Annotated in this window: 110 protein-coding genes (1 of these 110 cut by a window edge); 67 read left to right on the top strand and 43 right to left on the bottom strand. The window is 67.9% G+C overall.

Annotation, left to right across the window (positions count from 1 at the left end):
* Positions 1-167: 167 nt before the first annotated feature.
* Positions 168-2,900, top strand: coding sequence for a DNA polymerase I (polA, locus tag ACFVVI_RS31585; RefSeq protein WP_379317170.1), 2,733 nt, complete (start codon positions 168-170; stop codon positions 2,898-2,900).
* Positions 2,901-2,972: 72 nt separating this feature from the next.
* On the opposite strand, the gene ACFVVI_RS31590 is transcribed toward polA, so the two are convergent.
* Both ACFVVI_RS31590 and ACFVVI_RS31595 read right to left on the bottom strand, forming a co-directional pair.
* Positions 2,973-3,311 (bottom strand): LGFP repeat-containing protein, encoded by a 339-nt coding sequence (locus ACFVVI_RS31590; protein WP_378994054.1) that lies wholly within the window; start codon positions 3,309-3,311, stop codon positions 2,973-2,975.
* A 212-nt stretch (positions 3,312-3,523) separates the two neighbouring features.
* On the bottom strand, positions 3,524-4,384 hold the full coding sequence (locus tag ACFVVI_RS31595; protein ID WP_387448073.1) for a haloalkane dehalogenase: 861 nt from the start codon (positions 4,382-4,384) through the stop codon (positions 3,524-3,526).
* Positions 4,385-4,510: 126 nt separating this feature from the next.
* Between ACFVVI_RS31595 and ACFVVI_RS31600 the strand changes: the two genes are divergently transcribed.
* On the top strand, positions 4,511-5,287 hold the full coding sequence (locus ACFVVI_RS31600; protein ID WP_378994058.1) for an acyl-[acyl-carrier-protein] thioesterase: 777 nt from the start codon (positions 4,511-4,513) through the stop codon (positions 5,285-5,287).
* Between the two features lie 6 nt (positions 5,288-5,293).
* Here ACFVVI_RS31600 and ACFVVI_RS31605 read toward each other — a convergent pair whose 3' ends face one another.
* Entirely contained in the window at positions 5,294-5,455 is a 162-nt protein-coding gene (locus ACFVVI_RS31605) for a DUF6191 domain-containing protein (protein WP_387448206.1), read from the bottom strand.
* 309 nt (positions 5,456-5,764) lie between these two features.
* On the opposite strand from ACFVVI_RS31605, the gene ACFVVI_RS31610 reads away from it, so the two are divergent.
* The gene (locus ACFVVI_RS31610; protein ID WP_387448075.1) at positions 5,765-6,184 is read left to right on the top strand and encodes a 2-keto-3-deoxygluconate kinase; all 420 of its coding nucleotides are present in this window, start codon (positions 5,765-5,767) and stop codon (positions 6,182-6,184) included.
* 71 nt (positions 6,185-6,255) lie between these two features.
* On the opposite strand, the gene trxA is transcribed toward ACFVVI_RS31610, so the two are convergent.
* A complete protein-coding gene (gene trxA / locus ACFVVI_RS31615; RefSeq protein WP_056824580.1) occupies positions 6,256-6,633 on the bottom strand; it encodes a thioredoxin in 378 nt (125 codons plus the stop codon).
* 49 nt (positions 6,634-6,682) lie between these two features.
* Entirely contained in the window at positions 6,683-7,195 is a 513-nt protein-coding gene (locus tag ACFVVI_RS31620) for a 2'-5' RNA ligase family protein (protein ID WP_378994062.1), read from the bottom strand.
* Between the two features lie 81 nt (positions 7,196-7,276).
* Between ACFVVI_RS31620 and ACFVVI_RS31625 the strand changes: the two genes are divergently transcribed.
* The 4 genes from ACFVVI_RS31625 to ACFVVI_RS31640 all read left to right on the top strand — a co-directional run bounded on the left by ACFVVI_RS31625 (position 7,277) and on the right by ACFVVI_RS31640 (position 11,107).
* Positions 7,277-8,356: an isocitrate/isopropylmalate dehydrogenase family protein gene (locus tag ACFVVI_RS31625; RefSeq protein WP_387448077.1), complete on the top strand. Its 1,080-nt coding sequence runs from the start codon at positions 7,277-7,279 to the stop codon at positions 8,354-8,356.
* Between the two features lie 126 nt (positions 8,357-8,482).
* Positions 8,483-9,388, top strand: coding sequence for an ABC transporter substrate-binding protein (locus ACFVVI_RS31630; protein WP_378637131.1), 906 nt, complete (start codon positions 8,483-8,485; stop codon positions 9,386-9,388).
* A gap of 1 nt (position 9,389) precedes the next feature.
* Complete coding sequence (locus ACFVVI_RS31635) at positions 9,390-10,328, top strand: ABC transporter permease subunit (protein ID WP_378994066.1); 939 nt, start codon at positions 9,390-9,392, stop codon at positions 10,326-10,328.
* Between the two features lie 26 nt (positions 10,329-10,354).
* Positions 10,355-11,107 (top strand): amino acid ABC transporter ATP-binding protein, encoded by a 753-nt coding sequence (locus ACFVVI_RS31640; protein ID WP_378994290.1) that lies wholly within the window; start codon positions 10,355-10,357, stop codon positions 11,105-11,107.
* 45 nt (positions 11,108-11,152) lie between these two features.
* Here ACFVVI_RS31640 and ACFVVI_RS31645 read toward each other — a convergent pair whose 3' ends face one another.
* Entirely contained in the window at positions 11,153-11,779 is a 627-nt protein-coding gene (locus ACFVVI_RS31645; protein WP_378994068.1) for a MerR family transcriptional regulator, read from the bottom strand.
* Positions 11,780-11,896: 117 nt separating this feature from the next.
* Here ACFVVI_RS31645 and ACFVVI_RS31650 point away from each other — a divergent pair, with 117 nt between their 5' ends.
* Positions 11,897-12,844: a hypothetical protein gene (locus ACFVVI_RS31650; RefSeq protein WP_387448080.1), complete on the top strand. Its 948-nt coding sequence runs from the start codon at positions 11,897-11,899 to the stop codon at positions 12,842-12,844.
* Positions 12,841-13,293 (top strand): ABA4-like family protein, encoded by a 453-nt coding sequence (locus tag ACFVVI_RS31655; protein ID WP_387448082.1) that lies wholly within the window; start codon positions 12,841-12,843, stop codon positions 13,291-13,293. The genes ACFVVI_RS31650 and ACFVVI_RS31655 overlap by 4 nt, the downstream gene beginning before the upstream one ends.
* Positions 13,294-13,485: 192 nt before the next feature.
* Here the strand turns inward: ACFVVI_RS31655 and ACFVVI_RS31660 are convergent, their stop codons facing one another.
* Positions 13,486-14,328 (bottom strand): oxidoreductase, encoded by an 843-nt coding sequence (locus tag ACFVVI_RS31660; RefSeq protein ID WP_378994074.1) that lies wholly within the window; start codon positions 14,326-14,328, stop codon positions 13,486-13,488.
* Positions 14,329-14,418: 90 nt separating this feature from the next.
* Between ACFVVI_RS31660 and ACFVVI_RS31665 the strand changes: the two genes are divergently transcribed.
* Entirely contained in the window at positions 14,419-15,309 is an 891-nt protein-coding gene (locus tag ACFVVI_RS31665; RefSeq protein WP_378994076.1) for a LysR substrate-binding domain-containing protein, read from the top strand.
* 7 nt (positions 15,310-15,316) lie between these two features.
* On the opposite strand, the gene ACFVVI_RS31670 is transcribed toward ACFVVI_RS31665, so the two are convergent.
* Positions 15,317-16,864: an acyl-CoA carboxylase subunit beta gene (locus ACFVVI_RS31670; protein WP_387448208.1), complete on the bottom strand. Its 1,548-nt coding sequence runs from the start codon at positions 16,862-16,864 to the stop codon at positions 15,317-15,319.
* Between the two features lie 132 nt (positions 16,865-16,996).
* Here ACFVVI_RS31670 and ACFVVI_RS31675 point away from each other — a divergent pair, with 132 nt between their 5' ends.
* A complete protein-coding gene (locus ACFVVI_RS31675) occupies positions 16,997-17,668 on the top strand; it encodes a pyridoxamine 5'-phosphate oxidase family protein (RefSeq protein ID WP_387448085.1) in 672 nt (223 codons plus the stop codon).
* A gap of 10 nt (positions 17,669-17,678) precedes the next feature.
* On the opposite strand, the gene ACFVVI_RS31680 is transcribed toward ACFVVI_RS31675, so the two are convergent.
* The gene (locus tag ACFVVI_RS31680; protein WP_387448087.1) at positions 17,679-18,605 is read right to left on the bottom strand and encodes a LysR family transcriptional regulator; all 927 of its coding nucleotides are present in this window, start codon (positions 18,603-18,605) and stop codon (positions 17,679-17,681) included.
* Positions 18,606-18,676: 71 nt separating this feature from the next.
* Here ACFVVI_RS31680 and ACFVVI_RS31685 point away from each other — a divergent pair, with 71 nt between their 5' ends.
* The 5 genes from ACFVVI_RS31685 to ACFVVI_RS31705 all read left to right on the top strand — a co-directional run bounded on the left by ACFVVI_RS31685 (position 18,677) and on the right by ACFVVI_RS31705 (position 25,316).
* Complete coding sequence (locus ACFVVI_RS31685; protein WP_387448089.1) at positions 18,677-20,020, top strand: FAD-binding oxidoreductase; 1,344 nt, start codon at positions 18,677-18,679, stop codon at positions 20,018-20,020.
* A gap of 66 nt (positions 20,021-20,086) precedes the next feature.
* Positions 20,087-20,974, top strand: a complete 888-nt coding sequence (locus tag ACFVVI_RS31690; protein ID WP_387448091.1) for an SPFH domain-containing protein — start codon at positions 20,087-20,089, stop codon at positions 20,972-20,974.
* An 8-nt stretch (positions 20,975-20,982) separates the two neighbouring features.
* Positions 20,983-21,147, top strand: coding sequence for a toxin-antitoxin system HicB family antitoxin (locus ACFVVI_RS31695; protein ID WP_378994086.1), 165 nt, complete (start codon positions 20,983-20,985; stop codon positions 21,145-21,147).
* 99 nt (positions 21,148-21,246) lie between these two features.
* Positions 21,247-21,663, top strand: a complete 417-nt coding sequence (locus ACFVVI_RS31700) for a hypothetical protein (RefSeq protein ID WP_387448093.1) — start codon at positions 21,247-21,249, stop codon at positions 21,661-21,663.
* Positions 21,660-25,316 (top strand): AAA domain-containing protein, encoded by a 3,657-nt coding sequence (locus ACFVVI_RS31705; RefSeq protein ID WP_387448095.1) that lies wholly within the window; start codon positions 21,660-21,662, stop codon positions 25,314-25,316. Before ACFVVI_RS31700 ends, ACFVVI_RS31705 begins: the two co-directional genes overlap by 4 nt.
* Before the next feature lie 16 nt (positions 25,317-25,332).
* Here ACFVVI_RS31705 and ACFVVI_RS31710 read toward each other — a convergent pair whose 3' ends face one another.
* Entirely contained in the window at positions 25,333-26,364 is a 1,032-nt protein-coding gene (locus ACFVVI_RS31710; RefSeq protein ID WP_387448097.1) for a LuxR C-terminal-related transcriptional regulator, read from the bottom strand.
* Positions 26,365-26,466: 102 nt separating this feature from the next.
* Between ACFVVI_RS31710 and ACFVVI_RS31715 the strand changes: the two genes are divergently transcribed.
* Both ACFVVI_RS31715 and ACFVVI_RS31720 read left to right on the top strand, forming a co-directional pair.
* On the top strand, positions 26,467-26,760 hold the full coding sequence (locus ACFVVI_RS31715; protein ID WP_379314892.1) for a hypothetical protein: 294 nt from the start codon (positions 26,467-26,469) through the stop codon (positions 26,758-26,760).
* Positions 26,761-26,847: 87 nt separating this feature from the next.
* Positions 26,848-27,402 carry a hypothetical protein gene (locus ACFVVI_RS31720; RefSeq protein ID WP_378994098.1) on the top strand — a complete coding sequence of 185 codons (555 nt, stop codon included), beginning with the start codon at positions 26,848-26,850 and terminating at the stop codon, positions 27,400-27,402.
* Here ACFVVI_RS31720 and ACFVVI_RS31725 read toward each other — a convergent pair.
* Positions 27,399-28,247: a class I SAM-dependent methyltransferase gene (locus ACFVVI_RS31725; protein WP_378994100.1), complete on the bottom strand. Its 849-nt coding sequence runs from the start codon at positions 28,245-28,247 to the stop codon at positions 27,399-27,401. The genes ACFVVI_RS31720 and ACFVVI_RS31725 overlap by 4 nt on opposite strands.
* Positions 28,248-28,475: 228 nt before the next feature.
* On the opposite strand from ACFVVI_RS31725, the gene rpsA reads away from it, so the two are divergent.
* The gene (rpsA, locus tag ACFVVI_RS31730) at positions 28,476-29,954 is read left to right on the top strand and encodes a 30S ribosomal protein S1 (protein ID WP_067457490.1); all 1,479 of its coding nucleotides are present in this window, start codon (positions 28,476-28,478) and stop codon (positions 29,952-29,954) included.
* Between the two features lie 136 nt (positions 29,955-30,090).
* Positions 30,091-31,632 carry a phospholipase C gene (locus tag ACFVVI_RS31735; protein WP_378994102.1) on the top strand — a complete coding sequence of 514 codons (1,542 nt, stop codon included), beginning with the start codon at positions 30,091-30,093 and terminating at the stop codon, positions 31,630-31,632.
* Between the two features lie 36 nt (positions 31,633-31,668).
* Here the strand turns inward: ACFVVI_RS31735 and ACFVVI_RS31740 are convergent, their stop codons facing one another.
* Positions 31,669-31,881, bottom strand: a complete 213-nt coding sequence (locus ACFVVI_RS31740) for a hypothetical protein (protein WP_387448101.1) — start codon at positions 31,879-31,881, stop codon at positions 31,669-31,671.
* A gap of 148 nt (positions 31,882-32,029) precedes the next feature.
* Between ACFVVI_RS31740 and coaE the strand changes: the two genes are divergently transcribed.
* Complete coding sequence (gene coaE / locus ACFVVI_RS31745) at positions 32,030-33,232, top strand: dephospho-CoA kinase (protein ID WP_379311912.1); 1,203 nt, start codon at positions 32,030-32,032, stop codon at positions 33,230-33,232.
* Positions 33,233-33,352: 120 nt separating this feature from the next.
* Positions 33,353-33,784: a hypothetical protein gene (locus ACFVVI_RS31750; protein ID WP_378661173.1), complete on the top strand. Its 432-nt coding sequence runs from the start codon at positions 33,353-33,355 to the stop codon at positions 33,782-33,784.
* A 29-nt stretch (positions 33,785-33,813) separates the two neighbouring features.
* Here the strand turns inward: ACFVVI_RS31750 and ACFVVI_RS31755 are convergent, their stop codons facing one another.
* Positions 33,814-34,365 (bottom strand): DUF402 domain-containing protein, encoded by a 552-nt coding sequence (locus ACFVVI_RS31755; RefSeq protein WP_378994109.1) that lies wholly within the window; start codon positions 34,363-34,365, stop codon positions 33,814-33,816.
* A gap of 46 nt (positions 34,366-34,411) precedes the next feature.
* On the bottom strand, positions 34,412-35,032 hold the full coding sequence (locus ACFVVI_RS31760; RefSeq protein ID WP_387448103.1) for a DUF402 domain-containing protein: 621 nt from the start codon (positions 35,030-35,032) through the stop codon (positions 34,412-34,414).
* A gap of 372 nt (positions 35,033-35,404) precedes the next feature.
* On the opposite strand from ACFVVI_RS31760, the gene uvrB reads away from it, so the two are divergent.
* On the top strand, positions 35,405-37,582 hold the full coding sequence (uvrB, locus tag ACFVVI_RS31765) for an excinuclease ABC subunit UvrB (protein WP_378994113.1): 2,178 nt from the start codon (positions 35,405-35,407) through the stop codon (positions 37,580-37,582).
* A gap of 107 nt (positions 37,583-37,689) precedes the next feature.
* Here uvrB and ACFVVI_RS31770 read toward each other — a convergent pair whose 3' ends face one another.
* Complete coding sequence (locus ACFVVI_RS31770) at positions 37,690-38,157, bottom strand: VOC family protein (RefSeq protein WP_379317382.1); 468 nt, start codon at positions 38,155-38,157, stop codon at positions 37,690-37,692.
* 59 nt (positions 38,158-38,216) lie between these two features.
* Here ACFVVI_RS31770 and ACFVVI_RS31775 point away from each other — a divergent pair, with 59 nt between their 5' ends.
* The 3 genes from ACFVVI_RS31775 (at position 38,217) to ACFVVI_RS31785 (ending at position 40,343) form a co-directional block, all read left to right on the top strand.
* Positions 38,217-39,059: a helix-turn-helix domain-containing protein gene (locus ACFVVI_RS31775; protein ID WP_378994115.1), complete on the top strand. Its 843-nt coding sequence runs from the start codon at positions 38,217-38,219 to the stop codon at positions 39,057-39,059.
* A gap of 131 nt (positions 39,060-39,190) precedes the next feature.
* Positions 39,191-39,622 (top strand): hypothetical protein, encoded by a 432-nt coding sequence (locus ACFVVI_RS31780; protein WP_378994117.1) that lies wholly within the window; start codon positions 39,191-39,193, stop codon positions 39,620-39,622.
* Between the two features lie 268 nt (positions 39,623-39,890).
* Positions 39,891-40,343 carry a universal stress protein gene (locus tag ACFVVI_RS31785; RefSeq protein WP_378661184.1) on the top strand — a complete coding sequence of 151 codons (453 nt, stop codon included), beginning with the start codon at positions 39,891-39,893 and terminating at the stop codon, positions 40,341-40,343.
* Positions 40,344-40,394: 51 nt separating this feature from the next.
* Here the strand turns inward: ACFVVI_RS31785 and ACFVVI_RS31790 are convergent, their stop codons facing one another.
* The 3 genes from ACFVVI_RS31790 to ACFVVI_RS31800 are packed head-to-tail and all read right to left on the bottom strand — an operon-like array spanning position 40,395 to position 44,459.
* Positions 40,395-42,686 (bottom strand): HelD family protein, encoded by a 2,292-nt coding sequence (locus tag ACFVVI_RS31790; RefSeq protein ID WP_387448106.1) that lies wholly within the window; start codon positions 42,684-42,686, stop codon positions 40,395-40,397.
* Between the two features lie 44 nt (positions 42,687-42,730).
* Positions 42,731-43,066: an antibiotic biosynthesis monooxygenase family protein gene (locus tag ACFVVI_RS31795; RefSeq protein WP_378994121.1), complete on the bottom strand. Its 336-nt coding sequence runs from the start codon at positions 43,064-43,066 to the stop codon at positions 42,731-42,733.
* A gap of 13 nt (positions 43,067-43,079) precedes the next feature.
* Positions 43,080-44,459, bottom strand: a complete 1,380-nt coding sequence (locus ACFVVI_RS31800; RefSeq protein WP_379317105.1) for a diguanylate cyclase domain-containing protein — start codon at positions 44,457-44,459, stop codon at positions 43,080-43,082.
* A gap of 94 nt (positions 44,460-44,553) precedes the next feature.
* Here ACFVVI_RS31800 and ACFVVI_RS31805 point away from each other — a divergent pair, with 94 nt between their 5' ends.
* Positions 44,554-45,699 (top strand): beta-ketoacyl synthase N-terminal-like domain-containing protein, encoded by a 1,146-nt coding sequence (locus ACFVVI_RS31805; RefSeq protein ID WP_387448210.1) that lies wholly within the window; start codon positions 44,554-44,556, stop codon positions 45,697-45,699.
* A gap of 1 nt (position 45,700) precedes the next feature.
* On the opposite strand, the gene ACFVVI_RS31810 is transcribed toward ACFVVI_RS31805, so the two are convergent.
* On the bottom strand, positions 45,701-47,524 hold the full coding sequence (locus ACFVVI_RS31810; protein WP_378994126.1) for a GAF domain-containing protein: 1,824 nt from the start codon (positions 47,522-47,524) through the stop codon (positions 45,701-45,703).
* Between the two features lie 139 nt (positions 47,525-47,663).
* On the opposite strand from ACFVVI_RS31810, the gene ACFVVI_RS31815 reads away from it, so the two are divergent.
* Positions 47,664-48,446, top strand: coding sequence for a sigma 54 modulation/S30EA ribosomal C-terminal domain-containing protein (locus tag ACFVVI_RS31815; protein ID WP_378994128.1), 783 nt, complete (start codon positions 47,664-47,666; stop codon positions 48,444-48,446).
* Positions 48,447-48,450: 4 nt separating this feature from the next.
* On the opposite strand, the gene ACFVVI_RS31820 is transcribed toward ACFVVI_RS31815, so the two are convergent.
* Entirely contained in the window at positions 48,451-49,083 is a 633-nt protein-coding gene (locus tag ACFVVI_RS31820) for a response regulator transcription factor (RefSeq protein ID WP_056824462.1), read from the bottom strand.
* Positions 49,084-49,311: 228 nt separating this feature from the next.
* Between ACFVVI_RS31820 and uvrA the strand changes: the two genes are divergently transcribed.
* Complete coding sequence (gene uvrA, locus ACFVVI_RS31825; RefSeq protein ID WP_378994130.1) at positions 49,312-52,284, top strand: excinuclease ABC subunit UvrA; 2,973 nt, start codon at positions 49,312-49,314, stop codon at positions 52,282-52,284.
* A 467-nt stretch (positions 52,285-52,751) separates the two neighbouring features.
* Here uvrA and ACFVVI_RS31830 read toward each other — a convergent pair whose 3' ends face one another.
* Entirely contained in the window at positions 52,752-53,093 is a 342-nt protein-coding gene (locus ACFVVI_RS31830) for a DUF1844 domain-containing protein (RefSeq protein WP_378637057.1), read from the bottom strand.
* 334 nt (positions 53,094-53,427) lie between these two features.
* Between ACFVVI_RS31830 and infC the strand changes: the two genes are divergently transcribed.
* The 4 genes from infC (at position 53,428) to ACFVVI_RS31850 (ending at position 55,723) form a co-directional block, all read left to right on the top strand.
* Positions 53,428-54,159: a translation initiation factor IF-3 gene (gene infC, locus ACFVVI_RS31835; RefSeq protein ID WP_378637346.1), complete on the top strand. Its 732-nt coding sequence runs from the start codon at positions 53,428-53,430 to the stop codon at positions 54,157-54,159.
* 30 nt (positions 54,160-54,189) lie between these two features.
* A complete protein-coding gene (rpmI, locus tag ACFVVI_RS31840; protein ID WP_056824456.1) occupies positions 54,190-54,387 on the top strand; it encodes a 50S ribosomal protein L35 in 198 nt (65 codons plus the stop codon).
* Positions 54,388-54,503: 116 nt separating this feature from the next.
* A complete protein-coding gene (gene rplT / locus ACFVVI_RS31845) occupies positions 54,504-54,890 on the top strand; it encodes a 50S ribosomal protein L20 (protein ID WP_019046423.1) in 387 nt (128 codons plus the stop codon).
* A 35-nt stretch (positions 54,891-54,925) separates the two neighbouring features.
* Entirely contained in the window at positions 54,926-55,723 is a 798-nt protein-coding gene (locus ACFVVI_RS31850) for a TrmH family RNA methyltransferase (RefSeq protein WP_378994132.1), read from the top strand.
* 3 nt (positions 55,724-55,726) lie between these two features.
* Here the strand turns inward: ACFVVI_RS31850 and ACFVVI_RS31855 are convergent, their stop codons facing one another.
* A complete protein-coding gene (locus ACFVVI_RS31855; protein ID WP_378994134.1) occupies positions 55,727-56,215 on the bottom strand; it encodes a MarR family winged helix-turn-helix transcriptional regulator in 489 nt (162 codons plus the stop codon).
* 94 nt (positions 56,216-56,309) lie between these two features.
* Between ACFVVI_RS31855 and ACFVVI_RS31860 the strand changes: the two genes are divergently transcribed.
* Positions 56,310-57,176 carry an NmrA/HSCARG family protein gene (locus ACFVVI_RS31860; protein ID WP_379315240.1) on the top strand — a complete coding sequence of 289 codons (867 nt, stop codon included), beginning with the start codon at positions 56,310-56,312 and terminating at the stop codon, positions 57,174-57,176.
* Positions 57,177-57,182: 6 nt separating this feature from the next.
* Here the strand turns inward: ACFVVI_RS31860 and ACFVVI_RS31865 are convergent, their stop codons facing one another.
* Positions 57,183-57,755, bottom strand: a complete 573-nt coding sequence (locus ACFVVI_RS31865; RefSeq protein WP_387448111.1) for a TetR/AcrR family transcriptional regulator — start codon at positions 57,753-57,755, stop codon at positions 57,183-57,185.
* Between the two features lie 102 nt (positions 57,756-57,857).
* Here ACFVVI_RS31865 and ACFVVI_RS31870 point away from each other — a divergent pair, with 102 nt between their 5' ends.
* Positions 57,858-59,291, top strand: a complete 1,434-nt coding sequence (locus ACFVVI_RS31870; protein ID WP_378994141.1) for a DHA2 family efflux MFS transporter permease subunit — start codon at positions 57,858-57,860, stop codon at positions 59,289-59,291.
* Here ACFVVI_RS31870 and ACFVVI_RS31875 read toward each other — a convergent pair.
* Complete coding sequence (locus ACFVVI_RS31875; RefSeq protein ID WP_387448113.1) at positions 59,276-59,740, bottom strand: hypothetical protein; 465 nt, start codon at positions 59,738-59,740, stop codon at positions 59,276-59,278. The two genes, ACFVVI_RS31870 and ACFVVI_RS31875, sit on opposite strands and share 16 nt — an antisense overlap.
* Positions 59,741-60,232: 492 nt before the next feature.
* On the opposite strand from ACFVVI_RS31875, the gene ACFVVI_RS31880 reads away from it, so the two are divergent.
* The 11 genes from ACFVVI_RS31880 (at position 60,233) to ACFVVI_RS31930 (ending at position 73,480) form a co-directional block, all read left to right on the top strand.
* Positions 60,233-60,805 carry a Uma2 family endonuclease gene (locus ACFVVI_RS31880; protein WP_387448115.1) on the top strand — a complete coding sequence of 191 codons (573 nt, stop codon included), beginning with the start codon at positions 60,233-60,235 and terminating at the stop codon, positions 60,803-60,805.
* Between the two features lie 367 nt (positions 60,806-61,172).
* The gene (pheS, locus tag ACFVVI_RS31885) at positions 61,173-62,234 is read left to right on the top strand and encodes a phenylalanine--tRNA ligase subunit alpha (protein WP_067457595.1); all 1,062 of its coding nucleotides are present in this window, start codon (positions 61,173-61,175) and stop codon (positions 62,232-62,234) included.
* Between the two features lie 19 nt (positions 62,235-62,253).
* Positions 62,254-64,755, top strand: coding sequence for a phenylalanine--tRNA ligase subunit beta (gene pheT / locus ACFVVI_RS31890; protein ID WP_378994147.1), 2,502 nt, complete (start codon positions 62,254-62,256; stop codon positions 64,753-64,755).
* A 278-nt stretch (positions 64,756-65,033) separates the two neighbouring features.
* Positions 65,034-66,503 carry a TerD family protein gene (locus tag ACFVVI_RS31895; protein WP_387448117.1) on the top strand — a complete coding sequence of 490 codons (1,470 nt, stop codon included), beginning with the start codon at positions 65,034-65,036 and terminating at the stop codon, positions 66,501-66,503.
* The gene (locus ACFVVI_RS31900; protein ID WP_387448119.1) at positions 66,500-67,258 is read left to right on the top strand and encodes an alpha/beta hydrolase; all 759 of its coding nucleotides are present in this window, start codon (positions 66,500-66,502) and stop codon (positions 67,256-67,258) included. Before ACFVVI_RS31895 ends, ACFVVI_RS31900 begins: the two co-directional genes overlap by 4 nt.
* Positions 67,259-67,311: 53 nt before the next feature.
* On the top strand, positions 67,312-67,812 hold the full coding sequence (locus ACFVVI_RS31905) for a PspA/IM30 family protein (protein ID WP_378994153.1): 501 nt from the start codon (positions 67,312-67,314) through the stop codon (positions 67,810-67,812).
* Positions 67,813-67,858: 46 nt separating this feature from the next.
* Positions 67,859-68,884, top strand: coding sequence for a hypothetical protein (locus ACFVVI_RS31910; RefSeq protein WP_387448122.1), 1,026 nt, complete (start codon positions 67,859-67,861; stop codon positions 68,882-68,884).
* Between the two features lie 380 nt (positions 68,885-69,264).
* On the top strand, positions 69,265-72,009 hold the full coding sequence (locus ACFVVI_RS31915) for a nitrate- and nitrite sensing domain-containing protein (RefSeq protein WP_387448124.1): 2,745 nt from the start codon (positions 69,265-69,267) through the stop codon (positions 72,007-72,009).
* Between the two features lie 28 nt (positions 72,010-72,037).
* The gene (locus tag ACFVVI_RS31920; protein WP_378637023.1) at positions 72,038-72,466 is read left to right on the top strand and encodes a roadblock/LC7 domain-containing protein; all 429 of its coding nucleotides are present in this window, start codon (positions 72,038-72,040) and stop codon (positions 72,464-72,466) included.
* Positions 72,463-72,903: a DUF742 domain-containing protein gene (locus tag ACFVVI_RS31925; RefSeq protein ID WP_378994161.1), complete on the top strand. Its 441-nt coding sequence runs from the start codon at positions 72,463-72,465 to the stop codon at positions 72,901-72,903. Before ACFVVI_RS31920 ends, ACFVVI_RS31925 begins: the two co-directional genes overlap by 4 nt.
* Positions 72,904-72,913: 10 nt before the next feature.
* Positions 72,914-73,480, top strand: a complete 567-nt coding sequence (locus ACFVVI_RS31930) for an ATP/GTP-binding protein (RefSeq protein ID WP_378994296.1) — start codon at positions 72,914-72,916, stop codon at positions 73,478-73,480.
* Positions 73,481-73,501: 21 nt separating this feature from the next.
* Here ACFVVI_RS31930 and ACFVVI_RS31935 read toward each other — a convergent pair whose 3' ends face one another.
* The 7 genes from ACFVVI_RS31935 to ACFVVI_RS31965 all read right to left on the bottom strand — a co-directional run bounded on the left by ACFVVI_RS31935 (position 73,502) and on the right by ACFVVI_RS31965 (position 80,797).
* Entirely contained in the window at positions 73,502-74,971 is a 1,470-nt protein-coding gene (locus ACFVVI_RS31935; protein WP_387448127.1) for a hypothetical protein, read from the bottom strand.
* Positions 74,972-75,033: 62 nt separating this feature from the next.
* A complete protein-coding gene (locus ACFVVI_RS31940) occupies positions 75,034-75,660 on the bottom strand; it encodes a hypothetical protein (protein WP_387448129.1) in 627 nt (208 codons plus the stop codon).
* Between the two features lie 97 nt (positions 75,661-75,757).
* Positions 75,758-77,140 (bottom strand): lipase family protein, encoded by a 1,383-nt coding sequence (locus ACFVVI_RS31945; protein WP_387448131.1) that lies wholly within the window; start codon positions 77,138-77,140, stop codon positions 75,758-75,760.
* Positions 77,141-77,219: 79 nt separating this feature from the next.
* Complete coding sequence (locus tag ACFVVI_RS31950; protein WP_387448133.1) at positions 77,220-77,861, bottom strand: TetR/AcrR family transcriptional regulator; 642 nt, start codon at positions 77,859-77,861, stop codon at positions 77,220-77,222.
* A gap of 16 nt (positions 77,862-77,877) precedes the next feature.
* Complete coding sequence (locus ACFVVI_RS31955) at positions 77,878-78,687, bottom strand: ABC transporter ATP-binding protein (protein WP_378661481.1); 810 nt, start codon at positions 78,685-78,687, stop codon at positions 77,878-77,880.
* Positions 78,687-79,769 carry a FecCD family ABC transporter permease gene (locus ACFVVI_RS31960; RefSeq protein WP_379314137.1) on the bottom strand — a complete coding sequence of 361 codons (1,083 nt, stop codon included), beginning with the start codon at positions 79,767-79,769 and terminating at the stop codon, positions 78,687-78,689. The genes ACFVVI_RS31955 and ACFVVI_RS31960 overlap by 1 nt, the downstream gene beginning before the upstream one ends.
* Positions 79,766-80,797 (bottom strand): FecCD family ABC transporter permease, encoded by a 1,032-nt coding sequence (locus ACFVVI_RS31965; protein WP_387448135.1) that lies wholly within the window; start codon positions 80,795-80,797, stop codon positions 79,766-79,768. Before ACFVVI_RS31965 ends, ACFVVI_RS31960 begins: the two co-directional genes overlap by 4 nt.
* A gap of 83 nt (positions 80,798-80,880) precedes the next feature.
* Here ACFVVI_RS31965 and ACFVVI_RS31970 point away from each other — a divergent pair, with 83 nt between their 5' ends.
* The 4 genes from ACFVVI_RS31970 (at position 80,881) to ppc (ending at position 85,871) form a co-directional block, all read left to right on the top strand.
* Positions 80,881-81,948, top strand: coding sequence for an ABC transporter substrate-binding protein (locus ACFVVI_RS31970; RefSeq protein WP_387448137.1), 1,068 nt, complete (start codon positions 80,881-80,883; stop codon positions 81,946-81,948).
* A gap of 40 nt (positions 81,949-81,988) precedes the next feature.
* Positions 81,989-82,546 carry a sugar O-acetyltransferase gene (locus ACFVVI_RS31975; RefSeq protein ID WP_387448139.1) on the top strand — a complete coding sequence of 186 codons (558 nt, stop codon included), beginning with the start codon at positions 81,989-81,991 and terminating at the stop codon, positions 82,544-82,546.
* Positions 82,547-82,610: 64 nt separating this feature from the next.
* A complete protein-coding gene (locus ACFVVI_RS31980; protein ID WP_378994182.1) occupies positions 82,611-83,033 on the top strand; it encodes a VOC family protein in 423 nt (140 codons plus the stop codon).
* Between the two features lie 66 nt (positions 83,034-83,099).
* Positions 83,100-85,871: a phosphoenolpyruvate carboxylase gene (gene ppc, locus ACFVVI_RS31985; protein ID WP_387448141.1), complete on the top strand. Its 2,772-nt coding sequence runs from the start codon at positions 83,100-83,102 to the stop codon at positions 85,869-85,871.
* A 19-nt stretch (positions 85,872-85,890) separates the two neighbouring features.
* Here ppc and ACFVVI_RS31990 read toward each other — a convergent pair whose 3' ends face one another.
* The 4 genes from ACFVVI_RS31990 to ACFVVI_RS32005 all read right to left on the bottom strand — a co-directional run bounded on the left by ACFVVI_RS31990 (position 85,891) and on the right by ACFVVI_RS32005 (position 88,377).
* The gene (locus ACFVVI_RS31990; protein ID WP_387448143.1) at positions 85,891-86,058 is read right to left on the bottom strand and encodes a hypothetical protein; all 168 of its coding nucleotides are present in this window, start codon (positions 86,056-86,058) and stop codon (positions 85,891-85,893) included.
* A 105-nt stretch (positions 86,059-86,163) separates the two neighbouring features.
* Entirely contained in the window at positions 86,164-86,571 is a 408-nt protein-coding gene (locus ACFVVI_RS31995; protein WP_378994188.1) for a RidA family protein, read from the bottom strand.
* 4 nt (positions 86,572-86,575) lie between these two features.
* A complete protein-coding gene (locus ACFVVI_RS32000) occupies positions 86,576-87,346 on the bottom strand; it encodes an IclR family transcriptional regulator (RefSeq protein WP_378994190.1) in 771 nt (256 codons plus the stop codon).
* Positions 87,343-88,377: a sugar kinase gene (locus tag ACFVVI_RS32005; RefSeq protein ID WP_387448145.1), complete on the bottom strand. Its 1,035-nt coding sequence runs from the start codon at positions 88,375-88,377 to the stop codon at positions 87,343-87,345. The genes ACFVVI_RS32000 and ACFVVI_RS32005 overlap by 4 nt, the downstream gene beginning before the upstream one ends.
* A gap of 154 nt (positions 88,378-88,531) precedes the next feature.
* Here ACFVVI_RS32005 and ACFVVI_RS32010 point away from each other — a divergent pair, with 154 nt between their 5' ends.
* The 5 genes from ACFVVI_RS32010 (at position 88,532) to ACFVVI_RS32030 (ending at position 94,861) form a co-directional block, all read left to right on the top strand.
* Complete coding sequence (locus tag ACFVVI_RS32010; protein WP_387448147.1) at positions 88,532-89,827, top strand: amino acid deaminase; 1,296 nt, start codon at positions 88,532-88,534, stop codon at positions 89,825-89,827.
* 9 nt (positions 89,828-89,836) lie between these two features.
* Positions 89,837-91,450: an amidohydrolase family protein gene (locus tag ACFVVI_RS32015; RefSeq protein ID WP_387448149.1), complete on the top strand. Its 1,614-nt coding sequence runs from the start codon at positions 89,837-89,839 to the stop codon at positions 91,448-91,450.
* Positions 91,447-92,088, top strand: coding sequence for a bifunctional 4-hydroxy-2-oxoglutarate aldolase/2-dehydro-3-deoxy-phosphogluconate aldolase (locus tag ACFVVI_RS32020; RefSeq protein ID WP_387448151.1), 642 nt, complete (start codon positions 91,447-91,449; stop codon positions 92,086-92,088). Before ACFVVI_RS32015 ends, ACFVVI_RS32020 begins: the two co-directional genes overlap by 4 nt.
* Before the next feature lie 10 nt (positions 92,089-92,098).
* Positions 92,099-93,532 (top strand): GntP family permease, encoded by a 1,434-nt coding sequence (locus ACFVVI_RS32025; RefSeq protein ID WP_387448153.1) that lies wholly within the window; start codon positions 92,099-92,101, stop codon positions 93,530-93,532.
* 231 nt (positions 93,533-93,763) lie between these two features.
* On the top strand, positions 93,764-94,861 hold the full coding sequence (locus tag ACFVVI_RS32030; protein ID WP_387448155.1) for an FAD-dependent monooxygenase: 1,098 nt from the start codon (positions 93,764-93,766) through the stop codon (positions 94,859-94,861).
* A gap of 2 nt (positions 94,862-94,863) precedes the next feature.
* On the opposite strand, the gene ACFVVI_RS32035 is transcribed toward ACFVVI_RS32030, so the two are convergent.
* Positions 94,864-95,763: an MBL fold metallo-hydrolase gene (locus ACFVVI_RS32035; RefSeq protein ID WP_387448157.1), complete on the bottom strand. Its 900-nt coding sequence runs from the start codon at positions 95,761-95,763 to the stop codon at positions 94,864-94,866.
* Positions 95,764-95,897: 134 nt separating this feature from the next.
* On the opposite strand from ACFVVI_RS32035, the gene ACFVVI_RS32040 reads away from it, so the two are divergent.
* Positions 95,898-96,305: a MerR family transcriptional regulator gene (locus tag ACFVVI_RS32040; protein ID WP_387448159.1), complete on the top strand. Its 408-nt coding sequence runs from the start codon at positions 95,898-95,900 to the stop codon at positions 96,303-96,305.
* Positions 96,306-96,325: 20 nt separating this feature from the next.
* Here ACFVVI_RS32040 and ACFVVI_RS32045 read toward each other — a convergent pair whose 3' ends face one another.
* Complete coding sequence (locus ACFVVI_RS32045) at positions 96,326-97,306, bottom strand: helix-turn-helix transcriptional regulator (RefSeq protein ID WP_378994207.1); 981 nt, start codon at positions 97,304-97,306, stop codon at positions 96,326-96,328.
* A gap of 62 nt (positions 97,307-97,368) precedes the next feature.
* Here ACFVVI_RS32045 and ACFVVI_RS32050 point away from each other — a divergent pair, with 62 nt between their 5' ends.
* The 8 genes from ACFVVI_RS32050 (at position 97,369) to ACFVVI_RS32085 (ending at position 105,055) form a co-directional block, all read left to right on the top strand.
* Positions 97,369-97,860: a pyridoxamine 5'-phosphate oxidase family protein gene (locus ACFVVI_RS32050; RefSeq protein ID WP_378994209.1), complete on the top strand. Its 492-nt coding sequence runs from the start codon at positions 97,369-97,371 to the stop codon at positions 97,858-97,860.
* An 85-nt stretch (positions 97,861-97,945) separates the two neighbouring features.
* Positions 97,946-99,169 (top strand): cation:proton antiporter, encoded by a 1,224-nt coding sequence (locus ACFVVI_RS32055; protein WP_378994211.1) that lies wholly within the window; start codon positions 97,946-97,948, stop codon positions 99,167-99,169.
* A 27-nt stretch (positions 99,170-99,196) separates the two neighbouring features.
* Positions 99,197-100,255, top strand: a complete 1,059-nt coding sequence (gene argC / locus ACFVVI_RS32060) for an N-acetyl-gamma-glutamyl-phosphate reductase (RefSeq protein ID WP_378994213.1) — start codon at positions 99,197-99,199, stop codon at positions 100,253-100,255.
* Positions 100,252-101,478 carry a bifunctional glutamate N-acetyltransferase/amino-acid acetyltransferase ArgJ gene (gene argJ / locus ACFVVI_RS32065; protein ID WP_378994215.1) on the top strand — a complete coding sequence of 409 codons (1,227 nt, stop codon included), beginning with the start codon at positions 100,252-100,254 and terminating at the stop codon, positions 101,476-101,478. Before argC ends, argJ begins: the two co-directional genes overlap by 4 nt.
* Positions 101,475-102,389: an acetylglutamate kinase gene (gene argB, locus ACFVVI_RS32070; RefSeq protein ID WP_387448162.1), complete on the top strand. Its 915-nt coding sequence runs from the start codon at positions 101,475-101,477 to the stop codon at positions 102,387-102,389. Before argJ ends, argB begins: the two co-directional genes overlap by 4 nt.
* A complete protein-coding gene (locus ACFVVI_RS32075; protein ID WP_378994219.1) occupies positions 102,386-103,588 on the top strand; it encodes an acetylornithine transaminase in 1,203 nt (400 codons plus the stop codon). The genes argB and ACFVVI_RS32075 overlap by 4 nt, the downstream gene beginning before the upstream one ends.
* Positions 103,585-104,517: an ornithine carbamoyltransferase gene (argF, locus tag ACFVVI_RS32080; RefSeq protein ID WP_378994221.1), complete on the top strand. Its 933-nt coding sequence runs from the start codon at positions 103,585-103,587 to the stop codon at positions 104,515-104,517. The genes ACFVVI_RS32075 and argF overlap by 4 nt, the downstream gene beginning before the upstream one ends.
* 34 nt (positions 104,518-104,551) lie before the next feature.
* Positions 104,552-105,055 (top strand): arginine repressor, encoded by a 504-nt coding sequence (locus ACFVVI_RS32085; RefSeq protein WP_056824335.1) that lies wholly within the window; start codon positions 104,552-104,554, stop codon positions 105,053-105,055.
* Between the two features lie 6 nt (positions 105,056-105,061).
* Here ACFVVI_RS32085 and ACFVVI_RS32090 read toward each other — a convergent pair whose 3' ends face one another.
* The gene (locus tag ACFVVI_RS32090; protein WP_379314395.1) at positions 105,062-105,625 is read right to left on the bottom strand and encodes a TetR/AcrR family transcriptional regulator; all 564 of its coding nucleotides are present in this window, start codon (positions 105,623-105,625) and stop codon (positions 105,062-105,064) included.
* Positions 105,626-105,751: 126 nt separating this feature from the next.
* Between ACFVVI_RS32090 and ACFVVI_RS32095 the strand changes: the two genes are divergently transcribed.
* A complete protein-coding gene (locus ACFVVI_RS32095) occupies positions 105,752-107,167 on the top strand; it encodes an MFS transporter (protein ID WP_387448165.1) in 1,416 nt (471 codons plus the stop codon).
* On the opposite strand, the gene ACFVVI_RS32100 is transcribed toward ACFVVI_RS32095, so the two are convergent.
* The 5 genes from ACFVVI_RS32100 to ACFVVI_RS32120 all read right to left on the bottom strand — a co-directional run bounded on the left by ACFVVI_RS32100 (position 107,051) and on the right by ACFVVI_RS32120 (position 109,312).
* Positions 107,051-107,872, bottom strand: coding sequence for a DUF4184 family protein (locus ACFVVI_RS32100; protein ID WP_387448167.1), 822 nt, complete (start codon positions 107,870-107,872; stop codon positions 107,051-107,053). The genes ACFVVI_RS32095 and ACFVVI_RS32100 overlap by 117 nt on opposite strands.
* A gap of 30 nt (positions 107,873-107,902) precedes the next feature.
* Positions 107,903-108,724 carry an aldose 1-epimerase gene (locus ACFVVI_RS32105; protein ID WP_387448169.1) on the bottom strand — a complete coding sequence of 274 codons (822 nt, stop codon included), beginning with the start codon at positions 108,722-108,724 and terminating at the stop codon, positions 107,903-107,905.
* A 67-nt stretch (positions 108,725-108,791) separates the two neighbouring features.
* Complete coding sequence (locus ACFVVI_RS32110; RefSeq protein ID WP_378994231.1) at positions 108,792-108,947, bottom strand: hypothetical protein; 156 nt, start codon at positions 108,945-108,947, stop codon at positions 108,792-108,794.
* A 62-nt stretch (positions 108,948-109,009) separates the two neighbouring features.
* Positions 109,010-109,141 (bottom strand): hypothetical protein, encoded by a 132-nt coding sequence (locus ACFVVI_RS32115; protein ID WP_255284563.1) that lies wholly within the window; start codon positions 109,139-109,141, stop codon positions 109,010-109,012.
* A gap of 30 nt (positions 109,142-109,171) precedes the next feature.
* A complete protein-coding gene (locus ACFVVI_RS32120) occupies positions 109,172-109,312 on the bottom strand; it encodes a hypothetical protein (protein WP_266287497.1) in 141 nt (46 codons plus the stop codon).
* 272 nt (positions 109,313-109,584) lie between these two features.
* On the opposite strand from ACFVVI_RS32120, the gene ACFVVI_RS32125 reads away from it, so the two are divergent.
* A complete protein-coding gene (locus tag ACFVVI_RS32125) occupies positions 109,585-110,787 on the top strand; it encodes an argininosuccinate synthase (protein WP_387448172.1) in 1,203 nt (400 codons plus the stop codon).
* A gap of 231 nt (positions 110,788-111,018) precedes the next feature.
* Positions 111,019-111,841 carry the 5' portion of an argininosuccinate lyase gene (gene argH / locus ACFVVI_RS32130; RefSeq protein ID WP_378636916.1) on the top strand. The gene runs 596 nt beyond the window's last position, so 823 of the gene's 1,419 nt are visible here — the first part of the coding sequence; the start codon lies at positions 111,019-111,021; its stop codon lies off the right edge, out of view.

A 111,841-nucleotide genomic window follows, 5' to 3' on the forward strand; every position in this document is an offset into this window, starting at 1 on the left:
GCCACCGGGGCTTGCTCCTTCGTCGCCTACGCCCCGGCGGCTAACCGGCGACCCGGCCGCGACCGGCCACTGCGTGGCCGCCGCTCCCTAGGGGTCGCGGGTGGGGGGCTGGAGTGCGGTGATGGCGGTGTTCGTGTCTGTCGGAGGGTGTCCCTAGACTCACTCGGGTGAGTTCACCGACGACTGCGCAGGCATCGACAACGACCACTGCCCCGGAGGGTGAGCGGCCTACGCTGCTGCTCCTCGACGGGCATTCGATCGCCTATCGCGCGTTCTTCGCGCTACCGGCGGAGAACTTCAAGACTGTCACGGGTCAGACCACCAACGCGGTGTACGGATTCACCTCGATGCTGATCAATCTGCTGCGTGACGAGAAACCGAGCCATGTGGCCGCGGCGTTCGACGTGTCGCGCAAGACGTTCCGCACCGAGGCGTACCCGGAGTACAAGGCCAATCGCAGTGCCACCCCCGACGAGTTCCGTGGGCAGGTCGAACTCACCAAGGACGTGCTCGGCGCGATGGGCATCCCGGTGATGGCCATCGACGGCTACGAGGCCGACGATGTGATCGCCACTCTCACCACCCAGGCGATGGCACAGGGCTACCGGGTCCTCATCGTCACCGGCGACCGCGACGCGATCCAGCTGGTCAACGACGACGTCACCGTGCTCTACCCGAAGAAGGGCGTCTCGGATCTCACCCGCTTCACCCCGGCCGAGGTGGAGACCAAATACGGCCTCACGCCCGCGCAGTATCCCGACTACGCGGCTCTGCGCGGCGACCCGAGCGACAATCTGCCCGGCATTCCCGGCGTGGGGGAGAAGACCGCCGCCAAGTGGATCCGCGAATACGGCGACCTCGCCACCCTGGTCGACCGCGTCGATCAGGTGAAGGGCAAGGTCGGTGACTCCCTGCGGGCGAACCTGTCGAGTGTGGTGCTCAACCGCCAGCTCACCGAGATGGTGCGCGAGGTGCCGCTGCCCTACACCCCCGACCAGCTGATCAAGGCGCCGTGGGACCGCGACAAGATCCACCAGCTCTTCGACGACCTCGAGTTCCGGGTGCTGCGCGACCGGCTGTTCGACACCCTCGGTTCCCCCGAGCCGGAAGCCGAGTCGGGTTTCGAGATCAGCGGTGGTGCCCTCGATCAGGGCGCGGTCGCCGACTGGCTGGCCGAGCACGCGAAAGCCGGTGTGCGCCATGGCCTCTCGATCGTCGGGACCGGGACGCCGGTGCACGGTGACGCGCGGGCACTGGCGATCGCCGCCGCCGACGGCGAGGGCGGCTACATCGACCTGACCGTCCTCACCCCCGAAGACGAGACGGCGCTGGCCACCTGGCTGGCCGATCCCGAGGTGCCCAAGGCGCTGCACGAGGCCAAGTCCGCCGGGCACGCACTGCGCGGGCGTGGCTTCACCCTGGGCGGTCTCGCCACCGACACCGCCCTGTCGGCCTACCTGGTCCGCCCCGGTCAGCGCAGCTTCAACCTCGACGATCTGTCACTGCGCTATCTCAAGCGCGAACTGCGCGTCGAGACCGGCGACACGGGCCAGCTGTCCCTGCTCGACGACGAGGACACTGTCGCCGCCGATATCGCCCGCGAGGAGATGTTGCGTGCCCGCGCGGTCGCCGACCTGGCCGTCGCCCTGGATACCGAACTCGAAGCCATCGAATCGACCCCACTGCTCACGGAGATGGAGCTGCCGCTGCTCGGCGTGCTCGGTCAACTGGAGGAAGCGGGCATCGCGGTCGACGTCGCCCAGCTCGAGAACCTCCAGCAGCAGTTCGCCGACCGCGTCACCGAGGCCGCGAACTCCGCGTACGAGGTGATCGGCAAGCAGATCAACCTCGGCTCGCCCAAGCAGTTGCAGGTGGTGCTGTTCGACGAGCTCGACATGCCGAAGACCAAGCGCACCAAGACCGGCTACACCACCGACGCCGACGCGCTGGAATCGCTGTTCGAGAAGACCGGTCACGCGTTCCTGGAGCACCTGCTGGCCCACCGCGACGCGACCCGGCTCAAGGTGACCGTCGACGGCCTGCTCAAGTCGGTCTCCGACGACGGCCGCGTGCACACCACGTTCAACCAGACCATCGCCGCCACCGGTCGGCTCTCCTCGACCGAGCCGAATCTGCAGAACATCCCGATCCGCACCGACACCGGCCGCCAGATCCGCGACACCTTCGTGGTCGGCCCCGGCTTCGCCGAACTCATGACCGCCGACTACAGCCAGATCGAGATGCGCATCATGGCGCACCTGTCCGGGGACGCGGGCCTGATCGAGGCCTTCAATTCCGGCGAGGACCTGCACACCTTCGTTGCTTCGAAGGCCTTCGACATCCCGATCGCGGAGGTGAGCTCCGAGCTGCGCCGCCGGATCAAGGCCATGTCCTACGGTCTCGCCTACGGTCTGAGCTCCTACGGCTTGAGCGCCCAGCTCAAGATCAGCACCACCGAGGCCAAAGAGCAGATGGACGTGTACTTCGACCGTTTCGGCGGCATCCGCGACTACCTGTCCGACGTCGTCGACCAGGCCCGCAAGGTCGGCTACACCCAAACCCTGTTCGGCCGCAGGCGTTACCTGCCCGACCTGGATTCCAGCAACCGTCAGCGCCGTGAATCCGCCGAGCGGATGGCACTGAACGCGCCGATCCAGGGCACCGCCGCCGACATCATCAAGGTCGCGATGATCAACGTGCAGAACGCGATCCGCGAAGCGGGCCTGCGCTCGCGGATGCTGCTGCAGATCCACGACGAACTGGTCTTCGAGGTCGCCGACGGCGAGCGCGAGGCCCTCGAAGCCCTTGCGCGCGAACAGATGTCGGCCGCGATCGACCTCTCGGTCCCGCTCACCGTCTCCGTCGGCACCGGCCGGAGCTGGGATTCGGCCGCGCACTGAGCTGGTCCGCACAGCACGAGGGGCGCCTCCCCGGCCGGGGAGGCGCCCCTCGTGGCGTAGCGGGAACGCGAGTTACGCGTTGACCGTCACAGCGTCATCGGCGATCGAGTAGCTGATCGAGCCGTTCTCGAAGTGGCTGATCTTGCCGCCTTCGATGTCCTGCTCGTCGGAGGTCGGGTAGCCGAACCGGCCGCCCGCGCCGCCTTCGGCTTCCCATGCCTGACGGATGGCGCCGTACACGGTCTTGGCCCCGGTCGGGAGCTTGAAGTAGATGACTCCGCCGGTGAATTCCTGGAACTTGCCACCGTTGGCGGCGTCCTGCTCTGCCGAGGTCGGCTCACCCAGCGGGCTGGACGCGCCACCGGCTTCGTTGTAGTGATCGCCGATAGCCCCAGTGACTTCGAATGCCATGTCGAACAATTCCTTTCACGCAGTAACAATTGGCCTAGCGGCCGCGACGCTACCGTGCGATCGGCCGTTCTCGGCGGCGACTCGCGGGAGATTCACAATCTGGTCACATTTTATTAGCCAGCGATTCGCTCACGGTCGATCGCGGAAACCGGCGCACCGCCAGGTGCCGACGGAGTGCCCCGCTGCCTCGCGAGGAAGCGGTCGGGGCGGCGTCAGCGAAAACGCTGGACGATAGCTTCGGCGATCTTGCCGGGCTCGTGTTCGGGGATGAAGTGTCTGGCGTCGGGCAGTTCGAGGACCCGGTGGTCGGTGAACGTGTCGCGCATTCGTGGCAGGAACGCGGCGGGACGGAACGCCATATCCTTCATGCCCCAGATCAGCAGCGTCGGTGTGGCGCCGAGCCGGGCGGGCACGTCGATCGCCAGCTGTTCGAGGAAGGGGCGAGCGGCCAGGATCTGCCCGGGCATCGCGGCGATCCCGCGCCGGGCTTCGGGTGAAGGTTGCACTTCGCGGTAGTGATCGGCCTCGGCCTCGCTGATCGTGTTCCGCAGCTCACCGAGCAGGAAACGCTCGACGAGAAGGTTGTCGCGCAGAATCCGCCGCTGCATCGGCGAGCTGCCCATGACCCGGCTGAACGCCTTCTGCGGCCAGGTATCCGTCGGCCACAACAGGGTGTTGCCGAGCACCAGCCCGCGCACCCGATCGGCTCGATCGGCGCCGACCGCGGCGCCGATCGGTCCGCCCCAGTCCTGGCCCATGACGACGAACTGGTCGAGCCCGAGATGGTCGACGAGCTCGCCGACCACCGCGGCATGTTCGGCGATCGTGTAGCCGTACCCGGGTGGTCGTTCGGACAGTCCGAAGCCCGGGTAGTCGACTGCTACGCACCGGAACCGGTCGCCCAGCTGACCGATGATCTTGCGGTAGAGAAAACTCCAGGTGGGGCTGCCGTGACAGAAAAGGATGGGGATCCCGGAGCCCTCGTCGATGTAGTGCACCCGGCCCGCCGACGATTCGAACCAGCGGGATTCGAAGGGGTACAGCGCCTTGTCCGGCGTGAAATCGATCAGCATCGCATCCATCCTGTCGTCCGGCGTCGAACCGACCCTACGGCCGAAAATCGTAGTGATTCAATGCCTTCGGCGGATCCGTGCTGAGGCGCGTGTCACTGGCGACACCGGTGTGGCAGCATCGGCCCTATGACCGAGCCCGTCATCGCGACCCCGCTGCCCGACTGCCCCGATATCGAGCAGGCCTTCGCGATGTCGTGGCCGGTACGACTCGGCGACACCGATGGCGACGACCGGCTGCGGCTCGACGCGGTGGCGCGCTACCTGCAGGACATCGGGTTCGATCATCTCGACGCGGTGGAGGATGGCGACACCCATCAGGCGTGGATCGTGCGGCGCACGGTGATCGACGTGTACGAGCCGATCATGTTCGGCGACCGCGTCCAGCTCCGCCGCTGGGCCGACGCGCTCTCGAATCGTTGGTGCGACATGCGCATCCGGTTGCGCGGGGAGAAGGGCGGGCACATCGAGGCCGCGGCGTTCCTGATCCACATCGACCCCGTCGCCGGCCGTCCCGCGCGGATGAGCGACGCGTTCATGGCGCCGATGCTGGCCGGCACCACCGAACATCGCCTGCGCTGGAAAGCCGCGCTCACCGAACTCGACGTCGCGGAGGTGGAGGAGGTGCCGTTCCCGCTGCGCGTCACCGACGTCGACCGGCTCGGCCATGTCAACAACGCGGTGTACTGGGAGGCCATGGAGGAGGCGCTCGCCGCGCACCCGGACCGTCATCGGTTGCCGTACCGCGCGATCGTCGAACACGTCGGCCCGGTGATGATGGGCGACAAAGTGGTGTTGCGGACGAGTTCGCAACCCGAGCGCCTGCGGGTCCAGGTCGACGTCGACGGTTCGGCCCGCGCCCTCGCCTCGGTGGAACCCCTGACCGGTGCAGCGTCGCGGCGCTGACCGGATTCAGCGCTCGCGGGCGACGAGCCGCGCCGACCCGTCCGCCAGATCCACCCGATCCCGCGGCGGGGCACCCTCCGAAGGGTCCTCCCGGTGCATCAGCGTGCTCTGCCGCTGTTCTAACCCGATACGGTACCCATCGCCGTCGCCGGGGCCGACGTTACCGATCCTGAGCTGCGGTGATGGTACTCACCAGTAGACACTCCGGGCAGTGAACCAGGTTGCGGTTTCGCGACGATCGCCCTATTCTCGACTGCGTGCCGAATCCCGCCCGCTGTGCCGCGCTGCTAGTCGCTGACCGCGACCTCGCGGTCGCTGCTGCGCAGACCGCGCAGGCAGCCTCACGGCGAATTCTTCTCGTAGTAACCCGCCGTAGCGGGGTCTGATTCGGACCAGCCCCTACGCTGCGGGCTGCTTTTCATCGTTCTGCTGGTCCCACCTGCCAACGAAGACATCTTCGGGAAGACCTCACCTGCAATGACGCTGACACTGGACCATGCCCTGTTCGCCGCTGCCCCCAAGGGCCTGCGCGCCGAGCTCACCGACCTCGACCCCGCCGCCTTCCTCGACCGGTACACCCGCGCCGACGGATCCATCGCCCTGCGCGAATGGTCTTGTTCCGGAACGGATTTCACCGCCACCCTGGAATTCGCCGACCACCTGCGCACCGTCATCGCCACCGGCAGCCCCGTTGCCGCGATGACCTCCGCGCTCTACGACGAGGGTTACCCCCTCGAGATCCTGCACTTCCATCAGCGCCCGACCGCCGACGGCACCGCCACCTTCATGCAGTGCGAGTTCAACGGCAGGCGCGGCTGGGCGGTGGCCACCGCCGCCGGCAGCGCGGAATCGACCGTGCGCGCCATGATCGCCGGCGTCAACCTGCTCGCGGGCTGACACCACCCGAACACGCACAAGGGCCCGTTCACTCGAAAGGTGAACGGGCCCTGTGTGTTCTCGGCGCCGGACTATTCGGCGGGAGAGGATTCCTGCTGCTCGGCGATCTGCTTGCGCACCTCGTCCATGTCCAGATCCTTGATCTGGGTCACCAGGTCCTCGAGCGCGGCGGGCGGCAACGCGCCCGGCTGCGCGAAGACGAGTACGCCCTCGCGGAAGGCCATGATGGTCGGAATCGACTGGATGTTGGCGGCCGCGGCGAGTCCCTGCTCGGCCTCGGTGTCGACCTTGCCGTAGACGACGTCGGTGTGCTTTTCCGACGAGGTCTCGTAGGTCGGTGCGAAACTGCGGCACGGACCGCACCAGGAAGCCCAGAAATCGACGAGGACCACGTCGTTTCCGGTGATGACTTCGTCGAAGTTCTGCTGGGTCAGCGTCTGGGTGGCCATGACGTCCTCTCCTTGTCGGTGTCCTCGGCTGTAACGCCGGGGCGTCCTACTATCTTCCCCCGATCACGATTCGCTCCTGCCGCGCCTCCCCGTCCCAGCGGCGAATCCCCACGATGAGCGACCGGAAATCGGTGTCGGCCGCGACCGTCCGCACCGCGTCGCCGAGCCGTTCGGGGGGCACGCGCCGCGCCAGGGTCACGTGCGGTGTCCACGCGCCGGGAGCCATGGTCGCCGGTACGCCGGGGCAGGGTGAGACCACCTCGCTGACCCGGCGATGCAGGGCGAGCAGGTCCGCGGTGACGACGACCGCCCTGACCAGGATCGGCCGGCGCGCCCCGAAGACGAGCAGCCCGCCCAAACGGATCGGCAGCGGCTCGAACGCGAGCCGCTCGAGCGCGTGGTCGATGCGCGGCCAGATCTCGCGCGCCACCGCGACGGTGATGTGCGGCCGAGCGGTCCCGGGGTGGCGATTGCCCAGGCCTGCTTCGGCAAGAACCGCCCATTGCCTGCGGATCTCTGTCTCGCCGCCCTCGTCGAGGAGCAACTCCACCGACTGCACCATGATCTGCAGAAACTAGTCGCTGCGGCGTGTCCGCACCGCCCACTCGCTCGATCCGGTCCGGACACGCGCGAGGATGGGGGAGTGAACGGTGTGAAGGCGAACCTGCGACTCGGTGTGATCGACGGCGACGGAATCGGCCCCGAGGTGGTGGCCGCGACCCGGGCGGTGGTCGACGAAGCGATCGGCGCGGCCGGGCTCGCGCCGGTGGAGTGGGTGCCGCTGCTGATCGGGCACGAGGCGATCGCCGCCTACGGCCACCCGCTGCCGGAACAGACCCTGACCGCTCTCGAGGATCTCGACGCCTGGATTCTCGGTCCGCACGACAACGCCTCCTACCCGTCGGACATGCGCGTGGCACCGGGCGGCATCATCCGCAAACGGCTCGAGCTCTACGCGAACATCCGCCCTGCCGCCGCCTTCGCCGGCGTGCGCGCGATGGCGCCCGACATCGATCTGGTGATCGTCCGGGAGAACAGCGAGGGCTTCTACGCGGACCGCAATATGTTCGCAGGGTCGGGGGAGTTCCGTCCCACCGAGGACGTGGCGATGGCGGTCGCGGTGATCACCCGCACGGCGTGCGAGCGGATCGCCCATCAGGCGCTGCGGCTCGCGCAGGGCAGGCGCAAGCGGGTCACCGTGGTGCACAAGGCCAATGTGCTGCCGATGACGACCGGCCTGTTCCGTGACGTCTGTTACGCAGTGGCCGAGCAGTATCCGGACGTGAGGGTCGACGACGAACACGTCGACGCGATGGCGGCGCACCTGGTTCGCTCATCCGCCGAGTTCGACGTGATCGTCACCGAGAACCTGTTCGGTGACATCCTCTCGGATCTGGCCGGTGAACTCAGTGGCTCACTCGGCATGGCCGCCTCGCTCAACTGCTCCGACACGCGCGCGATGGCACAGGCTGTGCACGGCGCGGCGCCCGGTCTGGCGGGGCACAATCGGGCCAATCCCGCCGCGTTGCAATTGTCGGCGGCAATGCTGTTGCGCTGGTTGGCAGTTCGTGACGACAATAGTCCACTCCATGATGCCGCGGACCGAATTACCCGTGCGGTGGCGGCGACGCTGGCCGCCGGAATCGCGACGGCGGATCTCGGCGGTCTGGCTTCCACCAGCGAATTCACCGAGCAGGTACGGGCCCGCGTGCACCGGAGGTGAAGGGACCCCTTTCACATCGGCTGATTAATCTTCGGTTACTGTCGCACCACGCTGTGTCCGGTTCGCATACATTGCCAAACAGGCGCTGACACGTGGCCGGCGTCGACGTGAAATGTGGAGGCTCCTTTGTCTGTTCGAACTGTCCTCGGCCGTGGCGCCGTGCGGCTGCTGTGTACCGTCGCCGGCGGTGCGTTGTTGTTGACCGGCTGCGCCGAGAACACCGAGGGCGACGGCGCCTCGGTGAACAAGGTGTCGGCGGAGAAGGTCGACGCGCTCGCCGCGGCGGTCCCCGACAAGGTGAAGCAGGCAGGCAAGTTGGTCGTCGGCGTGAACGTGCCGTACCAGCCGAACGAGTACAAGGACGCGAGCGGCAAGATCGTCGGCTTCGATGTAGACCTCCTCGACGCCGTCGCGAGCACCCTCGGACTGAAGGTCGACTATGTCGAATCCTCGTTCGAGAAGATCATTCCCGCCATTCAGGCAGGGACCTACGACGTGGGTATGTCCTCGATCACCGATTCGCGCGAACGCGAACAGCAGGTCGATTTCACGACCTATTTCTCCGCGGGTATCCAGTGGGCCCAGCAAACCGGTAAAGCGATCGATCCGAACAATGCGTGCGGCAAGAAGGTCGCCGTACAGTCCACTACGGTCGAGCACACCGACGAGATTCCCGCCAAGAGCGCCAAGTGCGTCGCCGAAGGTAAGCCCGCCATCGAAATGAAGGCATTCGACGAGCAGAGCGCCGCGACCAACGCGTTGGTGCTCGGCCAGGTCGACGCGATGTCGGCCGATTCCCCGGTGACCGCGTACGCGATCAAGCAGAGCGAAGGCAAGATCGAGGCCGCGGGCCCGCTGTTCGATTCCGCGCCCTACGGCTGGGCCGTGCAGAAGACCTCCCCGCTGGCGGCGGCGCTGCAGAAGGCGCTGCAGCACCTGATCGACAACGGCAAGTACGGCGAGATCACCACCAACTGGGGTGTGCAGGACGGTCAGATCAAGACCTCGGTGATCAACGGTGCAGTGAGCTGACGTGACCGACGCGAAAGACACGGTGGAGGTGCCCGGACCGGGCACCGAACCCGAACCGATCAAGGCGGTCCCGCTGCGCAGGCCGGGCCGCTGGATCGCGGCGGCAATCATCCTGATCCTGGTGGGATTGTTCGTCTACGGCGCCGCCACGAATCCCGCCTACCGGTGGGATACCTACGGCAAGTACCTGTTCGACAGCCGGATCACCGCCGGCGCGATCGTCACCCTGGAGCTCACCGTGCTCGCGATGGCGATCGCGGTGGCCCTCGGCACGGTCCTCGCGGTGATGCGTCTGTCGCCGAACCCGGTGCTGCGCACCGCCGCGTGGATCTACCTGTGGATCTTCCGTGGCACCCCGGTGTTCGTGCAGTTGGTGTTCTGGGGCCTGGTTCCCTCGCTGTACAAGCAGATCGATCTCGGTGTGCCGTTCGGTCCGCAGTTCTTCCACTTCGATGTGCAGCACCTGCAGGCGGCGTTCCTGTTCGCGGTGATCGGCCTCGGCCTCAACGAGGCCGCGTACATGGCCGAGATCGTGCGCGCGGGTATCAACTCCGTCGGCGAGGGGCAGCGCGAGGCCTCGGTGGCGCTGGGCATGTCGTGGACGCAGACAATGCGCCGCACGGTGCTGCCGCAGGCCATGCGGGTGATCATCCCACCCACCGGCAACGAGCTGATCGGCATGCTCAAGACGACCTCGCTGGTCACCGCGATTCCGTTGAGTACCGACCTGTTCGGCCGCGCCCGTGACATCTACGGCGTGAACTTCCAGCCGATCCCGCTGCTGCTCGTCTGTGCCACCTGGTACCTGGCGATCACCAGCGTGCTCATGGTCGGCCAGTACTACTTGGAACGCTATTACTCGCGTGGCGCCACCCGGCAGCTGACGGCCAAGCAGCTTCAGGAACTGGCCACAGCGCAGGCGGCGGTGAAGGCGAAATGACAGAACCAGTTGTGGCAGTCCCGCCGATGGTGCTGGCTGATCGGGTGTGTAAGAGCTTCGGCGCCCTGCAGGTGCTCAAGGGCATCTCGCTCGAGGTCCAGCGTGGGAAGGTACTGACCCTGGTCGGGCCGTCGGGCTCGGGCAAGTCGACGTTCCTGCGCTGCATCAATCACCTCGAGCAGGTGAACGCGGGCAGGCTCTACGTCGACGGCGATCTCGTCGGCTACCGGGAGAAGAACGGCAAGCTCTACGAGATGCACGAGCGCGATGCCGCGATCCAGCGTCGCGATATCGGCATGGTGTTCCAGCATTTCAACCTGTTCCCGCACCGCACGGCGCTGGAGAACGTGATCGAGGCGCCCATCCAGGTGCGCGGGATCCGTAAGTCCGAGGCCGTCGCCAGGGCCGAGGAACTGCTCGAGCGGGTCGGGCTCTCGGCCAAGCGCAACGCCTACCCGGCGCAGCTGTCCGGTGGTCAGCAGCAGCGCGTCGCCATCGCGCGAGCGCTGGCGATGGATCCCAAGCTGATGCTGTTCGACGAGCCGACCTCGGCGCTGGACCCCGAGCTGGTCGGTGAGGTGCTCGCGGTGATGCGGGAGCTGGCCGATTCGGGCATGACCATGCTGGTGGTGACCCACGAGATGGGCTTCGCCCGCGAGGTCGCCGACGAGCTGGTGTTCATGGATGCCGGTGTGGTCGTGGAATCGGGCCCGCCGCGTGAGCTGCTGGCCAACCCGCAACACGAACGGACACAGGCTTTCCTGTCACGTCTGCTCTGAGAGACGACACAGCGGCCCCGCGGATTCTCGCGGGGCCGCTGTGCGTTACGGGGTTTCTGGGTTCTTCAGGCGTTCCAGGGAGACCTGGGCCTGGGCGATGCGGCGGATGGCGGCCAGTGCGGTGTCGCCCAGGACGGTCAGTACGACGACCGCGTCGATGATGTCGTCGCGCCCGCCCGCGGACAGGGCGGCCGCTACGTCGGTTTCCGCGACTGCCCGCGAGCTGTCGAAATAGGTGGGCAGGGTGGTGGTGGCCCAGTCCCGGTAGCCGAGTTGCGCGAGTCGGACGATCACTCCGGTGAGCGTGTCGACGGCCTGCGGGCTGGGTTTCATGTCCCAGCCGCGTCGGTCCATCTCCGCGCGCACGGCCTCGTAGGCGCGATCCCATTCGGCGTCATGGGCGGCGGGGACGGGGGTGGACAGGCTGTCCTGCGCCACGCCGAGCACATGAAACAGCGGCATGTCGGGGGAGTCGATGGCGGCGAGCACATCGGAGACGGTGGCGACCGGTATCCCGCCCACCTCGATCAACGCGCGGATCAGGCGGAGTCGGCGCAGGTGGTCTTCGCCGTAGCTGGCCTGGTTGGGGCTGGTGCGTTCACCCGGCGGCAGCAGTCCCTCGCGCAGGTAGTACTTGATGGTCGCCACCGCGATGCCACTGCGATCACTCAACTCCGAGATTCGCACTCTTACCTCCGTGTTGTTCCTACCCCTTGCCTACGTCACCCATAGCGGATAGTCTAGCTATCCATAACGGATAGTATAGCTATCTATCTCTGGGAGATTCGAATGTCAGTCCTGACCGTCCCCTCGCTGCCCCGCCCCAACGCACCCCTGCACCGTCCGCTGATGTATTTCGCCGCCGTCAATGCCGCGCTCGTCGTGGTCGGCCTGATCGGGATGCTGGTCGACGACCGGGTGATCGCCGGGTCGGCGGCCTGGTTCAAGCCGACCAAGTTCGCGATCTCGTTCGTGTTCTACGGCGTGGCGCTGGCATGGTTGATGTCGTTGCGGCCCAACCTTTCTCGGCTCGCGTCGCGAATGGCCACCGTGATCGTGGTCGCCGGGGTGATCGAACAGGCGATCATCTTCGGGCAGGTGATCCGCGGGACCCGCAGCCACTACAACATGACCACCGCCCTGGACGGCACCCTCTGGGTGATCATGGGGTCCACCATCGTCATCCTGTTCCTGGCAACCCTGGTGATCGGGATCGGCTTGATGCGCGCATGCCTCGGTGACGCCTCGATCACCTGGTCGATTCGTTGCGGCATCGCGATCACCTTGGTCGGGCTGGCGCTGGGAAATCTGATGCCCCAGCGGGAATCCGGCGTCGAGGGCATCGCGGGCGCGCACACGGTCGGAGCTCCCGACGGCACGCCCGGCATGCCGCTCACGGGGTGGAGCACCACCGATGGTGACCTGCGCATTCCGCACTTCTTCGGCATGCACGCGCTCCAGGCACTGCCGTTGCTCGCGGCACTGCTGGTGGTGCTGGCGCCACGGATCCCGTTGCTGCGGTCGGTGCGCGTTCGGCTCGGCCTGATCATCACCGCGTCTGCCGGGTACGCGGCGGTGCTCGCGCTGGTCACCTGGCAGGCGTTGCGGGGGCAGCCGCTGATCCACCCCGATCAGGCCACGTTGACGGCCGCGGCCGCGATCGTCACCGGAGTAGTTGTCGGAGTAATGATCTCGGTCGCGAGCGCGGCCGGTACCCGAAAGGTGGTTACTGCATGAGCACGTTGTTCGACCTGTCGTTCTGGGTTACGGTGCCGTTCTGGGCGCTGATGATCTTCGCCCCGACGTGGCGCTGGACCCGCACGATCATCTCCGCACCGTGGATTGTGCTGGTGCCCTTGGTGGTGTGGGCGATCGTCGCGATGCCGGTGCTGGGTGCGATGTGGTCGCTGGTGACATCGCCGTCCCTGGCCGCCATCACCGAGGCCGCCGCCGACCCCGCCGTGCTCACCGCGCTGTGGGCGCAGATCATCGCGTGGGACCTGTTCCTCGGCCGCTGGATCTACCTCGACAGTCGCGAGCGCAACGTCCACCCGTTGCTGATGGGCCCACTGCTGGTCGGCACGATTCTGTTGTCGCCCATCGCCTTTCCGATCTACCTGCTGGTCCGTGCGGTCGCCCGACGCGATAGTTCGCCGGTGCCGCGGGCGAGCTCGGTCAGCGCGTAGTGCCGTCTGCCGGACTCCGAGGAGTCCGGCAGACGTGGTTCACGTGCGGCGGGTGAGCACTACCCGGCCGGCGAGGCGCTCCGGTTCGTCGGCCCGGGTGAAGTAGACCTCCATGACCGTCCGGTTCGGAGACTCCAGCTCGAGCAGCGCCGCCGCGGCAGCGGTGCGTCACGGTGTGGTGCGCGTGTGCCCTCAGCTTTCGTCGAAAGTGGTCGCGCGGGAGACCTTTTCCCACGCGAGGACGTCATCGCGGACGGCATCGAGGTGGCCCAGGACCGCGTCGACAGAATCGCCGCCCAGCGGCAGCCTCAGCGGCGACTTCTCGGCGGACAGGGCGACGCGGATGGCGGCGGCGGCCTTGGCCGGGTCGCCGGGCTGGGTGCCGTCGCCGCCCTCGACCATGCGACGGGTGGCGCCCGCGGTGTCGGCGTAAACGTCGGACTCGGGACTGAACGCCGCGGCTCCGGGGCCGAACAGTCCCGTACGGAAGGCGCCGGGTTCGACGATCAGTACTTTGATGCCGAACGGCGCCACCTCTTCGGCGAGTGCCTCCGACAACCCTTCCAGCGCGAACTTCGTGGCGCTGTACGCGGAGAACCCCGCGAAGGACAGCTGCCCGCCGACACTGCTCATCTGCACGATCGCACCGCCGCGCTGGGCGCGCATGTGGGGCAGCACCGCACGGGTGAGGGCGGCGGGGCCGAACAGGTGCAGGTCGAACAGTCCGCGCAATTCGGCCTCGGTGGTTTCCTCGACCGCGCCGACATGGGTGCGACCGGCATTGTTGACCAGCACATCGATGCGGCCGTGGCGGGCGACGACATCGGCGACGACCTCGTCGATGCGAGCGGTATCGGTGACGTCGAGCGCGATCGTCTCGAGCTGATCGGGATGCGCGGCGACCAGATCGTCGAGGGCGGCGGTGCGGCGAGCGACGGCGATCACGATATCGCCCGCGTCGACGGCGTCCTGTGCGATGGCACGGCCGAACCCGCTGCTCGCGCCGGTGACCAGCCAGATCTTCGGAATGCTCATCAGGTTCTCCTGTGTTCGTTGATGTTTCGTGAGCAATACTTCCGCCCGGACGAGATGGAAGTCCAAGATCCTTTGTGATAACCAGGAGTTATGGATGTCCACGGACGCGACCTGCGGTACTTCGTCGCGGTGGCCGACCGCCTGAGCTTCACCGCCGCCGCGGAGGTGCTGTACATCTCGCAGCCCGCGCTCAGCAAACAGATCCGCCGACTCGAAAGTCACCTCGGTGCGGCACTGTTCGTGCGTGATTCCCGCTCGGTCACCCTCACCCCGGTCGGCGCGGCGCTGCTGCCGCACGCGCTGCGCCTCCTCGCGACCTGGGAAACCGCCGAGGCCGCGGTGGAGTCGGCGAAAGCCACCGAGGAGGCCGCGCTGGCCATCGGCATCAGCACCAGTCCCGGTCGAGGCATCCTGCCGGCCGTGCGCTCCCGATTCAGCACCGCGTTTCCGCACGCGAAACCGGTGCTGCGCCTGGTCGGTTGGGACGACCCGACCGCCGGCCTGGCCGACGGCGCCAGCGACGTGGCCTTCGTCTGGCTGCCGCTGCTCGACAGCGACCGCTACCGCTGGCTGGTGGTCGCGACCGAACCGCGGCTGGTGGCCCTTCCGCAGTCGCACCACCTCGCCGCGCGCGACCGGATCGAGTTCGCCGACCTGCTCGACGAGCCCTTCCTCGCGTTGCCCCGCTCGGCGGGCCCCCTGCGCGACTATTGGCTCGCCGTCGACGAACGCGCCGGGCGACCGGCGATCATCGGCGCCGAGGTGTCGAGCACCGAAGAGACCTACGAGGCACTCGTGAACCTCGACGGCATCGTCCTGCTCGCCACCGGCAACGCCGCGCTGGTCGCCCACGACGGCGTGGTGACCAGGCCGGTCACCGGCGTGAGTCCCTGCGAACTCGCCCTGGCCTGGCGACGTGACGACAACCGTCCACTCGTCGCCGGCTATGTAGAAGCGTGCGTGCTGGCCACCGCGCGGTGACGCGGCTCTACAACGGCATCAGGCGGTGTTTGCGCGGTGCCTGCTCGATGTGTTTGTCGCCGAGCAGGCGCAGCGCTTTGCGGATTTCCAGCCGGGTAGTGGACGGTTCGATGACCGCGTCGATATAGCCGCGTTCGGCGGCGATCCACGGGGTGGCGACGGCGGCGTTGTAGAAGTCGACCATCTGCTGACGTACGGCCGGTCGGTCTGCCTCGGGGACGGCGGCCAGCTGTTTGCGCTGGGTCAGGCCCACGGCGGCTTCGGCGCCCATCACGGCGATCCGGGCCGTCGGCCACGCCAGGTTGATGTCGCCGCCGAGCTGCTTGCACCCCATCACCGCGTAGCCGCCGCCGTAGGCCTTGCGGACCACGACGGTGACGATCGGAACGGTGGCCTCGACGACCGCGTAGAAGAATCGTCCGCCGCGTTTGATGACGCCGATCTTCTCCTCCTCCACGCCCGGCAGCACGCCCGGGGTGTCGACGACGAACACCAGCGGAATGTCGAACGCGTCGCACAGGCGGATGAAGTGCGCGGCTTTGTCCGACCCGCGCGCGTCGATCGCGCCGCTGGCCACCAGCGGCTGATTGGCGACTACACCGACGCTGCGCCCGTCGACCCGGGCGAATCCGGTGATCAGATTGCGGGCGGCGCCGTCGCCGATCTCGTGGAACTCCCCGTCGTCGAAGATCCGGAGCAGGATCTCGTACATGTCGTAGCCCCGGCGATCGGAATCCGGTATCAGCGAATCGAGTTCGCGGTCGGAGTCCGTGATCGCCGGCTCCAGACCGGGATTGATCAGGGGAGCACGCTCGTAGCAGTTCGACGGCATGAAGCTCAGATACGTTCGTGCCCACTCGAAAGCGGCCTTCTCGTCCGCCGCCACGTGATGGATGTTGCCGTTGTGCGCCTGGTTGAACGCGCCACCGAGCTCGTCGAGGGTCACTTCCTCGCCGGTGGTCTCGCGGATGATCTCGGGACCGGTCACGAACATGTACGCCGACTCGGTCGCGATCAGCACATCGGTGTTGATCGGCGAATACACCGCGCCCGCAGCACATTTGCCCAGCATCACCGACACCTGCGGCACCACCCCGGACAGCCGGGTCTGGCGCCTGCTCATCTCCGCGTACCAGGCCAGCGAGGTGACCGCGTCCTGCACCCGGGCGCCGCCGGAGTCGTTGATCGCCACGAACGGGCAGGCGATATCGGCCGCGAGATCCATCGCCATCGCGACCTTGCGTCCGAACATCTCACCCACCGATCCACCGAACACGGTCTGGTCGTGGGCGATCACCACCACCGGGCGCCCGTCGATCCTGCCGTGCCCGGTGACCACACCGTCACCGTAGAGTCCGTCGGCCGCGCCTGGTTGCTTCACCAGCGCCCCGATTTCGGTGAAACTGCCCTGGTCGAGAAGTATTTCGATGCGTTCGCGTGGACCGGGGATTCCTTTCGCCGCACGCTTGGCTATCCCCGCATCCCCCGCGGGTTCCCGCGCCGCCCTCAGATTGTCCCGCAGCTCTTGCAGTTTCGCAGCAGTAGTCGACTCCACCACGCACGCCCTTCCTCGTCCTGGTCGAGCTCTCCTTCATCGGTTAGCCAAAGCGTAGCGCTGACGTCCGCGCCGACATCAGCGGCACGGCGGACCGATCCTTGACGAATCACGCGTCGTACCGTGGGTGGGGTGAACAAGCCGACCCGATACGGAGCGATCGCCTTCTCCTCGGCCACCGAGCGCCGCCAGCGCAGCGGTGGTGGTTTCACCGTCCACGGCAGGCGGATGGCCGACGGCGCCGACATCGGCGAGCCCGAAGAACTGGAGCCCCAAGTGGCGGGCCTGATCCGGCAGGCCGACTCGTTCTACCTCGCTACCGTCACCGGATCCGGCTGGCCCTACATCCAACATCGCGGCGGCCCACAAGGTTTCGTGCACGTACTCGACTCGTCGACGATCGCGTGGGCCGAGTACGCGGGTAACAACCAGTTCGTCACTGTGGGCAATCTCGACATCGACGATCGGGTGTGCCTGTTCTTCATCGATTACCCGACGCGCACCAGGGTCAAGATCTTCGGTCGGGTCGAGGTCGTCGAACGCGCCGACGATCCCGGCCTGCTCGACCGCCTCCTGACCACGTCGGCGGGCCCGATCGACGCACGCTCGGACCGGGCGTTCGTGGTGCGGGTCGAGGCGTTCGACCGGAACTGCACCAAGAACATCACCCCGCGCTACCGCACCGAGTGGATCCAGGACTACCTGCGCGCGGGCCGCGCTCCTCTCGAAGCCGAAATCGAGCGTCTACAACACCGCAACGCCGAGCTCGAGGCCGAAATCGCCCGCCTGAAGTCTTCCCCCTGACCGCCCGCGCCTACCGATCGACGGCGGAGGTGTGGCCGCCGAAGGCGATCCGCAGTTGCCCGAGCAGCACCTTCGCCGCCGGGCCGGGCGGGGGATCGGTGCGCCAGGCCAGGGCCAGCCGGCCGTGGATGGTGGGGTCGACGATGTCGAGGGATCGGACGCCGAAGGCGTCAGCTTCGGCGGTGGTGAGGGCTGGGACGATGGCGGTTCCCAGCCCGCGTGCGGCAAGGTCGAGGAGCAGCGGGGGAGCGGCGGCTTCGAAGGCGATGTTCGGGGTGAAACCGGCGGCGGCGCAGGAGCGTTCGAATACCCCGCGAAGGCCGGTGCCCCGGGTGAGACAGATGAGGCGGCGATCGGCGAGGGCTTCCAAGGTGATGGACCCCGCCGATTCGGCGGGGTCGATGGGCGCGTCGTGGGCGACGGCGGCGACGAGCGCGGTCTCCAGGATCACCTCGAGTCCGATGCCGGAATCTGTTGGTGCGCCGGTCAATCCGGTCAGCGCGATGTCGAGTTCACCGTGTTCGACGGCGGCGAGCATCCTTTCCGCGGTGTCCTCGGTGAGGCTGATCCCGACCTGCGGATGATCGTGGTGGAAATCGGCGAGGACGCCCGCGACATCGAAGACCTCCGACGCTGCCCCGGAGATCATGCCGAGCCGGACCTGACCCCGCAGCAATCCGGTGAACTCCCCGACCGTGTCGCCGATCCGGTCGGCGGCGGCCAGGGCGGCGCGTGCGTGTGTGAGCACCGCGGCGCCGACGTCGGTCAGTGTCACGGTGCGCGCACCGCGGTCGAGTAGACGTTGCCCGAGTTCACGTTCGAGTTGGCGGATCTGGGTGCTGAGGCCGGGCTGGGACAAGTGCAGCCGTTCGGCGGCCTTGGTGAACCCGCCCTCGTCGACGATCGTCACGAAGTAGCGCAGCTGCCGCAGTTCCATAACTATTGATTATAGGCAATAGAAGATCTATCTCTTGTACTTATTCATCTTCGGCGAGCAGAGTCGAAGACATGACCGATATCGCAACGAAGTTCACTGGTCCTGTCTTCACTCCGGACGACCCCGGGTACGCCGAGGAGATCGCCGGCTTCCAAACCGCCTACACCCACCGTCCGGCGTTCGTGGTCGGCGCCCAGCACGGCCAGGACGTGCGCGCCGCCGTGGAATTCGCCGCACGGCGCGGGCTGTCGGTGGCCGTGCAGGCGACCGGACACGGTCTGTCGGTAGCCACCGACGGCGGGGTGCTCATCACGACCGGACGCATGGACGCCATCACCGTCGACCCGCAGTCTCGTACCGCTCACATCGGGGCCGGGGTGCGGGCGGGCGCGTTGGTCGAGGCGGCCGCGCGGTACGGGCTGGCGCCGTTGAACGGGTCGTCACCGTCGGTGGGCGTCGTCGGGTATGTGCTCGGCGGCGGGCTCGGATTGCTGGCCCGTGAATTCGGTTATGCCGCAGATCATGTGCGCCGCGTCGAACTGGTGACCGCCGACGGCAGGATGCGCTCGCTCGGCCCGGACGACGAGCTGTTCGGGGCGGTACTGGGCTCCGGCGGGAACTTCGGCGTGGTGACCGGTCTCGAACTCGATCTCGTACCCGTTGCCGAAATCTATGGTGGTCAGCTGGTTTTCGACGCGCCCCTGGTCGACGCGGCGCTGGAGGCATGGCGCGCCTGGACCGAGACCGTACCGAGCGCGCTCACCTCCACGATCGCGCTGGTGACCTATCCCGACATCCCGCCCGTGCCGGAATCCTTGCGAGGCCGCCACGTCGCTTCGATCCGAATCGCCTTCGACGGGCCGGACGAGGAGGGGCAGCGGTGGGTCGCGCCGTTGCGGCGGATCGGACCTCGACTGCACGAGGACCTGCGCACGATGCCCTACGCCGAATCGCACACCATCCACAGTGACCCGCCTTTTCCGCACGCCTACGCCGCGACCAACGCGCTGCTCTCGGAGCTGACCCCACAGGGTCTGTCCGCGCTGCGCGCGTTGACGGCCCCGGGGGGATCGGTCGACGCGGTCATCGACATCCGCCATCTCGGTGCGGCCCTGCGCCACGGTGGCCCGGCCTCGATCGATCATCGCGATGCGGAGTACATCGTGCGGGTGATCACCGGCCCCGGCGAGGGTGACTCCGCACCCGAAGGGCTCGCGAAGGTGCGAGAAGCATTGGCGCCGTGGACGATCGGGCACAGTCTCGCGTTTCTCTACGGTGCGGGCGGCGCGGCGGACGAGGCCCAGACCGCGGCAGGCTACTCCCCGGATACCTACCGCTGGCTGGCGGCGGCGAAAGCGAAGTACGACCCGCGAAACATGTTCCGCGCCAACCGCAATATCGCCCCCGGTTCTTAGCGCCGCTTGCTCGGCCTCTCGATATCTACTATCTTAGTGATATCACTCAGATATCGGGAGGATGTCATGGAGCTGCGGTCCGCATTCCGCGTCAATGGATTCGTCGTCGTGCTGGGGTGGCTGGTGTTCACCCTGTTGTTCGGGGCCGCCGCCGTTCTCGCGTTCATCGCCGCCACCCAGCACAACGGTGGCGCACTGGCCTGGATCGGCGCGGTGGCCGCCGTCGTCGTGATCCTGGTCGTCTGGTTGCTCGCCACCGGGCTGATCATCGTCAACCCCAACGAGGCCAAGGTCGTCACCTTCTTCGGCCGCTACATCGGCTCGGTGAGCGAGCCCGGGTTCTTTTCCGTGGTCCCGCTCACCGACCGCAAGTCCATCTCGCTGCGCGTGCGTAACTTCGAGACCCAGAAGCTCAAGGTCAACGACGCCGACGGCAACCCCGTCGAGATCGCGGCGGTGGTCGTCTACAAGGTGGTCGACAGCTTCAAGGCCGCCTTCGCCGTCGACGACTACGAGGAGTACGTCGAGACCCAGTCCGAGGCGGCGGTGCGCCACCTCGCCACCACCCACCCCTACGACGCCCACGACGACTCCCGCACCAGCCTTCGCGACGGGGCCGAAGTCGCCGAGGAACTGACCGTCGAATTGCGCGAACGCACCCTCACCGCCGGCATCGAGGTGATCGAGGCCCGTATCACCCACCTCGCCTACGCCCCCGAGATCGCCCAGGCCATGCTGGTCCGCCAACAGGCCGCCCAGGTCGTCGCCGCCCGTACCCAGATCGTCGAAGGCGCCGTCGGCATGGTCGCTCTCGCCCTCGACCGCCTCGCCGAACAGGGCACCGTCGAACTCGACGAGGAACGCAAGGCCAACATGGTCTCCAACCTGCTCGTCGTCCTGTGCGGCGACCGGGCCACCCAGCCGGTGGTCAACACCGGATCCCTCTACTCCTGAGCCGCCCGATGACCCAGCCGAAGAAGGACCCCAAAAAGATCCTGCTACGGCTCGACCCGGCCGTCCACGAGGCAATAGCCAAGTGGGCGGCCGACGACCTGCGCAGCATCAACTCCCAAATCGAATACGCCCTCCGCCTTGCCCTCGACCGAGCAGGCCGAAAGCCGCGTTGAGCAACCTCGCGTTAAGCCTTGTGACACAATCGAATCCAGCATTCAGAGGGAAATTCGAGGATCGTTTACAGCGGTGCTCGACTGAACTACGGGGGTTGGATGTCGAAAGAGCTCGTCTATGTCGAGGTATTGACCGGCTCGGGGAGTTTGCTGACAGAGCGGCTCACCCGCGATCTCGCCCGACATCTGGCAGGACACGAGGTCGAGGTTCGTTTCGCCGAAGCGATTGAGCCGCTCGCGCGACACAAAGGTGCGGTTGGGGACGCGCTGGTGCTGGTTGTGGGCGTCGCCTCCTCAGCGGGAACAGCCACGGCGGTCACGACGATCGTCAAGGAATGGTGCCGACGAGACCGTCACCGGCGGGTCGAAATGCGGTTGCCGGACCGGGTGCTCGTGATCGACGGCAACCCGGACGATCAGCTCGCGATCATCGAGAAGTTCGTCGAAACGGCGGTGCCGGTCCACCAGGCCGCAGCTGATTCCGGCTCGGGCGAGGACCAGGCGGTGTCATCGTGAGTCGGCTGGCCCGTCGTCGCGCGTTGTTGATCGGTAACGAGAGCTACACCCACCCGGGCTTCGCGCCGTTGCCGTCGGTGCGCACCGACCTGACCATGGTGGAAGAGGTGCTGCGCGACCGCCGCGTTGGAGCCTTCTCCGATGTCGAGTCGTTGATCGACTTGACCACCGACCAGATGCGAACGGCAGTAGACGAATTCGTCGCCGACAGCAGAGAAGACGAGTTGATGGTCTTCTACTTCTCGGGACACGGGGCGCGAAGCGTTCGGTCCGACGGCGAATTCCATTTCATCGGCACCGACTCCGACCCGGATCGGTTGGGCGAGACCAGCATGCGCGCCGGATTCGTCAACCAGTTGCTCGAACAGTGCGTGGCACCGCAGAAGGTGGTGATCATCGACAGCTGCCGTAGTGGCGGGTTCTCGGTTGGCCTACGCACCTCCGATGCCGTCCCTAAGGGCGCGGTGGACGGTCACCCTGCCGCCCTGGCGAGCCGAGGTGTCTACGTGGTGTCGTCCTCGCGGGCCGGTGAGGCATCGTTCGTCGGTCGCGACGCGACACAGCCGTCGGTGTTCACCGGGGTGTTCGTCGAGGCGATGCGAACCGGTGCGGCGGCGGGTGGCAAGTCGGAGCTTTCGGTGGCGGCGCTGTTCGAATTTGTCAACGACCGACTTCGTCGTCAGGATGCCGGGCAGACGCCGGTGATCTCGGCATCGGGAGTGGACGGCCGCATCATTCTGGCGGCATCACCGTTGTCGCCCATCCAGCTCGACGTCGCGGCCAGCCCCAGATCGGGCGCTGAGATCGGCGCATCGCCGTCGAAGTCACTTACTCCGGACTGGAAGCGACTGCTGACCTATTACGAGACGTGTCTGCGTGCCGAGCAACTCGCCTGGTTGTCACTGGACGACCACGACACGTACGCCTGCATCCCGGGGCGCGAACGGCTGCTGGTGGGCGATCTCGACGACGATCACGCCATCGAGGTGCCGACGGAACTCGAAAAGTTCGTCGCTCAGGTCGCCGACGCGAACGAACAGCTCTGGACCGGGTATCCGGCGGTAGTCGTGCGGCCGGGTGGTCGATCGGCGCGTGCGACCGCGACTCTCAAATTCGCTCCGCTGTTGATCCGGCGCCTCGAGCTCGGCGGGGCCGCCGACCGGCTCGTCCCGGTAGGGCCGCCCATCGTGAATCCGATTCTGCTGCAAGAATATCTGGAATCCGAGGCCGCGTCGGCGTTCAACGAGGGCTACGAACCCACCTGGCACGCAGGCGAATACACAGCGTTAGCCGCCGAGGTACGCCAGATTCTGCGCAACGAGCTCGGCGTCGTCACCGTCGATGAACCCGAGCCGGAATTTCTCGATGACTCGCTGACCGCCGCTACCGGCGCGGTCGGTGCGCGCAACGTCGCAGTGTTGTTCCGCATGTCGGCAGCCGATGGCGGTCCGAACAAGAAACTTCTCGCCGATCTCGCCGCGCTCGCGGAGCGGGTCTCGCAGATCCCGCGTACCGCGCTGGCCTGTCTCGCCCCCGCGGATGCCGTACCCGCCCCCGTACCGGTGTCGACTCGGCGATTGGTGACGCCGCTGCCGTGCAACGAGGCCCAAGCCGAGATCATCCGCTCGGCGATGGCTCGTCCGCTGACGGTTGCGACCGGCCCGCCGGGCACAGGCAAGAGTCAGCTGGTGGTCGACCTGGTGGCCACCGCGGTGTGCGCGGGCGAAACGGTACTTGTGGCATCCACCAACAACAAAGCGGTCGACGAAGTGTGGAGTCGTTGCGAGAAGCTGATTCCTGGCACGGTGATCCGAACGGGCAGCCAGGCCTATCAGGCGAACCAACAGGCGGGTCTCGACCACCTCGCCGGTCTCCGACCCGCCGTCCAGTCGATGTCGACACTGACGGTCATGGTCGATGCCGCCACCGCCGAACTCGACCGTCAGCGCCGCGAGCTCGCCGACCTTGCGGGAGACGAGGTGACATTGCTCGACGTCGCGGACGTCCGGGAAGCGGTTGCCGCGAAACTCGGCCTGCGTGTCGAACAGATTGCCCTGCTGTTCGAGCGCATCGATCCTGCCGCGCTCATCCGCAAAGCTGTCGCGGTACGGCGGTTCTCCCTGATCGCAGGTTGGAGGTGTCGACGACTGGTCCGTCGGCTCGGGCTGGCCGAAAGTCCGGAAACAGTTGAGCGTCAGTGCGAGCTGCTGAGCGAACTGGCCGCAGCCGAGCTCACCTGGCGCCGACTCCATGCTTCGGAGTCCGCCCGGCCCAGCGATGCCGAGCTCTTCGCACGGTTCACCCACTCGACGGACACACTGCAGACAGCCTCGACGGAACTGCTCGATGCCGTGGTGCGGTCCAACGCCGTGCGCGGGCGGCGACAGATCGACGCGCTGTTGCGGCACCAGTCCGGTCCCGATTGGCCGGCAAAACGTGCGGCGCTGGCCGGAGCTGCAGCATGGGCGGTGACGGCACAATCGGCGCGTGCCTTTCCGCTCGACGCCGCGTTGTTCGATCTGGTCGTGATCGACGAGGCGTCGCAGTGCTCCATCGCTGCGGTCCTGCCGTTGCTGTTCCGGGCGAAGCGGGCGTTGATCATCGGTGACCCGATGCAGCTGACACATATCACCACCCTGGACGGCAGAGGCGAGATCGCCGCGGCGGCGACCGCACAGATTTCAGCCGCGTGGCTCGAACGGCGGCGGATGTCGTATCTGCGACATTCCGCGTTCGAGGCGGCGGAACAGTCATTCGGCGAGAGCCTGCTGTTGGACGAACACTTTCGGTGCCATCCCGACATCGCTGGGGTCGCCAACGACCTGTTCTACCGCGGTCAACTGACGGTGCTGACCGATGTGCGCAAGCAGAATGGCACCGACCAGGCGCCGGTCGTATGGCGCGATGTCGCCGGAATCGCGCAGCGCGGAGCTCAGAGTTCTTGGTACAACCGCGAAGAGGTCGATGTTGTGCTCAGCCTGATCGCGCAACTCCAGCAGCCGGGACGATTGCCGTGTGGAACGACGATCGGTGTGGTCACGCCGTTCAAGGCGCAGTCCGACGAGATCAAACGCCGACTCGACGGTTCCGATGGGGTCGTTGTCGGCACAGTGCACACCTTCCAAGGCGGTGAGTGCGACATCATCATCTTCTCCCTTGTGGCCTCGCCGGAAATGCCCCGCCGATCGATCGAATGGCTCGACCGGCAACCGAACCTGTGGAATGTGGCGATAACCCGCGCCCGTGCGCACCTGTTCGTCGTGGGTGACAGCCGCGTCTGGCAGTCGCGCCGCATCGGTAGTGCGCTCGCCGCTGCTGCCGAACCGGCGGCGGCGGTCGGCGAGGCTGACCCTGTGCTGAATCGACTGCACCGCTACATGATTCGCCGGGGGGCGACGGACCTCGCCTTCGGATCTCCGATGGCCGGCCACCACACCGACGCGATCGATCGGCGTCCGGACGGCTCGGTGTGGGGCGTGGTGGTCGATCGTGGTGCGGGCGCCAACGCGGCGGATCGGCATTTGCGACTGATGCTGCAACACACAGACCTGCGCAAGGTTCCGTCGCAGCGGTGGGATGCCGTCCGCGTGCCGATGTGGCGACTGCGGGAGTCGGCCGAGCACGATCCGCATGCCCACCAACGTCGGACTTGAGCTCTGCCCGACTGGCTCAGCCGACTCCGAGAACGCGGGTGAGGAGGCGTTGGCGGGTTCGGGTGTCGGATTTGGCGAGGACGGCTTTGACGTGGTCGTTGACGGTGTGTTCGGAGAGGAACAGTTCCGCGGCCAGTTCGTGGGAGTCCAGGCCCGTGGCCAGCAGCGTCAGGACCTGGGATTCGCGGGTGGAGAGGGCGTGGGCTCGGGCGAACAGGTCGAGGCGTTCGGTGGCGGTGCTCGGTTCCAGGGCCACGGCGATGTCGGGGCCGATGCGGTCGGCTTTGACGGTGAGCCAGCGGTTGCCGCCCAGGTGGATGCGGGAGACGGCGGGGCCGAGCGGGACGGCGGCCTCGGTGGCGAGCAGGGCGGCGGCCGCGTTGTAGACCGAGGCGGGGACGGGGGGAATCGGTTCGTCCGGGGGGAGCAGGCGCAGGAGGGAATCCGCGGCGGCTGCCGTTTGGGAACGCACCCGCAGGGTGTCGTCGAGCAGGACGACCGCGGGGCCCAGTGAAGCGAGCTGAGCGTCGGATTCGACAAAGGTGGCGCCGACGGTACGGCGCAGGCCTGCGGTGACCGGTGCTGTCAGCGTGCTCAGCTCACCGAGTTCTGCTGTGGTGAACGGGGGTTCGCTGTAGCGGAGCAGTTCGAGGAAGCCCCAGCAGCCGTAGCGGTCGGCGAAGGTGACGGTGGCGGAGTCGGTGACGCCGAGATCGTGCTGGGCGGTGCGCCAGAGCAGGGAGCGTTCCGGGTAGCCGTCGGTGGCGCCCAGCAAAGAGTGGGCGCCGGTGCCGCGCACGGTGTCCCAGCGATTGAGCGCAGTGAGATACCGGGCGCGGATCAAGTCGGGCAACAGCGCGAGATCGAGGCCGGGGACGTCGGCGAGCGGCGCCGTCGCGACCGCGGTGACAGGATCGGTGAGCGCGAAGACATGGCCGGTGAACGGGATCCTCGCGCGGATCTCGACCAGGACGAGTTCACGCAATCGTTTGGCGGAGTGCCCGGCGCGGCACAGACGGCCGATCCGGTCTGCCAAGGTGCTCGGCACGCACCCAGTCTACGGCGGAAAACCCCCAGGATCAGGGATGTTCCGGTGCCCGGAACGGGCCGACCATTGAGCTACCCATCCAGCACGACCACGGAGGTCACCATGACCGTCACCCTGCACATCGACAACACCGTTCGCGACTACGACGACTGGAAGGCCGCGTTCGATCAGTTCGAGCGTTTCCGCGCCGACAACGGCGTTCGCGCCTACCGCGTCGGCCGCGTCGAGGGCACACCACCCCGCGTCCTCATCGACCTCGATTTCGACGATCGGGCGGCCGCCGAGGCGTTCCGCGCCGCGTTGGCGACCGTGCTCGCCACCCCGCGCAGCCGCGCGATGGTGATCAGTCACGAAGCCTGGCTCGTCGACGTGGTCGACGAGCGGATTTCGGCCTGATCGACGCGCCGGGCGCCCCACGGGGACAACCGAACTCGAATCCGCCGGTAAATTGATCCGGTGCCCATCTCGTTCGACATTCCTGGAATGCAACAGTTGGACGACACGACCTGGGGGAATCCGGCCACTCGTGACGTCGTCGCGTTGACCTATGTCAACGGCACGCCCGACCTGCCCGCCCGCCTGCACGACCTGAAACGGCTGCGCAGGCGGCTGGCCGAGCACCACGCCCGAACCGGCTGCCTGATCGAGGCCTTCGTGGTGTGGGTGGACCAGTTGCCCGCCCTGCTACGGGTGGAGAAGACCCAACTGCCGGGCCCGCACGGTGAGCTGGTTTTCGCGGCGTCGATCGTGGTGCCCAAGGACCGGTGCTCGGCGGTGTTCCAGGTGATCTGCCCCGAGACCGGGGTGCCCGGTGCGCGTGAGACCTTGATCGGCCGGCAGGTTCGGCGCGACGAGATGTGCCCGCCCCACCCGTACGCGCCCGGTCTGCGCGGCCGGTTGCCCTATCTGCTGTCCGATGACGTCCGCTTCGATGTCGAATTCCCCGATCACGCGCTCACCAGGGCGCGCCGCTGGGTCGCCGACACCGTGCCGAACGTGCGCGTGGACCCCTCGTTCGCCGCGCTGCCCGAGTTCTAGGGCTTCTCGGCGATGAAGATGGCGGTCCCGGGGAAGATCTGCCCGCGCAGCGGCGACCACTGACCCCATTCGCGGTCGAGCCATTCCGGCCAATCCGGTTCGACGATGTCCACCAGGTGCAGACCGGCGCCGACGATCTCGCGGACCCGGTCACCGATCGTGCGGTGGTGCTCGACATAGGTCGGCACACCGTCGCCGTCCACCTCTACATAAGGAGTGCGGTCGAAATACGGGATCGTGGCGGTCAGACCCGCTTCGCCCGGATCGTCGGGGAAGATCCAGCGCATCGGATGATTCACCGAGAACACCCAGCGCCCGCCCGGGCGCAACACCCGAGCCACCTCGCGCATTACCAGCGCCGAATCGGCGACGAACGGCACCCCGCCGAACGCCGAGCAGGCCAGATCGAACGACGCGTCGGTAAAGGGCAGCGCCTCGGCGCCCGCCTGAACCAGGGGTACGCGCGGTCCGCCCTGATCCATCGCGGCCACGCCACGCTCCAGCATCCCCTTCGACACATCGAGCCCGACCGGGAACGCGCCGTGCCCGGCCAGCCACCGCGAGCACGGCGCCGACCCGCAGCCGATCTCCAAGATCGTCTTGCCGGTCACGTCGCCGAGGAAACCCATGTCGCCCTCGTGCAGGCCCTCCGGGCACCACACGAACTCGCCGCCCGGGGAGTCGACGCCGAGGAAGTCGGCGTGGGTCTGGTGGTACTGCTCGGCGTCGGCGTCCCACCAGCGGCGATTCGCGCGCTCGCTGTCGCGCGAATCGATCTTGGTTCGGGTGGTTGCTGAGGTACCCAGCAGCGCGTTGGCCTGCGCGTGGCGTTCGTCGTCGGACACGGCCAACAGGGTATCGGCGTGGTGCGGGGGGTGGTTTGCCCGGCTCGGCGCGGGTCGCGTAGGCTGATGCACGCTGTAGAGGGACGCTGAATTTGATCAGCGGCAAGTGCGACGGTCCGTGCGATACTTTACCGGTATCCCTTCGTCGCGTCGTCGCGGTGATCTCGCAGCGTACCGAAAGATCCAATGTCCGCAACCGACCACAATCCGTCCGGAGCAAACCCACATATGCCCACCACCGTCACCTCGCCGCAGGTAGCCATTAACGACATTGGCTCCGCCGAGGATTTCCTGGCCGCCATCGACGCAACGATCAAGTACTTCAACGATGGTGACATCGTCGAAGGCACCATCGTCAAGGTCGATCGTGACGAGGTCCTGCTGGACATCGGTTACAAGACCGAAGGCGTCATCCCCTCCCGCGAGCTCTCCATCAAGCACGACGTCGACCCGAACGAGGTCGTTTCCGTGGGCGACGCGGTCGAGGCCCTGGTCCTCACGAAGGAGGACAAGGAAGGCCGCCTGATCCTGTCGAAGAAGCGGGCGCAGTACGAGCGCGCGTGGGGCACGATCGAGGAGCTCAAGGAGAAGGACGAGGCCGTCAAGGGCACCGTCATCGAGGTCGTCAAGGGCGGCCTGATCCTCGACATCGGTCTCCGCGGCTTCCTGCCCGCCTCGCTCGTCGAGATGCGTCGTGTCCGCGACCTCCAGCCGTACGTCGGCAAGGAGATCGAGGCCAAGATCATCGAGCTCGACAAGAACCGCAACAACGTGGTTCTGTCGCGTCGCGCCTGGCTCGAGCAGACCCAGTCCGAGGTCCGCAGCGAATTCCTGCACCAGCTCCAGAAGGGCCAGGTCCGCAAGGGCGTCGTGTCCTCCATCGTCAACTTCGGTGCCTTCGTGGACCTGGGTGGCGTCGACGGCCTGGTGCACGTCTCCGAGCTGTCCTGGAAGCACATCGACCACCCGTCCGAGGTTGTCGAGGTCGGCAACGAGGTCACCGTCGAGGTTCTCGACGTCGACCTGGACCGCGAGCGCGTCTCCCTGTCGCTCAAGGCGACTCAGGAAGACCCGTGGCGTCAGTTCGCCCGGACCCACGCCATCGGCCAGATCGTGCCCGGCAAGGTCACCAAGCTGGTTCCCTTCGGCGCCTTCGTGCGCGTCGAAGAGGGCATCGAGGGCCTGGTCCACATCTCCGAGCTGGCCGAGCGCCACGTCGAGGTCCCGGACCAGGTTGTGGCCGTCGGCGACGACGCCATGGTCAAGGTCATCGACATCGACCTCGAGCGTCGTCGTATCTCGCTGTCGCTGAAGCAGGCGAACGAGGACTACAACGCCGAGTTCGACCCGTCGAAGTACGGCATGGCCGACAGCTACGACGATGCGGGCAACTACATCTTCCCCGAAGGCTTCGACCCCGACACCAACGAGTGGCTCGACGGGTTCGACAAGCAGCGTGAAGAGTGGGAAGGCCGCTACGCCGAGGCCGAGCGTCGCCACAAGATGCACACTGCCCAGATGGAGAAGATGGCAGCCGACGCTGCCGCCGAGGCCGCCGCTGGTGGTCCCGTCGCGGGCAACTACTCCTCCGAGACCGGTGGCAGCGCGGCTGCGTCCACCTCCGGTCCGGCCGAGTCCACGGGCGGCTCGCTGGCCAGCGATGCCCAGCTCGCGGCTCTGCGGGAGAAGCTCAGCGGCAACGCCTGATTCACCGGTAACGGCTGAATCACTCCTTGCACTACCGAAGGCCCCGGTCCATACGGACCGGGGCCTTCGGCCTTTTCCGGTGGGTGTAGCGTGTGCGCGATTGCTCCATCCCCTACGGGAAAGGTGCTCCACTCCGATGAGTTCTGGTCCCTTCGCCGGCCTCAACCGGCGACAGTTCCTCGCGAAAGCGATGGCCGCCGGTGCGGTGGGAACGCTTGCCACCTGGGCGAATCCGATTATCGACCGAGCTTTCGCCGCCGATCCGGTGGGGATGGGCGGGCTCGGCGATATCGAGCACTTCGTCTTGCTCATGCAGGAAAACCGGTCCTTCGACCACTATTTCGGCACCCTGTCGGGGGTGCGTGGGTTCGGTGAATCCTCCGCGTCGTGGCGTCAGTACGGGTGGTCGCCCGGAATCGGGCCCACCGCAGACGGTTTCGTCGAACCGTTCCGGCTCGACACCACCCGCGGCGCCACACTGGACGGGGAGTGCATCAACGACCCCGACCACACCTGGCCGGGCATGCACAAGGCATTCAACAACGGCCGCAACGACGGCTGGATGCCGATGTCGGTGGCCTCGGTCGGGCCGGCGAACGCGCCCGCGGCGATGGGTTACTACCTGCCGGAAGACATTCCGATCCACACCGAGCTCGCACAGGCGTTCACGCTGTGCGACAACTACCACTGCTCGGTGCTCGGCCCCACCGACCCCAACCGGCTGTACTGGATGAGCGCGAGCATCGACCCCGACGGTCTGGCGGGCGGTCCGCTGGTGGAGACGCCGACCCTGCTTCCGAAGAACGTCTACAGCTGGCGTACCTACCCGGAGAACCTGTCCGAGGGCGGGGTGCCGTGGAAGATCTACAGCAATCGCGATGTCGGCCCGGCCTCGTCGATGATCCTGGACGGCATGATGGGCTGCTTCACCCAGGCCGCCGACCCGAATTCCGAACTGGCACGACGCGGTATCGCACCGACCTACCCGAACGACTTCCAGGCCGACGTCGCCAACAACACGTTGCCCGCGGTGTCCTGGGTGGTGCCGTCGCTGCTGCACTGCGAACACCCCGCGCTGCCCGCGGCTTTCGGTGCGCTCGGCATAGTGCAGCTCCTCGATATCCTCACCTCGAATCCGGCGGTGTGGGAGAAGACGGCGCTGATCATCAGCTACGACGAGAACGGCGGCTTCTTCGACCACGTCACGCCGCCGACCCCGCCGCCCGGCACCGCGGGCGAATTCCTGACGGTGCCACTGGATCGGGTGCCCGCCGCGGGCGGGATCACCGGCCCGATCGGACTGGGTTACCGGGTGCCGTGCATGGTGATCTCGCCGTACAGCCGCGGTGGGTTGGTCGCCTCGCAGACCTTCGACCACACGTCCCAATTGCGGTTGCTGGAAACCAGATTCGGCGTCGATGTGCCGAATCTGACCGCGTGGCGACGCAGCGTCACCGGCGATATGACGTCCACGTTCGACTTTGCCGCGGCGCCTGATGCCGCGAAACCGGTGCTGCCCGACCCCCGCCCCAAGGCCGACGCGGCGATCGCGCAGTGCGGTCCGAATATCGCGGCGGGCACTCTCGGACAGGGTGTGCCGTACCCGGTGCCGCCGAATGCGATGCCGGCGCAGCAGCCGGGGGCGCGGCGCGCGCCGAGCGGTCTCGTCGGCGTCTGAGCCGGGGGTGGGCTCGGCATCGCGCCGGGCCCACTGTCAGCTCGCGGCGGCGGGCGACCAGTATCCGGTGGCCATGCTCGGGCGTTTGCGCATCGCGGCGAAGCTGTGTCTGGCGGGGGAGAGCAGGGTACTGAACCAGGAGCGCCGGTACTCGGCGAGAGTCGCTGCGACAGCCGGGAATTCGATGCAGTGCACACCGCCCGGCATACCGAGGCGGTGGCGAGCCGCCCGGTGGTTCCTGGTACTCATGATCATCCTCCGGTAGTCGTGCGGCCTTCTCGCCTGCGCGGAAGATTAATCCACGCGACGCGCCCGGCCCGGGATCTTCCGCCGCTCCGGGCATGGGCGTGTCGGAGCAGGTGCCACGGCGCGGCGGCGGGGATGCGAGACTGGGCCCATGTTGCGGATCGGCCTCACCGGAGGCATGGGAGCGGGTAAATCCACAGTGGCGCGGACGCTGGTCGAACTCGGGGCGGTGCTCATCGACTCCGATGCGATCGCCCGCGAGGTCGTCGCCCCCGGGACGCCGGGTCTGGCCGCGTTGGTCGAGGAGTTCGGTGAGGGCATTCTGAGCCCCGACGGCAGCCTGGACCGGCCCGCGCTGGCCGCGGTCGCCTTCGCCGACGATGTGTCGCGGGGCAAGCTCAATGCCATCACCCATCCGCTGGTCGGCGCCCGCACCGCGGATCTGATCGGCGAGGCGGCCACCGATGCCGTTGTGGTGCAGGATATTCCGCTCCTGGTCGAGAACGGGCTCGCGCCGCTGATGCAGCTCGTCGTGGTGGTCGGGGCCGAGGAGGAGACCAGGCTGCGCAGGCTGGTCGAACACCGCGGCGTGGCCGAAGCCGACGCTCGGGTCAGGATCGCGGCCCAGGCCACCGACGACCAGCGCCGCGCGGTCGCCGATGTGTGGCTCGACAACAACGGTGCGCCGGAGGTGGTCGAGGCGCAGGTCCGTGACCTGTGGACGCGGCGGCTGGTGCCGTTCGAGCGCAATCAGCGCGAGGGCGTCCGGGCGCGAGCCGGCTATGTTCTCGTCACCGACCCGGAATGGGATATGCAGGCGCGCAGGATCATCGCCCGGCTGCACCTGGCCTGCGGTGCGTCGGCGGTGCGCATCGATCACGTCGGATCCACCGCGGTGCACGGACTCCCCGCCAAGGACATCATCGACATCCAGGTGACAGTGGCCGACATGGCCACAGCCGAATCGCTGACGGATGCCTTGACGGCCGCCGGGTTCCCGCTCGCTCCCCAGGTGACGCACGACAATCCGAAACCGAGTCATGGCGATCCCGAGGGGACCGACCTCGCCCGGTGGGGAAAGCGTCTGCACGGCAACGCCGATCCGGGAAGGCCGGCCAATATCCATCTGCGCGTGCGGGATTCGCTCGGCCAGCGGTTCGCGCTCGATCTGCGTGACTGGTTGCGCGCGAACGAGAGCGCGCGGTCGGAGTACCTGGCGGTCAAGCGCGGAGCCGAGCTCGCGGCGGCGGATCTGACCGGCGACGCGGCGGGTGACGCCTACTACGTGGTGAAGGAACCGTGGTTCGACGCGGTCTATCCGGTGGTCACCGAGTGGGCCACCGCTCGCGCGTGAACCGCGTACCAATCTGTTAAACGTCAATGTTTCGGAAACTGTCCGCACGCTGTCGCGCGCTGTGTAAATTGTGCGAAGTCACTACAGGGTGACTCGATTCACAGGGAAGTTGTAGCGCGTATGACAACACATCACCGTCAGTTCGGCCGTGCGGGCTTCGGCATCACCGCACTCGGCGCCGTCGCCGCCAGCCTCGTGCTGGCCGCTCCGCAGGCCTCGGCCTGGGTCGGCAATCTCGGCGTGGCCGGAACCGACCACAAGGTCGGTTGCAGCTACAAGTTGACCGCCAGCGTCGAGGTCGACCGGCTGACCTCGGTGAAGTTCACCGACAACGGCGTGGATATTCCGGGCAGCCCGGTGTCGCCGTCGCTGCTCTCGGGCACCGTGAGCATCACCTGGAAGCCGACCACGGCGGGCCAGCACAAGCTCGAAGCGCGTCAGCTGCTGATCAGCGACTCGATCACCGTCACCGTGGGTGCGGCGGGCAGCACCGGAAGCGCGTCGTGCGGCGGTGGCCTCGCGGATCTGTTCCCGAGCCTGTCGGCCGGCTGATACCGACTCCCCGCACCGCCCGGACCCGCCTACCGAGGTCCGGGCGGTTCGTCGTTTCGGCGCCAGGTCAGCGTCATCCCGAAGGTGCTCAGCCACTCCTCGAGTGAATAGCCGTGCGCGGCGATCCCGTCGATCGCCGCGGTGGCGTGTTCGATCGCCGCCTGACACTGCGCGGCGTCCAGCAGGCCGTCGGTGTGCGCGGCCAGCAGCTCGTCGACGTCGACGAGCCGGACATCACGCCGAGTGCGGACCAGTACGTCGAGGTAGTGGTCGACCGAGCGCCACAGCGTCGGCGACTCCCTGGTGAACGCGCCCACATCGACATAGATGTCCTGCCACTGCTCGACGCCGGGGTTGTAGTGCAGCTTCGACGCCCGCAGCGACAGCTCCGGCAGCACCCACGATTCCAGGTAGTGGAAGTGCGCGTGATCGGAGTGGCGACCCATGTACAGGCCCCACGGTTCCACCCGATAGATCTCCACCGGCCGGACGAAACCTTTGGGATCGGTGTTCGTTCCGGCCGCGACGTCGAAGTACTCGACCTTGGGTGGATGCACGTGCACGGTGGATGCCTGCGTCATGAGCGCAGAATCTACCGGCGCGTGCCGACCCGCGCCCGGTCGCCGGTCACATCCAGGTCAGGGTGATCTCCTGCGACCGCAACCATTGTTCGACATCGTGGTCGTTGGCCGCCAGCCCGTCGAGCACGCGCGCGGCACGCTCGAACGCCCGGTCGGCGTGCTCGGTGCCGACATGGCCCGCGGCGTGCGCGGCGAGCAGTTCGCTGGACCCCGACAGCGTCGAGGACCGGCCGCGCCGCACCGCGATGTCGAGGAAGTAGTCGGTGGCCCGCCACCGTTTCGGCCCGACCTGGACGCACTCGATGATGTCGAGCACGTAGTCGTGGCTGCGGTGATGGCCGGGCCGGTCGTGGCTGATAGTGGCGCGAATGGCCTGGCCGGGCAGCATCCACGACTCCTCGTAGCGACCGTGCGGCCGGTCGAGGATGCGGGCCAGGTAGATGCCCCACGGCTGCACTTCGTACCGGTCGACCGGGCGGATGTAGCCCTTGGCGTCGGTGCTGGTCAGCTCGGCCAGGTCGAAGTATTCGACCCGGGGTCTGGCAGAGGGGGCGACGGTCGTGGTGACGGTGGTCGGTGTTAGCGGGCCGCGTATCTCTCTGGCGAAATAGCCGGCGAATCCGGTTACCGCGGGAGCCGCGACGAGCAGGGGAAGTAGAACGCTCATGGCCTTGTCCTTCACCACGTCCGATGATCAACTCAGGGTACGCCCGCATCGGGAGTTGTGGCGTGGTCGATTCGGCGCCTCGATCGTCGAATATCCTTGGCGCAAGGGACTTTTCGGACATCGCGCGAAGTGCCGGGCATTCGCCGCGTTCGTGGGCGGTCCCCTCGACCAGGCGAAATGGGGGTCGCCGACGGTTTGCTTGCCGGTGGCTGTCGTCACAGTCGCGCAGTGCCGCGACGGCATCGATGAGCAGAAGTTCACCAGAACGACCACGACCCGACCGGCGGCGCTCGGCGCGGCGCGGGGTGTGGCGGACGGGCGGCGGCTCGCTTGGAGCGCAAACGTGTCAGTGGTCGCGCCTAAGCTGGATCCATGGCATTCGCAACCGAGATCCCGACGGAAGGGTACGAAGAGCGGGGTCACCCGATCGCCCATTCCGAACACCGCCCCGTCGGCACGATCGAGCGCTCGGGCGCTCGATTCGAGGTGGTCAGCGAGTACTCGCCCGCCGGCGACCAGCCCGCGGCCATCGCCGAGCTCGAGCGCCGGGTGAACGCGGGGGAGAAGGACGTCGTCCTGCTCGGCGCCACCGGTACCGGTAAATCGGCGACCACCGCCTGGCTGATCGAGAAGTTGCAGCGCCCCACGCTGGTGATGGCACCGAACAAGACCCTGGCCGCGCAGCTGGCCAACGAGCTGCGCGAGATGCTGCCCAACAACGCGGTCGAGTACTTCGTCTCGTACTACGACTACTACCAACCCGAGGCGTACATCGCCCAGACCGATACCTACATCGAGAAGGACAGCTCGATCAACGACGACGTCGAGCGGCTGCGGCACTCGGCGACCTCGAGTCTGCTCTCGCGTCGCGATGTCGTGGTGGTCGCCTCGGTGTCGTGCATCTACGGTCTCGGCACCCCGCAGTCGTATCTGGACCGGTCGGTGCAGCTCGAGGTCGGCGGCGAGATCGACCGCGACGCGTTGCTGCGGCTGCTCGTCGACGTGCAGTACACCCGCAACGACATGTCGTTCACCCGGGGTTCCTTCCGGGTGCGCGGCGACACCGTGGAGATCATCCCGTCCTATGAGGAGCTGGCGATCCGCATCGAGTTCTTCGGTGACGAGATCGAGGCGCTCTACTACCTGCACCCGCTCACCGGTGACGTGGTGCGCCAGGTCGATTCGGCGCGCATCTTCCCGGCCACCCACTACGTGGCCGGTCCGGAGCGGATGGAGCGCGCGGTCGGCGACATCGAGGCCGAATTGGCCGCGCGGCTCGAGGAATTGGAACGTCAGGGCAAATTGCTCGAGGCTCAGCGGTTGCGCATGCGCACCGAATACGACCTGGAGATGATCCGTCAGGTCGGCTTCTGCTCGGGCATCGAGAACTACTCGCGCCACATCGACGGGCGCCCGGCGGGTTCGGCGCCTGCGACGCTGCTCGACTACTTCCCCGACGACTTCCTGCTCGTGATCGACGAATCGCACGTCACGGTGCCGCAGATCGGCGGCATGTTCGAAGGTGACATGTCGCGTAAGCGCAACCTCGTCGATTTCGGTTTCCGGTTGCCGTCGGCGGTCGACAACCGGCCGCTGACCTGGGAGGAGTTCGCCGGTCGAATCGGCCAGGCGGTGTATCTGTCGGCGACACCGGGCAACTACGAGCTGGGTCAGGTCGGCGGTGAGGTGGTCGAGCAGGTCATCCGCCCGACCGGCCTGGTCGATCCGAAGGTCGTGGTCAAGCCCACCAAGGGGCAGATCGACGACCTGGTGCACGAGATCCGTGAGCGGTCGGAGCGCGACGAGCGGGTTCTGGTCACCACACTCACCAAGAAGATGTCCGAAGACCTCACCGACTACCTGCTCGGCCTCGGTGTGAAGGTCCGCTACCTGCACTCCGAGATCGACACGCTGCGGCGCGTCGAACTGCTCCGGCAGCTACGCCTGGGCGAATACGACGTGCTCGTCGGCATCAACCTGCTGCGTGAGGGCCTCGACCTGCCCGAGGTGTCGCTGGTCGCGATCCTCGACGCCGACAAGGAAGGCTTCCTGCGGTCGAGCACCAGCCTCATCCAGACCATCGGCCGCGCGGCGCGCAACGTGTCCGGCGAAGTGCACATGTACGCGGACAAGATCACCGACTCGATGCAGCACGCCATCGAGGAGACCGACCGTCGCCGTGCCAAGCAGATCGCCTACAACACCGAGAACGGCCTCGACCCGCAGCCGCTGCGCAAGAAGATCGCCGACATCCTGGATCAGGTGTACACCGAGGCCGAGGACGAGGTGGCCGTCGGCGGATCGGGCCGCAATGCCAGCCGCGGCAGGCGCGCCCAGGGCGAACCGGGCCGGGCCAGCTCGGGTATCTACGCCGAACGCGATGTGAAGTCGATGCCACGTGCCGAATTGGCCGCCCTGGTCACCGAACTCACCGCGCAGATGATGAACGCGGCCCGCGAATTGCAGTTCGAGCTGGCGGGCCGGTTGCGTGACGAGATCGCCGACCTGAAGAAGGAGCTGCGCGGGATGGACGCCGCGGGGATTTCTTGACCATGCCGGCGCCACGGTCCCCGGGCGACCCCGCCCCCGAGTCGCGCGACCGATCGCGCGGGTGCTGCTCGGAGGCGAGGCCGCTGCGGACCCGGCCCGGCGGGGCGCTACGCCTGCTCGGCCATCCACGCGGCGACGCGGCGGTCGGCCTCCTCCTTCGAGACGTCCTCGACGCGGGTGATCACCGCCCAGCGGTGGCCGAAGGGGTCGATCACCACGCCGAAGCGATCTCCGGTGACGAAGGTCTGCGGTTCCTCGGCGCTGCGGGCACCGTGGGCGAGCGCGCGGGCGATCACCGCGTCCACGTCGGGACAGTAGTGCACCACCGAGGTGTGCACCCAGTCCTCGGGGGCGCGGACATTGTTGTCGGGGATGGGCATTCCGAGCTGCAGGGTGGAATCCCCGATGAGCAGTTCGGCGTGCGCGGGCTGGCCGTCGGGCAGATCGGCGCGGCTGAGCACCTTCGCCTCGAAGACCGCGGTGTAGAAGTCGATGGCCGCGTTTCCGTCCGGCACGGCCAGGAAACAGGTGATGGAGTGGTAGCCCTCCGGAATGGGCGCAACGGGATTGGTCATGGATACGATCCTGCTCCGCGGCCGACGGCCCGTCTTGTAAGAACGCGACAGATCGGCCGATGATGACGGCGGCGCCGGATCCCGGTGATGTGAAAGGAATCCTGCACCCGGAGGAGCAGGCGAGACACCGGTCGCTGAACCGGCTGGGGGTCGGGCCCGCGCTGGCCGAGTTCGCGGACCGGTACTGGGTGGTGCGGTGGGATCTGCGCGGCCGGCCCAGCTATTCGGCGCAGGTGCTGTCGTTCCCGTGTGTGAACGTCACCTTCGAACGCAGCACCATCCGCACCGGCGGCTTCGTCACCGGGGTGTGCACGACGAAGTACGTGCGCGAGCTCGCCGGGGAAGGCGAGACCTTCGGCATCCGGTTCGCCCCCGGCGGATTCGGTGCCTTCACCGGCATGGATGTCGGCGCACTGCGCGATGATTCGGCCCCGCTGTGCGCGGTGTTGCCCGAGGCCGCGGGCCTGGCCGACCGAGTGCTGGCCGAACAGTCCGACGAGCGCCGCCGCGACATCGTCGAGGAGTTCTTCGCGGGCCGTGGTCGCACCGACGATCCGCACTACGCGCTGGTGACCCGCATCGTCACCGCCATGGCGAACGATCCGGAGCTGACCAGGGTCGACCAGGTCACCGATCGTTTCGCCGTTCCGATCCGCACCCTGCAACGCCTGTTCCGCCGCTATGTCGGGGCAGGCCCGAAGTGGGTGCTGTGCCGGTTCAGATTGCAGGACGCCGCCGATCTGCTCGCGCACGGCCGCCCTGATCTCGCGGTACTCGCGGCCCAGCTCGGCTATTTCGACCAGGCGCATTTCAGCCGCGAATTCACCGCCGAGATCGGGATGTCGCCGACGGAATACGCGCGCAGCGCACAGGCGGTGAGCGCTGTCCCCACGGCGCGCTGACCGGGTGCGTCCAGACCCGAGAAGTAGGGGGTCTGAAATATTAACGTTCCACCTTGGAACAGCGGTGTTCGTCGATAGTGTCACCGCATTCGCAGCGGCCGTTGCTGCGTGGAGAAGTCAGGACATCAACAGTGACAACATCATTCGATCGGACCGCCCGTCTCGGCGCCGCCCTCGCGACCGCGCTGGCCGCCACGGCTCTGCTCGCGCCGGGCGCGCACGCGGACATCTCGGATGGCCAGCGGGTCAGCGTATCGAGTGCCGATCCGAAGGTCGGCTGTTCCTACACGGTGGTCGCGGTCAACGTCGTCGGCTACAGCTCGGGCCACGCCGGCGCACCGGTGACCTTCTACGACAACGGTGACGTGATCGACACGGTCGCGATCCCGGCGATCGGCGAGACCAAGACCTCCTGGCGTCCCGCCGCCGCCGGCTCGCACCAGTTGACGGCGAAAGTCGACAGCTATCTCAACAGCTGGTGGATCACCCCCGCCACGGTGACCGTGGCGGCGAATACCGGCACCGGAAGCGCGGCCTGTGGGTTCCCCAGTTTCTCCGGTTGATGTGATCAAAGTCCCAGCCGCACTACGTCGTTGATCGTGTTGTGATAGGCCACAATTTCTTCGAACTGCGGTCTTGTTGCCGCAGGTGAATCTTCTCGATTGTTGCGAGGGCCACCGTGACATCGGGCAGGAGCGCCAACACTCCCGGTGTGATCTGTTGCGATTTCTGATAAATCGGCCTGATTTGGCGTTAGGGTCGAGCCAATTGCCGCGCTGACGCTCGATTCCCGAGTGGTTCGGTGCTGGCACCGACCAAGTTGGAGGAGAGATGACCGCCTACCGGACCATTGTCGTCGGTACTGATGGCTCGGATTCGTCGTACGTGGCGGTGGAGAAGGCCGCGGCGCTCGCCGGGGACGCTGAGGCAACTCTCGTGCTGGCCTGCGCCTACTTCCCGACCGACGACCGCGACGTCGCCGCTGCCGCCGATGTGCTCAAGGACGAGGCCTACCAGGTCCGTGGCTCGGCCCCGACCAACGAGATCCTGCACGTCGCCCGGGAGAAGGCGCTGGCCGCCGGTGCGAAGAACATCGTCGACCGCGCGATCGTCGGCGAGCCGGTCGATTCGCTGCTCGACCTCGTCAACGAAGTGGACGCCGACCTGCTCGTCGTCGGCAACCGAGGCCTCAACACCCTCACCGGTCGCCTGCTCGGCTCCGTCCCCTCGGACGTGGCCCGCAAGTCCCGTTCGGACGTGCTGATCGTGCACACCGTCCGCTAGTTCGACGAGGAAGGCCCCTGACCGACTGCGGTCAGGGGCCTTCCTTGTGTCTCAGGCCGGTTCGAGCGCGGACAGCACCTCGGGGAGGTCCTCGGTGTGCACCACGGCCAGTCGCTGGGTCGCGCGGGTCAGCGCGACGTACAAGTCGTTGAGTCCGCGGGGGGACTCGTCCAGGATCGCCTGTGGCTCCGCCAGGTACACCCGGTCGAACTCGAGGCCCTTCGCGTCGTGCACGGTGAGGACCTGAACGGATTCACCTGCCAGCGAGGATAATTCGGGTACCAGGGTCGCGGGAGCGAGGACCGCGGAGGTACCCGGACCGTGCTCGACCTCGAGCAACCGCGCCACCTCGCCCGCGACGTCGGCGGGCAACACCCGGTAGGCGCGTGGGGGATTGCCGGTCTCGCGCACCGAACGCGGCACCTTGGTACCCGGGTCGATCTCGGCGAGCACATCGGCCGCGACCGCCATGATCTCGGCGGGAGTGCGGTAGTTCACCGTGAGCTCGGTGAGCTTCCAGCGCTGTGCCACATACGGTTCCAGCACCCGCTGCCAGGACGACGCGCCGGCCGGATCACCGGTCTGGGCGACGTCGCCGACGACGGTGATCCAGCGATTCGGGATGCGCCGCATCACCATGCGCCACGCCATTTCCGAAAGCTCCTGTGCCTCGTCGACGATCACGTGCCCGTAGGTCCAGGTCCGGTCGCCCGCGGCGCGTTCGGCGGTGGTCTGGCGGTTGCCGAATTCCTGGCGCTGGGCCAGCTGGGAGGCGTCGATCAGGTCGTAGGCCATCAGGATCTCGGGATCGAGCTCGTCCTCGATGTCCTGCGGGGCGGAACCGGTGAGGATGTCGAGGGCGTCCTGGGCCTCCTCGATCTGGGCTCGCCACCGGCGACGCGAGCGTTCGCGTTCCTCGGTGTCGTCGACCCCGAGCAGCTCGGCCAGCTCGTCGAGCAGCGGGGCGTCGGCCGCGCCGAAGGTGCCGTCGTCGGAGCGCACCAGCTCGGCGCGGTCCTCGGGGCTCAACGTCTTGGCGGCGCGGTCGAGACGCGCCGGGTCGGCGAGCAGGTCGGCGAGCACTTCCTGGGGCGAGAGCACCGGCCACAGCGCGCTGATCGCGGCCTGCACGTGCGGGTCGGCGCGCATCTCGTCGCCGATCTCGCTGAGGTCGGCGGAGCTGAGCAGGCTCGTGCCGCCGGACAGGTCGGCGCCCATCGTGGCGGCGAGCTGGTCGGTGAGCGCGTCGATCACCGACGACGCGAAGATCGGCCTGGCCAGGTTGTGCGGGCGTCGCGAGGAGCGGGCCCGCCCACGCGCCCTGGTCGCGATCTTGCGGTCCAGCGTCACCGGGTAGCCGTCGAACGCCAGACGCACCGGCTCCGACGGCACTTCCTGACGGTCGCGCACCGCCTGCTTGAGCACCTCGAGCATGTCGAGGGAACCCTTGATCTCCCCGGCGCGCAGCGAATCCTCGCGCACCGCCTTCACCCCCGGGTACAGGTCGCCGATGGTCGACAGCAGCACGCCGGTCTCGCCGAGCGAGGGCAGCACCTGGCCGATGTAGTCGAGGAAGGTGGCGTTCGGGCCGATGATCAGCACGCCGCTCTTGGCCAGCTGCTGCCGATAGGTGTAGAGCAGGAAGGCCGCGCGATGCAGCGCGACGGCGGTCTTGCCGGTGCCCGGCCCACCCTGCACCACGAGCACGCTCTTGTGCTCGGAGCGGATGATCGCGTCCTGTTCGCTCTGGATCGTCTCGACGATGTCGTTCATGTGCCCGGTGCGGGCGGCGTTGAGCGCCGACAGCAGCGCGCTCTCACCACCGACGCCGTCGTCGGTGCCGACCACACCGTCGCGCTCGGCGGCATCGAGATCGAGGTACTCGTCGTTGATCGCGGTCACCGCGCGGTTGCGCGAGCGGATGTGCCTGCGCCGGGTGACGTTCTCGGGATTGGCGGTGGTGGCCAGGTAGAACGGTCGGGCCAGCGGAGCACGCCAGTCGAGCAGCAGCGGCTCGTAGTCGTTGTCCTCGTCGAGGATGCCGAGCCTGCCGATGTAGCGCGCCGCGTCCTCGGTGCCTTCCAGATCGATCCGGCCGAAGCACAGACCGTGCTCGGCGGCGTCGTATTTGGACAGGTCCTCGTTGTAGAGCTGGGTGAAGGACTCGCGCTCACTGCGCGCCTGCGGTGTGCCACCGGATTCGAGGAGCACAGTCTTGAGCCGGTTCTGCGCGTAGTCGCGCATGCCGTCGAGCCGGTCGTAGAGCACCGAGAGGTACTGCTGCTCCTGTTCGATCTCGCGGTTGTGCGCGGCCGGGGAGGCGTCGGCGAGGCGGTCGGGCAAAACAGGACTCCTTTGTCACCGCGTTGAGAACAGAGTTGTCGAGTCTACGTGTCCGCGGGCAGGGCCGCCGCGACCGGGAACACTTCGTCGCCGAGGATCGGCGTGAAGTGTTCGACCACCGGAAAAGGCTCGTAGAAGTGGTGCAACAGCGCACGCCAGCGCTGATATTCCGGTGACTCACGGAATCCCACTGTGTGGTCGGCCAGCTGCTCCCAGCGCACCAGCAACAGGAAGCAGTCGGGCCGCTCGACACAGCGCGACAACGACAACCCACCGAAACCGGGCATTCCCGCGATGATCGGATACGCCTGCGCGAAGGCCGCTTCGAAAGCGGCGGCGGCGCCGGGGCGAACGGGTAACAGCGCGTGTTCGACGATCACGCCGACCAGTCTGTCAGGAGGCGTGAGTGTTGTTCGAGCGTCGATTCTGACCGAGACCGAGCTCACGATGGGCCGACGGCTTGTCGCGGTACATTGCCAGGTCGGCGTCGTGCAGCACGGCTTCGGGCGTGCGCCGTTCGTGCGGGCCGAGTTCGGTGATGCCGACCGAGGCGCTCACCTCGAGACGGTGACCGCTGGCGATGATCGGTTCCGCCATCTTCACGCGCAGGCGCTCCACCAGTGCGGGCAGGTCGGCGCGCTGCGGATGACCGGCCAGCAGCACCAGGAATTCGTCGCCCCCGAGCCGCCCGACCAGGTCTTCGGTGCGCAACGCCTGTTGCAACCGCTGGGCGACGATCTGCAACACCGTGTCGCCGATGGCGTGCCCGAGGGTGTCGTTGATCGCTTTGAAGCCGTCGAGGTCGATGAACAGCACCGTGGTGATCAGCGTGCCGCCGTCGTCGGCCAGCGCCGTGGACAGCTGCGACAGGATCAGGGAACGATTCGCGAGCCCGGTCAGCGCGTCATGGGTGGCCTGGTACTCGAGCTGGCGCTTGCTGGCCCGGAACGCGGTGATGTCGGCGAACGAGGACACCCCCGCCGACTCCGGGCTGTCCGGATTGAGTAATCGGCAGTTGCACGACAGCCATACCAGCTGCCCGTCGGTGCGCTCGACCCCGAAAATGAACTGGGTCACCGCCTCTCCCGTCGCGAGGGTGCGCGCCATCGGATGCTGGTCGGGCGCGAGTGGTCGGCCGTCGCGGTCGAGCATTTTCATGGGCAGTTCGTCGATGTGCAGTCCGAGTACCGGCTCGGCCTCCGCAGCGATGCCGAGTATGCGTTTGCCTGCGGGGTTGATCGATTCGAGGCGACCGCGCCGATCGACGACGAGCACGCCTTCTTCCAGCTGCGACACCACGGTGGTGAAATACGCCTCCGCCTGCCGCGCCGACGCCTCCGCCGCGCGTTGGGCGGTGAGATCGTGCACGACCACCTGGAACGCGAGCTTCTCCTGCCACACCGTGAGCACCGACACGGTCTGCACCGGCACCGTGCGCCCGTCCACCCGGACGAGATCCATGTCGGTGGGCGGCGAGGCCGATCCCTCGGCGGTGAGCTGATCGATCCGTTCGAGCATGGCCGCGACGGAATCGGGATGGACGAAGTCGGTGATCGACAAGCCGAGCAGGTCGTCCACCGAACGGGCGCCGAGCAGGCGAACCATCGCCGGATTGACGTAGACGATCGTCCCCGACTCGTGCACACAGATGGCATCGGGAGTGTGTTCGACCAGCGACCGGTAGCGCTGCGCGAGCTGCTCGGCGCTCGCCGCGTCGGTCCTTCCTTCTCCCACTGCGAAACCCCCGATCTCGGCCTGGTCTGCGAACGGCATACCGGACTAGTCTGGTGATCCTTCATGAAGATCCGCGAGGAGCGATGTGACACTGGATGTGCTCACGGGCGGCATGACCCACCGCCTCGATTCTATGTCGATCGCCGGCATGGGTGTTGTCTCCGGTTACGGGTGGGGTCGGGAATCGCTGTGGCAGGGATTGTTGGGGTGCAAACCGGCAGCCCGTTTGTACCCCGGTTACGGGCCCGGACGTGATCAGCACGCCTGGGTCGGGCTGATTCCCGACGGTGGTGACGCAGCCTACGGAACCGGTCTGTTCGGGCGTGCCGTGTTCGCCGCGGCCGCCGAGGCGATCGCCGACGCGCAGGAACGCGGGTGGCGCCGGGAGGGGCGCACCGTCGGCCTCGTGCACGCGTTCACCCTGGGCGATGTCGCCGATTGGCGCGATTTCTACCGTCGTGACGAGGGCCACCGGCGCTCACGCGACTATCTGCGGATGCTGCCGTCGACACCCATTTCGGTGGTGATGCAGGAGTTCGGTTTCCATGGGCCCGCGATGAACGTGTCGGCGGCGTGCAGTTCGGGCACTGTCGCGCTGCTGACGGCGAAGATGTGGCGTGACGCGGGTCTGGTCGACGATGTGTTGTGCATCACCACCGACCTGTCGGCCACCCCGGACATGCTCGAACATTTCGTCGGTCTGGGTGCCGCGATCGCCGATGCCGACCCGTTCACCGCCTGCAGGCCCTTTCAGGAGGGCACCCTCGGTTTCACGATGGCCGAGGCGTCGGTGGCGCTGCTGCTCACCGACGCGGTCGAGCGGCCCTATGCGCGGCTGCTCGGCGGCGCGATGACCAACGACGCCTTCCATGTCGTCTCGGTCGATCCCAGCCACACCCAGATCATCGCCTGCGTCCGGCGCGCTCTGGCCGACGCGGGGATCGACGCCGGCGACGTGGCGTACTACAACGCGCACGGCACCGGGACCAGGCAGTGCGATGCCGCCGAACGCCACGTGATGCGCACCGTCTTCGACGACCGGCCCGCCATCGCCGCGCTCAAACCGCTCACCGGGCACTGTCAAGGCGCCTGCGCGGCGGTCGAAGTCGCCGCGATCTCGCTGTCCTACGAGCGCGGCATCGTCGCCTCGGCGCCGGCTGTGGCGACCGCGCACCCGCGACTGCTCAACGGCCCGACCCCGCTGCTCGACGGCGCGACGCTGAAACTGTCGATGGGAATGGGCGGCAACAACGCCGCCGTGGTCCTGGCCGCGGCCTGACTCAATCCTCGCCCGTCTCGGGTCCGGCGGCGAGGGCGAACCCGCCGGTCGTCGGCGCGTCCTGGGGCAGGGGCACCGCCCAGCGCAGCTGTGTGCCCGGCATCTCGGGGTGGTTGCCGTCGGCGTCGGGGCGTTTGGCCGGACCGACCTCGAAATACCCGCCCGCCTCCTGCGCGCGCTGCTCGAGATTGCGCAGCCCGCTGCGGATGACGTGGTTCGGGATGCCCCAGCCGTTGTCGGACACCGTGATCACCAGATCGTCGGCCACCTCGATCACGATGGCGACGGTGTCGGCGCCGGAATGGCGCACCGCGTTGCTCACCGCCTCGCGCACCACCGCCTCGGCGTGGTCGGCCAGCTGCGGATCGAGGACCGACAGCGGGCCCGACACCTGGATCGTCGCGCGCAGGGCGATATCGGAGGTCTGGCGCCGGATCGCCACCTCGAGGCGCTGCTGCAGCCCTTCGCTGTGACCGGAGCCGCTGGCGTGCAGATCGAAGATGGAGGTGCGGATCTCCTGCACCACCTCTTGCAGATCCATGATCACCGTCGAAAGCCGTTGCCGCACTTCGGGAACCACTGCCTTGGGCAGGGTCGCCTGCACGGTGAGGCCGATCGCGAACAGGCGCTGGATCACATGGTCGTGCAGGTCGCGCGCGATCCGGTCGCGGTCGGCGACGAGGTCGAGTTCGCGCATCCGCTGCTGCGCGTCGGCCAGCCGCACCGCCAGCGCGGCCTGATCGCAGAAGGCCGCCGTCAGCTCGAGCATCTCGTCGGAATACGGCGCGAAACCCGGCGGCCGGAACGTCACCAGGACGCCGAGGGTGGCATCGGGGGTGCACAGCGGCAGCACGAGAGCCGGTCCGGCGCCGGGCAATTCGGCCACGGGGAACTCGACGCCCAGTGTCACCTGCGACACGTCGTCGAAGCGCAGCGGTGTGCGTCTGCTGAAGGCGTCGCCCACCACCGTCCCCGCGATCGGGATGGTCTGCCAGTCCTGGCCCGCATCGGGGCCGGTCCACTGGGTGACCACCAATTCGCTGATCTCGCCGGGCAATTCGTCGGGCACCGGCACCGAGGCGAGAAACGCCTGATGCGATCCGGTGAGCCCGCGCGCGTGATCGACCACATGACCGAGCACCCGATCGGATTCGGTACCGGCCAGGAATTCCGTCGCGATATCGCGCGTCGCCTCGATCCACGCCTGCCTGGTGCGTGCCTGCTCGTAGAGTCGCGCGTTGTCGACCGCGATGCCCGCGGCGGCCGCCAGCGCCAGTACCAGGACTTCGTCTTCCTCGGTGAACGGCTGACCGTCGGACTTCTCGGTCAGATAGAGACTGCCGAACACCTCGTCCCGAATGCGTACGGGCACACCGAGGAACGTGTGCATCGGCGGATGTCCCGCCGGAAACCCGATCGAGGATTCGTGCTGGGTGAGATCGGCCAGCCGCAGCGGCGCCTTGTGCGCGAACACCGCGCCGAGTACGCCGTGGCCCGCGGGTAATCGCGCGATCCGGTCGCGGATCTGATCCGGCATGCCCTCGTCGATGAACTGCGCGACCTGCTGATCGTGGCCGCGGACCGCCAGCGCGCCGTAGCGGGCGTCGACCAGGCTCATCGCGGTCCGCACGATGGTGCGCAGGGTTTCGTCCAGGTCCAGACCCGCGGTGACGGTGAGCATGGCCTCGACGAGGCCGTCCATCCGATCGCGCGAACCGATCATCACTTCGACCCGATCGGCGACCTCGCCGAGCAGGCTGCGCAACATCTGCCGCGACACCGTCTGGTCAGCCGAATAGCGGCCGCCCCGACCGTCGTTCGCCATCGCAGTACCCCGTCTTCGCAGCTCCTCGAGTGAGTCGAAGCAAAGTCTAGTCCGCAATGAGGGGACTTTCGGCCCTTCACTCGCACCGGCGGTAGTGGTGGCATTGGGCACCGGGAATTGGGATCGAGAAGTGGGGCACATGATGAATTCGTTGTCGAGCACCCAGCACTGGACGACCGCCGCGGACCCGGAGCTCGCCGTGACCACGCGTGGCGAAGTGCCGGCCCAGGACGTCACCCGTGCTGTTCGGGCCATCACCCGCGTGATGCGCAGGCATCATCTCGACAGTCCGGCCAGGGTGCGCGTCACCGCGCCGCAGGGGTACGACGAGCCGACCCTGGTGCAGGCCAATATCCGTACCAACGACACCTTCACCCGTGTCCAGGTCACCGGCCCCGGCGGTTTCGCGGTCACCTTCGCCGCCGAACGGCTCGACCGTCAGCTCGCCCGCCGCGCGGGCAAGGAAGCGCGCGGCGCATGGCCCGACCCGGCCCGTCGGCCGCTGGCCCAGATCACCGAGACGCGGCCGATCATCCGTCGCAAGGACTGTGCCCTGATGACCGGAACGCCGCTGGAAGCCAGCACCGTGCTGGACGCGATGGACTACGACGCCTACCTGTTCACCGACGCCGATACCGGTGAGGACGCCATCGTCACGTGGGCCGACCCGCACGGCGTCGCGCTGGCCAGGCAGCGGCTCACCGCCGCGGCGGACTCCTCGGTCGAGCTGCCGTTGACCGCGAGCGCGATGCCGGTCCGGGTGGTGCAGGACGCGGCTCCCGTCTTCGCCGAGGACGAGGCCTCCGACGCGCTGTGCGCCGCCGGGCTGCCCTACCTGTTCTTCACCGACAGCCACACCGGCCGCGGCAACCTGCTCTACCGCCGCTACGACGGGAACCTCACCATCGTCGTCCCGTCCTGAACCGTCACGGCTCGCGGAGTTTCGTCGCCAGGACGGCCGCCTGGGTGCGGCGTTCGACACCCAGTTTCGCCAGCAGTCGCGAGACGTAGTTCTTGACCGTCTTCTCCGCGAGGAACATGCGCGCGGCGATCTGCCGGTTGGTCAGACCCTCGCCGAGCAGTTCGAGTAGCCGGCGTTCCTGGTCGGTGAGCCCGGCCAGCGGCCCGGAGGGTTCGGCGCTGCGGCGCAGCCGGGCGCGCAGGGCGTCGGCGGCGCGGGTATCGAGCAGCGAGTGGCCCGCGCCCACCTGCTTGATCGCGTCGGCCAGTTTCATCCCGTCGATGTTCTTCACCACATACCCGCTGGCGCCGGCCAGGATGGCGTCGAGCATGGCGTGCTCGTCGGAGAACGAGGTCAGGATCAGGCAGTGCAGGTCGTCGAATTCGGCCAGCAGGTTGCGGCACAGCTCGATGCCGTTGCCGTCGGGTAACCGCACGTCGAGGACCGCGACATCGGGGCGGGCCTCGCGGATGCGCACCATCGCCTCGGCGACGCCGCCCGCCTGACCGATCACAGTGAGTTCTGGATCACCTTCCAGCAGGTCGATCAACCCTCGCCGCACGATCTCGTGGTCGTCGACCAGGAACACCTCGAGCACGCCGGCTCCTTCATCATGTCGAGCGATCCCCCCTTGTGGTCCAACATAATCCGCGTATCTCGGTCGTGGGGCCTGTCGGCGAACGAGAAATGTCACGCCCCCTGCGCAGAGCCCTGGGTCGACGGGGCCGCTCGCCTGCGGACCGAAACTTGTCGGACCCCCGGCCTAGCATTGGCGACGGGGGAATATGTCCGGTCGGCGGATGACGATGGAGAAGGGATTCACCAGGTGGCGGAACGCCTCACTGTGCGCGGAGCTCGGGAACACAACCTGAAAGGTGTAGACCTGGATTTGCCGCGCGACAGCCTGATCGTGTTCACCGGTCTGTCCGGTTCCGGGAAGTCGAGCCTGGCGTTCGACACGATCTTCGCCGAGGGACAGCGTCGCTACGTCGAATCGCTGTCGGCCTACGCGCGTCAGTTCCTCGGGCAGATGGACAAGCCGGATGTCGACTTCATCGAGGGGCTCTCGCCCGCGGTGTCGATCGACCAGAAGTCGACCAACCGCAACCCGCGGTCCACGGTCGGCACCATCACCGAGGTCTACGACTACCTGCGCCTGCTCTACGCCCGCGCGGGCACGCCGCACTGCCCGGTCTGCCACGAGCTGATCGAAAAGCAGAGCCCGCAGCAGATCGTCGACCAGGTGCTCGCGATGGACGACGGCCTCAAGTTTCAGGTGCTGGCGCCTGTGGTGCGCACCCGCAAGGGCGAGTTCGTCGACCTGTTCGACCAGCTCAAGACCCAGGGTTACTCGCGCGTGCGGGTCGACGGCGTGGTGTACCCGCTCACCGATCCGCCGAAGCTGAAGAAGCAGGAGAAGCACGACGTCGAGGTGGTCGTCGACCGCCTCTCGGTCAAGGCGGCCTCCAAGCAGCGCCTCACCGACTCGATCGAGACCGCGCTGCGCCTGGCCGACGGCATCGTGGTGCTCGATTTCGTCGACCGCGACGAGCACGCCCACGACCGGGAGCGCCGTTTCTCCGAACGTCTGGCCTGCCCCAACGGCCACCCCCTCGACATCGAGGACCTCGAGCCCCGTTCGTTCTCCTTCAACTCGCCCTACGGCGCCTGCCCCGACTGCACCGGCCTCGGCATCCGCAAGGAAGTCGATCCGGAACTGGTGGTGCCCGACCCCGACCTGAGCCTGGCCGACGGCGCGATCGCCCCGTGGTCGCGCGGGCAGACCGCCGAGTACTTCAACCGGTTGCTCTCCGGGCTGGCCGAGGCGGTCGGCTTCTCGATGGACACCCCGTGGCGCGATCTGCCCGCGAAGGCCCGCAAGGCGGTGCTGGAAGGCAGCTCCGACCAGGTGCACGTGTCCTACACCAACCGCTACGGGCGCAAGCGTTCCTATTACGCCGATTTCGAAGGCGTGATGCCGTTCCTGCAGCGGCGCATGGAGAACACCGAGTCCGAGCAGATGAAAGAGCACTACGACGGGTACATGCGCGATGTGGCGTGCCCGGTCTGCAACGGTTCCCGGCTGCGCCCGGAGATCCTGGCCGTCACCCTGGCCTCGGACGGCACCGACAAGTCGATCGCCGAGGTCAGTGAACTGTCCATCGGCGACTGCGCGCACTTCCTGAACGCGCTCACGCTGGGGGAGCGCGAGACCGCGATCGCCGGACAGGTGCTCAAGGAGATCCAGGCCAGGCTCGGCTTCCTGCTCGACGTCGGCCTGGAGTACCTGACGCTGTCGCGGGCGGCCGCGACCCTGTCCGGCGGTGAGGCCCAACGCATCCGGCTGGCCACCCAGATCGGTTCCGGTCTGGTCGGTGTCCTCTATGTTCTCGACGAGCCGTCGATCGGTCTGCACCAGCGCGACAACCGCAGGCTCATCGAGACGCTGCTGCGGTTGAAGAAGCTGGGCAACACGCTGATCGTCGTCGAGCACGACGAGGACACCATCCGCGCCTCGGACTGGGTGGTCGACATCGGTCCCCTCGCGGGCGAGCACGGTGGTCGCGTGGTGCACAGCGGTCCCTATGAGGAGCTGCTGACCGAGCCCGAATCACTCACCGGCGCTTATCTTTCCGGCCGCGAGCAGATCGAGCTGCCGCTGGTGCGGCGCGCGATCGACAAGAAGCGCAAGCTCACCGTCGTGGGCGCCACCGAACACAATTTGCGCAATGTCGACGTGGCGTTCCCGCTGGGTGTACTCACCGCGGTCACCGGTGTCTCCGGTTCGGGCAAGTCGACCCTGGTCAACGACATCCTGGCCACCGTTCTCGCGAACAAGCTCAACGGTGCCCGCCAGGTGCCGGGCCGGCACACCAGGATCAACGGCCTCGACAACCTCGACAAGCTGGTGCAGGTCGATCAGTCGCCGATCGGGCGCACCCCGCGCTCGAACCCGGCCACCTACACCGGCGTCTTCGACAAGATCCGCACCCTGTTCGCCTCCACCACCGAGGCCAAGGTGCGCGGCTATCAGCCCGGGCGGTTCTCGTTCAATGTCAAGGGCGGGCGCTGCGAAGCCTGCTCGGGCGACGGCACGCTCAAGATCGAGATGAACTTCCTGCCCGATGTGTACGTCCCGTGCGAGGTCTGCCACGGCGCTCGGTACAACCGGGAAACCCTCGAGGTGCACTACAAGGGCAAGACCATCGCCGAAGTCCTCGACATGCCGATCGACGAGGCAGCCGACTTCTTCGAGGCGATCACCTCGATCCACCGCTATCTCAAGACGCTCGTCGAGGTCGGTCTGGGTTACGTGCGGCTGGGCCAGAGCGCGCCGACCCTGTCCGGCGGTGAGGCCCAGCGCGTGAAGCTGGCCGCCGAGCTGCAGAAACGGTCCATGGGCCGGACGGTCTACATCCTCGACGAGCCGACCACCGGCCTGCACTTCGAGGACATCCGCAAACTGCTCAAGGTGATCAACGGACTGGTCGACAAGGGCAACACGGTGATCGTCATCGAGCACAACCTCGACGTCATCAAGACCGCCGACTGGGTCATCGACATGGGCCCCGAGGGCGGTTCCGGCGGCGGTACGGTGGTCGCCACCGGCACGCCGGAGGATATCGCCGGGGTGTCGGACAGCTACACCGGTCAGTTCCTGAAGGAGGTGCTGGCAGCGCCGGCGCCGAAGAAGCCCGCCGCGAAGAAGGCGGCGAAGAAAGCCGCCCCGGCGAAGAAGGCGCCGGCGGAGACGACCGCGGCCAAGCGGTTGGCGCGAAAGGCGGCCGCGCTGCGCTGAGCCGGGCTACGGTCCTTTTCGAGACGTTCCGGCAGGGACTTTCCGAAAGCGCCACGAAGTGAAACAGCCGTGGGTAACATTCGCCTCACCGTCCCCGGAATGCCGGGTAGTAGCGGTTTGTCGACGGCTCGATCGTCGTGTAGTTCGAAAGGAACGTCCTCATGGATGAAGCCACCACGGCGCTCATCGCCCAGATTCTCGGTTTCCTCGCCGGCGGGTCATCGTTGGCTTACGAGCCCACCAAGCCGACCGTCTGACCTGGATTCGAAAGGAACGCCTGTAATGGATACCGGAAGCGCGGCACTGCTCACCGCACTCGCCAACATGATCTCCTCCGGCTCGGCCGTCTCGGTCACCCCCGGCGGTCCCACTCCGACCCCCGTGGTCTGAGTCGCGACGTTCGCTCGCAGCACAGAAAAAGATCCGCCGACGCACTGCGCCGGCGGATCTTTTCGTTGTGCGGAACGTCAGTGCACCGGACCGGTGTACTTCTCGCCCGGTCCCGTCCCCGGCGCGTCCGGTACCGAGGATGCCTCGCGGAACGCGCGCTGAAGCGCCTGCAAACCCTCGCGGATCGGGCCCGCGTGCGGGCCGAGGTACTCCACCGAGGCCGTGACCAGTCCGGCCAGTGCGGTGATCACCCGGCGCGCCTCGTCGAGGTCGACGCCCGCGCCCGAATCCGGGTTCTCGCCTGCCAGGCCCAGCTTCTCCGCGGCCGAACTCATCAGCATCACGGCGGCCCGGCTGATCACCTCGACAGCGGGGATGTCGGCCAGGTCGCGCACAGGAGGATCGAGCTCGTCAGTCATGCTGATCAGGCTATAGCGAGCCCGATCGCGGTTGCTCGCGCCCGGCCGATTCGGTGATAGCCCAACGCCATGCTAGACTTTCCGCTGACGACCGCCCCTGGATGTGTCATGCATCCGTGGGGCAGATAAGTGGAGCCCGACTCCCACCGTTACCGGCGATCCATCGTTCGGATAAACGGTCCCGGTCACCCGCTCATTGTGGTGGGTTTCCCGTGTGCCTGGCGCGCGGGGGTCGACAACCGAGCTCGTGAGGGCATCGGCTGTGGGCGATCGGTCGACATCGGGCCCCGTCGCGGAGAAATACCGCAGCGGGGCTTTCGTGTTGAATCAGGGGTTGCAGTTATTGCGTGCGGTCGTTAAGACGACACCGCTTGACCTAGGAGGCCCCATCAGCACTGAGACCCGCATCAACGATCGCATCCGTGTTCCCGAGGTTCGTCTCATCGGACCCGGCGGCGAACAGGTTGGGATCGTGCGTGTTGAAGATGCACTACGCGTCGCGCTCGAAGCCGACCTCGACCTCGTCGAGGTAGCACCCGATGCCCGTCCGCCGGTCTGCAAGATCATGGACTACGGCAAGTTCAAGTACGAGACCGCGCAGAAGGCGCGCGAGTCCCGTAAGAACCAGGTCCAGACCGTGATCAAGGAGCAGAAGCTCCGTCCGAAGATCGACGACCACGACTACGAGACCAAGAAGCGCAACGTGGTTCGCTTCCTCGAAGCCGGGTCCAAGGTCAAGGTCACGATCATGTTCCGCGGTCGTGAGCAGTCGCGTCCCGAACTCGGCTTCCGGTTGCTCCAGCGTCTGGGCTCCGATGTGGCCGATCTCGGGTTCGTCGAGACCTCGGCCAAGCAGGACGGCCGCAACATGACCATGGTCCTCGCTCCCCACAAGGGTGCGAAGACGCGGGTGAAGGCCCAGCAGGACTCTTCGGCGCCGGCGGCGACACGTCAGCCGCTGCCGACCGGTCCCGCGAGTGCAGATCCGGCCGCGCCGGTCGAACCGGCCGCACCGGTCGAGCAGGCCGCGCCTGCTGAGCAGGCTGCGCCGGCCGACCCGCAGTAAAACGATTTCAACGACTAGATAGAGGAATCCATGCCGAAGAACAAGACCCACAGCGGCGCCAAGAAGCGATTCAAGGTGACCGGCCGGGGCAAGCTGCTTCGCGAGCAGGCGAACCGTCGCCACCTCCTGGAGCACAAGTCCTCTCGCCGGACTCGTCGTCTGGAAGGCACGGAGTCCGTCGCTTCCGTCGACGTCCCCCGCGTGAAGCGGCTGCTCGGTCTCGCCTGACCTCTCCGGTCAGCTCGACCGTCGCAACCCGACGATTCCGCGGCCGGGATAACCGGACGCCGACAACTACCGAATTCGGGCGCCGCCGCGCCCCCAGATGATCAAGGACTATCACAGTGGCACGCGTCAAAAGGGCCGTCAACGCTCAGAAGAAGCGCCGTTCCATCCTCGAGGCCTCCAAGGGCTACCGGGGCCAGCGTTCGCGCCTGTACCGCAAGGCCAAGGAACAGCAGCTCCACTCGCTGACCTACGCCTACCGTGACCGCAAGGCGCGCAAGGGTGACTTCCGCAAGCTGTGGATTGCTCGTATCAACGCCGCCGCGCGTCTGAACGACATCACCTACAACCGCTTCATCCAGGGCCTCAAGGCCGCTGGTGTCGAGGTGGACCGCAAGATCCTCGCCGAGCTCGCGGTCTCGGACGCTGAGGCCTTCGCCGGCCTGGTGGCTGTCGCCAAGGCCGCGCTGCCGGCCGACGTCAACGCCCCGGCCACCGCTGCCTGAGCTTGACAACACACAGCGATCTGTCGGAACGGCCCGTGGACGCGCTCTCCGAGCGCAATCCGCGGGTCGTTTCCGCTGTCAAGCTCCAGCGCGCGGCCCAGCGCCGCAAGTCCGGCCTGTTCCTCGCCGAGGGGGCCAACGCGGTGTCCGCCGCTCTGGAGACCGGCCGCGTCCGGGAGATCTTCTATTCGCTCGCGGCCGCCGGTCGTGAGAACGCGCTGATCGCCGGTGCCACCGCCGACGGCGTCCGTACCACCTTGGTCAGCGATCGCGCCGCCGAACATCTCGGTGAAACCGTCACGGCGCCCGGCCTGGTCGCGGTGTGCGAACTCATCGACGTGCCGCTCGGTGAGATTCTCGATGGTCGCCCACGGATGCTCGCCGTCCCGGTGGAGATCGCCGAACCCGGCAACGCGGGGACCCTGATCCGGGTCGCCGATGCGGTCGGCGCCGACGGGGTGGTGCTGGCGGGCGAGACCGTCGACCCGCACAACGGCAAATGCGTGCGCGCCAGCGCGGGCAGCCTCTTCCACGTCCCCGTGGCCCGCAGCCGCGACATCACCGCGACTCTCGACGCGATCTCCGCCGCGGGCGTGACGATCCTCGCGACCGCCGCCAACGGCGAAGTCGACCTCGACGCCGCCGACGACATCCTGCGCGGACCGGTCGCCTGGCTCTTCGGCAACGAGGCACATGGCCTCGACCCCGCCGTCGCCGCCCGCGCCGATCACCGCATCCGCATCCCCATCCACGGCCGCGCCGAAAGCCTGAATCTGGCTGCGGCAGCGGCTATCTGCCTCTATGCGAGCGCTCGCGTCCAGCACGCGAGGTAGTTCTCACGCCGGTGCGGCGCGGCCCCGGAGATAGTCGATCTGGGTGTGACTGAGCTGCTCGGCCTTGCGCATGTGATCGGTGATCACCGCGAGCTCGTCCTCGGTATGGGTGTCGAGTAGCGCCTCCCAGCCCTCGCCGAGGTCGTCCCAGACGGCGGTGACGCGGGCGACGCGCTCGGGTACGGGGGAGACCAGCACCCGGCGGCGATCCTCGGCGTCGGGTTCGCGCATCACATAGCCGTCGCGTTCGAGTCGATCGACCAATCGGGTGGCGGAGCCGGTGGTGAGTCCGGTCAGATCGGCGATCTGTTTGACGGTGAGTGGCTGCGGCTCCGCGGTGAGCAGGCTCAGGCATTGCAGATCGGTGGGGTGGAGGCCCAGATGGTCGGCGACTGCCTGATTGAACAGGACATACGAGGCCATGTATTGCCGTGAGACGCGCGACAACTCCGCGTAGCGGGCACGTCGACTCTGCTCTGTAATCCGGATCACACTCCTTATCAGCTGCGCGACGCAGTTAAAACGGATAGATTGCTGCATGACACAGTTAATGTGCCACACAGCAAATCATACCGGAGGAAACATCATGCTCACCATCGCCGTGACCGGTGCCACCGGCGCACAGGGCGGCGCCACCGCTCGCGCCCTGCTCACCCTGGGTCACCGCGTCCGCGCGCTCACCCGATTTCCCGACGGCCCCGCCGCGGTGGCGTTGCGCGATCTCGGCGCCGAGATCCACTACGCCGACTTCGACGACCGTGGCTCCCTCGGCGTCGCCCTGGCCGGTGTCGACTCCCTTTTCGCCGTGACCACGCCGTTCGGCACCGACACCGCCGCCGAAACCCGCCACGGCGTCACCCTCATCGATGCCGCCGGTGCCGCACATGTCGGCCACATCGTCTTCACCTCCGCCGCGCATGCCGACCGCGCCACCGGAATCCCGCACTACGACAGCAAATTCGCGATCGAAGAGCATCTGCGGGCGAGCGGCGTCCCGTGGACCGTCATCGCGCCCGCCGCCTTCATGGACAACTACGCCACCGGCTGGACCCTCGACGGCCTCCGTGACGGCACCTTCGCCTGGCCGATGCCCGCCGATCGCCCGCTCACGCTGATCTGTGCCGAGGACATCGGCGCCTTCGCCGCGCTCGCCCTCGATCGCCGCGCCGAGTTCGCGGGCCGCCGCATCGACATCGCCGCCGACGAACTCACCCCGGACCGGCTCGCCGCCGCCCTGGCTGTCGCCCTCGGCCGTCCGATCGCGCACCACGAAGTCCCGCTCGACTACGTTCGCGGCCATTCCGAGGATCTGGCCGCCATGTTCGACTACTTCGCCACCGTCGGCCTCGACGTCGATGTCAGCGGCCTGCGTCGTGCGTACCCCGACGTCGCCTGGCATTCGTTCACGGACTGGGCCGATGCGCAGAACTGGTCCGCGCTGCTCGCGCGCTGACCGGCCTCAGCACGAGGGGGTGGTGGCACTGCGCAGGTCGGTGAGGATTTCGGTGGCCCAGGGGAGTGTGATCGCATCGCTGCCCGCGACCTGCATCGCGGTCATGATGGTGAGCAGCATGCCGGTGGCGACGAAGCGGCGCGATTCCAGTGTGTCGGCGCCGGTGAGTTCGCCGATCAGGCGATAGATGCGCCCGAATCGCTCCCGCATGTGGTCGCCGATCGCCGGATCCGCGCTCGCGGCGGCGCCGTGCAGCAGTACGAGGGGGAGTTCGCGTTCGGCCAGGAAGACATCGAAGCCGTGGCCGAGGGTGCGCAATGCCTCCGAGGTGTCGGCGCCGGGGGTGATCTCGGCGTCACGGAACACCTGCTCGATGCGCGTACACACCTCCAGCAGGCAGGCGATGAACAGCTGCTGCTTGGTTCCGAACAGGCGGATCACGTAGGGCTGCGACACTCCCGCCAGCCGAGCGATCTCATCGGTTTTCGTTGCGGCATAGCCGGTTTCGGCAAAGGCATGGATCGCGGCTTCGAGCACCTGGGCGCTGCGCTCGGACGCGGTCATCCGGGTTCTCGTCATGGGCGTCACTGCCTCCTCGTTCGAATGCCTCTTGACATGTTATCAGTCGATGCATAACGATAAGCGAGGAAGTTATCAGTCAATAACAACTAAGGGTTTGGCATGACGCAGACACTCGAATCCGGCGGCGCGCGAGCCGCCGTGACGCCACCGAACTCCGGGGCGAAGAACAAGCCGCTCGGCGCGGTGATCGCCGCCGTCGGCATTCCGATGTTCATGGTCACGCTGGACAACCTCGTCGTGACGAACGCCCTCCCGGTGATCAAAACCGAACTGGGAGCGTCGCTGTCGGACCTGCAATGGTTCATCAACGCCTACACGCTGTCCTTCGCCGCGCTGCTGCTGTCGGCGTCGGCCCTGGGCGACAGGATCGGCCGGCGCCGGGTCTTCCTGGCCGGAATCGGCATCTTCGTCGTCGCTTCCGCGGCGTGCGCGCTGGCCACCGAGCCGTGGATGCTCATCGCCGCCCGTGCGGTGCAGGGCGTCGGTGGTGCGGCCGTCATGCCGCTGTCGCTCACCTTGCTGGCCGCCGCGGTACCCGAGAAGATGCGCAGCGCCGCGATCGGGATCTGGGGCGGCATCGCCGGCTTGGGCGTCGCCGTCGGGCCGGTCGTCGGCGGTGCGGTGGTCGACGGCCTGAACTGGCAGTGGATCTTCTGGCTCAACGTCCCGATCGGTCTGCTGGCGCTGCCCTTCGCTGCCCGCATGCTGTCCGAATCACGGGGCGCCGCACGGAAACTCGACTACTTGGGCGTGCTGCTCTCAGCTGGTGGCGTGCTGGCGCTGGTCTGGGGTGTCATCCACGGTGCCGATGACGGCTGGACCGCACCGCAGGTTCTCACCGCGCTGATCGGCGGCGCCGTGCTGCTCGTCGCGTTCGTCGTCTGGGAGACCTATGCCACCGATCCGATGCTCCCGCTACGCATGTTCCGATCCCGCGGCTTGAGCCTGAGCTTCATCGTGTCCTTCGGGTTCTCGTCCGGCGTCTTCGGCTCGATCTTCCTGCTCGCCCAGTTCTTCCAGGTGGTCCAGGGCTACTCACCGCTGGAGTCGGGCATCCGCACGATGCCGTGGACGATGGTCCCGATGGTCGTCGCACCGCTGGCCGGCCTGATCGTCGACCGCGTCGGCGCCCGCACCCTCATCGCGATCGGCCAGCTCTGCCTGGCCGTCTCCCTCGGCTGGATGGCGATGATCACCACCGCCGACGTCCCCTATCTCGCCTTCGTCGCCCCGTTCGTCCTCGGCGGCATCGGCATGGGCCTCACCTTCGCGCCCTCGTCCACCATCGTCATGGCCAGCGCTTCCCCCGCCGACCAGGGCATGGCGTCGGGCATCAGCAGCACCGTTCGCGAAGTGGGCGTCGCCATGGGCATCGCCGTCCTGGCCTCGGTCTTCGCCTCCCACGGCTCCTACACCGACCCCCAGGCCTATGTGGACGGCCTCGTCCCTGCGGTGTGGGTGGGTGCCGCCCTGGTCGCCTGCGCAGCGGTGGTGGCAGCGTTCCTGCCCCGGCACACTCAGCCCGCGCGATAGCCGCTGATCGGTTCCCTGAGCAGGTGGTTGTCGCCGAACGGCACGACAACCACCTGCTCGGCATCGTCATAGATGATGGTGCCCGGTGCGGCGGAGTCCAACCGCTCCCATTCGACGCCGTGCGCGTCGAGGATCGCGAGGTATCCCTCGACCCGCTCGATCATCGACACCGCGCTCGCCTTGAACCACGAGGCGGCACCTGGATGCCGTGCGCGGTCGTACACCCCCGGGTCGACGTCACTCGGATTCGTCAGATTCTCGCTGAACCAATCGTTGCCGCCCCGGCGGAACCGCACCTCCCCGGCACTCAGGTGCCCTGCGGTCCACAGCCCGTTCACCAGGCCGAACACGCCCGGATGTCGACCGTGTCGATTGGGCTGCGCAGCCTGGAATCGAACGTAGGACAGTGCGCTCGCCGACGTGACCCGACGGCCGCTCGGCCCTGTCATCCGACACTGTCCGGGTGCTGGCCCTGCTCGGGCGCCGCCTGCTGTTCGGGCCGGTGCGCGCACAACCCCGCCGCACGCGGGAACGGACGCCGCCCCACGGGCCGAATCCCGAAGCCACACAACGCAAGCCCGCTCCCCGCAGCGGTGAGTCGAGCACGCCGCCCCCGCGGAGACGTCGGATCGCCGGTCTGTTCAGCCATCGAGTCGTCCTGTTCTCGAGTCGAACACGCTGGTGTGTTTGCTCATTTGGACGCGCCCCGATCCCATTCGGTTCCCTCGAATTCGGAATGCTTTCCGATTGCCCTGAGAAACAGCCGATTTCAGGCACAACACCCGACGCCGCGCGCAGCTCCGATATCGCGCGGTACGGAGCGCTCCGTGGGGACCGTGGAGGAATTCGTTGCCAGGTCACCGCGGTGAGCCGGTTGATCACTGGCTCGACCAGGTCGCGGTATCGTTGACCACAGCAGTCCGCACGAATGGAGCGACCGCATGACCCTTCCCGCGATGCATCCTCGGCCCGGCAACCTTCGTGAGGTCGCCGAGGAGATCGAACGCGCGACCGGTCTGCGTGTCGAGATTCTGGGAGGGGCGCTCGTGACGTCACCGACCCCGCGTGGAAAACACACGGGGTCCATCCGCCGACTGCGTCAGCAGTTGGAGGCATCGATGCCGAATGGGCTGGCCGCATATGAGGTCACCTCGATCGCGATGCCCGATGATGACGACGATTACTGCACTCCCGCCCTGGTCATCCTCCCTGATACCTGGGACACCGACGATGACTGGCTCGCCGACCCCCTCGATGTCGAACTCGCCGTCGAGGTGATCTCGAAGTCGGAGCGGGCGGCGCAGATCAACGGCAAGAACGGCTGGTACGCCGCGGCGGGCGTGCGCGCCCTGCTCGTCATCGACCCTCGCGTCGGCCGCTGGGCATTGTTCGCCGGTCCCGCCGCAGGCGGCTACGCCGAACTGATCGAAGGCATATACGGCGACCCGATCAGCCTCCTCGATCCCCTGGGGTTGTCCCTCGACACTGCCTGCCTGCCCCGATACGACGAGTAGCCGCGCACGACCCCTGACCAGATCGGTCAGGCCGCGATTGCAGGATCCCATACGAAGGCTGTGCGCGAGTTTGCTCGCGAGCCACTGAACTTCCCGCACAGGATGTTCGAGTGGCATCCATGTGGTTCGCGGTCGACGACAACCCGCGCCGGAACCGGGTGCGAGAATTCGCGCGACCTGCGCTGTGGATCCGCGCCCTCCAGTGCGCTGATGGGTCTGTCTCGCGACCCTGCCGACCTGCGCTGATCGCGTCGCGAGTAATCCGGATGAATCGCGTCAACCCCATCCCATAGGATTTACGCAGCACCGATGCGGGATGGCAATGACGCGCCCGCGAACCGATCCCCAGGGGAGAGTCGAGAAGATCGTGGCCGACGACAACAGTGGAGTCGAGCAAAACGCCTCTTTGACCGAGGAGGCACTCGCGGCAGCGGCGGCGGAGGCCGAGAAGGCGTTTGCCGCGGCGGCCGATCTGGATGCGCTGGCGGTCGCCAAGACCGACTTCATCGGCGGTAAGTCGCCGATCGCGCTCGCGCAGCGCGGTCTGGGCAGTGTGCCCAAGGAGGAGAAGGCCGAGGCCGGTAAGCGGGTCAACGTCGCGCGTAAGCGGGTATCGGACGCGTTCGAGGCGCGCCGTGCCGCGCTCTTGGCCGAGCGCGATCAGGCGGTGCTCATCTCCGAGAAGATCGACGTCACGCTGCCCGCCCGTCGTCGGCCCGTGGGTGCCCGGCACCCGATCACCGTCATCTCCGAGCAGATCGCCGACTTCTTCGTCGGCATGGGCTGGGAGGTCGCCGAGGGTCCCGAGGTGGAGACCGAGCACTTCAACTTCGACGCGCTGAATTTCCTGCCCGACCACCCGGCGCGCACCATGCAGGACACCTTCCACATCGCCCCCGAGGGTTCGCGCCAGGTGCTGCGCACGCACACCTCACCGGTGCAGGTGCGGTCCATGCTGGAGCGCGAGGTGCCGATCTACGTCGCGTGCCCCGGTCGCACCTTCCGCACCGACGAGCTCGACGCCACCCACACCCCGGTGTTCTCGCAGGTGGAGGGTTTGGCGATCGACAAGGGCCTGACCATGGCGCACCTGCGCGGTGTCCTCGACGCGTTCGCCCAGGCCATGTTCGGCCCCGAGACCCGTACTCGCATGCGCCCCAACTACTTCCCCTTCACCGAGCCGTCGGCCGAGGTCGACGTGTGGTTCCCGAACAAGAAGGGCGGCGCGGGCTGGATCGAGTGGGGCGGCTGCGGCATGGTCAACCCGAAGGTCCTGATCGCCAGCGGCATCGATCCCGAGGTGTATTCCGGGTTCGCGTTCGGCATGGGCATGGAGCGCACCCTGCAGTTCCAGACCACCATCGCCGACATGCGCGACATCGTCGAGGGTGACGTGCGGTTCACCCTGCCCTTCGGTATCCGGTCTTAGAGAGAGAGCGAAACGTCAAGTGCGAGTAGCACAGTCCTGGCTGACCGAGATCCTGCAGCGCACCACCCCCGAGTGGTCGGTGTCGGCGGAAGAGCTCGACGCGGGCTTCGTCCGGGTGGGTTTGGAAGTCGAAGAGGTCGACAAGCTCGAGCCGATCGGCGGCAGTATCGACAAGCCGCTGGTCGTCGGCCGCGTCGCCGAGATCACCGAACTGACCGAGTTCAAGAAGCCGATCCGCTTCTGCAAGGTCGACGTCGGCAACCCTGAGTTGCAGGAAATCGTCTGTGGCGCGCGTAATTTCGCGGTCGGCGACCTCGTTGTGGTCGTGCTGCCCGGTGGTGTGCTGCCCGGCGGGTTCACGATCTCCTCGCGCAAGACCTACGGTCACACCTCCAACGGCATGATCTGCTCGGTCGCCGAACTCGGCATCGGCAAGGATCACGACGGCATCCTGGTGCTCGAGCCCGGTTCCGCGCAGCCCGGCGACGACGCGAACGTGCTGCTCGGCACCGATGACACGATCATCGAACTCAACATCACCCCCGATCGTGGCTACTGCTTCTCGGTGCGCGGCCTGGCCCGCGAGCTGGCCTGCGGGTTCGACCTCGAATACGCCGACCCCGCCGTGCGCACGCTGCCGGAGGCCGACTCCGAGGCCTGGCCCGTTCGCCTGGACGACGATGCCGACTGCACCCGCTTCGGCGTGCGCCGCGTCACCGGGATCAACCCGAACGCGGTGAGCCCGCTGTGGTTGCAGCGCAGACTGATGCTGTCGGGCATGCGGCCGATCTCCCCGGCTGTCGACGTCACCAACTACGTGATGCTCGAACTCGGTCAGCCGCTGCACGCCTTCGACGCCGCGAAGCTGCACGGCGGTCTGGTGGTTCGCTCGGCGCACAAGGGCGAGACCCTGCGCACCCTCGACGACACCGAGCGCACCCTCGACGCCGAGGACGTGGTGATCGTCGATGATTCCGGCGTCATCTCCCTCGCCGGTGTCATGGGTGGTGCGAGCACCGAGGTCGGCGCGGAGACCACCGACGTGGTGCTGGAAGCCGCCGTCTGGAATCCGCTGCGGGTGTACCGGACCTCGCGCAGGCACAAGCTCTCCTCGGAGGCGGGCAAGCGCTACGAACGCGTCGTCGATCCCGAGATCAACATCGTCGCGCTCGACCGCGCCGCCACCCTGCTCGCCGACATCACCGGCGGCACCATCGAATCCGCGCTCACCGACATCCGGGTGCCGCTGGAGCCGGTCGCGCCGATCGCGATGGACATCGACCTGCCCGACCGCGTCGCCGGCGTCACCTACCCGGCGGGCACCTCCGTGCGCAGGCTGGCCCAGATCGGCGCGGGCGTCGAGATCGAGGTCAACGACGCGGGCAAGACCCAGCTGCTGGTGACCCCGCCGAGCTGGCGCCCCGATCTCTCGCAGCCCGCTGACCTGGTCGAAGAAGTCCTGCGGCTGGAGGGCCTCGAGCAGATCCCGTCCGTGCTGCCGACCGCGCCCGGCGGTCGCGGTCTGACCGCGCAGCAGCAGCGTCGTCGTGCGGTGAGCCGGGCGCTGGCCTTCGCCGGTGCCGTCGAGGTGCCGCCGCCGGCCTTCCTGCCCGGTGGCGTATTCGAGGTGTGGGGGCTCGACGCCGACGACCCGCGCCGCAACACCACCCGCGTCCTGAACCCCCTCGACAGCGACCGCCCCGAACTGGCGACCACGTTGCTGCCGGGTCTGCTGGAAGTGGCCGCCCGCAACATCTCGCGCGGTGCGCGCGACCTGACGATCTACGGCATCGCCCAGGTGGTGCAGCCCGGCGCGCAGACCCACTCGGTCGAGGCGTTGCCGGTGGACCGTCGTCCCACCGACGAGCAGATCGCCGAGCTCAAAGCGTCGCTGCCCGCTCAGCCGGTGCACGTCGTCGCGGTGCTCAGCGGTAAGCACGACCCGCGCGGGCCGTGGGGCCCGGGCCGTGCGGCCGAGGCCGCCGATGCCTTCGCGCTGGTCGACGACATCGCCGACGCGGCGGGTGTGGTCATCGAACGCCGGGCCGCGGCCTACCTCCCGTGGCACCCCGGTCGCTGCGCGGAACTGCTCGTCGACGGTGTGGTCGTCGGCCACGCGGGCGAACTCCACCCCGCCGTCCTGGAGCGCGCCGGTCTGCCGCCGCGAACCTGCGCGCTGGAAGTGGACCTCGACGCCCTGCCGCTGAGTGAATCCCTGCCCGCGCCGACGATCTCGGCGTTCCCGGCAGTCCTGCAGGACGTGTCGATCAGCGTCGAGAAGACCGTCCCGGCCGCGCAGGTCGAAACCGCGCTCCGCACCGGCGGCGGCGACCTGCTCGAGAGCATCGCTCTGTTCGACGTCTACGAAGGCGCCCAAGCAGGCGAGGGCCGCAAATCCCTCACCTACGCCCTGCGCTTCCGGGCCCCCGACCGCACCCTCACCGAAGACGAGGCCAGCGCCGCCCGCGACGCCGCCGTCGCCTCGGCCACCACCGCGGTCGGCGCCGAACTGCGCGGCTGATCCTCACCCGACATCCGAAGGCCGCCCGGTTCCGCCGGGCGGCCTTCGTCGTGAGCGGTTGTCCCTCAGGTTGTTTCACGTCTGACGAACCCGGCGCTGCGACGCGAGTGCGGCCGCTGTCGCTTACCGGTGGCGCGCCGCCGATCACGACCGGCACGCGTAGTCGGCGCAAGGATCCACCTTCGCGGCACGACGCCAGAATTCGGCGGTGGTGCGCGGGGAGTGGGGGCGAGCGGTTGGGCTCGGACCGGGGGCGGGCTAGGTTGGAGGGTGTGTCGATGATGAAAGGTGCCAATGTCGCGGTGCCTGCTTCCGCGGTCCGCGTCGAATTGGGTTGGCAGTCGGGGCCGGGTGTGCCCGATGCCGACGCGTCCGCGCTGTTGCTCGCCGGGGCGAAGGTGCGCTCCGATGACGACTTCGTGTTCTACAACCAGGCCGTGCATCCCTCGGGCGCGGTGCGGCACGAAGGAAAACAGCAGGGACACACCGTTGTCGACGCGCTCTCGGTGAATCTCGGGCAGGTCGAGCCGCAGATCGAGACGATCGTGCTCGCCGCGTCCGCCGACGGGGGGACCTTCGGTCAGTTCCACGGGCTCTACATCCGGGTGATCGACACCGCGAACGGCGCCGAGGTCGCGCGGTTCGACAGCAGCGGGGCGACCACGGAAACCGCGTTCGTGCTCGGCGAGCTGTACCGCCGCCAGGGTGCGTGGAAGTTCCGCGCGGTCGGCCAGGGTTATGACAGCGGATTGGCCGGGCTCGCTACCGATTTCGGCATCTCCGTCGACGATGCTCCCGCGCCTCCCGCGCCTCCCGCGCCTCCCGCGCCTCCCGCGCCTCCCGCGCCTCCCGCGCCTCCCGCGCCTCCCGCGCCTCCCGCGCCTCCCGCGCCTCCGCAGCCGTTCGGCTCGGGGCAGCCGACTCCGCAACAGTCGTACGCCCCGCCGACACAGCCCTTCATCCCCGCGCCTCAGCCGAACCGGCCCCACACCCCGCCGCCGAGCCCGCCGACCCCGGTGTTCCCGCCGAATCAGCAGCAGTACGCGCCGCCGCCGAACCAGCCCGGCATCCCACCCCAGCGCAACCCCCAGTTCGCTCCGCCCCCACCACCTCCGGTCGACCTCGCCAAGGTCTCGCTCACCAAGGAAGCCCCGTCGGTCTCCCTGACGAAACACGGCGCCACCGGCGGCGTCATGCGCGTGAACCTCAATTGGACCTCGATGGCCGCCACCGGCCGCCTCTTCGGGAAACTCCGCGGCAAGAACATCGACCTCGACCTGTGCTGCTTCTTCGAATTGGTCAACGGCGCGATCGGTTCCGTGCGCGCCCTCGACCGCCGCTTCGGCGCCCTCTACGAACCGCCGTTCATCCACCTCGATCAGGACGACCGCACCGGTGCCAGCATCACCGGCGAGAACCTGTCGGTCAATCTCGACTACACCCAGTTCATCCGCCGCATCCTCGTGTTCGCCTCGATCTACGACGGTGCCAGCGATTTCCGCAATGTGCACGCCACCGTCACCCTGCACACCGTGAATTCCGCGCCCATCGAGATGACGCTCGACGGCTGCACCGACAACTCCCGCGACGCGGTGCTGTTCGCGCTCGAGAACGTCGACGGCGAGTTCGTGGTGCGCCGCGAGGGCAGCTTCGTCCGCCCGCCCGCCGGGCAACCGGGCGGCGGTGTCGTGGAGATCGCGCGCCTGTACAACTGGGACTTCGGCTTCCAGGCGGGCCGCGGCAAATGATCCGGCATCCCGCGACGCGCGTGCTCAACGCGCTGGTCTACCACCCCGACAAGCACGTCGCCCAGACCCCGGCGGCGCTCGGCCTGGACTATCGCGATCTGACCATGCGCACCGCCGATGGCGTCGATGTGCACGGCTGGTTCGTGCGGGCCGAGCGCCCCCGCGGTCACATCCTCTACGCGCACGGCAACGCGGGCACCATCGGCGACCGCGTCTCGATCATCGCGCTGCTGGTCGACGCCGGCTTCGACGTGCTCGCCTTCGACTACCGCGGTTTCGGCCACAGCACGGGCACCCCGAGCGAACAGGGCACTTACCTCGACGCCAGAGCTGCCCGCCAAGCCCTGCTCGAGCAACCCGAAGTCGATCCCGATCGGGTCTACTACCTGGGCAAATCTCTCGGTGGCGGGGTACTGCTCGAACTGGCGGGCGAATATCCGCCCGCGGGCATGATCCTCATGTCGACGTTCAGCGGCATGCGCGCCGCCGCGCGTTCGGTCTACCCGTTCCTGCCCGCGCCGCTGATCCCGAACGCGTATCCGAGCCTGCGGCACATCGCGAACCTGCGCGTCCCGGTCCTGATGATGCACGGTGACCGCGACGAACTCCTCCCGCTGCGCCACGCCGAACGCCTGTACGCGGCGGCGCGGGAACCGAAACAGCTGATCGTGGTGCCCGGCGCGGGTCACAACGATGTGATCGACACGCTCGGCGCCCAGTGGCCGAAGATCATCGCCGACTGGGCGGCTCGATAACGCCGCAGCCCGGTCGTCGTCGAGGGTCGCTGGATTCTGCGTAGCCTGGCGGTATGAGCGAAACGAGCGAACTCCTCGGCCGCCTGGCTGCGCTGCCCGACGACGAGCTGGTGTCGGTGCTGCGCGCCGCGGTCGCCGGACGCCCCGGGCTCGGCGCGGTCGCCGCCGCGCTGGCCCAGGCTGAGATCGGTCATGCCGAAACCGGATCGCCTGTGACTCTGGACACGAACGTCATCGACGCGGATGTGGTGCCCGTCGCATCCGGGCAGGTCGGAGGCGCGATGCCGGTACCGCCGGTACCGTCCGGGCTACCGGTGACCGGCGCACCCACCGCCACCGGCGGATATTCCACTTCCGGAGTGCCGACATTCGACTCGGTTCGGGATAAGGTCGAGCAGCGTTTCGGCACCGCGCAGGGAATGGACGAGCTCGACCGGCAGACTCCCGCGGGTCGCAGCGTCGACGAGCAATGGGAGGCGCGGGAGAAGGCCGCGCGTGAGCGGCTGGATCAGATCCGGAAATCGGTGCAGGGCAACGATTCCGGCGAGAAGTAGCCACGCGTCCTCCCTTCCGGTAACGACGTGATGGGTGGACACACAGATGACGCAGGCGCGCCAGATCGCCGACCGACTACTCGATGCGCAGGTGGAATTCCTGCTCGCCGAGGTGACCGGTGAACGGTTCGCCGAGGTGATCGCCCGCGATGTGGCCGCCGTGCTGGCCGTCGGCGAGTCGATCAGGTTCGGTGACGTGGTTTCCCTGGAACAGGGCGAGCAGACGGTGGCCACCGTGTTCGACCGCATCGGCGGCAGCCCCGTGATCGCCGATACCGTCGGTATCTTCTCCGACGCCATCTACGACCACATCGCCTCGAACACCGAATACACCCTCGGCGACGTGGTCGACCGCGAACCGGTGGAAGCGTTGCTGGAGAAGATCTTCGGCATGCACCAGGCCCAGGAGCGGATCCTGGACCGGCTCACCGAGAGCCCGCTCGTCGCCACGGTGGCCTCGCGCTTCGTCGACAAGCTGATCGGCGATTTCATGCAGGCCAATCGCGAGCGCGCCGAGAAGATCCCGGGCGTCTCCCCGCTGATGTCGCTGGGTCAGTCCGCTGCCAACCGGGCCAAGAAGGTCGCCGCCGATAGCACCTTCGTCGGTGACCTCGCGGGCAAGGGCGCGCTGTTCGCGCTCAAGCGCACCAACAACGCCATCCGCGACATGCTGCGCGACGCGCCCGTGCACTCGGCGGCGATGGAATTCTGGGACCTGCACGCCGACGAACCCGTCGCGGGCCTGCGCGAATACCTCACCCAGAAGGACCTCAACGAGCTGGTCCAGATCTGCTACGAGATCGCGGTGACGACCAGGGAGAAGGAGTACTTCGGCCTGCTCGTGCGCGAGTGCGTCGAGGTGTTCTACGCCAGGTACAGCGACCACACGCTCTCGGCGATGCTGCCCGAACTCGGTCTCGATGCCGACGACATCAGTACCGAGATCCTGCGCTACGGGCCGGCTGTCATCGAGGCGGCCAAGCGCAACGGTGTGTTGGCCGGGCTGATCCGGGAGCGGCTCGAGCCGTTCTTCTACTCCGATCAGGTGCTGGGAATTCTCGGCGGCGAGTAATTCTCTCGAATACCGTTCGGTAACGCGAATTGATCGATACGACTTTGCTTCTCGATTTGCGTGACATCGCCGCAACCGGTAGTGATGTCGAGCATTCGAATTGCCGCTTCTGATCGGCCGCATCACATGTGCTGTGTGTCACGCTCTCTGGTGACCTGTATGTATCCGGCAGTGAACCGGCCGACCAACTCGCCGCCGGTGCGGCTGTGAGCATTCGGCTACACAAAGCCCGCTGGATTTCCGGCATGTTTAGATCAGTGCACGAATTGCTGCTTTACACCGTTCCGCATTGACCGCGCACTGCGCGGAGTGCAAGTTTGCACCTGACTTTCCGTGAGCCACCGTGACCGACGTTGCGGTGGCATTGCCAAGGAGTAGGTGTGCGTGCACGTTCCCGGCCGAACCCGACCGGAACCCGATCGGATGGCGGCGCTCGAGGGCAGCGGGCCGGCGCCGGGCTGATCCGGCCGCGCACCATCTCCGGACAGCTCGCCCGGATCCTGGTGGTGTCGCTGGTGCTGGTGCTCGCACTGCTCGGGCTGACCATGTCGACACAGGTCAGCGCCTACCGCCGCAGCGGGGAGACCGTGGACGCGGTGGCGGTCGCGCTGGCCGCGCAGGACCTCGTGCAGCAGGTGCAGCGCGAACGCGGTCTGAGCAACGGTCTGCTCGGCGGTGATCAGCGCCTGCGCCAGCCCGTCACCGACCAGCGCACGGGTACCGACGCCGCCCTGCATGCCCTGGTGAACGCCGTCGTGGGGAACCCGCCCGGTGCGGGGGAGGTGCGCTCGGCGCTGGGTCATCTGGCGGGTCTGCCCGCGATCCGCTCCCAGGTCGACAATCGCAATGTCACCCGGCAGGCGGCGTTCCAGTTCTACACCGACGGCATCGACGCGCTGAACCGTCTCTCGCTCGGTCTCGACCAGGCGCGTGACCCGGCCGTCCGGCACGGCCTGCAAGCGCTCTACGCGCTCGGTGACGCGAAGGAATTCGCGGCTCGTGAACGCGGTTTCCTCAACGGCGTTTTCGCCGCCGGAGAATTCGCGCCGGGGGAGTACGTGCAGTTCCTCGACATCCGCGCTGCCCGCAATGCCGCGCTCACCGCCTTCGGCCACGACGCGACGCCCGCCCAGCAGGCACGTCTGGACGCGGTGCTGGCAAGTGAGAACGCCACGCGGGCAACCGAATCGGAGAACATCGCGATCGCCTCGACGCTGGGACCGCTGGTTCAGCAGGTCGACCCGGCCGTGTGGTGGACGCAGATGACCGCGGTCATCGACGAGCAACGCAGGGTCCAGCAGGTCATCGGCGACGACGTCGGCGCGCGGGCCGAGACACTGCGCCGCGACGCCGCGCTGATGCTGGCCGCCTTCGCGCTGGCCGCGCTGTTGGCGATCGCCGCCGAGTTCGCGCTCGTCTTCGCCAGCATCAGGGCCATCGTCCGCCCCCTGGCCCAGCTGGCGACCGAAGCCGACGACGTCGCCTCCACCCGGCTACCCGAGGTGATCGCGGCCTGGCACAGTGCCGCCGACGCCCAACCCGATCCGCCCGCCTCCGTGCGCACGCCTCCCGGCGCGAGCGTGGAGATCGCCGCTGTCGCGGGTGCGTTGGATCGCGTGCAGACCACCGCGTTCGACCTCGCCTCCGAGCAGGCGCTGGTGCGGCGCAACACCACCGAATCGATGGCGAATCTGGCCCGCCGCAATCAGAACCTGGTGCGCCGTCAGCTGGGATTGATCAGCGAGTTCGAACGCGAGGAGCTCGACCCGAAGGCACTGTCGAACCTGTTCGAACTCGACCACCTGGCCACCCGTATGCGGCGCAACGCCGAAAGTCTGCTGGTGCTGGTCGGCGAGGCGAGTCCGCGCCGGTGGGCCGAGCCGATCGCGCTCACCGACGTGATCCGGGCCGGGCTGTCCGAGGTCGACGATTACCGGCGGGTGGTGCTGCGCCGGATCGACGACATCGCGGTGACCGGCGCCGTCGTCAGCGAACTGGCGCACATCCTGGCCGAACTCATCGAGAACGGGCTGGCTTTCTCGCCGCCCGATCTCGAGGTCGAGGTGTACGGCCGCAAGGTCGCGGGCGGCTACCTGCTCGCCGTCGTCGATCACGGCGTCGGCATGCCCGCCGAGCAACTCGCCGAAGCCAATGCCCGGCTGCGCGGCGAGCAGGACTTCATCGTGGCCTCCACCCGCTACCTGGGCCACTACGTGGTCGGTCGGCTGGCGGGGCGCCTCGGCATCGACGTGGAACTGAACACGTCACCGGTCAGCGGCATTGTCGCCCGCCTGCTCCTCCCGCCGTCGCTGCTCGCCGACGGAAAAGCCGGGCAGGCAGCGGATCTGCGAGAGGGCGCCGCCCGCGGCCCCGCAAGTCAGGATCTGGCCGAACCCGCAACCCTGGAGCGCACGGACACCTCGGTCGCCGTGGGTCACGTGGTGGCACCTGCGGGCGCTGGGGCCACGATCGGTTCGGCGACACCGGGACACCACGTGACCCCGGCCGGCGTGCCAGGTGCGGACCGTAGCGATGATCGACCGGTCGGCTTCCTCGGCGAGACGTCGCACGCCATCCGCGGTGGCTCGGCGTCGCCGACCGGCACCAACGGGCGGTCGCGGCACAGCCGGAATCCGGAATCGAGAGCCGGCAACAGCACCAACGGCAGTGGTCCGGCCGCGGCGAACCATTCGTCCACCGGCTCCGTCTACGCGCAGTTCCTCAGCAGTTCCACCGATTCCGCGCGTCCGCGCAACGGTGCGGCCCCCAACGGGGCGTCGGCTGAGGACCACTACGGCGTGGTAGCCCCGGAACGCTCGGAGGGGCAGGCCCGAGGACACACCAGCTCGCCGGTACCGCCATCGCGTGAACTGCCCGCCGTGGAGTCCATCGGCGCACCCGCCGTCGAACGCACCCGCAACGGCCTGGTCAAACGCAGCAAGCGCGCCAAGATCACCGGTGCGCCCGAGCGGCCCCGCCGCGATCCGGCCGCAGGCCCGGCCCGGCCCCCGGTTGTCGAACGGACCCCCGACCAGACCCGCAGCATGCTCTCCTCGTTCCGCACCGGCCACGAACGCGGCGGCGAGACCGAATCCCCTTCCGCTCCACTCGATCCCACCCGCTGACCGATCGGACAAGACCCCAGGAGACCCGGTGACCACCCACCTACCGACCGCCGATCCACACACCTTCAACTGGTTGCTCGGCAACTTCGTCCGCAATACCGACGGCGTGCGCGACACCGTCGCCGTCTCCTCCGACGGGCTGCTGATCGCGATGTCGGACGGACTCGACCGCACCGGTGCCGACCGGCTCGCCGCGATGGTGTCGGGCCTGTCCAGCCTCGCCCGGAGTGCCTCGCGCAGTTACGATTTCGACGGCCTCAAACTGATCATGATCGAGATGAAGCGCGGCTTCCTGCTGGTGTCGGCGCTGGGCGACGGCAGCTGCCTCGGCGTGATCGCCGACGGCGGCTGCGATGTCGGCCTGGTCGGCTACGAGATGGCGATCCTCGCCGAACGCGCCGGATCGCTGCTGGACCCGCTGCTGATCAGCGAATTGCGAGAGTCGTTGCGCAGATGAGAGATTTCGATCTCCCGCGGCTGCCGGACCCGCGCATGATCCCGATGAACCAGCCGGCGGGGTGGCGTGGTCTCGTCCCGTCGGTGCCGGTGACCCCCACCGACCACGACGATGTCGACGACCGCTTCGTTCGCCCGTTCGTGGTCACCGCGGGCCGCACCGTCCCGGTGCTGGACGGCCTGCGCATCGAAACCCTCGTCCAGGCACCGCCGTCCGCACTGTCGGCGCCGCTGCGGTTCGAAGAACGCACCGTGGTGCAGCTGTGTCTGACGCCGCACTCCATCGCCGAAATCGGTGCCGCCCTGCGGGTTCCGGTCGGCATCGCCAAGGTGATCGTCAGCGATCTGGCGGCGGCGGGGCATGTGACCGTCCGTGACGCGCCGGAACTGTCGACCGCCGCCATCGAGAGGATCCGCGACCTTGTCCGCGCACTTTGAGGCACCAGCCATGCCGTCGTCGGTGAAGATCGTGATCAGCGGCGGCTTCGGCGTCGGTAAGACCACCTTCATCGGCGCCATCTCCGAAATCGAGCCACTGGTCACCGAAGCGTCGATGACCGAGGTCTCCATCGGTGTCGACGACCCCGGTCGCCGTGCCGAAAAGACGGCGACCACAGTGGCTTTGGACTTCGGCCGGATCACCCTCGACCGGTCGCTGATCCTCTACCTCTTCGGCACTCCCGGCCAGGATCGATTCGTGTTCCTCTGGGACGACCTGGTCGACGGCGCCCTCGGCGCGGTGATCGTCGTCGACACCGGCCGGGTCGAAGACTGCTACCCCGTCCTGGACTACTTCGAAGAACACCACACGCCCTTCGTCGTGGTGGTGAACCGCTTCGCCGACGCGACCCGCTTCGATCTCGGTGAAGTCCGTGAAGCGCTCGGCCTCGACGACTGGATCCCGGTGCTGGACTGCGATGCCCGCGACCGCGACTCCGTGCGCGATGTCCTGGTCGCGCTGCTCGAACAGGTCCTGCTGCACCGCGTCCAACCTCGACAGCGGGAGGTGAGCTGAGCCCACCTCCCGTCGCACCGGTCAGCGTCGATGCAGTGTGAGGTCCGACAGGGCCAGGTGGAACCGCGTGTCGGTGACATCGACCGAGGTGTCGGTGAATCGCTTGGCGCCCAGCGTGTTCCGCAGGAAGTCGCGCACGGTGCTCGGCTGCGCGTCTACCGAGGCGAGAAGTTCCCGCGGCACTTCGATGGTCCCGTCGAAGAACCGCGGCTGCGCGGTGATCCCGGGCTGCTGCGGTGTCTGCCGCAAGCCGTCGACGGTGTGCAGCACGACGTCCAGCCCGCTCCCGTCACCGAATTCGATCCGCAGCGGTGTGGGGGAGACGGCCGGATCGAAGGACTGGATCCGCGCGATCCACCCCTGGGCCGAAACGCCCTGGTAGTCGTATTCGGACACAGGACCGAGCGTCTCGTGAGCGCGGTGCACCGGCGAGTTCTCCAGTGCCGCACCGGAAAGCGGCTGATCGGTGACGACGAAGGTCCACGACGCGTCGGTGAGCATCTTGCGCCAGAACCCGGTCCGGCCACCGTCGCGCCCTTCGACGCGCAGCTCTCGCGTCGCCGAGCCGGGCCCGGTCCGGTGGACGGAGATGCGGTCGGTGATCTCACCGGGCACCTTCGGCTGCGCGACCCAGTCCGGTGCGGGCAGCTGGATGGCGGCGTAGCGAGAATCGATGCGCTCCGACAGCATGTCCGGCGCTTCGGGTAGGCCGCGCTGGTCCTCGTAGGAGTAGCGGAAGAAGACCTTGTCCGCGCCGGAGATGTCGAAATCGTAGAGGCGCGTGTAGAAGTCGCCGTACCGGTTGACGACCAGCGAGGTCGACGCGCTGGTGGACAACGCGACAGCCTGGAACCGCCCACCGAGCGGAGTGCTCATCTCGTAGCTGTGGTCCACCGGCAGCCACGGGTCGACGTACTGGATCCGCTGACCGCCGTGGGTCAGCGCGAAGACGTGCGACACCTTCGCCCCGCCGACGGGGTGTTCGTTGCCCGCGGTATCTGTCCACACGTGATCCTCGGTGGGCGACAACACCGACCACGACCAGGCCGGCGCGCCCGGCGGCAGCGTGTTGCCGGGCCCGGTCCACAGCGGGGCGCCGTAGCGGCTGCTCCAGTTCCAGTCCGCGGGAGCGCTGAGTGCGTGATCCATCGTGACGAACCGGCCGTCGCGGTCGATCATCATCACTTCGTCGTCGTCGGCCGAGACACCGGCGATCGTGCCCGCCAGGCAGCCCGGCAGCGCGATCATGCGCCAACCACCCGGCGCGGCAGCCGGTTTCACGTACACCTGACCGTCGCGGGTGGCGAAGGTCCAGCGGCGGTTGAACGACTCGGTGGTGGTGCGGAAATACACCTGCTCGGGCAGCGCGACCGTTGCCGGGGCGAACGCCGCCAGTCCGGCGTCGGATGCGTCGACGCTCACCTCCGGGGTGCCGACCGTACCCACCGCCAGACACCCCGGATCGGCGATGGCCGCCGATTGTGTTGTCACTCCGGCGAATACCAGTCCGGCTGCCGCGATCACCGCTGTACGCCGGACGGCGTGCCCGGGCCTCACAGCCACCCCGCCGCGCCGAAACCGATCAGGGCGATCGCGTCGATCCCGAAGATCGTGCCGACCACCAGCGCCTTGCTTCGCACGCTCGGTAGATCGTGCACGAAGAAGCAGGCCGCGAAGAACGGCACGTACCCGATGATCCAGATCAGGAACGGGAAGCCGGGCTGCCACCATGACCAATCCCAGGTCAGCACGCCGGCCTTGTTGAGCAGTATCTCGACACCCACCGCCGCGATCGAGTTGATCGCGATCAGCACCGGCCGGTTCGGCAGCCCGAAGATCCGGGTTTCCTTCGGCGGCAACATCTTCGCGGCCGCGATGCCCATGATCGCGAACATGAAGCAGATCTCGATGTTCAGCCCGATCAGGATCTGGTACGCCGTCGGTCCGCTCGCCGCCCAGACCGGCGCCCGCGCGGTGAAGTGGAAGACCAGCGCGTTCCAGATCTCGTTGAACCAGTCCATGCCCCACAGCGCGAGCCCGGCGAACAGCACATTCCAGTTACGCCGCTCGACTTCGACCGCGTAGATGTAGATGACCACCAGTAACAGCGGAATGACATACCACTTGAACTGGCTCGCATCGCGAAGAATCTCCAGCGCGGCCCGCGCGTTGTCGGTCAACGGGGCACCTCCTGCTCATGATCGACGAACTCGGCGAGTATGATACAAATCAACATCGAACGTCAATGTGTATCGCCGAGTTCGCCGATTCGTCGAGTCAGCGGCTCCCGAGCGGCATGCCGAACAGGGACGCGAACTTCGCGGCGAGCGAGTCGCCGAGGAAGTCCAGGGCGCCGGGGGTCGCGGCCATGGTGCCCGCGTCGGAGGTGGTGCAGCCGGCAGCGGCCGGGACGCCGTCGAGGCGGTCGCGCAGCCAGATCAGCGCGGCCGGACCGCCGACCACTTCCGCGACGATGTGTTCGCTGGCGTGGTCGCGGGTGTAGGTCAGCGAGGTGTTCGGATCGCGGCAGTAGGTGTCGACCAAGGTGTCGGTGGCGGCCAGCGGCAGGATCTCGTCCCACGCGGAATGCCAGACGAACAGCGGCATGCCGGGGACGGACTTGCCCATGCGGGTGTCGTCGAGCATTGCCGCGACCGGCGGATCGTCGAGAGGATTACCGTCGGAACCGATCATGCCGGTCAGATTCAGAAACGGCAGCAGCGCCGACTGATACTGCACGCACAGCGGCGATTTGATCGCGAACAAGGCCTTGCCGAGCGGATCGAGCCGCTGATCGAGGTAGGCGGCGAAATCGGGATATTCGCGGGTGAGTCCCAGCACGGCGGCGAACACCAGACCCGAGGTCGCCTGGTTGTTCGCCATGCTCAAGGCGGCGCCGAGATCGGCCCCGATCCCACCCTCTGCCGCGCCCACGATGTTCAGTTCGGGCGCGTAGCTGCTGTGCAGTTCGGCGGCGTGACCGGTCGCGATGGAACCGCCGGAGTAGCCGTAGAGGCCCACCGGTGCGGTCGGTCCCGCCTCGAGCGGGGCGAAGTTGGTCGCGGCGCGAATGCCGTCGAGGGTGATCCGGCCCGCCAGCGGTCCGGCCGCGTAGGCCGAATCGGGGCCCTGATGGTCCGGAACGACCACGGCCCAGCCCTGTGACAGCGCTGCCTGCGCGAACAGGAACTCGGCGGGCACCACGATCTGGCCCGCCACCGCGGCCGCCGAGAGATGTTGCAGCGCATAGGAGGGTGCGCAGTAGCCCGCGGTCGAGTCCTCGGCCAGCTGCACCGACAGCAGCTTGCGCGGGTTCGGCGCCTGCCCGCGCGGCTTGATCAGGGTGGCGACCGCGGGGATCGCCTCGTCACGGCTGTTGTTGGAGCGATACGACACCTGCCATGCGTCGACATCGATCGGCAGCAGACCGAAATCGGCGACCCGCACCTGCCGGACCGCGATGATCGCACCCGGCGCGGTCGCCGCCACCACGTCCGCGGGCGGTAGGTAGAAGCCCGGATCCCATTCGGGCGGTAGTGGAATCACCGGCGGGGGCGCCGCCGGCGGCTCGGCCGCGACCGGCCCGGCGGTCATCACCGTTGCCGCCGCGAGCACACCGGTGGCAAGGGCAAGCCATCGCTGAACGAAGGGAGATCTCATCGCGCACAGTCCTCACATGAATTGAGACGCCTTCGTCTCAATAGCGGCAACTATGACATGGGTGTGGCGCAGATCGCAATCACACGCCAGGGGGCGTCGCTGAGATCAGGCTGTTCAGGATGGTGGAGAACACGTCGACCAGTTCGTCGACGGGTGGTCTCGGGTCGTCCAGGCTCCACTGGTGCACGGCGCCGTTCACCGCCCCGATGAACGCCGCCATCGGCACCCGCCAGCCGCCGGGCGGCATCCGTACCCCGTCGCGACCGGCCGCGATCGCGGTGACCACCTCGCCCCACCGATCCCTGACCTGCGCCCGATACGCCTCGATCTCGGGGCTCACCCCGACGATGTCGACGAAAGCGACTTTGGCGCATCGGATGTCGTCGGTGATCGCCGTCGTGTACGCCCGCACGGCCGCGTCGATCAGCGTGCGCAGTTCGTCGGAGTCCGCCGCTGCCAGCGCGGCGGCCACCGCCGCCCCGGCCTTGTCCTGCACGGAGTCGTACACCGCGACGAGCAGTTCCTCGCGCCCGGCGAACTGTTCGTAGAACTGCCGACGCGACAGCCCCGCGGCCGCGCACACATCGGTCAGCGAACTGTTGGCGTACGACTTCTCCGCGAACACGGTCAGTCCCGCGTCGATGAACAGCGCCCGGCGCTCGACCTGTCGTTCGGCGACCGAGGTGCCGGTGTAGTTGTGTCGAGTCCGCCCAGAGGTCACCCCATGACCCTACTGTTCAGGATTCGGTCGAGGCGCCGGCGTCGACGGGGCCGATCGGGACCACCAGCGGAGTGCCGGTGACCGGGTCGTCGATCACCTTGGCGCGCAGTCCGAACACCTGCGCCACCACGTCCTCGGTGAGCACTTCGGCGGGCGTACCCGCGGCAACCACCCGGCCCGCGCGCATCGCGACCAGTCGATGCGCGTACCGCGCGGCGAGATTCAAGTCGTGCAGCACCATCACCACCGTCCGGCCCGCTTCGGCGTGCAGGCGCCGGACCAGGTCGAGAACCTCGATCTGGTGGGCGAGGTCGAGGAAGGTGGTGGGTTCGTCGAGCAGGAGCAGGTCGGTGTTCTGGGCCAGCGCCATCGAGATCCACGCGCGCTGGCGTTGGCCGCCGGACAACTCGTCGAGGGAGCGATCGGCGAACTCGACCATGTCGGTCCAGGTCAGCGCCTCGGTGATGGCGGCTTCGTCGTCGTCGGACCACTGGCGGTACCAGCGCTGGTGCGGGTGCCTGCCGCGGGCGACCAGGTCGGTGACGGTGAGACCCTCCGGAGCCAGCGGGGATTGGGGCAGGATGCCCAGCACGCGTGCCACTTCCTTGGTCGACATGCGGTCGATCCGTTTGCCGTCCAGGTGGACATGACCACCGGCGGGCCGCAGCAGCCGGGCCATCGCGCGCAACAGGGTGGATTTGCCGCACCCGTTGGGCCCGATCACCGCGGTGACGGTGCCACCGGTGATGTCCAGATCCAGACCGTCCACGACGGTTGTCGGCCCGTAGCCGAGGGTCAGCTCGCTGGCCTGCAGCCGAACGGTCATCACACGCCCGCTTTCCCGACGCGATTGCGCCGCATCAACAGATAGATCAGATAGGGCGCGCCGAGGACAGCGGTGATCACCCCGACGGGCAGTTCGCCGGCGGGCAGCAGGGTGCGCGCGACCAGATCGGCGGCGACCGTGAAGGCCGCGCCGAGCACCACCGAGGTGAGCAGCGGTGGTTGTGCCGAACCGGTGAGACGCAGCGCTACCTGCGGCACTGCGAGCGCGATGAAGATGATGGCGCCCGCCGAGGCGGTGGCGACTCCGGCGAGCAACACGGCCAGCACCAGGAGCGTCAGCCGGGCGGCGTTGAGCCGCACGCCGAGTGAGCGGGCGGTGTCGTCGCCGAAATGCAGCGCGCCGAGCAGATGGGTGCCCCCGAGGACGACCGGCACCAGGACGGCCAGGGCGATCGCCACCGGTGTCACCTGGATCCAGCTGCTGCCGTTGAGGCTGCCGGTCAGCCAGGTCACCGCCCGCGTCGCGATATCCACGTCGCCGACGCTGAGGAGCCAGAAGGTCACGCTGGACAGCAGCGAACCGGCGCCGAGACCGACGAGCACGAGCCGATAGCCCTCGATACCGCCGCGCCAGGCCAGGAGGAAAACGCCGAGCGCGGCGAGTAGGCCGCCGAGCATGGACGCGACCGGCACCCCGATCTCGGCGGCGGCGCCGCTGATCTGGCCACGGCTGCCCGACAGCGCGATCACCGCGACCGCGGCCACGCTCGAGCCCGCCGTGACGCCGAGAATATCGGGACTGGACAACGGGTTTCGGGCAATGCCCTGCGTGATCGCGCCGGACAGCGCCAGTGCCGCGCCGACCAGCGCCCCGGTGAGAATCCGCGGCAGCCGCAGATCCCACACCACATAGGCCAGGCCGTCGTCGCCGCCACCGCCGAGCACCGCGAGCACGTCCCACGGCGTGACCGGACCGCCGTCGGGCATCGTGTAGGTGCCCAGCGCCAGCGCGACGCAACTCGCGGCGCCGAGAATCGCGAGCCCGACGACCAGGACCGCCGTCGTGCGCAGTCGCAGTTGCCAGGACACCGGTCCCAGCCGGACCGCCCGGACGGTACTCATATGCTCACCAGCTTTCGGCGGCGGACCAACACGATGAAGAACGGGACGCCGACGAAGGCCAGCATGATGCCCGCCGGAAGTTCGCCCTTGTCCAGCACCAGCCGCCCCGCGATGTCGGCGACCAGCACCATGACCACGCCGAGCAACCCGGCGACCGGGACCAGCCAGCGGTAGTCGGGCCCGGTGATACCGCGGGCCAGGTGCGGGACGACGAGCCCGACGAAGCCGAGCGGTCCCGCGATCGCCACGACCGCGCCGGTGAGCAGCACGATCGAGCCGATACCGACGGCGCGTGCCAGGGAAACGCGATGGCCCAGCGCACGGGCGGTGTCCTCGCCGAGGCTGAGCGCGTTGAGCGCGGAGGTGTTGGCCAGCGCGAGGACGATCCCGACCAGGATGAACGGGGTGGCCTTACCGAGGAGGTCCAGGTTGGATCCGACCAGCGAACCGGCCTTCCAGAAGCGGTAGATGTCGGTGACGTCGGTGTCGAACAGCACCACCGCCGAGATCAGGCCCTGCAGCAGGTAGCTCACGGCGGCGCCCGCCAGGGCGAGGGTCACCGGGGTCGGTCCGCCGCGGCCCGTCGCGCCGATGACGAACACGGTCATGGTGGCGATCAGCGCGCCGGCGAAGCCGAACCACACGTAGCCGAACAGGCTGGAGATGCCGCCGATCATCACCGCCAGGACGATGCCGAGCGCCGCGCCCTGGGTGATGCCGAGCAGCGCGGGGTCGGCGAGAGGGTTTCTGGTGTGACCCTGGATCACCGCGCCCGCGATGCCGAGCGCGAGACCGGCGAGGACCCCCAGCAGCGTGCGTGGCAGGCGCAGACCGTTGACGATGGCGCCGGTCTCGGTGTCGGTCGTGCCGCCGAGTGCGTGCAGAACATCAAGGGGAGCAATGAATTTGGAACCGATGGCCAAACTGAGCAGGACGGTCGCGAACACCGCGGCCAAGAGTCCGGCGATGAGTAGCAACCGGCGAGACCGTGTGTTGGCGAACACGACTCCGGGCGGCGATGCGGGCACTGTCCCTCTTCATAGTTGGTAATTAGGTAAGGCTTCGCTAGGTTAGCAACCCTAAAGAACTCTGAACCACTCGGGAGACCTCGATGAACACCCCACTGAGCCGTCGGCTCGCCGCCGCCGCGGCAGTCGCCGCCGCCGTCCTGAGCCTGTCCGCGTGTGGCCAGGACCGGTCGGCCACCGGCGCCGCGAGCAGCGATTGCGATACCGCGAGCAACCTCGACGGCGGCGCGTACCCGCGCACCATCGAGGCCGGGGCGGTCAAGGACAAGGCGGGCACGAATGTCGGCACGGTCGTCGACCCGGCGACCATCACCACCCGACCGGTTCGGGTCGCGGCGCTGGATCAGACGTTCGTCGACGCCGCCCTGGTGCTGAACACCGAAGTCGTCGCGTACACGACCTACCAGTCCATGGGCGAGAAGCTGCCCGCGTTCCTCGGCGCGGCCGCTCAGACCTGCGGCGGGCGAGCGGTGAACATCGGCAATCTGCAGACCCCCGATATCGAGAAACTGGCCGGCGCCCGGCCGGATCTGATCGTGTCGGCGAAGGTGCGCCACGAGAAGCAATACGAGCAGTTCAAGGGCATCAAGCTCGGTTCGGGCACCGTGCCGGTCGTGTTCAGCCAGACCACCGGCGCCACCTGGAAGGAGAACCTGCTGCTGCTCGCCAAGGCGGTCGACAAGGAGAACCTGGCGCAGGCCAAGCTGGCGGCATACCAGGACCGTGCCACCAAGATCGGGGCGGCGATCAAGGCGAAGAACGGTGGCAACGCGCCGACCGTGTCGCTACTGCGCTTCCTGCCCAAGGAAGACCGGCTGATGCAGCGGGTCAGCTTTGTCGGCGACATCTTCGCCGACGCCGGTCTGAACCAGCTCGACAAGTCCGACGACCCCAAGAACGACTTCTCGATCACCCTCAGCCCTGAGCGGCTCCTCGACGCCGACGCCGACTACGTCTTCCTCACCAGCAACGGCGAGGACGCCGCCGCACAGCGCAAGGCGGCCGCCGAGGCCAACCCGCTGTGGAACCAGCTGCGCGGCAAGGTCACCCCGGTCGACGACCTGGTCTGGCTGACCTCGGTCGGCCTCACCGGCGCCCACGCGGTCCTCGACGACATCGCCAAGACCTTCGAGGTCGACCCGGCCAAGTAGGTCGAACGCGCCGTGTTCGCCCACCCCTACACTCGGCGGGGTGGGCGAACAGAAGCAGCGGATGCTGGCCGGGGAGCTGTACAAGGACAACGATCCGGAACTGGTGGCCGAACGGCAACGGGCACAACGGTTGTGCGACGAGTTCAATCGCACCGGGCCCGACGAGACCGGGCGGCGCACCGAGTTGCTGAGTGATCTCCTCGGCAAGCTGGGGGAGGGTTCGTGGATCATGCCGCGATTCCAGTGTGACTACGGATACCTGATCGAGATCGGGGCGAACAGCTTCCTCAACTACGACGCGATCCTGCTCGACTGCGCGCCGATCACCATCGGCGACGACTGTTCGATCGGGCCGCGCTGTCAGCTGCTCACCGCGCTGCATCCGATGCAGGATCACGAAAAGCGCAGGCAGCGCTGGGAATCGGCGGCGCCGATCCGGATCGGGAACAATGCCTGGTTCGGTGGTGGGGTGATCGTGTGCCCGGGTGTGACCATCGGCGACGACGTGGTGGTCGGCGCGGGCAGCGTGGTGACCCGCGATCTGCCCGACCGGGTGTTCGCGGCGGGCAATCCGGCGCGGGTCATCCGGCAACTCTAGGTTCGCTGGCTACGCTGGAACGCAGGCGCCTGCGCACCGCTGACGCCCGACCCAAGGAGACCGGATGCGCCACGGCGAAGATCTCTCCCTCACCCACGTCATGCTGCTCGTGGGCGACCAGGACCAGGCCCTCACCTTCTATCGGGACCTGATCGGCCTGCAGGTCCGCACCGACATGCCGTTCGGCGACAACACGCGCTGGCTGACGGTCGGCCCGGTCGACCAGAAGAACCTGGAATTCGTGCTCGAGGTCCCGGAGATGGCCCCCGACCCCGCCTACCGGGCGGCCGCGCTCGCGCGCATCGACAGCGGTGCCCAGTCCACCGTCATCTTCGCCACCGACGACATCGACGCCACCTTCACCCGTATCCGCGACGCCGGGGCCGAAGTCGCCCAGGAGATCGTGAACCAGCAATACGGCCGCGACTGCGCGTTCCGTGACCCGTGGGGCAATCAGATCCGCTTCACCGCTCGCCACCACGGCTGAGCGCGACATGCGGTGCGGGTGCGGCGTCGGGTCGCGCCCGCGGCCCGGCGGCAATACTGTTCGACCATGGGCGAATCGCGAATCGAGATGGAACCCGAAGCTACCCGGCCGCTGCGCGAGGACATCCGCTTCCTCGGCGGCATCCTGGGCGACACCATCCGCGACCACGAAGGTCCCGAGGTGTTCGATCTGATCGAGCGCGTCCGCATCGAGGCGTTCCGGGTGCGCCGCGAGGAGGTCGAGCGCAGCGCCGTCGCCGACATGCTCGACGGCACCCCCACCGAGGTCGCGATCCCGCTGATCCGGGCGTTCAGCTACTTCGTGCTGCTGGCCAACCTGGCCGAGGACATCCAGCGTGATCGACGCCGCGCCGTGCACGTGGCGGCGGGCGAACCACCCCAGGACTCCTCCCTGGCCGCCACCTACGACAAACTCGACGCGGCCGGCCTGGACGGCACCGTGGTGGCCGACCTGCTCACCGACGCGCTCGTCTCCCCGGTGATCACGGCGCATCCGACCGAAACCCGCAGGCGCACCGTCTTCGACGTGCAGTCCAAGATCACCGAGCTGATGCGCCTGCGCCGGCGCCTCGAACCCGGCGAGCCCGGCCTCGACGAATCCGAACAGCGGATCCGCCGCGAAGTGCTCACCCTGTGGCGCACGGCGCTGATCCGGTTGGCGCGCTTGCGGATCCAGGACGAGATCTCCGTCGGTCTGCGCTACTACGATCTGACCCTCTACGACGTGATCCCCGCGATCAACGCGCAGGTGCGCGCGGCGCTGCGGACGCGCTGGCCCGCCGAAGACCTCCTGCCGCGCCCGATCCTGCGCCCCGGCTCGTGGATCGGCGGCGACCGTGACGGAAACCCGTTCGTGACAGCCGAAGTCGTGCACACCGCCGCCGAGCAGGCCGCCGCCTACGCCTTCGGCCGCTACCTGGACGAGCTGGTCGAACTCGAGAAGACCCTGTCGCAATCGGCCCGCCTGGTGCAGGTGACACCCCGGGTCGCAGAACTCGCGGCAGCGGGTTACCCCGACCCCGGCCTGTTCGCCGACGAGCCGTATCGCCGTGCGCTGCACGCGATTCGGGCCCGGCTCAGTGCCACTGCCGAGCTCGCGCTCGGTGAACTGCCCGAACACGGCCTCGACACCGGCGCCGCGCCGTATCCGACGCCGCAATCGGTCCTCGACGACCTCGACGCGATCGACGAGTCCATGCGCGCCAGCGGCGACGGACTGCTCGCCGACGACCGTCTCGCCGCGCTGCGCCACGCCATCGAGACCTTCGGTTTCCACCTGCAGGGCCTGGACATGCGCCAGAACTCCGAGGTCCACGAGCAGGTGGTCACCGAACTGCTGGCGTGGTCGGGCGTGCATCCCGACTATCCGAGCCTGTCCGAAGCCCAGCGGGTGGAGCTGCTCGCCGCGGAATTGCGCACGCGCCGACCACTTCTCGGGCCGAACGCGCAGCTGAGCGAACTCGCCGCCAAGGAACTCGGGGTTCTGGGCGCCGCCAAGGAGGTCATCGATACCTTCGGTGCCGCCGCCGTCCCGAACTACATCATCAGCATGTGCACCTCGGTCAGTGACATGCTCGAAGCGGCGTTGCTGCTGAAGGAATCCGGCATTCTCGATCCGGGCACCGCCGACACCGCGCCGAGCTGTCCCGTCGGCATCGTTCCGCTGTTCGAAACCATCGAGGACCTCAGCGCCGGTGCGTCGACGCTGGCCGCGGTGCTGGAGGTTCCGGTCTATCGCGAGCTGGTCGAGGCGGCGGGCATGCGCCAGGAAGTGATGCTCGGCTACTCCGATTCCAACAAGGACGGCGGATATCTCGCCGCGAACTGGGCGCTCTACCGCGCGGAACTGGACCTGGTGGAGGTGGCCAGGAAGTCGGGTATCCGGTTGCGGCTGTTCCACGGTCGTGGCGGCACCGTCGGTCGCGGCGGTGGCCGCAGCTACGACGCCATCCTGGCGCAGCCCGCGGGCGCGGTGCGGGGTTCGCTGCGACTGACCGAACAGGGTGAGGTGATCGCCGCGAAATACTCCGAATCCGGTGCGGCACACCGCAATTTGGAGTCGCTGATCGCGGGCACCCTGGAGTCGACGCTACTGGACGTGGAAGGTCTCGGCGACGACGCCGAACCGGCCTACGAACTCCTCGACGACCTCGCCGCCCGCGCTCGCGCCGCCTACGCGAACCTGGTGCACGACACCCCCGGCTTCGTCGAGTACTTCCGCGAATCCACCCCGGTCGCCGAGGTCGGCGACCTCAATATCGGCAGCCGCCCCGCCTCCCGTAAACCCACCAATTCGGTCTCGGACCTGCGCGCGATCCCCTGGGTGATGGCCTGGAGCCAGGCCAGGGTCATGCTGCCCGGCTGGTACGGCACCGGTACCGCGCTCGAAGACTGGGTCGGCGACGATCCGGCCCGCCTCGCGCGTCTCACCGACCTCTATCAGCGGTGGCCGTTCTTCAATACCGTGCTGTCGAACCTGGCCCAGGTGATGGCCAAGAGCGACCTCGACATCGCCGCCCGCTACGCCGAGCTCGTCACCGACGAAACACTGCGCGCGAAGATCTTCGCCATGATCGCCGACGAACACGCCCGCACCGTCCGCATGTACCTCGCGGTCACCGGCCACGCCGAACTCCTCAGCGACAACCCGTCGCTGGCCGAGTCGATCCACAACCGCTTCCCCTACCTGGAGCCGCTGAACCAGCTCCAGGTCGACCTGCTGGCCCGGCTGCGCGGCGGGGACGATTCCGAACTGGTGAAGCGGGGCATCCTGCTCACCATGAACGGCCTGGCCACCGCGCTGCGCAACTCGGGGTAGCGGCAACTCGGGTGAGCGGCTACAGGCAGACGCTGATGGTGAAGGGCCCGACCGGGATGCCGGTGCAGATCGACACCGAGCCGACGACCGGCTGTGCGGGGGCGGCCGATGCGGTTGCGGCGCCGATCCCGGTCATGGACAGGGCGAGGGCGGCGACGGCGAGCGGGCGGGCGATCTTGGCGAACATAGGCTGATCCTCGGGTAGAACGGGGTGAACACCCCCGTGCGGGGGCGACCCCATCTCAACACGATGCGCCGACGGCGTCCACGACATGGCGGGATTCGCGGTGGCTCAGCCGGTTACGACGGCGATCGCGTCGATCTCGACCAGCATCTCCGCGCGCGGCAGGCCGGTGAAAACGGTGGTGCGCGAGGGCAGCACGCCGTTGCTGGTGTGTTTTGTGACGAACTCGCCGTATGCCTCGTTCATGATCGCGAAGTCCTCGCGCTTGGTGAGGTAGACACGCAGCATCATCACATCGTCGAAGGTGGCGCCGGACGCGTCGATGATCGCCTTGACGTTCATCAGGGTGCGCGTGGTCTGGGCGGCGACATCGCCCTGATGCAGGTACTCGTTGGTCTCGGGGTCCACGGGTCCCTGGCCGGACACCTGGACGAACGGGCCCTTGCGTACACCCTGGGAGAAGGTGTGGGCGGGCGCCGGGGCGTCGGAGGTGCGCACGGCGGTCTTGTCGGACATGGGTTCAGCCTTTCCTCGCGGTGACGTCTCGGCGGGGGTCCCAGCCGAGTTCGGTGGAGATGGCGTCGGCCGTCGCCCTGAGCTGCGGCAACAGTGCCAGCACTTGGTCATGGTCGAGCAGCACGTCGGGAACGGAGACCGACACGGCGGCGACGACGGCACCGATGCCGTCGCGGACGCCGACGCCGATGCAGTTGACGAAGCTCTCGTGTTCTTCGTGGTCCTCGGCGAAGCCCTGCGCGGCAACGAGTTTCAATTCGGTCAGGTACTGCTCGGGGGTGCGCAGGGTACGGGTGGTGAAGGGGTGGTAGTCCAATCGGGCTGCCACTGCCGCCCATTCGCTGCGTGGCAGCGCGGCGACGAGCACCTTGCCGACCGCGGTGCAGTGCAGGGGCGCGGGCCTGCCGATCCGCGAGTACATCCGCACCGCCTGCTCGGCGTCGACCTTGTCGATGTAGACGGCGTCGCCCGATTCGTAGGCGGCCAGGTGTACGGTCTGCCCGGTGGCCGCGCCCAGCGCACTCAGATGCCGGCGGGCTACGGTGCGCACGTCACGGTTCTCCAGTGCGCGACTGGCCAATTCGAACATGCGGGTGCCGAGCGAGTAGCGGTGCGCGTTGTCGCGCACGACGAACCGATCGGCCTGCATGGTCTGCAGTATGCGCAGCACTGTCGACTTGTGGACGCCGAGCCGGACAGCCAACTCGTCGAGGGACTGCGAGTTCTCGCCGAGGGCGATGAGAATGGACAGGGCCCGCGACACGCTTTGACTCATACGCTGATCGTTTCATCCAGTGCCGCCGGATAGCGCAGCGTGGCCCAGATATCGTCAGGAAGCAGCGCCAGGCGCTGAATATCTTGGGGCGGTGGCAGTTTCGCCGAATCGCCGGTCGCGGTCAGCGCTGCCGCCGCGCACAGATGGCCGTATCGAAGGCGGGTGCGCAGGTCGGCGCCGTGTAGCAGTGCGGCGAGATAACCGCCGGCGAAGGCGTCGCCGGCGCCGATGCGCTCGGTGATCTCCAGTGTCAACGCGGGCACCTCGATGGAGGAGTCGCCGTCGAATCCCGTGACGGTGTGCTTGTCGTTCTTGACGATCAGCTGGGCGGGTTCGGGAAACAACGCGCGCAGGGCGGCCGGTTCGCCGGTGCCGAAGATCTCCTCGGCCTCGTCGGCGCCGAGGAACGCCACATCGGCGCCGCGAAGATACGCGGCGAGTTCGTCGGTGGCCTCGTCGACGCGCGAACCCCACACTGCCGGACGGTAATTCAGGTCGAAGCTGACCAGCGCACGACGGGGCCTGGCGAGCAGCGCGCGGGTGAGTTCGGTCGCCGATTCCGACAGCGCCGGGGTGATGCCGGTGAAGTGCACGAGATCGGCGCCCTCGAGCAACTCCGCCCGGTCCGTGAGATCGGCGGGCGACAGTGCGCTGGCAGCCGAACCCGTGCGGTAGTAGTGCATGCGGCTGGCATCGGCGTCCAGATCGTTGGCCAGGCCGGAGCCCGCACCACGTTCCTTGACGTACAGGCCGGTGGGCCGCATCGGGTCGACCGCGACCGCCGCGACATCCACGCCCTGCGCACTGAGCTCGGCGACCAGATATCGCCCGAATCCGTCGTCGCCGACCCGCGACAGCCAGGCCGCCGACACGTCGAGCTGGGCGAGCACCACGGCCACATTGGCCTCCGCGCCGCCCGCGCCCCGATCGAACCGCGCGGACAGTTCCAGGGGGCCCGCGCCCGCGATCAGCACGGCCAGCCCCTCGCCGACAGTGACCGCCCTGGGCGGAGTGGATGTTGCCTGGGTCACCTTGTTCGCCCTTTCGTGCTTGCGGTCACTGCCTTCGAGATGCACAATAACGAGCAGAAACATTCAGCGCAACCACCGTTGCATAATGTGCAATGTTTGTTCGATATGACTGATCGAGCCGCCATCCCGGGCTCGGTCGACAGAAAGGGATGCTGTGATCATCGACAACGACGTCGTGGACGCCCTCGCCGACGAGTTGCTCGGACCCCACGACAAGAGCGCGCCGCCCGCGGCGTGGGGCAGCGCCGTGCGCGAATATCTCGCCGGCGCACCGCGACTCGACCAGTGGCAGACGCCGTTGCTCACCCTCGACCGCGGCAGGCTCGACGCGAACCGCGACCTCATGGCCGAGTGGACCGCCACGGCGGGCGTGGCGCTCGCCCCGCACGGCAAGACGACGATGGCGCCGCAGTTGTGGCGCGAGCAGCTCGTGGCCGGGTCGTGGGGGATCACCGTGGCCACCGCGTGGCAGGCGCAGCTCGCGCGCTCGTTCGGTGTCGGCCGGATCATGCTCGCCAATACCCTGCTCGACCCGGTCGGGTTGGCCTGGGCCGCAGCGGAATCCGCACGCGAGGCAGATTTCGAGTTGTACTGCTGGGCCGACGGCGTCGCCACCGTCGAACTGATGGACAAGATCCTGCGCGAGACCGCTGCGGGTTCGCGGGTGCGCGTGCTGGTCGAGCTGGGGGGACCGCACGGCCGCACCGGAGCCCGCACCCGGGCCCAGGCGCACGCGGTCGCCGCCGCCATCGGTGCGAGCGAGCGGCTGAGCCTGGCCGGAGTCGCGGGCTACGAGGGCGCGCTGGCTCACGATCGCAGCGTCGAGGGTGTCGCGGCGGTGCGCGGCTATTTGCGCGAACTGGCCGCGCTGCACACTGAACTCGTTGCGGCAGGAGCCTATTCGGGCCCGGCGGTGGTTACCGCGGGCGGCAGCGCCTACCCCGAGCTCGTGGTCGAGGAACTCGCCGGACTGGCCGACCCCGAGGGTGTGCGCGGTGTGCCGACCACAGTGGTTCTGCGCAGTGGCGCTTACGTTGTCCACGACGACGGCTTCTACGCGGGAATCTCCCCGCTCGCCGCGCCCGCGAAGGGGCCCGGCCTCCGGTCCGCCATGCACGGCTGGGCCAGGGTGGTCTCGCGGCCCGAACCGGAGCTGGCCTTGCTCGACGGCGGCAAACGCGATTTCCCCTTCGACGAGGGTCTGCCGGTGCCCCAACTGGTGGTCGGCGGCACTCTTCCACCGAACGCGGTGGTCACCGCGCTCAACGATCAGCACACCTTCCTGCGGTTGCCCGGCGCCGACGCGGCTGATCTCCCGGTCGGCTCCGTCGTGCGCCTGGGTCTCTCACACCCGTGCACCGCATTCGACAAGTGGCGCCTGATCCCGGTGATCGACAGCGTCGACGCGCCCGATCCGCGCGTGATCGATCTGATCCGCACCTACTTCTGACGGATGACCATGACGCACCTGCTCTTTCGTGACATCGACATCGTCGACGGCACCGGCGCCCCACGCACCAGGGGCGATGTGCTGGTCCGCGACGGCCGCATCGCCGACATCGCGCCACCCGGCACCGTCGACTCCGGTGCGACAGTCGTTCCGGTGCAGCCTGGTTCGGTTCTCGCGCCCGGATTCATCGACATGCACGCGCATTCGGACCTCTACCTGCTCACCCATCCCGATCACTTCCCGAAGATCACCCAGGGCGTCACCACCGAGGTGATCGGCCAGGACGGGCTGTCCTACGCGCCGATCGACGATGCCGCACTCGCGGTGGTACGCAAGCAGATCGCGGGCTGGAACGGTAACCCGGGGGACTTCGACTTCAGCTGGCGCACCGTCGCGCAATACCTGGACCGCCTCGATCAGGGCATCACGCCCAACGCCGCCTACCTCGTCCCCCAGGGCACGCTGCGCATGCTCGTGGTCGGCAGCGAGCAGCGGGTCGCCACCGCCGCCGAGATCGACCGGATGTGCGCGCTGTTGGCCGAGGGGTTCGACCAGGGCGCGGTCGGCATGTCCAGCGGTCTCACCTACACGCCCGGAATGTATGCCGACACCGGCGAACTCGCCGCGTTGTGCTCGGTGGTCGCGTCCTACGGCGGCTTCTACGCACCGCATACCCGCTCCTACGGCGCGGGCGCGCTCGAGGCCTACGCGGAGATGATCGGCCTGGCGACAGCGACCGGCTGCGCGCTGCACCTGACCCACGCCACCATGAACTTCGGCGTGAACCGCGGCCGCGCACCGGAATTCCTCGCGATGCTCGCCGCGGCTCGCGCCGACGGCTGCGACATCACCCTCGACACCTACCCCTATCTGCCCGGCTCGACCACCCTGTCCGCACTGCTGCCCAGCTGGGCGATGTCGGGCGGTCCCGACGCCGCACTCGCTCGGCTCGACGATCCGGCCGAGCGCGCCAGGATCACCGAAGATGTCGACGTCAACGGCTCCGACGGCTGCCACGGCGTCACCGTCGAATGGGAGACCATCCAGATCAGCGGCGTCGGCGACGACGCGCTCGCGGACACGGTGGGCCGCACCGTCGCCGAGCTCGCGACCGAGTGCGGCACCGCCCCGGCGGAGGTGTTCTTCGACCTGCTGCGCCGCGACCAGCTCGCCACGACGATCCTGCAGCACGTCGGCCACGAGGAGAACGTGCGCGCCATCATGGTCGACCCCGGCCACATGGGCGGCAGCGACGGCCTGCTCGTCGGCGCGCGACCGCACCCGCGCGCCTGGGGCACCTTCCCGCGCTATCTGTCGCGCTATGTCCGGGAACTGGGTGTGCTCGATCTCGAGGACTGCGTGCATCACCTCACCGGCCGCCCGGCCGCCCGGCTCCGCCTGGCCGAACGCGGCCTCGTCCGGCCCGGTTATGCCGCCGACCTGGTCGTCTTCGATCCGGCGACGATCCACGACACGGCGACATTCGAGCATCCCCAGCAGCAGGCCCGTGGCATCCAGCACGTACTGGTCAACGGTGAATTCGCGCTGGAGAACGGCACCGCGACCGGCGTGCGTGCCGGTCGCTCCCTGCGCCTGGACCCCACGAAGGAGGAAACCCGATGAACCCGTTGCTGAGCTCGTCGTCGGAGGCCATGGACGTGATCCGCGCGGATCGTGCCCTCACCGTGGTCCGCGCCCCCGATATCCCAGACCCGGCCGCGCTGGCCGAAGCGCTCGCCGGCGCCGGTATTCGCGCGGTCGAACTGACCTTCACCACTCTCGGTGTGCTCGACGCGATCAGCAAGGCGAGCGCGGTCACCGACGCCGTGATCGGGGTCGGCACCGTCACCACCCGTGCGCAGGCCGAAGCGGCCATCGAGGTCGGCGCCCGCTTCCTGGTGACGCCCGCGCTGCGCCCCGAGGTCGCCGAAGTGGCAGCGGCACACACGATTCCGGTGATCATGGGCGCGTTCACGCCGTCGGAGGTGCTCGCCGCGGCGGAGCTGGGGGCGGCGGCGGTGAAGATCTTCCCGGCTCGCGCGCTCGGCCCGCAGTACTTCAAGGATCTGCTCGGGCCGTTCCCGCACATGTTCCTGATCCCCTCCGGCGGCGTCAATTCCCACAACGCCCGCGATTTCCTCCGAGCGGGCGCGATCGCCGTCACCGCGGGCACCGAAGTGGTCGCCCCGGCCGACGTCGAGGCCGCGCGCTGGTCCCACATCGGCTCCAAAGCCGCGCATTTCGTTCATTCGCTGGATTGAGAGGTTTTCCATGGGCGCCACCATCGACTGGTTGCGCACCACCACCCCCGGGTTGCTGGTGCTGTGCGGTCTCGCGATCGCTGTCCTGCTCATCGCCATCATCAAGGTCAAACTGGAGCCGTTCGTCGCGCTGCTGCTGACCGGACTCCTGCTGGCGCTGGCCGCCGGGCTGCCGATCTCCCAGATCGTCGGCACACCGCTGAAAGCCGGTGAATCACTGCTGGAAACAGGCTTCGGTGGCATCCTCGGTCACATCGCGGTGATCATCGGTCTGGGAACCGTGCTCGGCGCGATCCTCGAAAGATCCGGTGGTGCCGATGTTCTCACCGACAAACTGCTGAAGATGTTCGGCGAGAAGGGCGCTCCGGTCGCGATGGGCCTGCTCGGGCTCATCTTCGGCATCCCGGTGTTCTTCGACATCGGCATCTTTGTGCTCGCGCCACTGGTCTATGTCGCGGCCAAGCGCGGCGGGCGCTCGCTGGTCCTCTACGCCATGCCGATGCTCGCCGGTCTGTCGATGACGCACGCTTTCCTGCCGCCGCACCCCGGCCCCGTCGCGCTCGGTGGGCTGCTCGGGGTGAGTCTGGGCTGGCTGATTCTCATGGGCTTCGTCTGTGGCATTCCGGGTTTCATCGCCGCGGGCATCGTGTGGGGCAGCTATATCGGTAAGCGCGTGCAGGTGTCGGTGCCCGAGGAGTTCGTTCCGTTGGAGCCCGAGCCCGAGCCCGAGCAGGCCGACGGTTCGGGTGGGACCGCGGTGCTCACGAAATCGCCGCCCTCGGTCGCGCTGATCGGCGGCATCATCGCGATCCCGCTGGTCTTGATCCTGGGCGCCACATTCGGCTACCAGCTGCTGGACAAGGATTCGACGCTGCTGCAGGTGCTCACCTTCTTCGGCACCCCGGCGGTCGCGCTGCTCATCACCGTGCTCGTCGCGTTCTACCTCCTCGGGATCCGGCGCGGCTCGACGGTGCAGGAACTGAGCACCATCACCGCCGAGTCGCTCAAGCCGGTCGCCATGGTGTTGCTGGTGGTCGGCGCAGGCGCCTTCTTCGGCAAGGTCATCTCGGCCACCGGCATCGGCACGGCCCTGGCCGACACGATGTCGGCGGCGGGACTGCCGATCATCGTGCTCGCCTACCTGATCAGCTGCGGACTGCGCATCGCCCAGGGATCGGCCACGGTCGCCATCGTCACCACCGGCGGCATCGTCGCGCCGCTGGTGGCCGAGCAGGGCTACTCGCAGATGTCGATCGCGCTGATCGCCATGGCGATCGCGGCGGGCTCGATCATCCTCAGCCACGTCAACGACGGCGGCTTCTGGATCATCGCGAAGTACTTCAACATGACGGTGAAGCAGACACTGCAGACCTGGACGGTTCTCGAAACCATTCTGTCGGTGGTCAGTTTCGCGGTCGCGGCCCTGTTGTTCTCGATCGTCTGACACCTACCGCGAAGCCGGGCTGTCCCCACGGGGCAGCCCGGCTTCGTGTTGGGCCGAGCACGGATCCGCGACCGGCCCGGACGAAGTCGGGACATGCCGGGCGCGCAGCCGCTGGTGCCCACGATGCACCGACTCGGCGAGAATGGGCATCGTCTGCGACTCGCCGAACAGCGCCGAGCGCGCCTGCGTGCGGACGCCGTTCGTGTCGTACTCGAAACGAGGGAGTGTGCGATGTCCACAGCAATCGTCGTCGGTGGCGGAATCGGCGGAACGGCCGCGGCGCTCGCGCTCGTTCGGAAGGGGTGGTCGGTTCAGGTACTGGAACGGGCGCCGGAGATCGCCGACGTGGGATCCGGGATTTCCCTGTGGTCCAATGCCTTACGGGCGCTGGATGCCCTCGGTGTGGGTGACACGGTCCGTGCGCAGGGTCTGGCGGAGGTGTCGGCCGGAATCAGGGACGACCGTGGGCGATGGCTCGCACGCACCGATGTGGCGACCCTGCGCGAGCGATTCGGTGCTCCGGTCGTGATCCACCGCGCCCGGCTGCTGGACATTCTGCGCGCGGCGCTTCCGGAAGGGATGGTGCGCACCGGGATCTCGGTGCGCGAGGCGACGACCGACGGCGCGGTCGTGCACTCCTCGGGCACCTCCTCCGCCGACCTGGTCGTGGGTGCCGACGGCATTCGCAGCGTCGTCCGGCGTGCGGTGTGCGGCGAAGTCGCGCCACGCTACGCCGGCTACACCGCCTGGCGCGCGGTGGTCGACATCGACGAACCGCTCACCGAATTCGGTGAAACCTGGGGTCGCGGCGCACGGTTCGGCATGGCCCCGCTCGCGGACGGTCGCGTCTACTGCTTCGCCGTCTACGACGCCCCCGAGAACGCCCCCGGCAGCCTCGCCGAAGTGCGCGACCGCTTCGACAACTGGCACCACCCGATCCCGGCTCTCCTCGCCGCCGCGGACCAGAACACGGTGCTGCACAACGACATCTATGACCTACCGGCGCTACCGACCTTCACCGCCGGCCGCATCGCCCTCCTCGGCGACGCCGCCCACGCGATGACGCCGAACCTCGGCCAGGGCGGCTGCCAGGCCCTGGAAGACGCGGTGGTCCTGGCCCGCTCGGCGGGCGAGCCGGACGGCCTCGCCCGCTACGACCGAGAACGCCGCCCCCGAACCCAGATGATCACCGCCCGCTCCGCCCGGATCGGCACCATCGCCCAGCTGTCCGCGCGCCCCCTGGTCACCCTCCGCAACACGGCCCTACGCCTGACCCCCACCTCGACCCAGTTGCGTTCCATGGCAGAGATTCTCGACTGGAAGTCGTGAGGTCACAGCTGCCTCGACCGCAGTGCTCGCGAGTCCTCGTGCCACGCGCACGCCGCCCGATGGTCGTGACTGGGAATGATGCGAACCGCGCCGCGGATCGCGTGCAGCCGGTGGACAGTACGCCAGGTCTCGGTGCGGTCGTTGTCGGCCAGCATGCCGGGATAGCCGGACTTCTGCCGTAGCTCCTCGGTCTGGAGGTTGTGCCAGATCGCGTCCCCCGCGAGCAGGACCGGACCGTGTTCGGTGCGTAAGAGCACACCGACGCTGCCCGGGGTGTGGCCGGACAGGTCGACGAGGACCACCGCGCCGTCTCCGAAGAGATCGTGGCTGCGGGCGAAGGTGAGAACGGGTGGACCGTCCAGATCGTAGACATCGAGAGGTCGTTCGCGAACGGCTCGCCGCACGCCGCCGACCGGCGCCACCGGACCCTCCATCGCCCACGCGTGCTCCGGTCGGTGCAGGCGCAGTGCCAGCCCGGGGAGATCGAGCAGGCCGGCGATATGGTCCCAGTGCAGATGTGTCGGCAGCGCGAAGTCGAGGGCGTTCGCCTCGATTCCACTGCGATGCAGTGACTCGCGGATGTCGAGTACGTCCTTCGGAGGCGTCACCGCGAGCCGCAATATCCGGGGGAGTTCCACCACCGCCCGGTCGTGGACGTCGACGCAGATGCCCGGGTCCACGAGAAAGGTCGCCTTCGGATGCCGGACCACGAAAGCCGTCATCGCGGAATCGATCCGTCGCGGGGCGAACAGTCCTTCGACGATCGCTGCCGTCGGCACACTCTTGGCATTCTGTGCCAGAACTGTCAGCTCGACCGTCGTTGTGCCGCGTGGTAGGTCGTGATCGGGCAACGAGGCCAGGAACCTGCGGTCGGGTTGTCGTGGCCGCAGAGCGCCCGTCACCGCCGATCCCACGGATCGGCAACAGCGCCACAAGTCCGGTGTCGCGATCGAGTCGATCAATGGAGTCCGATTGTCGTTGTGTCCCATGCGAAGTACGCTAAAACTTCAGGTCGACCTGAAGTAAAGGGGTGAATATGCCGCATGCCGACGGGCTGCGCCGCATCGGTGACGCCGCCGCCGAATTGGGCGTCGCCGCTCATGTCCTGCGGCACTGGGAGGACGCCGGTGTCCTGGTTCCGCCCCGCGCGCCCGGCGGGCAACGGATCTACAACGGCGCACTGATCGTTCAGGCCCGCCTCGTCCAGCTCTGTCAACGAGCGGGGCTGTCCCTGGCGCAGATCAAAGATCTTTTCGATACGAGGTCGAGGGCCCGGCGGGTAGCGCTCTTCGCCGACAAGCAAGCCGAACTGCGAGCGCACGTCGACGACCTCACCCGAACCATCGACTTCCTCGGTCACGTGCTGCGCTGTACTCACCCGATCGTTGACGAGTGCCCTGACTGCGTCGAGTTCAGTCGGCCGGGCACCTCGACGTCGGCGTAGGTTTCGCGGTGCTCGGGTGCCTAGGTCGCCGTCGGTCGCCGGTAGCGGGCGAGCATGGCTGCGGCGATGGCGGTCATGCTCGCGCGGAGCTCGGGTGGGGTGAGGACTTCGATGTGTGCACCGAGGGGGAGCAGGGCGTGGGCCAGGACTTCGTAGGACTCGGCGGGGATGGTGATGTCGGCCCAGCCGTCCGCGTCGGGGGTGCCCGTCGAGGCGAGGGCTTCGCGGACGGCGGCGGGGTCGTTCATGAGGCGCAGCAGGCTCAGGTGGTCGATGGAGATCCGGCAGTGTGCGCTCACGCGCAGCATGGATCGGGCGAACTCCTCGGCGGCGGACTGCCAGTGCTCGGCCAGGTCGAAAGGCGCTGGGCGGATGAATGATTCGCCGGTGTGGACTGCGGTGGCGATGCGGCTCGCCCGGTACGAGCGGATGTCGGTGTGTTCGCGGGCGATCAGATACCAGGTGCCTGCCTTCATGACCAGGCCGAGTGGGTCGAGGGTCCGTTCCACCGTGCGATCGCGGCGGCGGTAGGTGATCGCGAGGCGGCGGTCGTGCCAGAGGGCGTCGGCCACCGTGGCCAGGGTGGGGGTGTCGTCGGGGCGCTGGAACCAGCCGGGCATGTCGATGTGGACGCGTTCGGCGATGCGGGTCGCCCGGCCGCGGAGTTCCGGTGGCAGGGCGGCGAGCATTTTCAGCTGGGCGGTGGCCAGCACGGTCCCCAGGCCGAGGTCGGCGGCGGCGCCGGGGAGGCCGGCGAGCAGGACGGCGTCGGCTTCGTCGGAGGTGAGGCCGGTGAGCCGGGTGCGGTAGCCGTCGATCAGCCGGACACCGCCGCCGCGCCCCTGCTCGCTGTACACCGGAACGCCTGCCGCCGAGAGTGCTTCCACGTCCCGATACACCGTGCGTACCGACACCTCGAGCTCGCGTGCCAACTCGCTCGCGGTCGCGCCGCCGCCCGCTTGTAACAGCAGCAGCAACTGCACCAACCTGCTCGCTCGCATATTCGGAGACTAGCCGCGAAACCTGACACAAGATGTCAAGGTTGGGTCGTACCGTACGAGATATGACCACGTGGAGCCAGTTCACCGAAGAAGCACCGAGCATCGCGGCCTTGTTCCAGCGCAGACACCAGGCCACCGGCAAACTGTGCATGCTCGGCACCCTGCGCGCCGACGGATCGCCACGCATCAGCCCGATCGAGCCGATGGTCTTCGAGGACATGCTGGTCCTGGCCGGCATGCCCGATACCCGAAAATTCGACGATCTCGCGCGTGACCCACGCTTCTGCCTGCACACCGCCACCGTCGACACCATGGTCTCCGACGGCGACGCGAAACTCTTCGGCACCGTCACCGACCTGAAGGACGAAACCGTCCACGCCCGCTTCGCCCAAAAGCTCTTCGACGACAGCGGTTTCGACATCCGCGGCGAGAAATTCGACCACTTCTACGTCGCCGACCTCACCGGAGCCTCCACCGTCGAAACCAACGACGACCACCTCGACATCACCGTCTGGAAACCGGGCGCGGGCGAAACTGTCGTCCGCAAGCACTGAGTCATCCCTGCGCGCGCGGTGGTGTGACCGATCGCCCGCGCGCGGTTTCGGGGATCGGGCATGCCGCTGTGCCACGATGACCTGCATGGATCTGCTCGCTTCCGAGGGTGTCGGCGATCCCTCGCCGATCGTCTCGCTGTTCTTGATCGCGCTCATCGCGGTGGTCGCACCGCTGCTGTCGCGGCTGGTGCGCGGGTATCTGCCGGATGTGGTGATCCTGCTGGTGGCCGGGGCGGTGGTCGGACCGCACGTGCTCGGGTGGGCGAGCAGCGCGGGCGGGGTCGACCTGGTCAGCGAGTTGGGCCTGGGGATGCTGTTCCTGCTGGCGGGCTACGAGCTCGATCCGCGGTTGCTGCGCGGCCGCTCCGGGCGGACGGCGTGGGTGGTGTGGATCGTGTGTCTGCTGTTCGCGTTCGTGATCGTCATGGTGGCGACGGACACCTCCAACGGCACCCGCGTCGCGGTCGCGATCGCGTTGACCTCCACCGCGCTCGGCACCCTGCTGCCGATTCTGAAGCAGGCGGGAATCCTCGACTCGCGGCTGGGCCGGGCGGTGATGACGCACGGCGCGGTGGGCGAGCTGGGGCCCATCGTGGCGATGTCGGTGCTGCTCACCAGTCGCGATGCGGGCAGCGCGGTGGTGGTCGTCGTGATGTTCGTGGTGGCGGCCGTGGTGGTCGGATTCGTGCCGGTGCGGATGTTCGATCGCATGCCGGATCTGGGCGCCGGGCTGGCCAAGCTGGGCGGTGGCACGTCGCAGCTGCCCGTGCGCGGGGTGGTGCTGCTGCTGTTGGTGCTGATGGTGGTCGCCGAGGTCTTCGATCTGGACGTGGTTCTCGGCGCGTTCGCCGCGGGCATGATTCTGCGGCGGCTCATCGCGGCGGGGCATCCGGATGTGGACTCCTCGCTCGAGGCCATCGGGTACGGATTGCTGATCCCGGTGTTCTTCGTGGTGTCGGGCATGGGCATCGATGTGGCGGCGGTCGGCCGGAATCCGGCACTGTGGTTGTGGTTCGTGGTCACCATCGCGATCGCCCGCGGGTTGCCCGTCTGGCTGAGTGAGCGGTTCGTGCCGCGCGCGGACACCCTGCCGACCGCACGGGAACGCGTCGAATTGGCGCTCTTTGCCGCGACGGGCCTGCCGATCATCGTCGCGGTGACCCAGGTGGCCACCCAAACGGGCTTGCTGACCGCCGAGGTCGCCTCGATCCTGGTCGCGGCGGGCGCGACGACCGTTCTGGTGTTTCCGCTGGTCGCACGCCTGATCGGGGCGTCGGAGGCGAAGTCGGTCACACCCGCTCATGAATGAGCTTGCATAGTCGTGCATAATCATCACATGGTTGATTCGTCGGGAGGACCCGTGTTGCGGGTGGCGGTTGCCGGTGCGAGTGGATACGCCGGTGGCGAAGTGTTGCGTCTACTGCTCGGTCATCCCGAATACCGAGCGGGGCGCCTCGCGATCGGGGCGCTGACCGCCGGTTCCAACGCGGGTACCGCACTGGGCGCGCTGCAGCCGCATCTGCTGCCCCTGGCGGACCGGATTCTCGAGGAGACCACTCCCGAGGTCCTGGCTGGTCACGACATCGTGTTCCTCGGCCTCCCCCACGGTCAGTCCGGCGCCATCGCGGCAGCCCTGCCCGACGAGACCGTCATCATCGACTGCGGCGCCGACTACCGGCTCACCGACGCCGCCGCCTGGGAGAAGTACTACGGCAGCCCCCACGCGGGCAGCTGGCCCTACGGCCTGCCGGAACTGCCCGGCGGCCGGGCGAAGCTCACCGGTGCCCGGCGGATCGCCGTGCCCGGCTGCTACCCGACCGTGTCGAGTGTGGCGCTGGCCCCGGCGATCGCCGCCGGGATCATCGAGCCAGCGGTGAATGTCGTTGCGGTGAGCGGTACTTCGGGTGCCGGTCGCAAGCTCGATGTCGGCCTGCTCGGGTCCGAAGTGATGGGCAGTGTCCGGGCCTACGGCATCGCGGGCGCGCACCGGCACACCCCCGAGATCGCGCAGAACCTGAAAGCCGCAGGCGGCGTGGATGTCTCGGTGTCGTTCACCCCGGTGCTGGCCCCGATGCCGCGCGGCATCCTGGCCACCTGCACCGCACCGACGAAGGTCGATGCCGCGCAGGCACGTGCCGTCTACGAAAAAGCTTATGCCGAAGAACCTTTCGTGCACCTGCTGCCCGAAGGCGTACTGCCGCAGACCGGTTCGGTGCTCGGATCCAACGCCATCACCCTGCAGGTCACCGTCGACGTCGACGCGGGTCTGCTCGTGGTGATCGGCGCGATCGACAACTTGACCAAGGGCACCGCGGGCGCCGCGGTGCAATCGATGAATCTGGCCGTCGGATTCGACGAGACCGCAGGACTTTCCACCGTAGGAGTGGCACCGTGACGACCCCTGATCCGCAGACCCCGGACCACGGCAAACTGATCCACACCCAGGGCGTCACCGCGCCACTGGGATTCCGCGCGGCGGGCATCGCGGCCGGTATCAAGGCCAGCGGCAAGCCCGACCTCGCGCTGGTGCTCAACGAGGGCCCCGAATACGCGGCGGCCGGCGTCTTCACCAGCAACCAGGTCAAGGCCGCGCCGGTGCTGTGGTCGCAGCAGGTGCTGAAGACCGGTCATCTGCGCGCGGTGATCCTGAACTCCGGTGGCGCGAACGCCTGCACCGGCCACGGCGGTTTCCAGGACACCCACAAGACCGCCGAGGAACTCGCCGCGGCACTGAGCAATTGGGGCACCGAGACCGGTGCGGGCGAGATCGCGGTCTGCTCCACCGGTCTCATCGGTGACCGCCTGCCGATGGACAAGCTCGTCCCGGCGATCACCGAGATCGTGCACGAGATGGGCGGCGGCATGTCGGGTGGCTCCGACGCCGCCCACGCCATCATGACCACCGACACCGTGCCGAAGGAGTCGGCATTCCACAGCGAGGACAAGTGGAATGTGGGCGGCATGGCCAAGGGTGCGGGCATGCTCGCGCCGTCGCTGGCCACCATGCTCGTCGTGCTCACGACCGACGCTGTGGCCACACCCGAGCAGCTCGATTCCGCCCTGCGTAAGGCCACGAAATACACCTTCGACCGGCTCGACGTCGACGGTTCCTGCTCCACCAACGACACCGTGCTGCTGCTGGCCAACGGCGCCAGCGGCGTCGCGCCCGCGCAGGAGGATCTCGACGCCGCGGTGTTCACGGTGTGTGACGACCTGGCCGCGCAGCTGATGGCCGACGCCGAGGGCGTCACCAAGCGGGTCCAGGTCACCGTTACCGGCGCGGCCTCCGAGGACGAGGCGCTCACCGTCGCCCGCGCGGTCGCCCGCGACAGTCTGGTCAAGACCGCGCTGTTCGGCTCCGACCCGAACTGGGGTCGCGTGCTCGCCGCCGTCGGCATCGCACCGGTGACCCTCGACCCGAACCGGATCGCGGTGTCGTTCAACGGCAATCCGGTCTGCGTCGACAGTGTCGGCGCGCCCGGCGCCCGCGAGGTCGACCTGTCCGGCGAGGACGTCGACGTGCTGATCGAGCTCAATGTGGGGGAGGGCGCCGCGATGGTGCGCACCACCGACCTCTCGCACGCCTACGTCGAAGAGAACTCGGCGTACAGCTCATGAGTAACAGTGTGGTGCACACTCTTTCGGCGCTGGACAAGGCGCACGTGCTCGCCGACGCGCTGCCGTGGCTGCAGAAGTTCCGCGACAAGATCGTGGTCGTGAAGTACGGCGGCAACGCCATGGTCGACGACGAACTCAAGTCGGCCTTCGCCGCCGACATGGCCTTCCTGCGCACCGTCGGCGTGCATCCCGTCGTCGTGCACGGCGGTGGCCCGCAGATCAACGCCATGCTGAAAAGGCTGGGCATGGAAGGCGAATTCCGCGGCGGCTTCCGCGTCACCACCCCCGAGGTGATGGACGTGGTCCGGATGGTGCTGTTCGGTCAGGTGGGCCGTGAGCTCGTCGGGCTCATCAACGCGCACGGCCCGTACGCGGTCGGCATCTCCGGTGAGGACGCGCACCTGTTCACCGCCACCCGGCGCACCGTCGCCGTGGCAGGCGTCGCCACCGACATCGGCCTGGTCGGCGACGTCACCGAGGTCAACCCCGGCGCCGTGCTCGACCTGATCGACGCGGGCCGCATCCCGGTGGTCTCCACCATCGCCCCCGACGCCGACGGCGTGGTGCACAACATCAACGCCGACACCGCCGCCGCCGCGCTGGCCGAGGGCATCGGCGCCGAGAAACTCGTCGTGCTCACCGATGTCGAGGGCCTCTACACCGACTGGCCGGACCGCTCCTCGCTGACCAGCCGGATCGACGCCGACGCGTTGGCGAAGTTGCTGCCGCGCCTGGATGCGGGCATGGTGCCGAAGATGGAAGCGTGTCTGCGCGCCGTGCTCGGCGGGGTCCCCAGTGCCCACGTGATCGACGGGCGCGTCCCGCATTCGGTACTACTGGAGCTGTTCACCGGAGAAGGAATCGGAACCATGGTGACCCCTGCCGGGGCGCCGGATGGAACGCAATCATGAGCGAAACAGAGATGCTGCAGCAGCGGTGGTCGGCCGCGATGATGGACAACTACGGCACCCCGAAGGTCGCGCTGGTGCGCGGCGCCGGTGCGGTGCTCTACGACGCCGATGGCAAGCGCTACATCGACTTCCTCGGTGGCATCGCGGTCAACAGCCTCGGCCACGCCCACCCCGCCATCCTGGAAGCGGTCACCCAGCAACTGGGCACGCTCGGCCACGTGTCGAACCTGTACGCCAGCGAGCCCGTGATCGAGCTGGCCGAGAAGCTCCTGGCCCACTTCGGCGACGGTGAGGGCAAGGCGTTCTTCTGCAACTCCGGCACCGAGGCCAACGAGGCCGCGTTCAAGATCGCGCGGCTCACCGGGCGGTCCAAGATCGTCGCCGCCGAGGAGGCGTTCCACGGACGCACCATGGGCGCGCTCGCCCTGACCGGTCAGCCCGCCAAGCGGACACCGTTCGAGCCGATGCCGCCCGGCGTCGTGCACGTGCCCTACGGTGACGCCGCCGCGCTCGAGGCCGTGGTCGATTCCGACACCGCCGCGGTGTTCCTCGAGCCGATGATGGGGGAGAGCGGTGTGGTCGTCCCGCCGTTCGACTATCTCGCCAAGGCGCGGGAGATCACGTCCAGGGCCGGGGCGCTGCTGATCCTCGATGAGGTCCAGACCGGAATCGGGCGCACCGGAACATTTTTCGCGCACCAGGCGGCGGGCATCGTGCCCGACGCGATCACCCTGGCCAAGGGGCTCGGCGGCGGCCTGCCGATCGGCGCGGTGCTGGCCCAGGGCCGCGCCGCCGAACTGCTCACGCCGGGTCTGCACGGCACCACCTTCGGCGGCAATCCCGTCTGTGCGGCAGCGGCTTTGGCCGTGCTGCGCACGATCGACTCCGACAACCTGCTGACCCACGTGGAGTGGGTGGGCAAGAAGCTCAGCGACGGCATCGCGTTGCTCGAGCATCCGGAGATCGACCACGTGCGTGGTGCGGGTCTGCTCATCGGCATCGTGCTGAAGAACGACATCTCCGCCTACGTCGACGAACGGGCGCGTGAGGCCGGCTACCTGCTGAACCCCGCCAAGCCCGACGTGATCCGGTTGGCGCCACCCCTGGTGCTCACCGAAACCCAGGCCGACAATTTCGTCGCCGACCTGCCCGAGATCCTCGACAAGGCCGCCGCCGATGCTAAGGGAGCGACCAAGTGACCCTGCGTCATTTCTTGCGCGACGACGATGTGACGCAGGCCGAACAGGCCGAGATCCTCGCCATCGCCGCCGAATTGAAGAAGGACCCCTTCGCGCACCGGCCGCTAGACGGCCCGCGCGGAGTCGGGGTGATCTTCGAGAAGAACTCCACCCGCACCCGCTTCTCGTTCGAGCTGGGCATCGCTCAGCTCGGCGGGCATGCGGTGGTCGTCGACGGTCGCGACACCCAGCTGGGTCGTGAGGAGACCCTCGGCGACACCGGCAGCGTGCTCTCGCGCTACGTCGATGCCATCGTGTGGCGGACCTTCGAACAGTCCCGCCTCGACGAGATGGCCGTCACCGCGACGGTTCCCGTGGTGAACGCGCTGTCCAACGAGTTCCACCCCTGCCAGGTGCTCGCCGATCTGCAGACGATCAGCGAGCGCAAGGGCTCGCTCGCCGGGCTGAACCTCACCTACTTCGGTGACGGCGCCAACAATATGGCGCACTCGCTGTTGCTCGGTGGCGTGACGGCGGGCATGAACGTGACCGTGGCCGCGCCCGCGGGCTTCGAACCGCTGCCGTGGATCCTGGACGCCGCCGCCAAGCGCGCCGCGGAAACCGGTGCGACCGTGTCGGTCACGGGCGACCCGGTGGTCGGCGCGACCGGCGCGGACGTGCTCGTCACCGACACCTGGACCTCCATGGGGCAGGAGAACGACGGTCTCGACCGCGTCGGCCCGTTCCGCCCGTTCCAGCTGAACACCGAGCTGCTCGCCCACGCGACTCCGGAAGTGATTGTGCTGCACTGTCTTCCGGCGCACCGGGGCGAAGAGATCACCGACGAGGTGCTCGACGGTGGGCACAGTGTGGTCTGGGACGAAGCCGAGAATCGCCTGCACGCGCAGAAGGCGCTGCTGGTGTGGCTGCTCGCGAAAGCCGCCGCGTGAGACCGCGAACCGGGGCCGGCGTGGGGGCTGGGCGATGAGCGCGCCCGAAAAGGGCTCGCCCGCGATCGCTCGCACCCGCGCCGGCCGCCAGTCACGCATCATCGAACTGCTGACCTCGCATTCGGTCCGCAGTCAGACCGAACTCGCCGCGCTGCTGTCGGCCGAGGGGATCGAGACCACCCAGGCCACCCTGTCGCGTGACCTCGACGAACTCGGCGCGGTGAAACTGCGCGCGGCCGACGGTGGCGCGGGCGTCTACATCGTCCCCGAGGACGGCAGCCCCGTGCGTGGGGTCACCGGCGGCACCGGCCGCCTGTCCAAACTCCTCGGTGACCTGCTCGTCTCCACCGACGCCAGCGGCAACCTCGCCGTCCTGCGCACCCCGCCCGGCGCCGCCCACTTCCTGGCCAGCGCCCTCGACCGCGCCGCCCTGCCCTACATCGTCGGCACGATCGCCGGCGACGACACCATCGCCGTCATCGCCCGCGAGCCGCTCACCGGCGCCGAACTGGCGGCGAAAATCGAAGACCTGGCCTGAGCGCCGCTAGCGCTGGGCGCGAAGGCCGGCCAGCGCCACGTCGGTGAGCAGTGGGGCGGACTCCGGGGCGGCCTGGCAGCCCGCGCCGATGCCGTGGCCGAGGCGCAGGATGTCGCGGGGGCTCACCTCGGGGCGGATCTCGCCTGCCTCCTGTACCGGGATCAGAACGCTGCCCGCGGCCTCGGCCAGCAGGGCGGAGCAGGCGGCGAAAGTGTCCGAGGTCCGGTCGATGGCGGCTTTGAGAGTGGTTGCCAGGCCGTGCTTTTCGAGAATGTAGGTGACCAGCTCGCCGAACCAGGCGTCGAACGCGTCGAGGGGGGCGTGCGTTCGGCGTAGTTCGTCTGCCCGCGCGGCGAGTGTCTCGATATTGGCGCGATACACCGCTTCCATCAGCGTGGTGCGATTCGGGAAGTGGCGATACAGCGTTCCGGGACCGACCCCCGCGCGTCGCGCGATGTCGTCCAGCGGTGCGTCGGTGCCGTGCTCGGCGAACGCGTCGCGGGCGCAGTCGACGATGCGCTCGTAATTGCGGCGTGCGTCGGCGCGCATCGGCCGCGACGGTGCGTCCACAAGATCCTCCACTGGAAACGGATGAAGTCTCCGTTTAGTCTTGCGGAACCGGAGACTTTCTCCCTATGCTAGCTCTGTCATAAACGGAGACTCTCTCCGTTTGAGTTCCTTTCTGATGGAGCGTTCTTGACTACCACCACTTTCTTGGAAAAACCCCAGGTGGACCGGGTTCGGCCACGGCTCGTCCTGGTCACTTTGCTGACCTGTCAGCTCATGATCATCCTCGACATCACCGTGATGAATGTGGCGCTGCCGCACATCAGGGCCGACCTCGAGTTCAGTGCAACCGGCCTGTCCTGGGTGATGAACTCCTACACCCTCGTCTTCGGCGGCCTGTTGCTGCTCGGCGGCCGCGCGGGCGACCTGTTCGGCAGGCGCACCCTGTTCATCGCGGGCGTGGTGCTGTTCACCGTGGCCTCGCTGGCCGGTGGCCTGGCGCCGTCGGCCGGGTGGTTGCTCGCGGCCCGCGTGCTCCAGGGCATCGGCGGCGCCATGGCCGGGCCGAATACCCTTGCGCTCCTGACCACTACGTTCACCGAGCCCAAGGCTCGAATCCGGGTGCTCGCCTTGTTCTCCGGGATGTCCAGCGCCGGATTCGCGATCGGCTTGATCGTCGGCGGGTTGCTCACGGAATGGTTCGGCTGGCGCTCGGTGCTGTTCATCAATGTGCCGTTCGGCCTGGTCATCGCGGTACTCGCACTGCGGTACCTGCCCGATTTGCCGCGTCGCGCCGCCCGGCTCGACCTGCCGGGCGCGGTGACGGCGACCGCGGGCGTGGCCGCCCTGGTCTACGGTTTCATCAGTGCCGCCTCGCACGGTTGGGGCGCGGCGGGCACCGATATCTGGCTCGCGGTCGGGGCGGCCTTGCTGGCCGCCTTCATCGCGATCGAACTGCGTGCGCCACAACCACTTCTGCCGCTGCACCTGTTCGCCGATCGCAACCGCGCCGCCGGCTATCTGAACATGTTCCTCGGGCCGATGGCAGGCATGTCGATGTTCTTCTTCCTCACGCAATATCTGCAGGATGTGCTGGGAATGAGCTCGCTGGCAACGGGTTTCGCGTTCCTGCCCACAGCGGTACTGATGTTCACCATGATCCGGCTGATCCCGCGACTATTGGCACGCTTGGGCCCGAAGCCGGTGACGCTCACCGGCGCCGTCGCCATGGTCATCGGACTCGTGCTGCTGACCAGGCTTTCGGAGGACTCCGGCTATTTCCCCCTGCTGTTCGTGGCGATGGTCGCGATGGGCTGCGGTATCGGGTTGGCGTTCTCGCCGCTGAACGTGATCATCATGTCCACGGTCTCGCCCGACGAGGCGGGTGCGGCGGGCGGCGCCCTGCAGACCATGCAGCAGACCGGCGGCGCGCTGGGCTTGGCGATCCTGGTGACGATCTTCGGCACCGCCGCGCGCGACGCGGGCGGTTCACCGACCCACGCCCTGGTCGGCGGCATGACCGCCGCCTTCGCGGCAGCCGCCGTCATCGCCGCCCTGACCTTCCTGGTCGCGCTCACCTTCCGCAGCGTCCGCTCGCCGCGGTGAGCGCACGCGACCTGCGCCGAGGTGCCAGAGCGCGGCGTAGACGGCCCAGGCGACAACCGTCGCCCGAGCCGCACCGACGATCGTGTGTCGGATCAGGTCGTAGGTACTGACCCGGGTGACCGGGTCGTCGACGGCGAGTGCCACACCGATGACCGGCGCGGTGAGCAGCACGGCGACGACGGCCCGGTGCGTCCACGTGGGTGGGCGAACCTTGCGCCGGGTGCGGCGCACCACGAGGTAGGTGAGGACCACCGTTCCGGCGAGAGAGGAGAGATAGCCGAGGACGTTGTAGGTCTTGTGCGGCTCGATGACCGACGTCCGCAACAGAGCCGAGTGCTGGACCACGAAACCTGTTGTCTGAGTGAAAGAATCCCAGACCACGTGTGTCGCGGTACCGAGTACCAGGGCGGTGACCGCCGAAACCGCCGCGAGCCCCGCTGATCTGGGATCAGGGGACGAGGCGGGCGCCAGGCCGAGAAGCGCCGAGGCCGGGCCGGCGGAAAGCCGGAAAGCGACGAGTAGCACCAGGCCGATCAGCAGGTCCCAGCACAGAACGCCGACAACCGAGTGGGTTGTGGTGCCGGACAGGGGGCCGGGCAGGTAGTAGACGACGTCGGGGGCGATGGATCCCGCGACGAGTGCGGGAAGGGGGAGATATCGAGCGAAGGGCAGCACCGCGACGGGATGGGCGAACGTGATCGGCACGCAATCACCGTAATCGGCGGTGGTGCTGGGCTACTCGGGCTGCGGAGTCGTTCGGTTCCGCGACAGGCGTTGCCATGTCCAGTCGACGTGGACATCGAGTGGAGAGTCGGGTGTGACCATCCGGGGTGCGGTGTTCAGGCCGTTGGGTGGGCCGGACTGGGCCTCCACCGACAGGGATTGCTCCGGCAGGGTCCAGACGACGACGTCATGGACGGGGCTGGTGATGGTGAATGCCAGGAATCCGGGCCAGGTGAGGCGGGCGAGAACGCCGTCGGGCATGCCGAAGCAGTCGTCCCACGGTGGCGGCGTCGGCGCGATCTCGCGGCCGGTGGGCAGGTAGTCGTCGCCGCGTTCGTACTGCCATGCCGGGTCGAAATCGAGCCGCACCGGCCCGGTCGCGGGCGGGACTTCGCGCAGGAACCACGGATGCCAGCCGCCCTGGGCGGGGAAGGCGTCGTGGTCGGTGGCGATGCGCATCGCCAGGGTGAGGCCGGTGTCGGTGAGGGTGAACGTCTGGGTGACCGTGCCCGCGAACGGCCACGGATCGCGCAGACGATGACTGACCGTCGCCTCCGTCGGCGAAGCCGCGACCACCTCCCACACTCCGTCGCGGGCGGTGCCGTGAATGCTGTGCGGCGGGTTGTTGATCGGCATCTGATACGTGTGGTCGCCGACGGTCAGTTCGCCGTCGCCGAGCCGACCTGCCCACGGTGCCATGACGAAACAGCCGGTGCCCGGATCCTGCCGGAGCAGCTCGGTGCCGTCGACGGTCAGGCTGTGGATCGCGCCGCCGTCGCCGGGGGCGATCGTGAGACCCGCGGAGCCGACATCGAGCCGCACATCGTCGGTCATGATTCGCACACTAGCCGCGTGACTGTGCCTTCAGCGGTAACTCACGCCGAAAGCTGGGATGTGGTCTTCAGTTGAACGGGTACTGCCCGCCGCCCGCGCCGCCACCGCGATTATTCGGCGTGGCGATGTCGATGATGTTCTGGACCAGCTCGACGACTGCTCTACCGACATCGAGAACACCGTTGCCGAGGGTCGAGAATTCCTGCGCGATGTAGTGGAGCATCTTGTTCGTCCTCACGTGTGGCGAGCCGAATAGTGCTCTCCCAGAGTGCCACAGGTGAGGAGTCAGGAGTTGAGGAAGTTCAGGATCAGCAGGGTCAGTGGGGCGGTGATCTCGAAGACGGCACGGCCGACATAGAGGCCGAGGGCGGCGCCTGCCTCGTAATTGTCGGAGAGGAACTGCAGGACTTCATCCATGATGTGCTCCCTGGATTCGAGGTCGGTGAGTCAGGCGAAGAATCCCTGGAGCAGGGGAGTGCCGAGGTCGATGACAGCCTTGGCCACCGTCAGGCTGAGGTTCCCGAGTCCGATGACAACCGTTCCGATCAGGTCGTAGTTGGCCTCGGCGAAATCACGTAGCGACTGCATGATGGCTCTCCTTCGGTCCCGACCTGATGGCTATCTGCTGTGACCAGCGTCTCATAGCCGAGAGTACTCGCCAAGGGCTGCGATGGTGTCGTCGCAGGTGATCGGCTATTTCACCGGCGTAGGTCCGAGGCTGTACCCCCCCGGTTATGAATGAGATTGCATCATCATGCATAATCATTTGTAGCAACGGCGTGAGCCGACCGGCGGCCGGAGCATCCATACTGCTCAGGGCAGCCCTTTTTACGTACCAGACTTCGAGGAGCACAACAGACATGTCCGATCGCGTCGTACTCGCCTACTCCGGTGGGCTTGACACCTCCGTCGCCATCAGCTGGATCGCGAAGGAGACCGGTTCCGAGGTGGTGGCCGTGGCCATCGACCTGGGCCAGGGCGGCGAGGACATGAGCGCGATCCGACAGCGCGCACTCGACTGCGGCGCCGTGGAGGCCATCGTGGTCGACGCGCGCGACGAGTTCGCCGACGAGTACTGCCTGCCCACCATCCAGGCCAACGCCATGTACATGGGCCAGTACCCGCTCGTCTCGGCCATCAGCCGCCCGCTGATCGTCAAGCACCTGGTCGAGGCCGCGAAGTTCCACAACGCCACCACCGTCTCGCACGGCTGCACCGGCAAGGGCAACGACCAGGTCCGCTTCGAGGTCGGCATCGGCGCGCTCGCGCCCGACCTCGAGGTCATCGCCCCGGTCCGCGACTACGCCTGGACCCGGGAGAAGGCCATCGCCTTCGCCGAGCAGAACCGCCTGCCGATCAACGTCACCAAGAAGTCGCCGTTCTCCATCGACCAGAACGTGTGGGGCCGCGCGGTCGAGACCGGGTTCCTCGAGGACCTGTGGAACGCGCCCACCAAGGACGTCTACGACTACACCGCCGACCCGACGGTGAACTTCGAGGCGCCCGACGAGGTCATCATCACCTTCGAGAAGGGTGTGCCGGTCGCCATCGACGGCCGTCCCGTCTCGGTGCTGCAGGCCATCGAGGAGATGAACACCCGCGCCGGCCGTCAGGGCGTGGGCCGTCTCGACATGGTCGAGGACCGCCTCGTCGGCATCAAGAGCCGCGAGATCTACGAGGCGCCGGGCGCCATCGCGCTGATCACCGCGCACCAGGCGCTCGAAGCCGTCACCGTCGAGCGCGAGCTGGCCCGCTACAAGCGGCAGGTCGAGCAGCGCTGGGGCGAGCTGGCCTACGACGGCCTGTGGTTCTCCCCGCTCAAGCGCGCACTCGACGCCTTCATCTCCGACACCCAGCAGACCGTCACCGGCGAGATCCGGATGGTGCTGCACGGCGGGTCCGCGGTGGTCAACGGCCGTCGCTCCGAGCAGTCGCTCTACGACTTCAACCTGGCCACCTACGACGAGGGCGACACCTTCGACCAGTCGCTGGCCAAGGGCTTCGTGCAGATCCACGGCCTGTCCTCCAAGGTCGCCGCCCGCCGCGACCTGAACCAGAAGTAAGCACGCCCGCCGCCTTCCCGCCTCCCCGCGACTTCTGCCGGTCGTAGGGGGCGGTTGGCGTCGGTTCCGGGCTCGCCTGAGGTGTACACCTGTTCTGGGCGTGCCCGATGAGTTACCCATGTTCTCGCTAGATCAGTCGGCAACCGTAGGCTCGATTCGGTTGCCCTTCGTGCGCTGGCAGCCGATGTGCGACTGTGAGCGCGACCGCCTATACCCAGGAGAGGGCACACGATGACCCATAGTGGAACCAACGAAGGTGCGCTCTGGGGTGGGCGATTCGCTTCCGGTCCGGCCGAGGCGATGGCGGCGCTGAGCAAGTCGACCCACTTCGACTGGGTGCTGGCTCCGTATGACATCCGCGCGTCCAAGGCGCATGCTCGCGTGCTGCACAAGGCCGGGCTGCTCGCCGACGAGGATCTGCCCGCCATGCTGGCCGGTCTCGACGCGCTCGCGGCCGATGTCGCCTCCGGTGCCTACGGCCCCGCCGACTCCGACGAGGATGTGCACGGTGCGCTCGAGCGTGGCCTGATCGAGCGGGTCGGGACCGAGCTCGGTGGTCGGCTGCGGGCCGGTCGTTCGCGCAACGACCAGGTGGCGACCCTGTTCCGGATGTGGCTGCGCGACGGTGTGCGTCGCGTCGCCGCCGGTGTGCTCGACGTGGTCGACGCGCTGGTCGCGCAGGCCGCCGCGCATCCCGACGCCGTGATGCCGGGCAAGACCCACCTCCAGGCTGCCCAGCCGGTACTGCTCTCGCATCACCTGCTCGCCCACGCGCATCCGCTGCTGCGCGATCTGGAACGCCTGCGCGACTTCGACAAGCGCGCCGCCATCTCCCCGTACGGTTCGGGCGCGCTGGCCGGTTCCTCGCTGGGCCTCGATCCCGAGCAGATCGCCGCCGAACTGGACTTCACCGCCTCCGCCGCCAATTCGATCGACGCCACCTCCTCGCGTGACTTCGCCGCCGAGGCCGCCTTCGTGCTGGCCATGATCGGCGTCGATCTGAGCCGGATGGCCGAAGAGGTCATCATCTGGAGCACACCGGAATTCGGCTACG

The sequence above is a fragment of the Nocardia sp. NPDC058114 genome (assembly GCF_042884695.1).
Taxonomy (GTDB): domain Bacteria; phylum Actinomycetota; class Actinomycetes; order Mycobacteriales; family Mycobacteriaceae; genus Nocardia.

Excerpts from the sequence above, each read along its gene's own strand:
- ACFVVI_RS31590 (WP_378994054.1), bottom strand. The coding sequence starts at position 3,311 with ATGGCATTCGAAGTCACTGGGGCTATCGGCGATCACTACAACGAAGCC.
- ACFVVI_RS31595 (WP_387448073.1), bottom strand. The coding sequence starts at position 4,384 with ATGCTGATCGATTTCACGCCGGACAAGGCGCTGTACCCCTTCGAATCC.
- ACFVVI_RS31600 (WP_378994058.1), top strand. The coding sequence starts at position 4,511 with ATGACCGAGCCCGTCATCGCGACCCCGCTGCCCGACTGCCCCGATATC.
- ACFVVI_RS31610 (WP_387448075.1), top strand. The coding sequence starts at position 5,765 with ATGACGCTGACACTGGACCATGCCCTGTTCGCCGCTGCCCCCAAGGGC.
- trxA (WP_056824580.1), bottom strand. The coding sequence starts at position 6,633 with ATGGCCACCCAGACGCTGACCCAGCAGAACTTCGACGAAGTCATCACC.
- ACFVVI_RS31620 (WP_378994062.1), bottom strand. The coding sequence starts at position 7,195 with ATGGTGCAGTCGGTGGAGTTGCTCCTCGACGAGGGCGGCGAGACAGAG.
- ACFVVI_RS31640 (WP_378994290.1), top strand. The coding sequence starts at position 10,355 with ATGGTGCTGGCTGATCGGGTGTGTAAGAGCTTCGGCGCCCTGCAGGTG.
- ACFVVI_RS31650 (WP_387448080.1), top strand. The coding sequence starts at position 11,897 with ATGTCAGTCCTGACCGTCCCCTCGCTGCCCCGCCCCAACGCACCCCTG.
- ACFVVI_RS31655 (WP_387448082.1), top strand. The coding sequence starts at position 12,841 with ATGAGCACGTTGTTCGACCTGTCGTTCTGGGTTACGGTGCCGTTCTGG.
- ACFVVI_RS31660 (WP_378994074.1), bottom strand. The coding sequence starts at position 14,328 with ATGAGCATTCCGAAGATCTGGCTGGTCACCGGCGCGAGCAGCGGGTTC.
- ACFVVI_RS31665 (WP_378994076.1), top strand. The coding sequence starts at position 14,419 with ATGGATGTCCACGGACGCGACCTGCGGTACTTCGTCGCGGTGGCCGAC.
- ACFVVI_RS31680 (WP_387448087.1), bottom strand. The coding sequence starts at position 18,605 with ATGGAACTGCGGCAGCTGCGCTACTTCGTGACGATCGTCGACGAGGGC.
- ACFVVI_RS31685 (WP_387448089.1), top strand. The coding sequence starts at position 18,677 with ATGACCGATATCGCAACGAAGTTCACTGGTCCTGTCTTCACTCCGGAC.
- ACFVVI_RS31690 (WP_387448091.1), top strand. The coding sequence starts at position 20,087 with ATGGAGCTGCGGTCCGCATTCCGCGTCAATGGATTCGTCGTCGTGCTG.
- ACFVVI_RS31695 (WP_378994086.1), top strand. The coding sequence starts at position 20,983 with ATGACCCAGCCGAAGAAGGACCCCAAAAAGATCCTGCTACGGCTCGAC.
- ACFVVI_RS31700 (WP_387448093.1), top strand. The coding sequence starts at position 21,247 with ATGTCGAAAGAGCTCGTCTATGTCGAGGTATTGACCGGCTCGGGGAGT.
- ACFVVI_RS31715 (WP_379314892.1), top strand. The coding sequence starts at position 26,467 with ATGACCGTCACCCTGCACATCGACAACACCGTTCGCGACTACGACGAC.
- ACFVVI_RS31720 (WP_378994098.1), top strand. The coding sequence starts at position 26,848 with ATGCAACAGTTGGACGACACGACCTGGGGGAATCCGGCCACTCGTGAC.
- rpsA (WP_067457490.1), top strand. The coding sequence starts at position 28,476 with ATGCCCACCACCGTCACCTCGCCGCAGGTAGCCATTAACGACATTGGC.
- ACFVVI_RS31735 (WP_378994102.1), top strand. The coding sequence starts at position 30,091 with ATGAGTTCTGGTCCCTTCGCCGGCCTCAACCGGCGACAGTTCCTCGCG.
- ACFVVI_RS31740 (WP_387448101.1), bottom strand. The coding sequence starts at position 31,881 with ATGAGTACCAGGAACCACCGGGCGGCTCGCCACCGCCTCGGTATGCCG.
- coaE (WP_379311912.1), top strand. The coding sequence starts at position 32,030 with ATGTTGCGGATCGGCCTCACCGGAGGCATGGGAGCGGGTAAATCCACA.
- ACFVVI_RS31750 (WP_378661173.1), top strand. The coding sequence starts at position 33,353 with ATGACAACACATCACCGTCAGTTCGGCCGTGCGGGCTTCGGCATCACC.
- ACFVVI_RS31755 (WP_378994109.1), bottom strand. The coding sequence starts at position 34,365 with ATGACGCAGGCATCCACCGTGCACGTGCATCCACCCAAGGTCGAGTAC.
- ACFVVI_RS31760 (WP_387448103.1), bottom strand. The coding sequence starts at position 35,032 with ATGAGCGTTCTACTTCCCCTGCTCGTCGCGGCTCCCGCGGTAACCGGA.
- uvrB (WP_378994113.1), top strand. The coding sequence starts at position 35,405 with ATGGCATTCGCAACCGAGATCCCGACGGAAGGGTACGAAGAGCGGGGT.
- ACFVVI_RS31770 (WP_379317382.1), bottom strand. The coding sequence starts at position 38,157 with ATGACCAATCCCGTTGCGCCCATTCCGGAGGGCTACCACTCCATCACC.
- ACFVVI_RS31775 (WP_378994115.1), top strand. The coding sequence starts at position 38,217 with ATGATGACGGCGGCGCCGGATCCCGGTGATGTGAAAGGAATCCTGCAC.
- ACFVVI_RS31785 (WP_378661184.1), top strand. The coding sequence starts at position 39,891 with ATGACCGCCTACCGGACCATTGTCGTCGGTACTGATGGCTCGGATTCG.
- ACFVVI_RS31800 (WP_379317105.1), bottom strand. The coding sequence starts at position 44,459 with ATGCCGTTCGCAGACCAGGCCGAGATCGGGGGTTTCGCAGTGGGAGAA.
- ACFVVI_RS31805 (WP_387448210.1), top strand. The coding sequence starts at position 44,554 with ATGTCGATCGCCGGCATGGGTGTTGTCTCCGGTTACGGGTGGGGTCGG.
- ACFVVI_RS31810 (WP_378994126.1), bottom strand. The coding sequence starts at position 47,524 with ATGGCGAACGACGGTCGGGGCGGCCGCTATTCGGCTGACCAGACGGTG.
- ACFVVI_RS31815 (WP_378994128.1), top strand. The coding sequence starts at position 47,664 with ATGATGAATTCGTTGTCGAGCACCCAGCACTGGACGACCGCCGCGGAC.
- ACFVVI_RS31830 (WP_378637057.1), bottom strand. The coding sequence starts at position 53,093 with ATGACTGACGAGCTCGATCCTCCTGTGCGCGACCTGGCCGACATCCCC.
- rpmI (WP_056824456.1), top strand. The coding sequence starts at position 54,190 with ATGCCGAAGAACAAGACCCACAGCGGCGCCAAGAAGCGATTCAAGGTG.
- ACFVVI_RS31860 (WP_379315240.1), top strand. The coding sequence starts at position 56,310 with ATGCTCACCATCGCCGTGACCGGTGCCACCGGCGCACAGGGCGGCGCC.
- ACFVVI_RS31865 (WP_387448111.1), bottom strand. The coding sequence starts at position 57,755 with ATGACGAGAACCCGGATGACCGCGTCCGAGCGCAGCGCCCAGGTGCTC.
- ACFVVI_RS31870 (WP_378994141.1), top strand. The coding sequence starts at position 57,858 with ATGACGCAGACACTCGAATCCGGCGGCGCGCGAGCCGCCGTGACGCCA.
- ACFVVI_RS31875 (WP_387448113.1), bottom strand. The coding sequence starts at position 59,740 with ATGACAGGGCCGAGCGGCCGTCGGGTCACGTCGGCGAGCGCACTGTCC.
- ACFVVI_RS31880 (WP_387448115.1), top strand. The coding sequence starts at position 60,233 with ATGACCCTTCCCGCGATGCATCCTCGGCCCGGCAACCTTCGTGAGGTC.
- ACFVVI_RS31895 (WP_387448117.1), top strand. The coding sequence starts at position 65,034 with ATGATGAAAGGTGCCAATGTCGCGGTGCCTGCTTCCGCGGTCCGCGTC.
- ACFVVI_RS31900 (WP_387448119.1), top strand. The coding sequence starts at position 66,500 with ATGATCCGGCATCCCGCGACGCGCGTGCTCAACGCGCTGGTCTACCAC.
- ACFVVI_RS31905 (WP_378994153.1), top strand. The coding sequence starts at position 67,312 with ATGAGCGAAACGAGCGAACTCCTCGGCCGCCTGGCTGCGCTGCCCGAC.
- ACFVVI_RS31910 (WP_387448122.1), top strand. The coding sequence starts at position 67,859 with ATGACGCAGGCGCGCCAGATCGCCGACCGACTACTCGATGCGCAGGTG.
- ACFVVI_RS31925 (WP_378994161.1), top strand. The coding sequence starts at position 72,463 with ATGAGAGATTTCGATCTCCCGCGGCTGCCGGACCCGCGCATGATCCCG.
- ACFVVI_RS31930 (WP_378994296.1), top strand. The coding sequence starts at position 72,914 with ATGCCGTCGTCGGTGAAGATCGTGATCAGCGGCGGCTTCGGCGTCGGT.
- ACFVVI_RS31945 (WP_387448131.1), bottom strand. The coding sequence starts at position 77,140 with ATGAGATCTCCCTTCGTTCAGCGATGGCTTGCCCTTGCCACCGGTGTG.
- ACFVVI_RS31955 (WP_378661481.1), bottom strand. The coding sequence starts at position 78,687 with ATGACCGTTCGGCTGCAGGCCAGCGAGCTGACCCTCGGCTACGGGCCG.
- ACFVVI_RS31960 (WP_379314137.1), bottom strand. The coding sequence starts at position 79,769 with ATGAGTACCGTCCGGGCGGTCCGGCTGGGACCGGTGTCCTGGCAACTG.
- ACFVVI_RS31970 (WP_387448137.1), top strand. The coding sequence starts at position 80,881 with ATGAACACCCCACTGAGCCGTCGGCTCGCCGCCGCCGCGGCAGTCGCC.
- ACFVVI_RS31980 (WP_378994182.1), top strand. The coding sequence starts at position 82,611 with ATGCGCCACGGCGAAGATCTCTCCCTCACCCACGTCATGCTGCTCGTG.
- ppc (WP_387448141.1), top strand. The coding sequence starts at position 83,100 with ATGGGCGAATCGCGAATCGAGATGGAACCCGAAGCTACCCGGCCGCTG.
- ACFVVI_RS31990 (WP_387448143.1), bottom strand. The coding sequence starts at position 86,058 with ATGTTCGCCAAGATCGCCCGCCCGCTCGCCGTCGCCGCCCTCGCCCTG.
- ACFVVI_RS31995 (WP_378994188.1), bottom strand. The coding sequence starts at position 86,571 with ATGTCCGACAAGACCGCCGTGCGCACCTCCGACGCCCCGGCGCCCGCC.
- ACFVVI_RS32000 (WP_378994190.1), bottom strand. The coding sequence starts at position 87,346 with ATGAGTCAAAGCGTGTCGCGGGCCCTGTCCATTCTCATCGCCCTCGGC.
- ACFVVI_RS32015 (WP_387448149.1), top strand. The coding sequence starts at position 89,837 with ATGACGCACCTGCTCTTTCGTGACATCGACATCGTCGACGGCACCGGC.
- ACFVVI_RS32020 (WP_387448151.1), top strand. The coding sequence starts at position 91,447 with ATGAACCCGTTGCTGAGCTCGTCGTCGGAGGCCATGGACGTGATCCGC.
- ACFVVI_RS32025 (WP_387448153.1), top strand. The coding sequence starts at position 92,099 with ATGGGCGCCACCATCGACTGGTTGCGCACCACCACCCCCGGGTTGCTG.
- ACFVVI_RS32030 (WP_387448155.1), top strand. The coding sequence starts at position 93,764 with ATGTCCACAGCAATCGTCGTCGGTGGCGGAATCGGCGGAACGGCCGCG.
- ACFVVI_RS32040 (WP_387448159.1), top strand. The coding sequence starts at position 95,898 with ATGCCGCATGCCGACGGGCTGCGCCGCATCGGTGACGCCGCCGCCGAA.
- ACFVVI_RS32045 (WP_378994207.1), bottom strand. The coding sequence starts at position 97,306 with ATGCGAGCGAGCAGGTTGGTGCAGTTGCTGCTGCTGTTACAAGCGGGC.
- ACFVVI_RS32050 (WP_378994209.1), top strand. The coding sequence starts at position 97,369 with ATGACCACGTGGAGCCAGTTCACCGAAGAAGCACCGAGCATCGCGGCC.
- ACFVVI_RS32055 (WP_378994211.1), top strand. The coding sequence starts at position 97,946 with ATGGATCTGCTCGCTTCCGAGGGTGTCGGCGATCCCTCGCCGATCGTC.
- argC (WP_378994213.1), top strand. The coding sequence starts at position 99,197 with ATGGTTGATTCGTCGGGAGGACCCGTGTTGCGGGTGGCGGTTGCCGGT.
- argB (WP_387448162.1), top strand. The coding sequence starts at position 101,475 with ATGAGTAACAGTGTGGTGCACACTCTTTCGGCGCTGGACAAGGCGCAC.
- ACFVVI_RS32075 (WP_378994219.1), top strand. The coding sequence starts at position 102,386 with ATGAGCGAAACAGAGATGCTGCAGCAGCGGTGGTCGGCCGCGATGATG.
- ACFVVI_RS32085 (WP_056824335.1), top strand. The coding sequence starts at position 104,552 with ATGAGCGCGCCCGAAAAGGGCTCGCCCGCGATCGCTCGCACCCGCGCC.
- ACFVVI_RS32105 (WP_387448169.1), bottom strand. The coding sequence starts at position 108,724 with ATGACCGACGATGTGCGGCTCGATGTCGGCTCCGCGGGTCTCACGATC.
- ACFVVI_RS32110 (WP_378994231.1), bottom strand. The coding sequence starts at position 108,947 with ATGCTCCACTACATCGCGCAGGAATTCTCGACCCTCGGCAACGGTGTT.
- ACFVVI_RS32115 (WP_255284563.1), bottom strand. The coding sequence starts at position 109,141 with ATGGATGAAGTCCTGCAGTTCCTCTCCGACAATTACGAGGCAGGCGCC.
- ACFVVI_RS32120 (WP_266287497.1), bottom strand. The coding sequence starts at position 109,312 with ATGCAGTCGCTACGTGATTTCGCCGAGGCCAACTACGACCTGATCGGA.
- ACFVVI_RS32125 (WP_387448172.1), top strand. The coding sequence starts at position 109,585 with ATGTCCGATCGCGTCGTACTCGCCTACTCCGGTGGGCTTGACACCTCC.